Raw genomic sequence first — 113729 nt, 5'->3', positions numbered from 1 at the left:
CGTCGTCTCGGAGAACTTCGGCGACGCCGCGTGGGCGTTGCCCGGTGCCACCGCCAGCAGTGCGGCGGCTCCCGCGCATGCCACCGACCGTCTGATTCCGCGCATTCGTAACTCCCCTTCGCTGTCGCCGAGTTGGCGGCAGCGTAGGGGGAGGCGATTACTGCGCGGTAGCCCCTGAGAGAACATCAGGCTCGGCGGACACCTCGGCCGCCGAGCGCCACCACAGGCTCGCCGCCCCGTCGGCGCCCACGGTGGCCACCAGCCGCCCGTCGGGACTGAAGGCCAGCGCGGCCACCCGCTCGGTGTTCCCGTCGAACGGGTGGCCCAGGGAACGCGGATGCGCGGGATCGGCGACGTCCCACAGCCGGACGGTCCGCCCGGCCTCCACGGTGGCCAGCAGCCGGGCGTCCGGGCTGAAGGCGAGCGCGGTCGTCTCCTGACCGGAGGACGGCGGAAGCGGCGCCCGGGCCTTCGGGTGCGCGGGATCCGACACGTCCCACAGCCGCACCGGTCCGCTGCTGCCGGCGACGGCGAGGGAGCGGCCGTCGGGGGAGAACCGGGCGGACCGGGCGGTCGTGCCGAGCCTGCACAGGCGCCGCGCCTTCCCCGTCCCCGTGCCGAGCGCGGTGACCTCCGTCCTGCCGTCCGGGGCCGCGCCCGCCAGCAGTACGCCGTGCCGGGTGACCGCCAGGTCCTTCACGGCGCCGGCGACGCCTGCCGCGGACCACCGGGTCGCCCCCGACGCGAGGGACAGCGCCCGCACCTCCCGCGGCCCGGCCGCCACGAGAGTGCGGCCGTCGGGACTGGTCCCGACGGCCGTCACCTGCGGCATGCCACGCGGTACGACGATCCGTTTCGGACGCTCGGGATCCACCACGTCCCAGGTCTGCGTCGCGGAGCGGCCCACCGTCACCAGCGACCGGCCGTCCGGTGTGAAGGTCAGCGCACCGGCGCGGCCGTCGGACCCGAGCCGCCTGCCGCTGACGAGCCACCAGTGCTCGCCGGGGAGCGCACCGGCATCCTCCGGCGCCGCCTCCTGCCACGGCGTCGGCAGCACCTCCTGCACGGCGGCGGCGGTCAGACAGGTCAGGGCGACCAGCCAGGCGGTGAGCAGCCCGGGGAGCCAGCGTCCCCGGGACGACGGCAGGTGCGTCCACGGACGGTGCGGGAACGCCACCTGCGCCGGAACCACCGCCCTCACCGGCAGTGGCCGTGTCCCGAGCGCCGCCGCCAGCCGGGCGCCCCGGCGCTCGTGCGGAACCGGCTCCTCCTCGGGTGGGCTTGCGGCCAGCGCCTGCACCAGACGACCGAGCAGGCTGTCAGCTCGCAGCATTGGACCCCCTCGGCTGCGAGAGCGTCTCGGCGTCCTCGCCCGTCTGCCGGGCGAGGGGCAGCGGGGGATCGGCGGGCTGTCCGGCACCCGGGCCGGTGAGCGGGATCGACTGGAAGAACTTCGCCACGACCAACGGGGTCGTCACACCGACGGCGAACGCGGCGGTGGCGTTCGGCAGCTGTCCCGAGTTCCCCAGCGCCGCGGTGAGGCCGAAGCCGGCGAACAGCCGCAGCCCGATCGCCACCAGCATCACCGGCCGGTCGGCGCGGTTGCGCCACGGCCAGCGCCAGCGGCTGCGCGGACCGGACGGACGCATCAGCGCGGAGAGGTTGAGCGCTTCGGCCACACTGCTGCCGAGCAGACCCCACAACGCCGGGTACAGGTCGATCACGACCATAATAGTAGCGGAGGGTGACTATATAACCGCTCTCCGTGAGGGTGGCGCCGGTGGCCGGTTCCGGCTCAGCACTCGATGATGTTCACCGCCAGCCCGCCCCGGGCCGTCTCCTTGTACTTCACGCTCATGTCCGCGCCGGTGTCCTTCATCGTCTTGATGACCTTGTCCAGCGACACCTTGTGGGAGCCGTCGCCGCGCATCGCCATCTTCGCGGCCGTGACCGCCTTCACCGCGGCCATGCCGTTGCGCTCGATGCACGGGATCTGCACCAGCCCGCCCACGGGGTCGCAGGTCAGGCCGAGGTTGTGCTCCATGCCGATCTCGGCCGCGTTCTCCACCTGCTCGGGGGAGCCGCCGAGCACCTCGGCGAGGGCGCCCGCGGCCATGGAGCAGGCGGAGCCGACCTCGCCCTGGCAGCCGACCTCGGCGCCGGAGATGGACGCGTTCTCCTTGAAGAGCATGCCGATCGCGCCGGCGGCCAGCAGGAAGCGGACCACGCCGTCCTCGTCGGCGCCCGGGACGAAGTTGATGTAGTAGTGCAGGACCGCCGGGATGATGCCGGCCGCGCCGTTGGTGGGGGCCGTGACGACCCGGCCGCCGGCCGCGTTCTCCTCGTTCACCGCCATCGCGTAGAGCGTGATCCACTCCATGGCGTGCGCCAGCGGGTCGCCCTCGGCGCGCAGCTGGCGGGCCGAGACGGCCGCGCGGCGGCGGACCTTCAGACCGCCGGGCAGGATGCCCTCGCGGGACATGCCGCGCCCCACGCACTCGCGCATCACCCGCCAGATCTCCAGCAGGCCCGCCCGGATCTCCTCCTCGGTGCGCCAGGCCCGCTCGTTCTCCAGCATCAGGGAGGAGATCGACAGGCCGGTCTCCTTGGTCAGGCGCAGCAGCTCGTCGCCCGTGCGGAAGGGGTACTTCAGGACCGTGTCGTCCAGCACGATGCGGTCCGCGCCGACCGCGTCCTCGTCCACGACGAAGCCGCCGCCGACCGAGTAGTACGTCTTGCCGAGCAGTTCCGTGCCGGCCGCGTCGTGGGCCCGGACGGTCATGCCGTTGGCGTGGTAGGGCAGGGCCTTGCGGCGGTGCAGGACCAGGTCGTCGTCGAAGGAGAACGCGATCTCGTGCTCGCCGAGGACGTTCAGCCGTCCCGTCCGCTTGATCGCCTCCACCCGTTCGTCGGCCGTCTCCACGTCCACCGTGCGCGGCGAGGCACCCTCCAGGCCGAGCAGCACCGCCTTGGGCGTGCCGTGGCCGTGACCGGTCGCGCCGAGCGAGCCGTACAGCTCGCAGCGCAGGGACGCGACGGAGCCGAGCAGCTCCTCGTTGCGCAGCCGGCGGGCGAACATGCGCGCCGCACGCATCGGGCCGACCGTGTGGGAGCTGGACGGGCCGATGCCGATCGAGAACAGGTCGAAGACCGAGATGGCCACGGATGACTCCTCAATACGGGGGTGGTGCGAAGGGGTGGTGCTCAGGGGGTCGGGGAGGTCGGGGGCGCGGGCACCGCACACGCCGGTACTCCCAGTGTGCGCGGTGCCTCGCGAAAGGTGACCTACTTGTTCAGACCCGGGTACAGCGGGTGCTTGTCGGCGAGCGCCTTCACGCGCGCCTTCAGGGCCTCCGCGTCGTAGGACGGCTTCAGCGCCTCGGCGATCACGTCGGCGACCTCGGCGAAGTCCTCGGCCGTGAAGCCGCGGGTCGCCAGGGCGGGCGTGCCGATGCGCAGGCCCGAGGTGACCATCGGCGGACGCGGGTCGTTCGGGACCGCGTTGCGGTTGACCGTGATGCCGACCTCGTGGAGCCGGTCCTCGGCCTGCTGCCCGTCCAGCTCGGACTCGCGCAGGTCGACCAGGATCAGGTGCACGTCGGTGCCGCCCGACAGGACGTTCACACCGGCCTCGCGGGCGTCCGGCGCGGTCAGCCGCTCGGCGAGGATGCGGGCGCCGTCGACCGTACGGCGCTGGCGCTCCTTGAAGTCCTCACCCGCGGCGACCTTGAAGGAGACCGCCTTGGCCGCGATCACGTGCTCCAGGGGGCCGCCCTGGAAGCCCGGGAAGACGGACGAGTTCAGCTTCTTCGCGAAGTCCTTCTTGGCGAGGATGATGCCGCCGCGCGGTCCGCCGAGGGTCTTGTGCGTCGTGGAGGTGACCACGTCCGCGTGCTCGACCGGGTTCGGGTGCAGACCGGCCGCGACCAGCCCGGCGAAGTGCGCCATGTCGACCCACAGGTACGCCTCGACCTCGTCGGCGATCCGGCGGAACTCGGCGAAGTCCAGCTGCCGCGGGTACGCCGACCAGCCCGCGATGATCACCTTGGGGCGGTGCTCCTTGGCGAGCTTCTCGACCTCGGCCATGTCGACCAGGCCGGTCTCCTCGTCCACGTGGTACGCGACCACGTCGAACTGCTTGCCGGAGAAGTTGAGCCGCATCCCGTGGGTCAGGTGGCCGCCGTGCGCCAGGTCCAGGCCGAGGATGGTGTCCCCGGGCTTGGCGAGGGCGAACAGGGCCGCCTGGTTCGCGGAGGCGCCGGAGTGGGGCTGCACATTGGCGTACTCGGCGCCGAACAGCTCCTTGACCCGGTCGATGGCGATCTGCTCGGCGACGTCGACGTGCTCGCAGCCGCCGTAGTAGCGCCGGCCGGGGTACCCCTCGGCGTACTTGTTGGTGAGGACCGAACCCTGGGCCTCCATCACCGCGAGCGGCGCGAAGTTCTCGGAGGCGATCATCTCCAGGGTCGACTGCTGGCGGTGCAGCTCGGCGTCGACGGTGGCGGCGATCTCCGGGTCCAGCTCGTGCAGGGACGTGTTCAGAACAGTCATACGGCTACGACTCCTCAGCCGGCGGTGAAGGCGGTGTACTCGTCGGCGGAGAGCAGCTCGGCGGGCTCCTCCGTGACGCGTACCTTGAACAGCCAGCCGCCCTCGAAGGGAGCGGAGTTCACCAGCGAGGGGTCGTTGACGACGTCCTCGTTGACCTCGGTGACCACACCGGTGACCGGCGAGTACAGGTCGGAGACCGACTTGGTCGACTCCAGCTCACCGCAGGTCTCGCCCGCGGACACCGTGGAGTCGACGTCCGGGAGCTGGACGAAGACGACATCGCCGAGCGCGTTGGCCGCGTGCTCCGTGATGCCGACCGTCGAGACGCCGTCCTCGGCGACCGACAGCCACTCGTGCTCCTTGCTGTAGCGCAGCTGCTGGGGGTTGCTCATGGCCTGAATTCTCCTGTACACGCGGGAGTGCTGATGACGGGGGGACTGCGGAAACCGCTGGTGAGCGGGCGAATGTGCGCAGGGTCACGCACCGGCCACGGGACCGGTGCCGTGCGCAGGCGCGTCCGCGCTCGGTCTTTACTTCTGGCGCTTGTAGAACGGCAGCGCCACGACCTCGTACGGCTCGTGGTTGCCGCGGATGTCGACGCCGACGCCCTCGGCGCCCGGCGCGGCGTGCGCGGCGTCGACGTAGGCCATGGCGATCGGCTTGCCCAGGGTGGGGGAGGGGGCACCGGAGGTGACCTCGCCGATCACCTCGCCGCCGGCGACGACGGCGTACCCGGCGCGCGGCACCCGGCGGCCCTCGGCGACCAGGCCGACGAGGACCCGCGGAGGCTCGGCGGCGGACCGCTCGGCGGCCTGCGCGAGCGCCTCACGCCCGACGAAGTCCCCTTCCTTCTCGAACTTGACCACACGTCCGAGCCCGGCGTCGAAGGGGGTGAGGGACGTGGTCAGCTCGTGCCCGTACAGCGGCATGCCCGCCTCCAGGCGCAGCGTGTCCCGGCAGGACAGCCCGCACGGGACCAGGCCGACGCCCGCGCCGGCCTCGGTCAGCGCCTGCCACAGCTCGACCGCGTGCTCCGGCTTCACGAACAGCTCGAAGCCGTCCTCGCCGGTGTAGCCGGTGCGGGCGATCAGCGCCGGGACGCCGGCGACCGTGCCGGGCAGACCGGCGTAGTACTTCAGGCCGTCCAGGTCGGCGTCGGTGAGCGACTTCAGGATGCCGGGGGACTCCGGGCCCTGCACGGCGATCAGCGCGTACGCGTCCCGGTCGTCGCGCACCTCGGCGTCGAAACCGGCGGACCGCTCCGTCAGCGCGTCCAGCACCACCTGGGCGTTGGAGGCGTTGGCCACGACCATGTACTCGGTCTCGGCCAGCCGGTAGACGATCAGGTCGTCCAGGATGCCGCCGTCGGCCTGGCAGATCATGGTGTAGCGGGCCCGGCCGACGCCGACGGAGGCGATGTTGCCGACCAGGGCGAAGTTCAGCAGGGCGGCGGCTTCGGCACCGGTGACGGTGATCTCGCCCATGTGGGAGAGGTCGAAGAGACCGGCCCTGGTGCGCACGGCGACGTGCTCGTCGCGCTCGGAGCCGTAGCGCAGCGGCATGTCCCAGCCGGCGAAGTCGGTCATCGTCGCACCGAGCGAGCGATGCAGCGCGTCCAGCGCGGTGTGACGGAGTTCGGTACTGCTCATCGGACGGTCGTCTCCCAGGGCAACAGGGATGGGGCGAGGAACGTTCCTCCCCATCTGTCATCGGAACCTGAGAGGTTCGCCACGACCGCCACGAGGACGATCACGGCTTGCACCTTGGGTGGGGCCGCCGTGCGCGGCGGCCCGCTTTTCAGATGTGCCTCGCCCGCGCGGTAACGGTGCCTGAGAGATTCAAGGGAGGGACTTGCTCCTTCGGCGCCCCGGGCGGCCCGGAGGGGCCTGGGGACTCTCCCGCGCGGATTCAAACGGCCGGTATGCAGTTGGCGCGCACATCATTGCACGCCGCACCCCGGCCATCCAGAGCAAGCTCTTTGTGACCGAGCTGTGGCCGTACGCGCACGAAGCGCCTACCGTTGCCCATTACCTTCTCTTTACATACAACGGGCATGGGGATGACCGAGCCCACAGGGGAGGACGATCAGGGTGAACAGGACCTCGGCCTACGCCACCAACGCCGGCCTCGCGATGCCGAAACAGCCCTCCGCCCCCGCTCGCGAGCGCTGCGCCGACCGCCCCGCGCCGGTCGTCCGCGATCTGCGCGACCGCGCGGGCCGCAGCCCGCACGCCCTCCTCTTCGGCCCCCGCGACCTGGTGGTGATCACCGGGCTGCCCGGCAGCGGCAAGTCCACCCTCATGCACCGCGCGGTCACCGGCCGCCGCATCGACTCCCAGGACACCCGCGACCACTGGGACGCCCGCGTCCCCCGTCGCCTGCCCTACGCGCTCTACCGCCCCCTGGTCCGCCTCGCCCACTACGCCGGACTGCGCCGGGCCCTGCGCACCGGCGAAGGGGTCGTCGTGCACGACTGCGGCACCCAGCCCTGGGTACGCGCCTGGCTGGCCCGCGAGGCCCGGCGGCGCGGCGGCACCCTGCACCTGATCCTCCTCGACGTCACCCCCGGCACGGCCCGGCAGGGCCAGCACGAGCGCGGCCGGGGCGTCTCCCGCTACGCCTTCCGCCGCCACCGCCGTACGACCGCCCGCCTGCTGCGCGCGGTGGAGAAGGGCGAACTGCCCGCGGGCTGCGGTGCGGCGGTGCTGCTCGACCGGGACGCGGCGGACGTCCTGAGCCGCATCGGCTTCACTCGGTGAGGCGCTGTCACAGCCACCCGCTAGCCTTCTTGGTCACAGCAGCGGTTACCAGCAGGCGGTAGGCAGATGGACTTCCCGGCGGACTTTCCCGCGGACTTCCCGGCACAGGCACACCCCCATCCGCACGGCGGTTGGCCCGGCAACGAGCTGGAGGAGGTGCTGTCGGCCTCCCTCGGCGTCCCCTCGGCGGGCGGCCGGATCGTCGAGGTCCTCGGCCGGAGCTTCCTGTGGATCCCGCTGCCCGGCGGCGGGGGCCCGGACAGCGGCCCGCTGGACCTGCCGACGCTGGACGTCGACGGCCAGGCGTACGTCCCGGTGTTCAGCTCCGAGGAGCAGCTGCGCCAGGTGGCCGGCTCCCACATGTCGTACACCATCGCCCCGGCGGTCGAGTTCGCCCGCGGCCTGCCCCCGCAGGTCGGCATCGCCGTCAATCCCGGGGGCGTGGTGGGCATCCCGCTCCCGCCCGAGGCCGTGGCCGAACTGTGCCGCGCGGGCCGCACCCCGCTCGACGGCCCCAGCAGCGGCGGCCGGGTCCGGCTCTTCGAGCCGGACTGGCAGGACGACCCGGTCGACTTCCTCTCCGCCGCCTCCGCGGAGTTCGCCGAGACCGGCGTGGTCCTCACCGCCCGCCGCTGCCTGGCCGCCGTCGAGACCGCCGACCCCGTGATGTTCGTCGGCGTCGAACTCTCCCAGTGGGAAGGCGACCTGCGCGCCCTTCCCCTGGCGGCCCTGGGCCGCGCCCTCGGCAAAGTCCCGGTCACGTGGCCGGTCAACCTCGTCCTGCTGGACGTGACCGACGACCCGGTGGCCGGCTGGCTGAAGTCGAACGTCCGGCCCTTCTACCAGAACGGTCTCTAGACCCGCCCACCGGAACGGTCTCCGGATCCGTCCACCGCAACGGTCTCCGGATCCGTCCATCGGCGCGGTCGACCGGCCCCGGCCGGAGGCGGCCCGACCCGAAGGGGCGCGGGGAACCGCGCGAGACCCCACCACTTCCCGTACTCGCGCGCGACCCAGAGGTCCCGAGCTCCTGGGCGCATAAGCTGTCTCCTGACACGGGGCACTGATGAGAAGGGCCGGTACGACAGGTGAGCGCGAGCCACAGCGGCAGCGTCGAGCACATGCTGCGCCAGGTCACGCCCGGACGCTACGACGCCTACGAGGCATTGCTGCGCGCCCTCGCCACCCCCTCCTCCGGCCAGATCTGGATGTTCCTGTGGCACGGCCAGGCCGGCTCCCCGGACGCCCAGTACGGGAACATGGAGGTGGACGGCTCCCACTACGCCCCCTGCGTGACCTCCGCCCAGGAACTGTCCGCCAGTGGCTGGAACCGGTCCTACGAAGTGGTCGACGGCCTGGACGTGGCCCGCACCCTCTACCCGGACCACTACGGCCTCTGGCTCAACCCGCACGCCCCGGGCGGCGGTGTCGGCATCCCCTGGCTCGATCTGCGCCGCATCGCCACCGGTCTGGACCGGCAGCCCGCCGGCCCGCTCCGCCTGTCGGAGCCCGGCGTCGAGGTCCCGCAGTTCTATGCCCTGCTCGCGCAGAACGCGCACCGCACCCCCGCGCTCCGCTCGCTGCGCCGCGCCTGGGTGCAGCCCGCGCTCGGGGCGCCGTATCTCGCCATCGGCCTGGACGTGTACGAGACCTCGCCCGCCGCCGTCGACTCGGTGCGCGCGATGATGCAGCAGTCCGTCGGTGCGGTCCCGGAGGGGCTGCCGGTGTCGACGGTCGCGATGACCGACGACCACGACCCGGTGGTGATGTGGATGCGGGCCAACGCGCGCCCCTTCTACGACCGTGAGGCCCACGTCCCCGCGCCGCAGCCCCAGCTTCCGGCCCCGCCGCAGGCACCCGCCGGCGGCTACGGCTATCCGCCGGTGCGCGGCGGCTACTGAACAACCCGGCCCGACGGCGGGCTTTTTGGGCCTGATCGCAGAATTTACGTGGCCGACACATTTCTGCGCGCGTAGATGACGACCGAACGTCCCGAACCGCGCAGATTCGCCCTTCTGTCCCAACTGGACCGTGTCCGGGGGCCGTTACCCACTGTTCGGATAACGGAATCCCCTGGACTGCATCACGGTTGCGCATACTTTCGCCGCCAGCTCTGGCGGGTGATCGCAACGACGCTGAAGACTCGCGACTCAGACATGAGGTCGAGACCTCATGATCGATGGCAAGTCGACAAAGCCGCAATCCGCGGCAGGCGCAGGCCGGTCACCACCGGCGAGAGGGGTCGCTCACCGTGACCGCACCGATCGAGACCACCGGGGCGGCAGCCGAGGCACAGCCGGAGGCTGTGCTGGAGGGTGCCGGTAAGGGGCAGATCGAGGGTCGTTCCCTGGGCCAGATCGCCTGGACCCGGTTCAAGAAGGACAAGGCCGCCGTCGCGGGCGGCGTCATCGTGATCCTGCTGATCCTTCTCGCCGTCCTCTCGCGTCCCCTCCAGTCCATGCTCGGACTCGACCCCAACGCCTTCAACCAGGACCTGATCACCCCGGACACCTCGCTGCCCAAGGGCAGTTGGGGCGGCATGAGCGCGGACCACCCGCTCGGCGTCGACCCGAAGTTCGGCCGGGACATCGCCACCCGCATCCTGGAGGGCTCCTGGGTGTCGCTGGTGGTGGCCTTCGGCGCCACGATCCTGTCCAACGTGATCGGCGCGATCATGGGCGTCGTGGCCGGCTACTACGGCGGGCGGGTCGACTCGATCATCAGCCGGCTGATGGACACGTTCCTCGCCTTCCCCCTCCTGCTGTTCGCCATCTCCATCTCCGCCACCCTCCAGGGCGGCGCCTTCGGCCTCAGCGGCCTGCCGCTCCACCTGAGCGTGCTGATCTTCGTCATCGGCTTCTTCAACTGGCCGTACCTGGGCCGGATCGTGCGCGGCCAGACCCTCGCCCTGCGGGAGCGCGAGTTCGTGGACGCGTCGCGCGGCATGGGTGCCAAGGCTCCCTACATCCTGTTCCGGGAGCTGATGCCGAACCTGGTGGGCCCGATCACCGTGTACTCGACGCTGCTCATCCCGACGAACATCCTCTTCGAGGCGTCCCTGAGCTTCCTCGGTGTCGGCATCCAGCCCCCGCAGGCGTCCTGGGGCGGCATGCTCCGCGAGGCGGTCACCTACTACCAGGTCGACCCCCAGTACATGATCGTGCCCGGCCTCGCCATCTTCATCACCGTCCTGGCGTTCAACCTGCTCGGCGACGGTCTCCGCGATGCTCTCGACCCGCGCAGCCGCTGACGCCGGCCGCGGAGAGCCCGAAAAGTTTCCGACAATGGAGGGGAAAGCGCCCATCATGCGAAGGTCAGCGCTGGCCGCGATCGCGGCCATCGGCACTGCCAGCCTGTTTGTAGCTGGTTGCAGCAAGGCCGATGACAACAAGAACGAGAACGGCACCAAGTCGGCCGGGGCCAACGCCGCGACCAAGGGCGTCGTCAACGTGTCGGACAAGAAGGGCGGCACGGTCACCTACGAGCTGTCCGACGTCCCGGACTCGTTCGACCCGGGCAACACGTACTACGCCTACATGTACAACCTCAGCCGGCTGTGGGCCCGCCCGCTGATGACCTTCCAGCCCGGCGCCGGCGAAGAGGGCAACACCCTCGTCCCGGACCTCGCGGCGGGCAAGGGCGTCCCGAGCGACGGCGGCAAGACCTGGACGTACAAGCTGCGTTCGGGCCTGAAGTACGAGGACGGCTCGCCGATCACCTCGAAGGACGTCAAGTACGCCGTCGAGCGTTCCAACTTCGCGCGTGACGTGCTCTCCCTCGGCCCGAACTACTTCCAGCAGTTCATGGCCGACGGCGACAAGTACAAGGGCCCGTACAAGGACAAGAGCGCCAAGGGCCTGTCCTCCATCCAGACACCGGACGACAACACGATCGTCTTCCACCTGAAGCAGGCCTTCCAGGAGTTCGACTACCTGGTCGCGGCCCCGCAGACGGCCCCGGTGCCGAAGGCGAAGGACACGGGCGTCGACTACGTCAAGCACATCGTGTCCTCGGGCTCGTACAAGTTCCAGAGCTACGAGGACGGCAAGCAGGCCGTGCTCGTGCGGAACGAGAACTGGGACGCCAAGACCGACCCGCTGCGCAAGCAGCTGCCGGACAAGATCGTCGTCAAGCTGAAGGTCAACCCGGAGACCATCGACCAGGACGTCATGTCCGGCAAGGCCATCGACCTGGCCGGTACCGGTGTCCAGGCGTCGACGCAGGCCCAGGTGCTCACGGACGCCGCCAAGAAGGCGAACACGGACAACACCTACGGCGGCCGTCTCGTCTACATGGCGATCAACACCACGGTCGCGCCGTTCGACAAGGTCGAGTGCCGCAAGGCCGTGCAGTACGCCATCGACAAGGTCTCGGTGCAGACCGCCGAGGGCGGCCCGATCCGCGGTGACATCGCCTCCACCGTCCTGCCGCCGGACATCCCGGGCTACGCCAAGTCCGACGTCTACGCCACCAAGGACAACAAGGGTGACGTCGCCAAGGCCAAGGAGCAGCTGAAGGCCTGCGGCAAGTCGTCGATCTCGACGAACATCTCGGCCCGCTCCGACCGTCCGCAGGAGGTCGACGCGGCCACGGCGATCATCAACTCGCTGAAGAAGGTCGGCATCAACGCCAGCCTCAAGCAGTTCCCGTCCGGTAAGTACTTCACCGACTACGCGGGCGTGCCGAAGTTCACCAAGAAGCAGAACATCGGCCTGGAGATGATGCAGTGGGGCGCCGACTGGCCCTCCGGCTACGGCTTCCTGCAGCAGATCCTGAACGGCAAGGCGATCAGCCAGTCCGGTAACACCAACCTGTCGCAGTACGACAACAAGGACGTCAACGCTCTGCTGGGCAAGGCGATCGGCACGCAGGACACCACCGAGCGCAACAGCCTCTACACGCAGATCGACAAGAAGACCATGGACGACGCCGTTCTGGTCCCGCTGACCTACTTCAAGGTCCTGCTGGGCCGCCCGACGACCTACACCAACCTGGTTTCCACGGCGGCCTTCAGCGGTCAGTACGACTACCTCAACATCGGCGTCGCGTCGAAGTAGCAGCCCCGGAAGGCAGGTGAAGGCATTGGTGCCCGCGGGCTTCGCGGCCCGCGGGCACCAGCGCCGGTCCCCGTGATCTCGTACATCCTCCGCCGGACGTTCGCGGCAGTGATCCTGCTGCTGGTCGTCTCCGCGGTCACCTTCGCCATCTTCTTCCTGCTGCCACGGCTTGCCGGCCAGACAGCGGACCAGCTGGCGCAGCAGTACATCGGCAAGAGCCCGTCGAAGGCGGACATCGCCGCTGTCAAGCACAACCTCGGTCTGGACCAGCCTGTCTACGTCCAGTACTGGCACTTCATCAAGGGGATCGTGGCCGGCGCCAGCTATGACCTCGGCCCCACCACGGTGCACTGCGATGCACCCTGCTTCGGCTACTCCTTCAAGAACCACCAGGCGGTCTGGCCGGAGCTGACCTCCCGCATCCCCATCACCCTCTCGCTCGCCGTGGGCGCCGCCGTGCTGTGGCTGGTCTCCGGCGTGGTGGCCGGTGTCATCTCCGCGCTGAAGCCGCGCTCGTTCTACGACCGCGCCTTCATGGGAATCGCGCTCTCCGGCGTCTCGCTGCCGATGTTCTTCACGGGCAACCTGGCGCTCCTGCTCTTCACCGTCCAGTTGCCGATCTTCGGCCGCACCTACGTCCCGTTCACCGAGAACCCGGCACAGTGGGCCAACACCCTTTTCCCGGCGTGGTGTTCGCTCGCCCTGCTGTACTCGGCCATCTACGCCCGGCTCACCCGCTCGGGCATGCTGGAGACGATGAACGAGGACTTCATCCGCACGGCCCGCGCCAAGGGCCTGCCGGAGCGCACCGTTGTCACCCGACACGGTCTGCGCGCCGCCCTGACCCCGATCATCACGGTCTTCGGCATGGACATCGGCCTGCTGCTCGGCGGTGCCGTGATCACGGAGTACGTCTTCTCGCTGCCCGGTGTCGGCCAGTACGCGGTCCAGGGCATCACCGACAACGACCTGCCCAAGATCCTCGGTGTGACCCTGCTCGCCGCCTTCTTCGTCGTCTTCGCAAATCTCGTGGTGGACGTGCTCTACGCCGCCGCCGACCCGCGGGTGAGGCTCTCGTGACCGAACTCTCCAAGACCGGCGCCGCAGTGGGCGAGCCCACCACCGGCAAGGCGCCCGAGGCCTTCCTGGAGGTCCGCGACCTCAAGGTGCACTTCCCTACCGACGACGGCGTGGTCAAGTCCGTCGACGGGCTCAGCTTCTCGCTGGAGAAGGGCAAGACCCTCGCCGTCGTGGGCGAGTCCGGCTCCGGCAAGTCGGTCACCTCGCAGGCCATCATGGGTCTGCACCGGCTCGGCACGCGCGGCAAGAACGTGCGGATGTCCGGCGAGATCTGGCTGGACGGCCAGGAACTGGTCTCCGCCGCCCCGGACGAGGTGCGCAAGCTCCGCGGCCGGGAGATGGCGATGATCTTCCAGGACCCGCTCTCCGCGATGCACCCGTACTACAAGGTCGGCGACCAGATCGTCGAGGCGTACCGGGTGCACCACAAGGTCAGCAAGAAGGTCGCCCGCGCCCGCGCCATCGAGATGCTCGACCGCGTCGGCATCCCCGAGCCCGCCAAGCGCGTCGACGGCTACCCGCACGAGTTCTCCGGCGGTATGCGCCAGCGGGCCATGATCGCCATGGCGCTGGTGAACAACCCCGAGCTGCTCATCGCGGACGAGCCGACCACCGCCCTCGACGTCACCGTCCAGGCGCAGATCCTCGACCTGATCCGGGACCTCCAGAAGGAGTTCGGCTCCGCGGTCATCATGATCACCCACGACCTCGGCGTGGTCGCCGAGATCGCCGACGACGTCCTCGTGATGTACGGCGGCCGGTGCGTGGAGCGCGGCGCGGCCGACGAGGTCTTCGAGCGGCCGCAGCACCCCTACACCTGGGGTCTGCTCGGCTCGATGCCCCGCATCGACCGCGAGACCTCCGAACGGCTCATCCCGGTCAAGGGCTCCCCGCCGAGCCTCATCAACGTCCCCTCGGGCTGCGCCTTCCACCCGCGCTGCCCGTACGCGGACATCCCCAAGGGGAACGTCACCCGCACGGTGCGCCCCGAGCTGGAGCAGGTGAGCACCGGGCACTGGTCCGCCTGCCACCTCTCGGCCGAGGACCGCCAGCGGATCTGGACCGAAGAGATTGCGCCGAAGCTGTGAGTGAGACCAAGAAGACGGACACCGTCGCCGAGGCCGCGGTCCCGGCGCAGGCCTCGGCCCCCGAAGAGCGTGACGTGCTGCTCAAGGTCGAGGGTCTGACCAAGCACTTCCCGATCAAGAAGGGCATCCTGCAGCGCCAGGTCGGCGCCGTGAAGGCCGTCGACGGCATCGACTTCGAGGTGCGCAAGGGCGAGACCCTGGGCGTGGTCGGCGAGTCGGGCTGCGGCAAGTCGACCATGGGCCGGGTCATCACCCGCCTCCAGGACCCGACCGGCGGGAAGATCACCTTCGAGGGCCGGGACATCACGCGGCTCAGCACCGGGCAGATGCGTCCGCTGCGCCGCGACATCCAGATGATCTTCCAGGACCCCTACGGCTCCCTGAACCCCCGGCACACCATCGGCTCGATCGTCTCGGCGCCCTTCCGGCTCCAGGGCGTGGAGCCGGAGGGCGGGGTGAAGAAGGAGGTCCAGCGGCTCCTCGAACTGGTCGGTCTCAGCCCCGAGCACTACAACCGCTACCCGCACGAGTTCTCCGGCGGTCAGCGCCAGCGCATCGGCATCGCCCGCGCGCTCGCCCTGAAGCCGAAGCTGGTCGTCGCGGACGAGCCGGTCTCCGCGCTGGACGTGTCGATCCAGGCGCAGGTCGTCAACCTCATGGACGACCTCCAGCAGGAGCTGGGCCTGACCTACGTCATCATCGCGCACGACCTGTCGGTCGTCCGGCACGTCTCGGACCGTATCGCGGTGATGTACCTCGGCAAGATCGTGGAACTCGCCGACCGCACCTCGCTCTACGAGGCGCCGATGCATCCGTACACCAAGGCGCTGATGTCGGCGGTGCCGGTGCCGGACACCAAGCGCCGGGGCCAGAAGAGCGAGCGCATCCTGCTCCGCGGCGACGTGCCCTCGCCGATCGCGCCGCCGTCCGGCTGCCGGTTCCACACCCGGTGCTGGAAGGCGACGCAGATCTGCAAGACGACCGAGCCGCCGCTGCTGGAGCTGAGGCCCGGTCAGCGCGTGGCCTGCCATCACCCGGAGAACTTCGCCGACCAGGCGCCGCAGGACACGGTTCTGCTCTCGGCGGCGAAGGAGGCGTCGGAGCTGGTGCCCGAGGCCGCGGGCGGATCGGCCGGCAAGGAGACGGCGGCGGAGGAGCCGGCGGCGGACGCGGCCAAGGTCCCCGCGGCCGAGGCTGCCGAGACCGCCGAGGCGCCGAAGAGCACTGAGGCCGCCGAGGCCGAGGAAACCGCCGGGGAGTCGGAGGCCGCTGAGGCCGAAGAGACCGCCGGGGAGTCGGAGGCCGCTGAGGCCGAAGAGACCGCCGGGGAGTCGGAGGCCGCTGAGGACGGGGAGGCCGCCGGGGAGTCGGAGGTCGCTGAGGACGGGGAGGCCGCTCAGGCGGTGGAGACCGCCGAGGCGTCCGAGACCGCCGAGGCTCCTGAAGCGGCCGAGGCCGCCGAAGCGGTGGAGACTCCCGTGAAGAAGACCGGCCCCGGTGCGAAGACCTCGCCCGAGACCGGTTCCCGGCAGTCGAAGGACAAGTAGACATGACGGCCGAATAAGGTCATGTACATGCAGGACGGGAGAGCGCAGAGTCGTCCGTGCCGGTCAATTGACCGGCACATGCTCGAAAGGGACGACTCATGGCACTCTCCCGTTCGGCACGTCTGGGGGCCCTCGCCACCGCGGCGGCCTCCTTCCTGGTCATCGCGGCCTCCCCCGCCCCCACCCCCGGCGCGTCCGGCATCGGTGACTCCTACTTCCCGCAGCTCGGCAACGGTGGCTTCGACGCCCGCCACTACGACCTGGATGTCGCCTACGCCCCGGACACCGGCCGGCTGGACGGCCGAACCACCCTCACCGCGCGCGCCACCGAGAACCTCTCCTCCTTCGACCTCGACCTCCGGAAACTGGAGATCACGAGGGTCGAAGTCGACGGTGCACGAGCCGGGTTCACCCGGGACGGCGACGAGGTCACCGTCACCCCGCGCCGCACCCTGCGCAAGGGCCGCGACTTCACCGTCTCCGTCACCTACGGCGGCATCCCCGAAGCCCTCGGCGGGCCCATCGTGTTCGGCTCCGCGTACGGCTGGATGAAGACCGCCGACGGCGTCTTCGTCGCCTGCGAGCCCAACGCCGCCTCCACCTGGTTCCCGTCCAGCGACCACCCCGCCGACAAGGCCACCTACGACATCCGGATCAAGGCGCCCGAGGGGCTGACCGCCGTCTCCAACGGCCGGCTCGTGTCGACGCACGACAGCCGCGGCTCGACGTACACGCACTGGCGGGAGAGCCGGCCGATGGCCACCTACCTCGCCACCGCCACCCTCGGGAAGTTCGACGTGCGCACCGGCCGCACCCCGGGCGGCACCCCGATCTACGTCGCCGTCGACCCCGTGCTGAAGAACAGCGGCAACGTCGACGTGTACGCCGTCACCGCCGCCGCCACCGACTACTGGTCGCAGGTCTTCGGGCCCTATCCCTTCGAGGAGACCGGCGCGATCGTGGACGACATGCCCGAGGCCGGGTTCTCCCTGGAGGTGCAGAGCAAGCCCGCCTACTCGGCCGTGCGCAACGAGTCGACCATCGTGCACGAGCTGGCCCACCAGTGGTTCGGCGACTCGGTCAGCGTGGCGCGCTGGAAGGACATCTGGCTCAACGAGGGCTTCGCCACCTACGCCCAGTGGCTGTGGGCCGAGCACCGGGGCACCCGCTCCGCCCACGACTCCTTCCTCGCGGCCTACGGCTCCCGGCCCGCCGACTCCGCCTTCTGGCAGATCGAGGTGGCCGACCCGCGGCGCGACACGATGTTCGCCTCCGCCGTCTACCAGCGCGGCGCGATGACGCTCCAGGCCCTGCGCGAGCGGATCGGCGACACCGCCTTCTTCCGGCTGCTGCCGGCCTGGACGAAACTGCACCGGTACGGCAACGCGGACACCGCCGACTTCATCCGCCTCGCCGAGCGGATCAGCGGCCGGCAGCTGGACGATCTCTTCGACACCTGGCTGTTCACCACAGGGAAGCCCACCCTGTGAGCCTGGGTTTGTAAGGTTCTCGCCTCCTGACAGGTGAGAATGTCAGGGTGCAGCTCCAGCAACTCTTCAGTCCCTCCGTCCAGCACACGCTCGATGTCATCGGCATCTTCGTGTTCGCGATCTCCGGCGCGCTCCTGGCCGTCCGGAAGAACTTCGACGTCTTCGGCATCGCCGTGCTCGCCGAGGTCACCGCGCTGGGCGGTGGGCTGTTCCGCGACCTGGTCATCGGTGCCGTACCCCCGGCCGCCTTCACGGATCTCGGGTACTTCGTCACCCCGCTGTTCGCCACGCTCGTCGTCTTCTTCCTGCACCCGCACGTGGAGCGGATCCAGACAGGGGTGCTCGTCTTCGACGCGGCCGGCCTCGGCCTGTTCTGCGTCAGCGGCACGACGAAGGCGTACAGCTACGGCCTCGGCCTGACCGCGTCGGCGACACTCGGCCTCGCCACCGCCGTGGGCGGTGGTGTGCTGCGGGACGTGCTGGCCAACGAGGTGCCCTCGCTGCTGCGCTGGGACCGCGACCTGTACGCGGTCCCCGCGATCGTCGGCGCCACGATGGTCGTCCTGTGCCTCCGCTACGACGCCCTGACCCCGTTCACCAGCGGGCTCGCGGTCGTCACGGCCTTCGTGCTGCGTCTGCTCGCGATGCGGTTCCACTGGCGAGCGCCGCGTGCGTGGAACCGCCGGTCGACGGTGACCGAGGAGTAGCCCCCGCCACGGACGTGTCCTGTCCCTTGGCGCGGCTCTGGCCCATCTGGAGGGTCAGCCAGCGGAAGACGGTGTCGACCTGCGGATGCCACAGCGCCATGGTGTGACCCCCGGCACTGCGCGGCAGGAACACCACGCGCACGGTGGTGGGTGCCTTGGCGATGGACTCCAGGGCCATGCCCGCCTGGTAGCCGTCGCCGGACTCGCCGGAGACGTACAGCGCGACCGGGGGCGGTACGGCGGCCTTGCGCAGCAGCAGATACGGGTTGTTCGCGGCGCGCAGGGCGGGGGTCTGGGCGGCGAGGGAGTTGCGTTCGCCGATCGGGTCGTTGTAGCCGGACATGCTCACCGCGGCCCGGTACCGGTCGGGGTGGGCCACGGCCAGCTTGACCGCGCAGTGCGCGCCCGCCGAGTACCCGGCCACCGCCCAGCCCCGGGGAGCCGGCTGGGCCCGGAAGTTGTCCATGACCATCTTCGGCACGTCGATGCTGAGCCAGCTGTCGGCGTTGACCTGCCCCGCGATGTTGGCGCATCCGGTGTCCACGCCGGCCAGCAGGTTGGTGCGCGGGGCGACCAGGATGAACGGCGCGACCTCGCCGCTCCGCATCAGCGGCAGCAGCTGCTCGGGCGTCTTCATCGACCCGAACCAGGCCTTCGCGGAACCGGGATAGCCCGGCAGCAGCTCCACCACCGGGAACTTCTTGTGCCGGTGGGCCGGGTCGTCGTACTGCGGCGGCAGCCAGACGTAGACCTCGGCGTTCACGCCCGAGACCCGGCCCCTGAGCTGGGTGACGCGTACCTGGCCGGCCGCGCGCATACCGGGTCCGTCGGCCGCCGTGAAGGTCTGCTTCACCTTGGGCAGCCGCTTCACCGCGATGCCGCCGGTGCCGTCCCGGCCGAGGTCGGCGGCCTGCTGGACGTGGTCACCGGTGCCGAGCAGGTCGGCCCAGTTGTCGTACAGGTTGTTCTGGTTGTTGACCAGCAAGAAGACCAGCGTGACCGCCGTGCCCTGGGCGAACAGCAGCATGACCACCCGGGCCGCGGCGCGCAGGGGCCTGGGCCCGGGCATCCGCGACCACAGGACGAGCGGCAGTATGAGGGCGACCACGGACAGCACGATGGTCGTACAGAGGAACGGAGTCCCGGTGAGGCTCATGTCCCCATAGAGGGTGATCGGCCGCCCGGGGTTGTGGACGTGTCCTGACACTTACCGAGAAATTGCCGGAACCTCACCCGGAGGCCAGATGCCGGAGGGCGGCGTCGGGGGCTGGAGGCTGGGGCCGGGGCCGGGAGACGTCATGCGCCCGTCACATAAAAAGCTACCGCTTAGTAGTTTTCTGCTGTACGGTTCAGCCATGCCAGAAGCAGCCTCCGCCCCCTCCCCGTCGCGGGCCCTGATCGGTGACAGCGAGTTCGACCGCGACACCGCGGTCACCCGGCGCGAGCCCGGCCTCTACGACATCGACCTCTCGGCCGGCTGGACCATCATCAGCGCCGTCAACGGTGGCTATCTGCTGGCCGTGCTCGGTCGGGCCCTCGCGGACACCCTCCCGCACCCGGACCCCTTCTCCATCTCCGCGCACTACCTGACCGCCTCCCAGCCCGGCCCGGCCGTCGTCCGCACCGAGACCGTCCGCACCGGCCGGACCCTCTCCACCGGCCAGGCCTCGCTCTTCCAGTACGACGCCGAGGGCAACGAGGTGGAACGCATCCGCGTCCTCGCCTCCTACGGCGACCTCGCCACCCTCCCCGACGACGTCCGCACGACCGCCACCCCGCCCTCGCTCCCGCCGCTGGAGCAGTGCTTCGGCCCGGAGGACGGGCCCGCCCCGGTCGACGGCAGCTCCGCCATCGCCGACCGGCTGATGCTCAAGCTGGACCCCGCCACCCTCGGCTGGGCGCTCGGCGCGCCCTCCGGCAAGGGCGAGATGCGCGCCTGGTTCGGCCTCGCCGACGGCCGCGACGCCGACCCGCTCTCGCTGCTCCTCGCGGTGGACGCCCTGCCGCCCACCGCCTTCGAGATCGGCCTGAAGGGCTGGGTGCCGACGGTGGAACTCACCGTCCACGTCCGCCACCGCCCGGCCCCCGGCCCGCTGCGGGTGTCGATCACCACCCGCAACCTGGCCGGCGGCTTCCTGGAGGAGGACGCCGAGGTCTGGGACAGCGACGACCGCCTGGTCGCCCAGTCCCGTCAGCTGGCCCGGGTCAGGCTCGGCTGAGCGGGGTGCGGCCGAGCCAGGCCGCCAGCCTGTCGTAGGCGTCGGCTCCTTCGGGGGCCGGCACCGGCGCGTCGAAGGGACGGCCCGCGCGCGGCCCGCCGGGCAGGGTCTCCCGGGCGGTGGCGAGCGAGAACTCGGCCAGCTCCGGGTCGAGCGGGAGCGGACGGCCGACCGCCTCCGACAGGTCCCAGGTGTGCGCCACGATCTCCATCACGAACCCCGACAGGGCGGCCCGGCCGGGCATCTCGCCCCACGGCACGCGCACCGTCGACGCCATCCGCTCCTCGCTCTCCCAGGCCGTCACGGCCAGGTCCCGGCTCTCGTCGTAGGCCGTGGCCCAGCCGTCGTCGGGGACGTCGGACGCGAGCAGCGGCAGGGGCTGCCTCGCGTCGCTCTCGCCGACGACGGCGATCCGGCGGGTGCCGTCGACGATGTGACCCAGCAGCGCGCGCACGTCGTACTCGGCGCAGGGCGTGGGTGCGCCCAGCTGCTCGGGACGCACGGTCCGGACGAGCCGGGCCGCCTGGGCGGTGGCGCGGGTGTACAGGGGGCGGGGATCGGTGGACATGAGGGGCCTTCCTTCGCGTGAGTGCTCGCAAGGAGAGTCCCCGAGATACCTGCCAGTTGCTGTCAGGTATTGCTCCGACCGCCCGCACGGCGGGATCCTGGCGCGGTGAAGTCCGGCCGGCTGCTGTCGATCCTGCTGCTCCTGCAGACCCGGGGCCGTGTCCCCGCGCCCGAACTCGCCGACCGGCTGGAGGTGTCGGTCCGCACCATCTACCGGGACGTCGAGGCGCTCTCCGCGGCCGGGGTCCCGGTGTACGCCGAGCGCGGCCGGCACGGCGGCATCGAACTCCTCGCCGGTTTCCGCACCGACGTCACCGGGCTGACCGCCGACGAGTCGCGGGCCCTGTTCATCCTGGCCGCCCAGGGCGCGCATGCCGCGCTCGGCCTCGACGCGGCGCTCGGCTCGGCCCTGCGCAAGGTGATGGCCGCGCTGCCGGCCCCGCACCGGCCGGCCGCCGAGGTGACGAGCCGCCGCATCCTGGTCGACGCCACCCGCTGGAAGACCGGCCCGCAGCAGGCGGTGGACCTGGAGGTGCTCCAGGACGCGGTGTTCTCCGACCGGCGCCTCGGGCTGCGCTACCGGCACAGCGGGGACCGGGAACCGCGGACGTACACCGTGGACCCGTACGGCCTCGTCGCCAAGGCGGGCGTCTGGTACCTGGTCGCCGACCGGCGCGGCCGGCCGCGGCTGTTCCGGGCCGACCGGGTGCACTCGGCCCGCCTGCTGGACGAGCCCGTACGGCGCCGCGCCGGAGTCGAACTGGGCGACGTGTGGGAGGTGTTGCGCCGGCAGGTGGAGGAGCGGGACGACGAGATCGAGGTCACCGTGCGGGTGCGGCGCGATCTGCTCGACCTGTTCCGGCGGATGGCCGCCGCACAGCTGACGGAGCCGCCCGACGACGACGGCGAGAGCGAGTGGGTCCGTGCGAGGCTCGCCTATCCGGCGCTCCGGGCGGTGCGCCAACTGCTCGTGTTCTCCGAGCGGGTGGAGGTCCTGGACCCGCCCGAGGCGCGCGCGGAACTGCTGACGGCCGCCCGCTCCGTCACGGCCCTGTACCAGGGCGCGGACCACACCGAGGGCCGGTCGGCGGGCGCCCGGCAGACCTGACCGGCGCCCCGTGTGCCCGGTGCTCAGTCGAGCCAGTGGTTGCGGCCGATCGTGATGAGCCGCAGCTGGCGGGTGGCGAGCTGCGTCACCCGCTCCCGCTCGTCCTCCGGGGCCTCCAGCGCCTCCAGGAACAGCGAGGCGGTGATGAGCATCTGGTCGACGTAGAGATGCGCGAGCATCAGCACGTCGTCGTCGCTCCAGCCCTCGGCCGCCGGGTCCTTGGCCAGCTCGGTCCGCACCTCCTGCGCGAACCGGGCGAGTTGCTCCCGGATGGCCTCGCGCACCGGCTGGACCCCGCCATGTCGCTCCCGGGCGATAAAACGGACATGCGCGGGGTACGCGTCCACATGATGGGAGATCAGCTCGATCGCGCGCGTGATGCGTTCCTCGCTGTCACCCGTCGTGGACACCGTCGTCCGCACCATCGGATGCAGGCTGCCCAACGCCTCGTCGACCAGGGCCACGCCGAGGTCGGCGGTCGAGCGGAAGTGCCGGTAGAAGGCGGTCGGGGCCACCCCGACCGCTCGGGTGACCTCGCGCAGGCCCAGGCTGCTCAGGCTCTGCTCCTCCAGCAGGGCGAGGGCGGCGTCGAGGAACGCCTGCCGGGTCTTCTGCTTCTGGGCCTGCCGGATGCCGAGGGTGTGACTCATGTCATCCAGTTAACAACTGTTCTCCGGAATTTGAAAGCCGTCGGACGCGCTAGACTCAAAGTCAGTGAACAACTGTTACTACAACTGTTCACCGAGATTTCACACCGGCTGAACACGAGGCATATCGGAGGGGGGATCTGATCCCATGCTGTTCCTCGTCGCCGCACTCATGCTGCTCGGAGTCGTGCTGGGCACCGTGGCCCACGCACCGCTCACCGTCACCGCCGTCCTGGCCGCCGTCATCGCCGTCTGGCTCGGCGTCTTCGCGCTCCGCGAGCGCCACGGCCGCCGCCGTCACACCTCGGCCAACTGACCGCCGCATCGGACTTCAGGAGCTGAGCACCATGCAACTCACCGCACCGGCCACCGGCCGCCGCACCGACACCCGTCCCCGCACCCGCGACGCCGACGGCATGGCCGTCGCGTCCTTCATCCTCGGCCTCCTCGGCCTGCTCGTCCTCAACCTCTTCCTCGGGCCGATCGCCATCGTGCTGGCCGTGGTCGCCCTCTGGCGCGACACGACCCGCCGGGGCCGCGCCTACCTGGGCCTGACCCTGGGCATCGCCGACCTGGTGGTCCTGGTGACGGCGATGGAGATGTCGGGCACGGTCTCCTGGAGCCTGTGACCAGCGGCTCGACCGGACGCCCCGAGGACGACGGGGCAGCCGCCGGCACCGCCGGGCACCGCGCCTGCGAGCCCGGGTGCGAGCGAGGCGGGTGCGGGGCCGAAGCCCACGGCGAGCGCGCCGTAGAATCGGCGTCACCATGGCTTACCTCGACCACGCCGCCACGACCCCGATGCTCCCGGAGGCGGCGGAGGCGCTGACCGCCCAGCTGAGCATCACCGGCAACGCGTCCTCCCTGCACGCCTCCGGCCGCCGGGCCCGCCGCACGGTCGAGGAATCCCGGGAGACCCTGGCCGAAGCACTGGGCGCCCGCCCCAGCGAGGTCGTCTTCACCTCGGGCGGCACCGAGGCCGACAACCTGGCCGTCAAGGGCCTGTACTGGTCCCGCCGCGACGCCGACCCGGCCCGCACCCGTGTCCTGGCCAGCCCCGTCGAGCACCACGCCGTGCTGGACGCCGTGCACTGGCTCGGCGAGCACGAGGGCGCCACCGTCGAGTACCTCCCCGTCGACTCCTACGGCCGCGTCCACCCCGAGGCGCTGCGCGAGGCCATCGCCCGCAACCCCGACGACGTCGCCCTGGCCACCGTGATGTGGGCCAACAACGAGATCGGCACCGTCCTGCCGGTCCACGAACTCGCCGCCGCCGCTGCCGAGTTCGACGTCCCCCTGCACGCCGACGCCGTCCAGGCCTTCGGCCAGGTGCCGGTGGACTTCGAAGCCTCCGGCCTGGCCGCGATGACCGTGTCGGGCCACAAGATCGGCGGCCCGTACGGCATCGGCGCCCTCCTCCTCGGCCGCGAGTACACCCCCGTACCCGTCCTGCACGGCGGCGGGCAGGAGCGGCACGTCCGCTCCGGCACGCTCGACGTCCCGGCCGTCGCCTCCTTCGCCGTCGCCGGACGGCTCGCCGCCGAGCAGCGCGAGTGGTTCGCCCGCGAGATCGGCGCCCTGCGCGACCAGCTGGTCGACGCCGTGCGCGGCGCCGTACCGGACGCGATCCTCGGCGGCGACCCGGCGCCCGGGGGCCGGCTCCCCGCCAACGCCCACTTCACGTTCCCCGGCTGCGAGGGCGACTCCCTGCTGCTCCTGCTGGACGCCCAGGGCATCGAGTGCTCCACCGGCTCCGCCTGCACCGCGGGCGTCGCCCAGCCCAGCCATGTCCTCCTCGCCACCGGCACCGACCCGGACCTGGCCCGCGGCACCCTGCGCTTCTCCCTCGGCCACACCTCCACAGAGGCGGACGTGGAGGCCGTCGCCAAGGCGATCGGCCCGGCGGTGGAGCGGGCCCGGGCGGCCGGGCTCACCTAGCCGGCGCGGACCGGCCGCCCCGGGCTCATCCGGCCGCCGGGGCCGCGGTGCGCGCGGCGCGGACCAGTCGCAGATACCGGTCCCAGTCCCAGAACCGGCCCGGGTCCGTGTGGTCCGTCCCCGGCACCTCCACGTGCCCGATGATGTGCTCCCGGTCCACGGGTATGCCGTAGCGCCCGCAGATCGCCGCCGTCAGCCGGGCCGAGGCCGCGTACATGGCGTCCGTGAAGGAGGAGGCGTCCTCCACGAAGCCCTCGTGCTCGATGCCGACACTGCGTTCGTTGTACTCCCGGTTGCCCGCGTGGAAGGCCACGTCCAGCTCCCGGATCAGCTGGGTGATCCGCCCGTCCTCGCGCACGATGTAGTGCGCCGCCGCCCCGTGCGCCGGGTCCTGGAACACCTTCACCGCCGACGCGTAGCCGCCCTGCGTGACATGGACGACGACCCGGTCGACCCGGTAGTCGTCCGGCCGGTCCGCCGGCCGGTAGTTCGCGGGGGAGGCCGCCACCCAGCGCGCGCCACGGAAGTCCACCGCGCCCGCCACCCGGGACTTCTCCACCCCCGGCAGCCGCCACCACAGACGGGACAGCTCCTCGCGGGCCAGCACGGCCGTGCCCGCCGTGGCCACGAGGCCGCCGACGAGCAGCGCCCGCCGCCCCAGCCGCCGGTCCCCGTCCTTCGCCGCCGATTCCGTCGTCGCCCCCATGTGGTCGTCAACGGATATCCGGCGGACCAGGTTCCCGCGCCCCCGTACCCTGGAAGGGTTATGACTGACACCCCGCAGCGCACCCGCCCCCTCCGCGTCCTCGCCGCCATGTCCGGCGGGGTCGACTCCGCCGTCGCCGCCGCGCGCGCCGCGGAAGCCGGCCATGACGTCACCGGCGTCCACCTCGCGCTCTCCGCGAACCCGCAGTCCTTCCGAACCGGCGCGCGGGGCTGTTGCACCATCGAGGACTCGCGCGACGCCCGCCGCGCGGCCGACGTCATCGGCATCCCGTTCTACGTCTGGGACCTCGCCGACCGCTTCCGCGAGGACGTCGTCGAGGACTTCGTCGCCGAGTACGAGGCCGGCCGCACCCCGAACCCGTGCCTGCGCTGCAACGAGAAGATCAAGTTCGCCGCGCTGCTGGACAAGGCGCTGGCCCTGGGCTTCGACGCCGTCTGCACGGGCCACTACGCCAAGGTGATCCTCGGCGAGGACGGCTCCCGCGAGCTGCACCGCGCCTCCGACATGGCGAAGGACCAGTCGTACGTCCTCGGCGTGCTGGACGAGAAGCAGCTCGCGCACGCGATGTTCCCGCTCGGCGACACGGTCACCACCAAGGACGAGATCCGCGCGGAGGCCGAGCGCCGGGGCCTCGCCGTCGCCAAGAAGCCCGACTCGCACGACATCTGCTTCATCGCCGACGGCGACACCCAGGGCTTCCTCGCCCGGCGGCTCGGCAAGGCGGAGGGCGACATCGTGGACGAGTCCGGCGCCAGGCTGGGCACCCACGAGGGCGCGTACGGCTTCACCGTCGGCCAGCGCAAGGGGCTCAGGATCGGCACCCCGGCCCCCGACGGCAAGCCGCGCTACGTCCTCGACATCTCCCCGGTCACCAACACGGTCACCGTCGGCCCGGCCGCCGCCCTGGACGTCACCGCGCTCACCGCGATCAAGCCCCGCTGGTGCGGCACCGCCCCCGCCGGCCCCGGCACCTACACCGCCCAGCTGCGCGCCCACGGCGGCGAGACCGAGGTGACCGCCGAACCGGTCGACGGCGAGCTGCGCGTGACGTTCACCGAGCCGGTCCGCGGGGTCGCCCCCGGTCAGGCGATCGTGCTGTACGCGGGCACGCGCGTGGTGGGCTCGGCGACGATCGCGTCCACCACGCGCGCGACGGAGGCGGTCCGAGCCGCCGGGCGCGCCTAGGGCCTCTCGTTTGGATCAGGCCGGATCCAAACGGAAGACCCTAGCCCGCGAAGAACTCCGCCAGCACCGGCCCCAGCGCGTCCGGCTCCACCATGTGGGTCTGGCCCTCCAGGACCCGGAACGTGCCGCGGGGCGCGGTCCGCGCGATCTCCCGGGACGCCGTGCGCATCCACTCCGGGCTCGCGCCGCCGGCCACCGACAGCACGGGCACGGGGATCGCGGCGACCCGGTCGCGGGGGAGCAGGCCGTCGCCCATCACCGCGTCGTCGTGGGCGAGGCTGGGCGCGACGGCCTCCATGCCCGCCCACATCGGCGACTGGCGGGCGCCCCGGATCATCTCCTCGCCCAGGCCCGTCAACCGCAGGAACAGCTCCACCGCGTCCCCGCGCCGGCCCTCGGCGAGCGCCTTGCCCAGCTGCTCCTTGTAGACGGCCTCCCGCGCGGCGCCGCCCTCCAGATGGTCGGCGTACGGCACCTCGTACACCGCCGCCCGGGAGGCCGGCAGCCCGCTCGCGCAGGCGCGCAGGACCAGCGCGCCGCCCGAGGAGACGCCGAACAGGGCCGCCTCGCCGCCCACGGCGTCGATCAGCGCGGCCAGGTCCTCGACCTCGCGGTCGACCGCGTACGGCGCCGTGTCGCCGCTCTCGCCGCGGCCCCGGCGGTCGTAGACGACGGCCGTGCAGCGGTCCGCGAGGCGCTGCGCCAGCGGCGCCACCGTGCCGCCGGTGGACATCGCGCCGCTCACCAGAATCACCGTGGGGCCCTGGCCGATCACTCCGTACGCGAGGGAGGTTCCGTCGCGGGAAGTCGTCTTCTTGTCCATGGCCGTGCAGACTGCCGCACGGCACGGCGCTCATCGGTCACGACACGGCGATGCCGCCGCGGCTCATGAGACGTCGGTGTCGTAGAAGCAGTAGTGGTCCTTGATCTCGGCCACGCCGGGTGCGGGGTCCGGATAGGCCCAGACGAGGTCCGGCGCGTCCGGCAGCGACCAGTAGGACGCCGTGCCCTTGAAGGGGCAGACGGTGTGCGTGTCGGAGGGCGCCAGCAGATCGAGGCGCACGTCCTCGGCGGGGATGTAGTAGCGCACCGGACAGCCCGTCTCGCGCAGCTCCAGGGGACGGTCGGTCTCCGCGAGCACCTGGTCGCCGTGCACCACGCGCACGTGCCGCTCGCTCTTGTCGATCGTGATCGTGTGTCCTTGGGTCATACCGGTTCAGCGCCCCGGGGGCCGCGCTTCTTCCCGTCCGGTGCGGTGACCGTACGGTAGGAGCCATGAACATCTGCGTCTTCCTCTCCGCCGCCGACCTCGACGAGCGTTACACGCGCCCCGCGCGCGAGTTCGCGGAACTGATCGGCAAGGCCGGCCACACCCTGGTCTGGGGCGGCTCCGACGTCGGCCTGATGAAGGTGGTCGCCGACGGTGTGCACGAGGCGGGCGGCAGGCTGCTGGGCGTCTCCGTGGAGTTCCTGGCGAACAAGGCGCGGCCCGGCGCCGACGAGATGGTCATCGCCGCCGACCTCGCCGAACGCAAGAAGCTGCTGCTGGAGAAGGCCGACGCCGTGGTGATCATGGTGGGCGGCACCGGCACGCTGGACGAGGCCACCGAGATCCTGGAGCTGAAGAAGCACGGCCGCACCGAGAAGCCGGTCGTGCTGCTGAACACCGCGGGCTTCTACGACGGCCTGCACCAGCAGTTCCGCCGGATGGAGGCCGAGGGCTTCCTGCCCCGTCCGCTGGCCGAACTGGTCCGCTTCGCGGACGAGCCGGCCGGTGCGCTGGCCTACCTGGAGGAGCAGCTCGCCGGCCACTGATGCGAGCATGGCGGGCATGGCTACTCATGTGATCACCGGGGCCGGTTCGGGTATCGGCGCGGCCGTGGCCCGCCGGCTGCACGCGCGCGGGGACGAACTCGTGCTGCACGCGCGCGACGCGGGCCGGGCGAAGGAGCTGGCGGCCGAGTTCCCCGGCGCGCGCACCCTGGTCGGCGACCTCGCGGACCCGGACAGGCTGTCCTGGGCCTTCTCCCACCAGACGCTCCCGGACCGCGTGGACTCCCTGCTGCACATCGCCGGAGTCGTCGACCTCGGCGAGGTCGGCGACCTGACCCCGAAGTCCTGGCACCACCAGCTCAACGTCAACCTCGTCGCCCCCGCCGAGCTGACCCGGCACTTCCTGCCGCAGCTGCGGGCGGCCCGCGGCCATGTGATCTTCGTCAACTCCGGTGCCGGCCTGAGCGCCAACGCCGGCTGGTCCGCGTACGCCGCCTCCAAGCACGGCCTGAAGGCCCTCGCCGACTCCCTGCGCCAGGAGGAGCACGCCAACGGCGTCCGCGTCACCTCCGTCTACCCCGGCCGCACCGCCAGCCCCATGCAGGTCAAGGTCCACCAGCAGGAGGGCAAGGAGTACGACGCCGCGCAGTGGATCGACGCGGAGTCGGTCGCCACGACGATCCTGATGGCGCTGGACCTGCCGAGGGACGCGGAGGTCAACGACCTGACGGTGCGGCCCGGACGCTGACCGGGGGGCGGACGGCACCGGGATCCGGTCCCGGCCCGCGGTGGCCCGGAGCGGAGAAGCCCTGCGCCTTCCCGCGCCGGTACGGTGCCGCCTGGTTGTGAGCCGACCGGCCGGTGTTACGTACTCTGCCGGGGTGAGCGAAAACAGCCAGTTCAGGTTCGCCGGTGCCACCGGTGTCGGGTCGCTGCCCGGCGGGGACGCCCGCGAGGCCGCCAAGACCGCCACGGGGTCCTTCGAGGACTTCCCCTTCCTGCCGGAACTGCCCGCGCGCGGTCCGGGCGCCGACATGATCGGCCGTACCGCCGGGATGCTGGTCGAGCTGTACGCGCGCGTGGAGCCCAGCGGCTGGCGGCTCGGGGACCGGCCGGGCCGGGACACCAAGCGGGCGCGGTCCTGGCTGGGCGAGGACCTGGACGCGCTGGAGGAGTTCACCCAGGACTACCAGGGCGATCTGAAGGTGCAGGCGGTCGGGCCGTGGACGCTGGCCGCCGCCCTGGAGCTGAGGAACGGCGAGGCCGCCCTGTCGGACCCCGGCGCGTGCCGGGACCTCGCCGCCTCGCTCGTCGAGGGGCTGCGGCTGCACCTCGACGAGGTGCGGCGCCGCGTCCCCGGCGCCCGGCTCGTCCTCCAGCTCGACGAGCCCTCCCTCACCGCCGTCCTGCGCGGCCGGGTCCGCACCGCCAGCGGCTACCGCACGCACCGCGCCGTCGACCGGCAGCTCGTGGAGGCCACGCTCCGGGACGTCGTCGCCGCGCACGACGGCGGGCCCGTGGTCGTCCACTCCTGCGCCCCGGACGTGCCGTTCGCCCTGCTGCGGCGGGCCGGCGCGGCGGCCGTCTCCTTCGACTTCGCGCTTCTCACCGAGCGTGACGACGACGCGATCGGCGAGGCCGTCGAGGGCGGCACGCGGCTGTTCGCCGGTGTCGTGCCGGGCACGGACGGCCCGTTGTCAGACCCTGCCGGTAGCGTCATGGGTGTCAGGACGCTGTGGCGCAGGCTGGGCCTGCATCCGGGGCTGCTCGCGGAGGCGGTCACGATCACCCCGGCGTGCGGTCTGGCGGGTGCTTCCCCCGCCTACGCACGGCAGGCGCTCGCCCACTGCGTCCAGGCGGCGAGATCCCTCGCGGACAACCCAGAGTAACGGGAGGACAACACGGTGGCCGGCGACAAGCAGGCGGAGACGACGGCGGTGCCCGCCGAGGCCCGCGACAAGCACGCGCAGCTGGCGGAGCAGGTCGAGGAGCACCGCTTCCGGTACTACGTGAAGGACGCGCCCGTCGTCAGCGACGCGGAGTTCGACCAGCTCCTGAAGTCCCTGGAGGCGCTGGAGGAGCAGTATCCGGAACTGCGCACCCCGGACTCGCCCACCCAGAAGGTCGCGGGGTCCTACGAGACGGAGTTCACGGCGGTCGAGCACCGCCAGCGGATGCTGTCGCTGGACAACACCTTCAACGACGACGAGCTGGCCGCCTGGGCCGACCGCATCGCCAAGGAGCTGGGCGACCAGGCGTACCACTTCCTGTGCGAGCTGAAGGTGGACGGCCTCGCGGTCAACCTCACCTACGAGAACGGGCGCCTCACCCGCGCGGCGACCCGTGGCGACGGCCGCACCGGCGAGGACATCACACCGAACGTCCGCACCATCGCGGAGATCCCGGACCGCCTCAAGGGCGACGAGGTGCCCGACCTGGTGGAGGTCCGCGGCGAGGTCTACTTCCCGATGGAGAAGTTCCTCGAGCTGAACGAGCGGTTGGTCGCGGCGGGCGACAAGCCGTTCGCCAACCCGCGCAACGCCGCCGCCGGTTCGCTGCGCCAGAAGGACCCGCGGGTCACCGCCACCCGCCCGCTGCACATGGTCGTCCACGGCATCGGCGCCCTGGAGGGCTACACGGGCATGACCCGCCTCTCCCAGGCGTACGACCTGCTGAAGACCTGGGGTCTGCCCACCTCCCGGCACAACCGCGTGGTCGACGACCTCGACGGCGTCCGCGAGTTCATCGCGCACTACGGCGAGAACCGCCACTCCGTGGAGCACGAGATCGACGGTGTCGTGGTGAAGCTGGACGAGATCCGCCTCCAGGGGCGGCTCGGCTCCACCGCGCGGGCCCCCCGCTGGGCGATCGCCTACAAGTACGCGCCGGAAGAGGTCAACACCAAGCTCATCGACATCAAGGTGGGTGTCGGCCGCACGGGCCGCGTCACGCCGTACGCCCAGGTCGAACCGGTCACGGTGGCGGGCAGCGAGGTGGAGTTCGCCACCCTGCACAACCAGGAGGTCGTCAAGGCCAAGGGCGTCCTCATCGGTGACACCGTCGTCATCCGCAAGGCCGGTGACGTCATCCCCGAGATCCTCGGCCCGGTGGTCGACCTGCGCGACGGCGGCGAGCGGGAGTTCGTGATGCCGAGCGAGTGCCCCGAGTGCGGCACGGCGCTGCGGCCCATGAAGGAGGGCGACATCGACCTCCGCTGCCCCAACGCCCGTACCTGCCCTGCCCAGTTGCGCGAGCGCGTCTCGTACCTGGCGGGCCGGGAGTGCCTGGACATCGAGAACTTCGGCGCGGTGGCCGCCGCCGCGCTCACCCGCCCGCTGGAGCCGGCCGAGCCGCCGCTGGTGGACGAGGGCGACCTGTTCGACCTGACGGTGGAGAAGCTGCTGCCCATCAAGGCCTATGTCCTCGACCCCGACAGCGGCCTGCCCAAGCGCGATCCCAAGACCGGCGAGGAGAAGGTGGTCACGGTCTTCGCCAACCAGAAGGGCGAGCCGAAGAAGAACACCCTCGCGCTGCTGGCGAACGTCGAGGCGGCCAAGTCCCGTCCGCTCGCCCGCTTCCTGAACGGGCTGTCGATCCGGCATGTGGGACCGGTGGCCGCGCAGGCCCTCGCGCGCGAGTTCCGCTCCGTCGACCGCATCGAACAGGCCACCGAGGAGGAGCTGGCGGCCACCGACGGCGTCGGCCCGATCATCGCCGCCGCGCTCAAGGAATGGTTCGCCGAGGACTGGCACCGTGAGATCGTCCGCAAGTGGAAGGCCGCGGGAGTCCCGCTGGAGGAGGAGTCGACCGGGGAGGACGAGGGGCCGCGTCCGCTGGAGGGGCTCACGGTCGTCGTGACCGGCACGCTGGAGAACTTCACCCGGGACGGCGCCAAGGACGCGCTGCAGAGCCGGGGCGCGAAAGTGACCGGTTCGGTTTCGAAAAAGACCTCGTTCGTCGTAGTGGGTGAAAATCCTGGATCGAAGTACGACAAGGCCATGCAAGTGAAGGTTCCTGTCCTGAACGAGGACGGTTTCGCCGTCCTTCTGGAGCAGGGCCCCGAAGCCGCGGCCGAAGTCGCGCTTCCGACCGAGGAGTAGCGGTTGAAGGCCACCCGATCGGCGCATATCAGTTGCATACGGGTGGCCCGGGCGCATTCGGGCAACCGTCGGAGACCGCTGCCCGTGGAAGCCTTCTGCGGCCTACTGTTGAGATGTGCGCCTGCCGTGCCCAGCTGCGGTCGGGGCATCTCCGTGCTCTCCACAGGCGCGGGGAAGGTTTCTTCGACGCGGAGCTGCTGATGGTTGTCGGGCATCGGGCCGCGTGGCGTGGGCACCGCCGGCTGTGAGAGGGACGGGAATGGAACCGACCGAGAGCGCCGCCCCGGACTCATGGCTGCGCCTGCGCCGCCGCGCGGGCGCGTGGCGGGGGAACCGACGGACCGGGCGGGACGACGGGCGTACGGGCGTGCAGATCCGCCCGGCCGGACCGGCCGCCGCCGAGGCCCGCCCCCTGCCGCTCGCCATCGAGTCCGCCCCCGGCCTGGCCGACGCCGGCACCGAACGGCAGCCGTCCTGGCCGGCGCTGCCCGCGGCCCTCGTCGCCGCCGCGGGCTTCACCCTGGGCGCCGGCTTCTACCGCGCCTACGCCGGCCACCACGCCCTCTTCCCGTGCGGCACGGTCGGCTGGGCGCTGGCCCTGCTCACCGGCGTCATCGTCGGCCACCTCGTGATGCTGGGCCGCGCCCGCTGGTGGGGCGGCACCGGATCGGGCGCCGCCCTCACTCTCGCCGTCCTGCTGCTGTACGGCTGGGTGCCCGCCGGACTGGTCAGCCTCACCGTCGTCGTCCTCGTCGGCATCGCCCGCCGGCACCGCTGGCGGCAGGGCGTGCTGCACGGCGCGGTGGACATCCTCGGCATCGGCGTCGGCGCCCTGCTGCTCGGCGCGTTCGGCCGGGTCCCGAGCGTCGAGGAGCCCTGGCGTCCCGACAGCTGGAGCATCGCCACGGCCCCCGAGGTCGTCCTGGTCGCGGTCGCCTATCTCGCCGTCAGCCGCGGCCTGCTGTGGTACCTGCACGCCCCGCGCGGCGGCGGGGTGCCCACCGTCGCCCGGACCGCTCTGGTCAGACAGGGACTGGTCGCCGTCGCGCTGCTCGGCATCGCGCCCCTGGTGTGCGTCGTCGCCGACGCCCAGCCCGTCCTGCTCCCGCTGTTCGCCATCCCGCTCATCGCGCTGGACTCCACGCTCTGGATGGCCCGCGCCCGTGCCGAGGAGCAGCTGCGCGATCCGCTGACCGGGCTGCCCAACCGGCAGTGGCTGCTGGAGCGGATCTGGACCGCCCTGGACGACGCCGAACGCATCGGGGCCCGTGCCGCGCTCATGCTGATCGACCTCGATCGTTTCCGGTCGGTGAACGACACGCTTGGCCATCTGGCCGGCGACCGGCTGCTGCTCCAGATCGCCGACCGGCTGCGGCTCGCCCTGCCGCGCGGCGCCGAGGCCGCCCGGCTCGGCGGCGACGAGTTCGCCGTCTTACTGCCCGTCGCCGACTCCACCACGTCGGCCACGCGCGTCGCCCGCGGTCTCGTCACCGCCCTCAGCTCCCCGCTCGACCTCGACGGGCTCACCCTGGTCCTGGAGGCCAGCGCGGGCGTCGCCGTCTTCCCCGATCACGCGCTCGACGCCGAGGGCCTGCTGCGCCGCGCCGACGTCGCGATGTACCAGGCGAAGCGGGACCGTACGGGCGTCGAGGTCTACGAGTCCAAGCGGGACTCCAACACCCCGGACCGCCTGGGCCTGCTGGGCGACCTGCGCCGGGCGCTGGACGCGCACGAGGTGCAGCTCCACTACCAGCCCAAGGTCCGCTTCGACGGCCAGGTCGCCGGCCTGGAGGCGCTGGTGCGCTGGGTGCACCCCGAGCGCGGGAAGGTTCCGCCCGACGAGTTCATAGCGATAGCCGAGTCCTCGGGGCTGATGCCCCACCTCACCGAGTACGTGCTGGAGACGGCGCTCGGCCAGGTCGCCCGGTGGCGCGCGCAGGGCCTGCGGGTGCCCGTCGCCGTCAACGTCTCCCCGCGCGACGTCCACACGCCCGGCTTCGCCGGCTCCGTCGCCGCCCGGCTGGCCCGGCACGGGGTCCCCGCCGGGGCGCTCCAGCTGGAGATAACGGAACACGTGCTGCTGGAGGATCCGCAGCGGGCCGCCGACACCCTCGCCGGGCTCACCGGGCACGGCGTGAAGATGTCCCTCGACGACTTCGGCACCGGGTACTCGTCCCTGGTGCACCTGCGGCGGCTGCCGGTCAGCGAGCTGAAGATCGACCGCTCCTTCGTGGCCCGGCTGGCGGTCGACGCCGAGGACGCCGAGATCGTGCGCTGCACCGTCGACCTCGCCCATTCGCTGGGCCTCCTCGTCGTCGCCGAGGGCGTGGAGGACGACGAGACCTGGGAGCGGCTGCGGGATCTGGGCTGCGACGCGGTCCAGGGGTGGCTGGTGGCCGCGGCGATGCCTCCGGACGAGGCGACCGCGTGGCTGCTGGCGCGGGGCTCCCGGGGGTGGCAGCGGCCGCGCGCCGCGCTGCCCGCCGCCGAGTAGCCTCCCCGTCGGCCCGCCCGCGGCACGGTCCTCCGCCCCGCGGAGCGCTCCGCGCCGGCCGGGCTCAGCCGCCCGCGAAGTGGTCGATCAGCAGAGCCAGACGTGTCTCGTGCGCATGCTCCGGCAGTCTGCCGCTCCGCATCAGCGTCGTCAGCCCGTGCAGCCCCGCCCAGAAGGTCTCCGTGAGCAGGCCCGGGTCCTCGCCCTCGGCCGCGATCGGCTCCACGGCGACCAGCAGCTCGCCGAACGCCTCCCGCAGCGGCGCCGGTGCCTCCTCCGTGGCGAACGGCAGGTCCACCAGATGCGTGAACATCGCGTCGTAGAGGGCGGGCCTGCGCCGCGCGAAGGACGTGTACGTCCGCGCCACCGCCGCCAGCGCCTCGTGCGTGCCCCGCGCCGCCGCACGGGCCTGCCGTAGCTCCACCGCCAGGTCGGCGCAGCCCTGCACCGCGACCGCCGCCATGATCGCCTCCTTGCCCTTGAAGTGGCTGTAGAGGACCGGCTGGCTGTACTCGATCTCGGCGGCCAGTCGGCGTGTGGTCACCGCGTCCCAGCCCTCGGTCTCGGCCAGCTCCCGTGCGGCCGTGACGATCAGCCGCTCGCGTTCCGCTCGTTCGCGCTCCCGGCGCGTCTGGATCGACATGACCGTGATTCTAGCAGTGCTAGCCAATCTGTCATCGCTCTGCTAGCGTCACTCTTGTTCCTAGCACTGCTAGAAAACTGGCAATGGGGAGAGAAGCATGACCGTCACCGCGTACAGCCTCGCCGTCCTGCTCGACCTGTTCTGCGTCTTCCTCGGCTACCGGTTCTGGTTCCGGCCCGGCCCCGCGGCGGCCGGCTACGGCGTCCCGGCCGACCCGCGCGGCGACGCCCGCGCCTACCTGTCGGTCAAGGGGGCGAGGGACGGCACCTTCGGGCTGCTGGGCCTCGCCCTGCTCGCCTTCGCCGGTGCCCGCGCCGAGGCCTGGTTCATGGTCTGCGTGGCGCTCGTGCCGCTCGTCGACACCCTGATAGTCCTGCGCGAGGGCGGCGCGAAAGCCGTCGCCTTCGGGATCCACTTCGCCACCGCGATCGTTGTACTGATCAGCGCCGGACTGCTGTTCGCGCTCTGACCGCCGGCCGAGGGGGATGTGCCATGTCGTTGTTCGTGCCCGAGTTCGACGAGACCGTGCTGGTCCGGGACGCCGAGGCGGAGGTCGTCGGCGGCGCCCCCGTCGCCGTGAAACTGCTGGCCGACAGCAGCGCCAGCGGCGGCGCGCTGTCCACCGTGCGGGTCACCCTCGCCGAGGGGGCCGACGGTGCCCGCCCGCACGTGCACCGCCACTCGGCCGAGATGTTCTATCTGCTCGACGGCGAGGCCGAGGTCCTCTCCGGCGACGACGTCGTCACCGCCGAGCGCGGCGATCTGATCGTCGTTCCGCCGGACCGGCCGCACGCCTTCGCCGCCGCCCCCGGCAGCACCGCCGACCTGCTCATCGTCATCACCCCCGGCGTCGAGCGCTTCGAGTACTTCCGCCACCTCCAGCGGATCCGTCTGGGCGAGGCCACCCCGGAGAGCCTGCTGGAGGTCCAGGAGCTGTACGACAACCACTTCCTGAAGAGCGCGGCGTGGGACCGCCGCCACGGGTGAGGACGGTGCCCCGGGAAACCGTTTCACGGGCACGGGCGCCCGCCCCATAGGATTGGGCCCAAACCACACACACTCACCCCTGAGGATCGCTGCATGCCTGGCATCACGCGCGAGGAGGTCGCCCACCTCGCCCGGCTGGCGCGTCTGGAGCTCAAGCCCGAAGAACTCGATCACTTCGCCGGCCAGCTGGACGACATCATCGGCGCGGTCGCCCGCGTCAGCGAGGTCGCCGACCAAGACGTACCGCCGACCTCCCACCCGCTCCCGCTGACGAACGTCATGCGGGCGGACGAGGTCCGTCCCTCGCTCACCCCCGAGCAGGCGCTCTCCGGCGCCCCGGCCCAGGAGCAGCAGCGTTTCAAGGTGCCGCAGATCCTGGGGGAGGAGTGACCGCCATGACGGACAACACCATCATCAAGCTCACCGCCGCCGAGACCGCCGCGAAGATCGCCTCCGGCGAGCTGACGGCCGTCGAGGTGACGGAGGCCCACCTCGCGCGCATCGAAGCGGTCGACGAGAAGGTGCACGCCTTCCTCCACGTCGACCGCGAGGGTGCCCTCGCTCAGGCCCGCGCCGTGGACGAGAAGCGCGCCCGCGGCGAGAAGCTCGGCCCCCTGGCCGGCGTCCCGCTCGCGCTCAAGGACATCTTCACCACCGAGGGCGTGCCCACGACCGTCGGCTCGAAGATCCTCGAGGGCTGGATCCCGCCGTACGACGCGACGCTCACCAAGCGGCTGAAGGCCGCCGACGTCGTCATCCTCGGCAAGACCAACATGGACGAGTTCGCCATGGGCTCCTCCACCGAGAACAGCGCCTACGGCCCGACCGGCAACCCCTGGGACCTCACGAAGATCCCCGGCGGCTCCGGCGGCGGCTCCTCCGCCGCGCTCGCCTCCTTCCAGGCCCCGCTCGCCATCGGCACCGACACCGGCGGTTCCATCCGCCAGCCGGCCGCCGTCACCGGCACGGTCGGCGTGAAGCCGACGTACGGCGCGGTCTCCCGCTACGGCATGGTCGCCTTCTCCTCCTCCCTGGACCAGGGCGGCCCCTGTGCCCGTACGGTCCTGGACGCGGCCCTGCTGCACGAGGTGATCGCCGGCCACGACCCGCTGGACTCCACCTCCATCGACGCCCCGGTCCCGCCGGTCGTCGAGGCCGCCCGCAACGGCAGCGTGCGTGGCATGCGCGTCGGTGTGGTCAAGCAGTTCCGCGGCGAGGGCTACCAGGCCGGCGTCATCCAGCGCTTCGACGAGTCGGTCGAGCTGCTCAAGGAGCTGGGCGCCGAGATCGTCGAGCTGGACTGCCCGTCCTTCGACCTCGCCCTGTCGGCGTACTACCTGATCGCGCCGTCCGAGTGCTCCTCGAACCTCGCCCGCTTCGACGGCCTGCGCTACGGCCTGCGGACCGGCGACGACGGCGACCACTCGGCCGAAGAGGTCACCTCCCTCACCCGTGAGGCGGGTTTCGGCGCCGAGGTGAAGCGCCGCGTCATGCTCGGCACGTACGCGCTGTCGAGCGGCTACTACGACGCGTACTACGGCTCCGCGCAGAAGGTCCGCACGCTCATCACGCGGGACTTCGAGAAGGCCTTCGAGCAGGTCGACGTCATCGTCTCCCCGACGACCCCGACCACCGCCTTCGCGATCGGCGAGCGTTCCGACGACCCGATGGCGATGTACCTCGCGGACCTGTGCACCATCCCGACCAACCTGGCGGGCAACGCGGCCATGTCCCTGCCCTGCGGTCTCGCCCCGGAGGACAACCTCCCGGTGGGCCTGCAGATCATCGCCCCCGCCATGAAGGACGAGCGGCTCTACAAGGTCGGCGCCGCCGTCGAGGCCGCCTTCGTGGAAAAGTGGGGCCACCCGCTGCTGGAGGAGGCTCCGTCGCTGTGAGCGCACTGTCCAAGGCCAAGGGCTTCAAGAAGTCCAAGTCCGGTACGTACGTGTCCATGGCCGCCACCGCGTTCGGCGCGGTCGGTGCCATGAAGCAGATCAAGAAGGCCCGTACCGACAACGACACGCTGAGGCTCGTCGACGCCGTCGTCACCGCCGCCGGCATCGTCACCGGCCTCGCCATCCTCTACCGCGAGCTGAAGCGGCTGGGCGACGACGACGTCCTGCTGGGCTGAGAGGGAAGTTTTCACCGTGACCACCACGACCGACCTGGTGTCGTACGAGGACGCGCTGGCGTCGTACGACCCCGTCATGGGCCTTGAGGTCCATGTCGAACTCGGCACCAAGACCAAGATGTTCTGCGGCTGTTCCACGGCGCTCGGTGCCGACCCGAACTCCCAGACCTGCCCCGTCTGCCTCGGCCTGCCCGGCGCGCTCCCGGTCGTCAACGCGACCGGCGTCGAGTCCGCGATCAAGATCGGTCTCGCGCTGAACTGCGAGATCGCCGAGTGGTGCCGCTTCGCCCGGAAGAACTACTTCTATCCGGACATGCCGAAGAACTTCCAGACCTCCCAGTACGACGAGCCGATCGCCTTCGACGGCTACCTCGACGTGCAGCTGGAGGACGGCGAGACCTTCCGCGTGGAGATCGAGCGCGCCCACATGGAGGAGGACACCGGCAAGTCGACGCACGTCGGCGGCGCCACCGGCCGTATCCACGGCGCGTCCCACTCGCTGCTGGACTACAACCGCGCCGGCATCCCGCTGATCGAGATCGTCACCAAGCCGATCGTGGGCGCCGGCGAGCGCGCCCCCGAGGTGGCCAAGGCGTACGTCCGCGAGCTGCGCGAGGTCATCCGGGCCCTCGGCGTGTCCGAGGCCCGCATGGAGATGGGCCAGATGCGCTGCGACGTGAACCTGTCGCTGCGCCCGAACGGCACCGAGAAGTTCGGCACCCGCTCCGAGACGAAGAACGTCAACTCGCTGCGCTCGGTGGAGCGCGCGGCCCGCTTCGAGATCCAGCGGCACGCGGCCGTGCTGTCCTCCGGCGGCACGATCGTCCAGGAGACCCGCCACTTCCACGAGGACACGGGGTCCACCACCTCGGGCCGCGTCAAGGAAGAGGCCGAGGACTACCGGTACTTCCCGGAGCCCGACCTGGTGCCGGTCGCGCCCTCGCGCGAGTGGGTCGAGGAGATCCGCGCGGCCCTGCCCGAGCTGCCGCTGGCCCGCCGCACCCGGCTGCTGGCCGAGTGGGGCATCTCCGCCACCGACATGCAGGCGATCCTCAACGCCGGCGCGCTGGACCCGATCGTCGCCACCATCGACGCCGGTGCCGACGCGGCCTCCGCCCGCAAGTGGTGGATGGGCGAACTGGCGCGCAGCGCCAACGAGTCCGGCAAGTCGCTGGAGGAGCTGGCGATCACGCCGCAGCAGGTGGCCCGGGTCACCGAGCTGGTCGCGAAGGGTGACCTGAACGACAAGCTGGCCCGTCAGGTCATCGAGGGCGTCCTCGCGGGCGAGGGCACCCCGGACGAGGTCGTCGACAAGCGCGGTCTGAAGGTCGTCTCCGACGACTCGGCGCTGGGCACGGCGGTCGACGAGGCCATCGCCGGCAACCCGGCCATCGCGGACAAGATCCGCGGCGGCAAGGTGGCCGCGGCCGGCGCCCTGGTCGGCGCGGTCATGAAGGCCACCCGCGGCCAGGCCGACGCGGCCCGCGTCAAGGAGCTGATCCTGGAGAGGCTGGGCGTCAGCGAGGGCTGATCCCGCACTCCGTCGTACGGCCCCGGAGGCATGCCCTCCGGGGCCGTACGCCTGCCTGGTGCCCGGTGCCCGGTGCCCGAAGCCGAAGGCACCGCCCCGCGCCGGGACTTCCCGGCCGGAGGAGGTACGCTCGCGCGCCATGAGTGGACGCACCGATTCCGACACCGGCCCCGCGATAACCGAGGCCACCGAGATCCGCGAGGCCGCCCGGGACCGCGAGGACATCCAGGACCGCGAGGGCATCCAGGGCAGCAGCGCGGACGACGGCGAGGGTGCGGAAGACGGCGAGGAGTACGTCGGGGACGCCCGGCGGGCCCGTTGGACCGCGGCCGGCACCGGAGCGCTGCTCTGCCTCGCGGGGCTCGCCGCCTCCCTGATGCGGCTCACCGGCTCCGCGCCCGCCCGCGTCCCCGCCGCCTACGCCCTCGGGGCCGCGGTCTGCGCCCTGGCGGCGGTGCTCGGCGTCCAGGGCCGTACCCGCAGGGCCCTGTGGCTGCTGATCGTGGGGACGATGGTGATGGCGCTCGGAGACCAGTTCGACTGAACTGTCCGCGGGGGTGACAGAGTTCGCCGCACTGTCCCGTGACCTCCCTCTGACTCCAGTGACCAAGGCCCGGAACACGGCAAACGATCACTTATGCCTGCGAGAGTGTCCTGCGATCGCTTACGCGGTCTTCGGGGGCTGTCCCTTTCGCGGTGCTCGCCCTGCCCACCCTCTCCCCCCCCGCCTGGGCACGACCCGCTCGCCGAGGGCTTCGGAGGACGTGCAGGCGGGCGGAGCCACCGCCGCGTTCGGCATCGCGCTCGCCGCCGCCGCCGTCCTCGACGCCTTCGTCCTGCGTACGCTCCTGGTTACGGTGGACGAACTGCGAAAGGAAGAGCGGCACGATGTACGTGACATCGCTCGGTGACGACGGCGCCGAACTGCGCCCCCTGGAGGTCTGGCACGCCGGGGAACTGCTCGCCAACGTGGACCGGGGGCGGGAGTTCATCGGCCGGCACATCGGTATGCCGGACGTGGTGTCCGATCTCGGCGGTGCCCATGCCTGGCTGAAGTCGTACGCCGACAAGCGTGCCGCCGACGCCGGCAGCCTGCACGGGCTCTGGCTGGACGGAAAGCTCGTCGGCGGGCTGCTGTTCCGTGTCTGGGACACCCCGAGCGGAGTGTGCGAGGCCGGCTGCTGGCTGGAGCCGGCGGCGGCCGGGCGGGGGCTGGTCACCCGCGGCCTGAACGTGCTGCTGGACTGGGCCTTCGAGGAGCGCGGCATGCACCGGGTGGAGTGGCACGCGTCCTCGGCCAACGAGCCCAGCATCAACGTGGCCCGGCGGCTCGGCATGACCCGCGAGGGCGTGCTGCGGGAGAACTACCCGCACCGGGGAGTGCGCACCAGCACCGAGGTCTGGGCGGTGCTCGCCCCCGAGTGGCGTGCGGCACGCGCGCGTGACGCGCACGACGATCATTAAGAGACCTCTCAGACAGCGTCCGTACGGTGCCGGGCATGGCAACGAAGACAGCGGAAGGCGCCGAGGCCGGCACCGTGACCGGCACCGAGGCGCGCAAGGACGACGAGACGGCGGCGGCCCGCACCGCCGAGAAGGGGCAGGCCCCTGAGACCGCGCAGGCTCGGGAGCGGGACATCGAGGAGCCGTCCGCGGGTCCGGCGGGGGCCGAGGACGCCGCCGGGAACCGGGACGGCGAGGAACCCCGGCCGGGCCGGGAAGCCGAGGCGGGCGAGGAAGCCGAGGCGGGGGAGGAGTCCGGCGTGGTGGCGGACGCCGGTGAGAAGGCACCCGCCGGGGCCGGCCAGGGCGCCGGTGCCGTCGTCTCCGCGGCGCTGGGCCTCGTCTCGCTCAGCGGCGGCTGGATCGGCACCGTCGCCTCCGCCCGCGAGCAGCTCGTCGGCCAGCTGCGGACCTCGTCGTCCGCGAGCGTCGCCCAGCAGATCAAGGAGGTCTACGGCGACGCCTGGCACACCACCGCCCTGTGGGCCGGCCTGTTCGCGCTGGCCGCGCTGATCACCGGAGTGGTCGTGCTGGCCCGGCCGGCGTTCGGCGCCCCCGGCCGCCCGCAGGCCGGCTGGATCAGGTCGGTCGCCTGGGCGGGCGTCTCGCTCGGTGTCGTCGGACTGATCCTGGCCGTCCTGAAGTACTCCGACGCCTTGCTCGCACTGCCCTCAGCAGGCTGAGAAATCGCAGGTCAGAGGGGCCTTAGGTGCACCGTGAGCACCTTACGGACCGTCTAAGGCCCCTTATGCGCGCGTGCGGCCCGCCCGCCGCCCGAAGATGCGGAACTCTCCCGATGTGGCGGACCCCCCTGGGAGACGAAGGTGGAGTCATCGCGAACAGCGAGGCACGACACCGACTCTTCCGAAGGACCTGCCATGAACGAGCTCGAACTGCACCAGATCCGCTCCGCCGAGCTGCGCCGTGCGGCTCAGCGCGAGCGCCTGGCCCGCGAGGCCGTCCGCTCCCGCCGCGCCGCCCGCCGCGCGGAGTCCGCCGGCCACGGCGCCCCGGCCGCCGAGTCGCATACCGACCGCCCCCGCCGGCTCCGGCTGCCGCACACCGCGTGACCACGCCGGCGGAGAGCGGCCGCACGGGGGTCGGCCGCTCGAAGCTCCAGGGTCGTACGGCTCCCCAGCGGAGTCGTACGACCCTTTCCCCTGCGGGGCCGGCTCTCCCCGTAGTCGCTCCTGCGGCTGCTCCCGAGGCGGCTCCCGCGGCTCTCCCGGCGCCGTCCCCGGGGCCCCCTCCCGCGCCTCCTCGTGCGCCCTTCCCGGCGTCGTCGGCTCAGCCGAACACCCACATGAGCGGTACGACAATCGCACAGGGGCTGTGGAAAACCGGTGCCCGGTCGTCTCGGCCCCGTGCGATGCTCGGGCCCGTGGAGACCAGGTCCGTCAGTCCCGTTTTCGTCGGCCGTACCGACGAGTTGGACACGCTGAACGACGCGCTCGCCCGTGCCGCCGCGGCCGAGCCGCAGGCGCTGCTGCTCGGCGGCGAGGCGGGCGTGGGCAAGACCCGCCTGGTGGAGGAGTTCGCCGCGGCCGCGGCCGGCCGTGCCGCCGTGGTCGCCGTCGGCGGCTGCGTGGAGATCGGCGCCGACGGGCTGCCGTTCGCCCCCTTCTCCACCGCGCTGCGCGCCCTGCGCGACGCCCTGCCCGAGGAGTTCGCCGACGCGGCGGCCGGCCAGGAGGAGGAACTGGCCCGGCTGTTGCCCGACCTCGGCGAGGCCGCCGCCGGCCGCCACGACGAACAGGGCATGGCCCGCCTGTTCGAACTCACCGCCCGGCTGCTGGAACGGGTCGCCGCCGACCACACCGTCGTACTCGTCCTGGAGGACCTGCACTGGGCCGACGCCTCCACCCGCCACCTGCTCGCCTACCTCCTGCGCACCCTGCGCGCCGGCCGCCTCCTCGTCCTGGCCACCTACCGCTCCGACGACATCCACCGACGCCACCCCCTGCGCCCCCTGCTCGCCGAACTGGACCGGCTGCGCACCGTCCACCGCATCGAACTCGCCCGTTTCACCCACGAGGAGGCCGGCCGTCAGATCGCCGGCATCCTCGCCGCCGAACCCGACCCGGCCCAGGTCGACGAGATCTACGCACGCTCCGACGGCAACGCCTTCTTCATCGAGGAACTCGCCGTGGCCGCCTGCGAGGGCAACTGCACCGGCCTCACCGACTCCCTGCGCGACGTGCTCCTGGTCCGGGTCGAGGCGCTGCCCGAGAGCGCCCAGCGGGTCGCCCGGATCGTCGCCGAGGGCGGCTCCACGGTGGAGTACCGCCTGATCGCCGCCGTGGCCCGGCTCGCCGAGGACGACCTCATCGAGGCGCTGCGGGCCGCCGTCGGCGCCAACATCCTCGCCGTCACCCGGACCGGCGACGGTTACCGCTTCCGGCACTCCCTGGTCCGCGAGGCCGTCGCCGACGACCTGCTGCCCGGCGAACGCTCCCGGCTGAGCCGCCGCTACGCCGAGGCCCTGGAGGCCGACCCGACCCTCGTCCCGGCCGACACCCGGGTGATGCGCCTGGCCAGCTACTGGTACCACGCGCACGACGCCGCCAAGGCCCTGCCCGCAGTCCTGGCCGCCGCCGTCGTCGCCCGCCGCCGGCATGCCTACACCGAGCAACTCGGGCTGCTGGAGCGGGCGATGGAGCTGTGGGACAGCGCCCCGGAGGAGGTGCGCGCCGCCCTGCGCCCGGTCGACTACGCCGAGGTCTATCCGCCCGGACCGCCCGAAAGGCGCGGAGGCGCCGCAAGCGGCCACGACCCGGACGCCGCCCCCCTGCGCTACCTCGACCTGATGGCGGAGGCGGCGGTCGCGGGCCGTTTCGGCGGCGAACGCGAACGCGCCCTGAAGATCACCAAGCGGGCCCTGCGCCTCCTGGAGGACGAGCAGGAACCGCTGCGCGCCGCCTGGTTCTGGGTGCAGCGCTCCCGGCTGGTCCAGGCCCAGGCGCGGGGCGACGGCCGGCAGGAACTGGCCACCGCCCAGGACCTGGTGCGCGGCCTGCCGCCGTCCGAGGTGCACGCCGAGGTGCTGGCGGTCGCCGCCAACTGGTCCATGCAGCACCGGCCCGGCCCCGAGGCCCTCGCCGCCGCCGAACGGGCCGTGGAGTACGCCCGGATGGTGGGCGCCCGGGAAACCGAATTGCACGCCCTGCTCACCCTGGGCGGCCTGACGGTGGAGTCCAGCGACCCGGAGACCGGCCTCGCACAGATGCGGCAGGTCCTGCGGGAGACCCGGGCGGAGGGCATGCACCCGGTCGCGGGCCGCGCCTATGTGAACCTGCCGTCCGCGCTGCGGAGCGTCGGCCGGGACCGGGAGGCGGTCCCGCTGCTCCGTGAGGGCATCGAGTTCTGCCGCCGGTACGGGCTGCTGGACTCCGGCGCCTGGGCGTGGGGCACCCTGTCCGACGCGCTCTACTCGCTCGGCCAGTGGGAGGAGGCCGCCGAGGCCGCCGCGCACGCGACGCGGGGCGGGCACAGTGCCAAGCCCCGGGGCACGGGCGCCCTGCGCCTGGCCGACCTCGCCCTGGACCGCGGTGATCTCGCCGAGGCCGGCCGGCAACTGGCCGCCGCCCGCGCCTGGTACGGCACCCACGACCCCAGGCCCCAGCAGTCGCTGCCGCTGGCCCGCATCGCCCTCGGCATCGCCGCCGCGCAGGGCAGGACCGGCGACGTCCGCGCGGCACTGCTCCCGGTCCTGGAGGCCGGTTTCCCGGCCGGCACCCACCGCCACGGCTGGCCGCTGCTGCTGGTCGCCGCCACCGCCGAGGCCGACGCCCGCACCCTGCACGCCGCCCGGCCCGGCCGCGCCGAGACCCTCGACCGGATAGCGGCGGCCGTACGGACCCTCACCACCGACGTCCCGCTCTGGGGGGCCTACGGCCAGTGGACCCGGGCCGAGCTGCTCCGCGCGAAGGGCCGGGACACCGCCGACACCTGGTCCGCGGTGGTCGGCACCTTCGAATGCCTGGACCGCCCCTACGACCTGGCCAGGGTCCGGTACCGCCTCGCGGGTGCGCTGCTGGCCGAGGGCGGCGACGACCAGCGCGACCGCGCGGTGGAGCTGCTCCGGCTGGCCGCGGCGGTCGCCGCCCATCTGGACGCCCGCCCCCTCGCCGACGCCGTCGCCCGGCTCGCCCAGCGCGCCCGCCTGGCCCTCGCCCGGGCCACGGGACCGGACCCGGCCGACCCGGCCGCGGCACTCGGCCTGACCAACCGGGAGCGGGACGTCCTCGGCCTGGTCGCGGCCGGCCGCACCAACCGGCAGATAGCCGAGGAGCTGTTCATCTCGCCGAAGACGGCGAGCGTCCACGTCTCCAACATCCTGAGCAAGCTGGGAGTCTCGGGACGAGGGGAGGCCGCGGCGGTGGCACACCGGCTGGGGCTCTTCGCGGCGGGGACGCTCACTGCCGAAACGCCGGGCTGAGACCTACTCTGGAGTAAACCGGCAGGGAGGGGGAGCCGTGTTCAACGTCTTCGAGGATCTGTTCGCGCCCGGCCGCAAGCACACCCGGGACGAGCAGAACCGGCTTGAACTGACCCGTGAGGACGTCGGCGACAACGACCCGGGCCGCGGTCCCATCGACCTCGCGTCCGGAAAGGCGGTGATACGCCTGCCCGAACGGGCACCCACCGAGCCCCCACCCGCCGAACGGGCCCCCTCCGAACCTCCGCCCGCCGAACGGGCCCCCGCCGAACCCCCGCCCGCAGCACCGCCGACCGCCGAGGCGGAACAGGGCGAGGCGCGGAGAACGGAGCCGGACGAGGACTGAGGGAAGGAGCCGGAGGGGCACGACGGGGGAGCCGGACCGGGCCGTGAGGGAGGGAGCCTCGGCCGGCGCGGCTAGCTGACCCGCGCCTCCAGCACCCGGTCGTCCCCCTTCTTCGGCCTGCCCCGGCCGTCCGTGTTGCTCGTCACCAGCCAGACCCGGTCGCCGCCCGCCGCGACGACCGTGCGCAGGCGGCCGTAGGTGCCCTTGAGGAACGCCTGCGGGGCCGCCGCGGCCGACGTGCCGTTCAGCGGGACGCGCCACAGCCGCTCGCCCTTGAGACCCGCCATCCAGATCACGCCGTCCACCCAGGCGATGCCGCTGGGGGAGGCGTCGTCGGTGTGCCACTGGGCCACGGGATCGTGGAAGCCCGCACCGGAGGACCGTCCCTCCGCCTCCGGCCAGCCGTAGTTGTCCCCGGGCTTGATCGCGTTCAGCTCGTCCCAGGTGTCCTGCCCGAACTCCGCGGCGAACAGCCGCTGCCGGTCGTCCCAGGCCAGGCCCTGGACGTTCCGGTGGCCGTACGAGTACACGGGGGAGCCGGGGAACGGGTTGCCCGGCGCCGGTTCGCCCTCCGGGGTCAGCCGCAGGATCTTGCCGCCCAGCGACTTCCTGTCCTGCGCCAGGTTCCGCTGCCCGCTCTCGCCGGTGCCCGCGTACAGCATGCCGTCCGGGCCGAACGCGATCCGTCCGCCGTTGTGGATGAAGCCCTTGGGGATGCCCTTGAACACCGTGTCCGGAGCGCCCAGTTGCTCGCCGGACGGCTTCCGCTCGTCGTACAGCATGCGGACGATACGGTTGTCCGAGGCCGAGGTGAAGTACGCGTAGACCATGTGGTCCGAGGCGTAGTCGGGGGAGACGGCGAGGCCCAGCAGACCGCCCTCGCCGGCCGGCGAGACACCGGAGACCGTGCCCAGCTCGGTGCGGCGGCCGGTCTTCTCGTCGATCCTGCTGATCGTGCCCTCGTCCCGGGAGGACACCAGCAGACCGCCGCCGGGCAGCGCGGCCAGCCCCCACGGCGTCTTCAGACCCTCGGCCACCGTGCGCAGCACCGTCACCGAGCCCTTCGCCGGAGCGGCCGACGCGGTGCCGGTCGGGGTGGCGGTGGCGCCGGATGTCGTGGCGCCCGGCGGCCCGCCCGGGAGGTGGCCGCCTCCGGAGGAGCAGCCGGCCGTCAGCAGCAGGGCGGTCACGGCCAGTACGGCCGGTACGGCTCGATGTCGCACGATCACGGTTCCTCCGAGGCAGCGGTCCGACGGCACCCTCTCCCTGTGATACTCCGCCGGAGCCCCGAGGGTTCCCGGCGCGGGGCGAGCGATGGCTTCGAAGGTCAGTCCCACGACCCCAGGGCCTCCGGCAGCCGGGACACCTCCGCCAGGTCCTGCGCGGTCAGCCGCAGCCCGGCGGCCGCCGCGTTCTCGGCGGCCCAGCGCTCCCGCTTGGTGCCCGGCAGCGCGATCACATGGCGGCCCTGCGCCAGCACCCAGGCCAGGGCCACCTGGGCCGGCGTGACCTCCTCGCCGTGCCGGCGGGCGATGCGCCGCAGACCGGCGACGATCGGCTGGTTGGCCGCCATCATCTCGGCGGTGAACCGGGGATGCCGGGCACGCACGTCGTCCGGCTCGAAGCCCTCGCCCGGCGTCAGCGTGCCGCTCAGGAAGCCGTTGCCCAGCGGCATCGCCGCCAGGAAGCCCACACCGCGCGCCTCGCACCACGGCAGCAGTGCCTGGAGCGCCTCCGGCGACCACACCGACAGCTCCGCCTGCACCGCGCTCACCGGGAACACCTGCTGCACCCGCTGCAACTGGCGCAGTGTCGTGTCGTGCAGCCCGGTGCCCGAGCGGCGCCCGCCGCGCGCCCCGACCGCGCACAGGCCCAGCGCCCGTACCTTCCCGGCCCGCACCAGGTCCGCCATCGCGCCCCACGTCTCCTCGACGGGCACCTCGGGGTCGGCGCGGTGCAGCTGGTACAGGTCGATCACGTCGGTCTGCAGCCGGCGCAGCGAGGCGTCGCAGGCCCGCCGCACATAGCCGGGGCGGCCGTTGGCCACGATGTGCTGCTCGCCCACCAGCAGCCCCACCTTCGTGGACACGAAGGCGTCCTCGCGCCGCTCCTTGAGCACCCGGCCCAGCAGCAGCTCGTTGGTGAACGGGCCGTACATGTCGGCGGTGTCCAGAAGGTCGGAGCCCAGGTCCAGCGCCCGGTGCACGGTTCTGAGCGACTCGTCGCCCCGCTGCCGCGAGCCGCTGTACGCCCAGCTCATCGGCATGCATCCGAGTCCGACGGCCCCCACCGCGAGTCCCCCCGCGCCGATCGTCCTGCGCTCCACCTGCTCGTGAACCTCCCTCTGCCCGGCCCCCAACCTAACCTCTGCACGCGCGCGTGCCTGACATAGCCTCCTTGCATGACTGGAGACGTGTGGCTTCCCATTCCGCCCGAGGAGATCGAAGGGTTGCCCACGGGGCCCCGGTACCTGTTCTGGGACGGGGGAGAGGACGGCGCGCAGCCCTTCCCCGGCGACCCGGCGCGGTGCGCGGTGTACGTGGTGCCGTACATGAAGCGGCTGTCGGTCAGGACGGGTCCGCTGGAGCACCTGACGAACGTCCGGGTCATCCAGACGCTCACCGCCGGCGTCGACGACATCACCGCACAGTTGCCGGCGATCGCGCCCGGAGTACGGCTGTGCAACGCGCGCGGGGTGCACGAGACGAGCACGGCCGAGCTGGCGCTCACCCTGACGCTGGCCGCGCTGCGGGGCATCCCCGACTTCGTCCGCGCCCAGCGACAGGAGCGCTGGGCGGCCGGATTCCACCCCTCCCTCGCCGACAAGAACGTCCTGATCGTCGGTTACGGATCCATCGGTGCCGCCATCGAGGACCGGCTCGAGCCGTTCGAGGTCGCGCGGGTGGCGCGCATCGCGCGCTCCCGGCGCACCACGGCGCGCGGTCCAGTGCACCCGATCACCGACGTGCTCTCACTGCTCCCCGACGCGGACGTCGTGATCCTGTGCACGCCGCTCACGGAGGACACCCAGGGACTCGTCGACGCCGGTTTCCTGGCGCGGATGAAGGACGGCGCGCTGCTCGTGAACGTCGCGCGCGGACCCGTCGTCGACACCAAGGCGCTCCTCGCCGAGCTGGAGCGAGGACGGATCACCGCCGCCCTGGACGTGACCGACCCGGAGCCGCTGCCCCCGGGGCACCCCCTGTGGCAGGCGCCCGGTGTACTGATCAGCCCCCATGTCGGCGGCCCCTCCTCGGCCTTCCTGCCGCGTGCCAAGCGGCTGCTCGTCGACCAGCTGACCCGTTTCGTGAACCGGGAGCCCCTGCGAAACGTGATCCTTACGACCGGATCCGAAACGGCGGGAGCAAAGGGGCGGTAGGCGGCTTCCGGCACCCTCCGCAATCTTTCGGACGCGCTTCGTGCTGGCATATCCGCTGGTCGTCACGGAGCGTAGAGACGCTATGTCCCTGAGTGACGATCCTGGTGTATCGTCCCGACAGGGGCAGCGCCGCTGACCGATCGGCGCCGGGGATGGACATTTCAGATTTGTGAGGGGGGCGACGGGCGATGCACGGCCTATGGACGAACGATCCGACGCGGCGGAGCCGCCGACGGCGACCCTGGCGCTCGGCGGCACGCGGACGCGGCCACCACTCCGGCCATCACAGTCACCACCGGCCCGGGCACAGCGGCCGTCGCAGGCATGCGCATCCAGCGCACCGGGACCGTCGGGACCCGGGGGCGGCACTCACCGGGAGGCCCCGGTGAGTGCGCCGCCCTCTGTGACGACCACCCTCGACGGAGCGGTGCGCGCACCGCACCCGCACGAGGCGCCGCCGCCCCGCCGGCCGCTCGCCTGCGAGCGCACCCGGCTGATGGAGCAGCTCGTCATCGCCCTGGTCTGCGCGGCCTACGCCGTCGGAGCCGCGTTCGACTGGGGCACGGACGAAGTCGCGCTCTTCATGGGCGACTTCGGACTGAGCGCGGCGGCGGGCACCGCCGCCGTCTCCTGCTTCCTGTACGCCCGCACCCGGCGCGTGCGCTTCCGGTCGGCCTGGCTGCTGTTCGCCCTCTCCTCGGCCATGGCGGCCCTGGGCAACGCGATCTGGGGCTGGTACGAGGTCGTGCTGGGCCGGACCGTGCCCAGCCCGAGCTACGCCGACCTGTTCTTCCTGTGTTTCGCGCCGCCCGCCATCGTGGGCCTGCTCGTGCTCGCCAAACGTCCGGTGACGAGGGCGGGCTGGATCTGTCTGGGCCTGGACGCCTGGCTGATCGGCGGCTCGCTGCTCACCCTCTCGTGGAGCCTCGCGCTCGCCCAGGCGGCCCGGTTCGACGGGTCGAGCGTGGCGCACGCCGCGCTGTCGCTGGCGTACCCGCTGCTCGACATCGCGCTCGTCAGCATGGTCCTCGCGCTGCACTTCCGCCGCGCGCCGGGCAATCGTACGGCGGTGAACACCGCGATCGGCGCGCTCGCGCTGACCGTGATGTGCGACGCCCTGTTCACCTCGCCGCTGCTGCACAGCAGTTACCGCTCCGGGCAGCTGCTGGACGCGGGCTGGTTCGCCGGATCGCTGCTGCTCGCCTACGCACCCTGGGCCGCGCCCCGGCGCCGGAGCGCGCGGGAGCCCCGCGCGGTCGACGGGCACACGCGCGTGGTGCACGAGCATGTGCCGGGCCAGCGGAGCGCGGGTCACCACCTTCCCCTGCCCGCGCCGGGGAGCGAGCACGGCCGGTATCCGGCCGGCCGGCCGCTCAGCGGCTCCCTCGCCGCTCTCACCCCGTACCTCGCCGCAGCCGTGTGCATCCTGTACAACGTCCTCAACGGCCGCAGGCCCGACCACGTCGTGCTGATCACCGCCGGCGCCGTGGTGCTGGCGCTCGTCATCCGGCAGGGCATCATGCTGCTGGACAACATCACCCTCACCCAGGAACTGGCCCAGAAGGAGAACCACTTCCGTTCCCTGGTGCAGGGCTCCAGCGACGTGATCATGATCGCCGCGCCGAACGGCATCCTCCGGTACGTCTCCCCGGCCGCCGCGGGGGTGTACGGCCGGGCCGCCGAGGAACTGGTGGGCACCGAGCTGGCCGGTCTGATCCATCCGGAGGACCTGGGCTGTGTGGTGCACGAGGTGCGCCGCTTCCTCGCCGTCAGCCCGCTCGAAGAGCCCACCACACGCATCGAGTGCCGGTTCCGCTCCGGCGACGGCGGCTGGCTCAACGTCGAGTCGACCGTCAACCGCCACCACGGCGGGCTGATCTTCAACAGCCGGGACGTGACCGAAAGGGTGCGCCTCCAGGCACAGCTCCAGCACAACGCCGAGCACGATCCGCTGACCGACCTGCCCAACCGCGCGCTGTTCACCAAGCGCGTGCAGCAGGCCCTGTCCGGCCGCCGGGCCACCGACCGGGGCGCCGCCCTGCGCGGTACGGCGGTGCTCTTCATCGACCTGGACGGCTTCAAGGCCGTCAACGACACGATCGGCCACCAGGCGGGCGACGAGCTGCTCGTCCAGGCCGCCCGCAGGCTCCAGGACGCGGTCCGGCACGGCGACACGGCGTCCCGGCTGGGCGGCGACGAGTTCGCGGCCCTGATCGTCGGGGACGGTACGCGGGACCGTGCCGCCCGGGAGCGGAACATCCTGGAGCTGGCCGACCGTCTCCGGGCGACCCTCTCCCAGCCGTACGCCATCGACGGCAACGATGTCCGGGTCAACGCCTCCATCGGCGTGGCCTTCGCCGAACCGGGTCTCGGCGCGGGCGAGCTGCTGCGCAACGCCGACCTGGCGATGTACCGCGCGAAGTCGGCCGGGAAGGGCCGGGTGGAGCTGTACAAGCCGCAGATGCAGCAGGACGTCGTGCGCAAGGCGGAGCTGGCCACGCGCCTGCGGGCCGCGCTGCACGACGGCGAGTTCGCTCTGCTGCACCAGCCCGTGGTGTGTCTGCAGAACGGCCGGATCACGGCCGTCTCCGCGCAGGCGCGCTGGCGCTCCTCGCAGGGGGTGCTGTTCACGCCGGCGGAGTTCCTCAGGGTGGCCGAGGACGGCGACAAGACCGCCGAGCTGGACCGCTGGATACTGCAGGAGGCCGTGGAGCAGGCGGCCGAGCGGGCCGCGACCGGACTCGCCGTGCCGGTGACGGTGCGGATGAGTGCCCGGCGGCTGCTGGACCGCTCCTCGCCCCTCGCCTCGGTGGAGGCGCTGCTGACCCGGCACGGGCTGCCGCCCGGCGGGCTGATCGTCGAGCTGACCGACGCCGACCCGGGGGTCTGCCTGGAGGAGCTGGAGCGGCGGCTGACCGCGCTGAGCCGGCTCGGGGTGCGGATCGCGCTGGACGGCTTCGGCGGCGGCTACGCCGCCATCACGGCCCTGCGGCGGCTGCCCGTGGACATCCTCAAGCTCGACCGCAGCCTGGTCGAGGGCGTGGTGGAGTCCGCGCGGCTGCACAAGATCACCAGCGGTCTGCTGCGGATCGCCGGCGATCTCGGGCTCCAGTCGGTCGCCGAGGGCGTGGATCTGCCCGAACAGGTGCTCGCGCTGCGGGCGATGGGGTGCACCCACGGACAGGGCATGGCGTTCACCGGCCCGCTGGACGAGTACCGGCTGCGCCGGGCGCTCGGATCCGGCCAGTACCCGATTCCGCATGCCGCGGCCGAACCGGTGTTCGCGGGCAGTGCGAGAGAACCGCAGGGGGTGTACACAGGGGGTGTTCCCGCTGTCTTCGGAGGCGGCAGTGCCCTGCGTTCACATTCTGAGACTCCCGTCCCACCTACTTGACACGTGGTGCGTGCCGGGGAGAGGGTCAGTTCCATGCGCACCCGAATTCTCGTACTTGGACAGCGCGTCGGCTGAGCTGGGACCCACCGGAGGACGATCCGGAATGCCCAGCGACCACACCGGCGCGCTCCCCTCGCTTGCCTTGCGGCACGAGGGGTTTTTTGTTGCACGAGTGCCTTTCGTGCAGCGTGTGAAATCCGCCCGAACCTCGCAAAAACCCTCAGCATCGAGAAGAGAATGCCGATGACCGAGCAGGCCACCGGGGCCCACCATCCGCAGCCGCGGCCCCGTTCCGGAGGACAGCAGTCCGCCCCCATCGAGCACGTGACGGGCGCGCAGTCCCTCATCCGCTCCCTCGAGGAGGTCGGCGCGGACACGGTGTTCGGCATTCCCGGCGGGGCGATCCTCCCCGCGTACGACCCGCTGATGGACTCCACCCGGGTGCGGCACGTGCTGGTCCGCCACGAGCAGGGCGCCGGCCACGCGGCCACCGGCTACGCCCAGGCCACCGGCAAGGTCGGGGTCTGCATGGCCACCTCCGGACCGGGCGCCACCAACCTGGTCACGCCGATCGCGGACGCGCACATGGACTCCGTGCCGATGGTCGCGATCACCGGCCAGGTCGCCTCCTCCTCGATCGGCACGGACGCCTTCCAGGAGGCGGACATCGTCGGCATCACCATGCCGATCACCAAGCACAACTTCCTGGTCACCAAGGCCGAGGACATCCCGCGGACGATCGCGCAGGCGTTCCACATCGCCTCCACCGGCCGCCCGGGCCCGGTCCTGGTCGACATCTCCAAGGACGCGCTCCAGGCCAGGACCACCTTCTCGTGGCCGCCGGTGATGGACCTGCCGGGCTACCGTCCGGTCACCAAGCCGCACGCCAAGCAGATCCGCGAGGCCGCCAAGCTGATCACCGCCGCCCGGCGGCCCGTCCTGTACGTCGGCGGCGGCGTCCTCAAGGCCCAGGCCACGGCCGAGCTGAAGGTCCTCGCCGAGCTGACCGGCGCCCCGGTCACCACCACCCTGATGGCGCTCGGCGCGTTCCCCGACAGCCACCCCCTGCACGTCGGCATGCCCGGGATGCACGGCAGCGTCGCCGCGGTCACCGCGCTGCAGAAGGCCGACCTGATCGTGGCCCTCGGTGCCCGCTTCGACGACCGCGTCACCGGCAAGCTGGACAGCTTCGCCCCCTACGCCAAGATCGTCCACGCGGACATCGACCCGGCCGAGATCGGCAAGAACCGCGCCGCGGACGTGCCGATCGTCGGCGACGCCCGCGAGGTCATCGCGGACCTGGTCCAGGCCGTGCAGAAGGAGTACAGCGAGGGCCACAAGGGCGACTACACCGCCTGGTGGAGCGACCTGAGCCGGTGGCGCGAGACCTACCCGCTCGGTTACGACCTGCCGGACGACGGCTCGCTCTCCCCGCAGCAGGTCATCGAGCGGATCGGGCAACTCGCCCCCGCGGACACGATCTTCGCGGCGGGCGTCGGCCAGCACCAGATGTGGGCCGCGCACTTCATCCAGTACGACAGGCCCGCCACCTGGCTGAACTCCGGCGGCGCCGGCACGATGGGCTACGCGGTCCCGGCCGCGATGGGCGCCAAGGCCGGCCGGCCGGACCACCCGGTCTGGGCGATCGACGGCGACGGCTGCTTCCAGATGACCAATCAGGAACTGACCACCTGCGCCCTGAACAACATCCCGATCAAGGTCGCCATCATCAACAACGGCGCCCTGGGGATGGTCCGCCAGTGGCAGACCCTGTTCTACAACCAGCGCTACTCCAACACCGTGCTGCACAGCGGCCCCGAGGACATCAACCCTCAGGCCAAGGGCACGCGCGTGCCGGACTTCGTGAAGCTGTCCGAGGCGATGGGCTGCGTGGGCCTGCGCTGCGAGCGCCCGGAGGACCTGGACAAGGTCATCGCGGAGGCCAACTCCATCAACGACCGCCCGGTCGTCGTCGACTTCATCGTCCACGAGGACGCGATGGTCTGGCCGATGGTCGCCGCCGGCACCTCCAACGACGAGATCATGGCCGCCCGGGACGTCCGCCCCGACTTCGGCGACAACGAAGACGACTGAGCGAGAGAGACGTAAAAAGACCATGTCCAAGCACACGCTCTCGGTTCTGGTGGAGAACACCCCGGGCATCCTGGCCCGGATCGCGGCCCTCTTCTCCCGCCGCGGCTTCAACATCGACTCGCTCGCGGTCGGCGTCACCGAACACCCCGACATCTCCCGCATCACCATCGTGGTGGGCGTCGAGGACCTGCCGCTGGAGCAGGTCACCAAGCAGCTCAACAAGCTCGTCAACGTGCTGAAGATCGTGGAGCTGGAACCCGGCCAGGCGGTTCAGCGCGAACTCGTTCTGGTGAAGGTGCGCGCCGACAACGAGACCCGCTCCCAGATCGTGGAGATCGTCCAGCTGTTCCGCGCCAAGACGGTCGACGTCTCCCCGGAGGCCGTGACCATCGAGGCCACCGGCTCCAGCGAGAAGCTGTCCGCCATGCTCAAGATGCTGGAGCCGTTCGGCATCAAGGAGCTGGTCCAGTCCGGCACGATCGCGATCGGCCGTGGCGCCCGTTCGATCACGGACCGCTCGCTGCGCGCGCTCGACCGGACGGCGTAAGACTGAGACGGGCGGCCGACGACCGACGGCCGCCCGTATGCCGAGACCCCCGAACTTCCTTCCCGCCCGCCGTCATACGGTGGGACGCACCACCTGCACACAAGGAGAGAACCCAAAGTGGCCGAGCTGTTCTACGACGCCGACGCCGACCTGTCCATCATCCAGGGCCGCAAGGTCGCGGTCATCGGCTACGGCAGCCAGGGCCACGCCCACGCCCTGTCGCTGCGTGACTCCGGTGTGGACGTGCGTGTCGGTCTGCACGAGGGCTCGAAGTCCAAGGCCAAGGCCGAGGAGCAGGGCCTGCGCGTGGTGACGCCGGCCGAGGCCGCAGCCGAGGCCGACGTCATCATGATCCTCGTCCCGGACCCGATCCAGGCCCAGGTCTACGAGGAGTCCATCGCCCCCCACCTGAAGGACGGCGACGCGCTGTTCTTCGGACACGGCTTCAACATCCGCTTCGGCTTCATCAAGCCCCCGGCCGGCGTCGACGTCGCCATGGTCGCCCCGAAGGGCCCGGGCCACCTGGTCCGCCGCCAGTACGAGGAGGGCCGCGGCGTTCCGTGCATCGCCGCCGTCGAGCAGGACGCCTCCGGCAACGCCTTCGCGCTGGCCCTGTCCTACGCCAAGGGCATCGGCGGCACCCGCGCCGGCGTCATCAAGACGACCTTCACCGAGGAGACCGAGACCGACCTCTTCGGCGAGCAGGCCGTCCTCTGCGGTGGCACCGCGGCCCTGGTCAAGGCGGGCTTCGAGACCCTGACCGAGGCCGGCTACCAGCCGGAGATCGCGTACTTCGAGTGCCTGCACGAGCTGAAGCTGATCGTGGACCTCATGTACGAGGGCGGCCTGGAGAAGATGCGCTGGTCGGTCTCCGAGACCGCCGAGTGGGGCGACTACGTCACGGGCCCGCGGATCATCACGGACGCCACCAAGGCCGAGATGAAGAAGGTCCTCGCCGAGATCCAGGACGGCACCTTCGCCAAGAACTGGATGGACGAGTACCACGGCGGTCTGAAGAAGTACAACGAGTACAAGCAGCAGGACTCCGAGCACCTGCTGGAGACCACCGGCAAGCAGCTGCGCAAGCTGATGAGCTGGGTCGACGAGGAGGCGTAAGCCTCGGGACAGGGGCCGGGGCGGATCGCTCCGGCCCCTGTTGTCCACCTCGTCCAGCCCCGGACGGGTGATCCTTCCGCGGCGGCGTAATGCGCATCCCGCCTCGCCACTACACTGCTGCACAACACGCGTCAGGCCCACAGCGTCGTGCGTCTTCCGCGGCTAGCCCCCTCCTCCGCCTGCGGCCGTCGGGACGGCCGTCCGCATCGCACATGTGAGGACTCACGTGAGCTCGAAACCTGTCGTACTCATCGCTGAAGAGCTGTCGCCTGCCACCGTCGACGCACTCGGTCCGGACTTCGAGATCCGGCACTGCAACGGAGCGGACCGCTCCGAGCTGCTTCCGGCCATCGCCGGCGTGGACGCGATCCTGATCCGCTCGGCCACCAAGGTCGACGCCGAGGCCATCGCCGCCGCGAAGAAGCTCAAGGTCGTCGCGCGGGCCGGTGTCGGCCTGGACAACGTCGACGTCTCCGCCGCCACCAAGGCCGGCGTGATGGTGGTCAACGCCCCCACCTCCAACATCGTGACCGCCGCCGAGCTCGCCTGCGGTCTCCTGCTGTCGACCGCCCGCAACATTCCGCAGGCCAACGCCGCGCTGAAGAACGGCGAGTGGAAGCGCAGCAAGTACACGGGCGTCGAGTTGGCCGAGAAGACGCTGGGCGTCGTCGGCCTCGGCCGCATCGGCGCCCTCGTGGCGCAGCGCATGTCCGCCTTCGGCATGAAGGTCGTCGCCTACGACCCCTACGTGCAGCCCGCGCGGGCCGCGCAGATGGGCGTCAAGGTGCTGTCGTTGGACGAGCTGCTGGAGGTCTCCGACTTCATCACCGTCCACCTGCCCAAGACCCCCGAGACGCTCGGCCTCATCGGTGACGAGGCGCTGCGCAAGGTCAAGCCGAGCGTGCGCGTGGTCAACGCCGCGCGCGGCGGCATCGTGGACGAGGCGGCGCTGTACGCGGCGCTGAAGGAGGGCCGGGTCGCCGGCGCCGGCCTCGACGTGTACGCCAAGGAGCCCTGCACCGACTCCCCGCTCTTCGAGCTGGACCAGGTCGTCTGCACCCCGCACCTGGGCGCGTCCACGGACGAGGCGCAGGAGAAGGCCGGTATCGCCGTCGCCCGGTCGGTCCGCCTCGCCCTCGCCGGTGAGCTGGTGCCGGACGCGGTCAACGTCCAGGGCGGTGTCATCGCCGAGGACGTCAAGCCGGGTCTGCCGCTCGCCGAGCGCCTCGGCCGGATCTTCACCGCGCTCGCCGGCGAGGTCGCGGTCCGCCTGGACGTCGAGGTCTACGGCGAGATCACCCAGCACGACGTGAAGGTGCTGGAGCTGTCCGCGCTCAAGGGTGTCTTCGAGGACGTCGTCGACGAGACCGTGTCCTACGTCAACGCCCCGCTGTTCGCGCAGGAGCGCGGTGTCGAGGTGCGCCTGACCACCAGCTCGGAGTCGGCCGACCACCGCAATGTGGTGACCGTGCGCGGCACGCTGGGCACCGGCGAGGAGGTGTCGGTCTCCGGCACGCTGGCCGGCCCGAAGAACGTGCAGAAGATCGTCGCGGTCGGTGACTACGACGTCGACCTGGCGCTCGCCGACCACATGGTCGTGCTGCGCTACGAGGACCGTCCGGGTGTCGTCGGCACCGTCGGCCGCATCCTCGGCGAGGCGGGCATCAACATCGCCGGCATGCAGGTCGCCCGCGCGACGGTGGGCGGCGAGGCGCTGGCCGTGCTCACGGTCGACGACACGGTGACGGCCGGTGTGCTGGCCGAGGTCGCCTCCGAGATCGGAGCGACGTCGGCTCGGTCGGTGAACCTGGTCTGAGCAAGCCGAAAACGCCGGACGGGCTGAGGTCTCTCAGCCCGTCCGGCGTTTTCTCGTGCGCTACTTCATTCCGACCCCGACCCCGACCCCGACCCCGACCCCGATCTCGGTCCCGGCCTCGGCCTCGGCCGTGATCTCGCCCTCGGCCGCGACCTCGGTCTTCCGCAGTGTCACCGCGGCCCCCACCGCCGCCAGCGCCAGCAGCAGCGCCCCGGCCAGCGCGGCGCCCCGCATTCCGCTGGTGAACGCCTCCCGGGCCGTGGCGAGGAGGGTGTCGCCGGCCCGGCCGGGCAGCCGGGCGGCCGTCGCGAGGGCGCCGCCCAGGGTCTCGCGGGCCTGGTCCGGGGCGGTGGCGGGCATCTCGTGGCGGTAGAGCGCCGTGCCGATGGAGCCCAGGACGGCCATGCCGAGCGCGCCGCCGAACTCGGCGCCGGTCTCCAGCAGGGAGGAGGCCGTGCCCGCGCGTTCCACCGCCGCGCCGCTCATGGCGAGGTCGGTCAGCTGGGACATGATCGCGACCATTCCGCAGGCGAGGACACCGGCTCCGACCAGCACCAGCCACAGCGAGTCGGTGCCGATGAGGGTGAGCAGCGCACAACCGGCCGCCATGGCCAGGAACCCTCCGGCGACGACGTAGCCCCGGTCGGTGCCCCGCTGGACGAGCTGTGCGGTGACCGGAGCGGCGACCCCGATGAACACCGAGGGCAGCAGGCTCCACAGGGCCGCCTCCAGCGGGCTCTTGCCGAGGACCGACTGCAGGTACTGCGTGGTGAAGACGGCCGAGCCCATCATGCCGAGGCTGCCGACGAGGTTGAGGACCAGCGCCGGGGTGAAGCCGTGGCCCTTCAGCAGGGCCGGCGGGATCAGCGGGGAGCCGGCGGTGCGCTGCCGGTGGACGAACAGGGCCGCGAAGAGCAGGCCGACGGTGATCGAGACGATGTACTGCGGGTGCGGGCCCTCGGTGGGGATCTCCTTCAGGCCGTAGATCACGGGGAGCACGGCGGCCAGCGACAGCGGGACGCTCACCCAGTCGAAGCGGCCGGGCTCGGGGTTCTTCGACTCGGGCAGCAGCACCGGGCCGAGGACGAGCAGCAGGACCATCGCGGGCAGGTTGACGAGGAAGACCGAGCCCCACCAGAAGTGCTCGACCAGGAGGCCGCTCATCACCGAGCCGAGGGCGATACCGCCGGTCATCACGCCGGACCAGAGTCCGATCGCCTTCGCCCGCTGGGCCGGGTCGGTGAACATCGTGCGCAGCAGGGCCATCGTGGACGGCATCAGGGTCGCGCCCCCGATGCCGAGGATCGCGCGGGCCGCGATCAGGGTCTCGGCGCTGTTCGCGTAGGCCGCGAGGAGCGAGGCACCGCCGAAGGCCGCGGCGCCCGCGAGAAGAAGCTTGCGGCGGCCGACGCGGTCGCCGAGCGCGCCCATCGTCATCAGCAGGCCGGCCAGGACGAAGCCGTAGATGTCGAAGATCCACAGCTGCTGGGTGCCGCTCGGCCGCAGGTCCGCGCTGATCGCGGGGGTGGCGAAGTACAGGACCGAGACGTCCATGGAGACCAGCAGCAGCGGCAGCATCAGCACGCCGAGCGCGGTCCACTCGCGGCGCCCGGCCCGGACGGGGGCGCTCTCGGCGCCGACGGAGGTGGTGCTCGTGGATGTCGTCATGCCGAGAACTGTACGAGCGTCTTAAACGCTTGTCTAGAACGTTTGTATAATCCATCTGTCTAGGACGGTTGTATGGATCGGGGGTAGGGTGACCGCATGGGACACCGTGAGGATCTGCTCGAGGGCGCCAAGCGCTGCCTGCTGGAGAAAGGCTTCCTGCGTACGACCGCGCGGGACGTCGTCAAGGAGTCGGGCACCAATCTGGCGTCGATCGGCTACCACTACGGCTCGAAGGACGCCCTGCTGGTGCAGGCGTACATCTCGCTGATCGAGAGCGTGGGCGAGAACTTCGACCCCGCGTTCGGCGGCGAGGTCACCCAGCCCCCGGGCTCGCTGGAGCGCTTCCAGGAGGTGTGGGCCGGCGTCATCCGCACCGTGCCCGAGTCACGGGCGATCTGGCTGCTCAGCTTCGAGCTGATGTTCCAGGACGAGCGGATCGCCGAGGTGCGCAAGCTGCTGGCGGAGGCGCAGCAGCAGGGCCGCTCGGGGCTCCTCGCCATGTTCACCGGACTCCCGGAGGCCGACCTCGACGAGGAACGGGTCGAGACCGAGGGCCGCCTCTACCAGACCCTCCTCAACGGCCTCATGGTCCAGTGGCTCTTCGACCCGGAGTCGGCGACCACCGCCGAACAGCTCACCGAGGGGCTGCGACGGGTGATCCAGGGCGCCGTTCGGACCTGACCCGGGGCGCGGATTGCGGTCGGCCACCGGGCGCGCGACAGTGATCCCATGGGCCGGACCGCACGTCTGGAACCCCGGACGAGATGCCCGTAGCGGACACCGGCACGCCGGTGCTGATCGTCGGCGGCGGGCCGGTCGGGCTCACCGCCCGGGCCCTGCTGGCGCGCTGGGGCGTACGGGCGCTGCTGGTCGAGAAGCACGGGGAGCTGTCCCCGTTTCCGCGCTCCCGGCTGGTCAACGTCCGCTCGATGGAGATCTACCGCCGGCTCGGACTGGCCGGCCGGATCGCCGCCCGCGCCTTCGCCCCGGAGTACGGCCGGGTCCGCTTCCGCGACACGTTGCACGCTCCCGACTTCGCCACCGCGGCGATGGTCGGGATCCGCGCGCCGGTGCCCGAGAGCCCCGTGACCGGCGTGGTCACCTCCCAGGACCGGCTGGAGCCCACCCTGCTCGACGCGGCGCCGACGCCGGCGCCGGTGCGGTTCGGCGTCGAACTCGTCGGCCTGACCGAGGAGCCGGACGGTGTCGTCGCCCGGCTCGCCGACCGCGCGAGCGGCGCCGAAACGCGGGTGCGGGCCCGTTACGTGCTCGCCGCCGACGGTGCGAACTCCACCGTCCGCGATCTGCTGGGCATCGGCACCACCGGGCCGGGAGCGCTGGGCGGCTTCACCACCGTCGTGTTCGACGCCGACCTCGACCGCTGGTGCGCCCGGCAGCCCGCCGGCGTCTACTTCACCGCGCACGGCTCCTTCCTCCCGCTCTATCCCGAGGGCGGCTGGGCCTGGTTCGGTCCCACGCCCGAGGACGCCGCGGGCGCCGACTGGTCAGGGATCGTCACGCGCGCCCTCGGCCCGGACGCCGGCGTACGGGCCGAGGTGGTGCGGGTCCAGCACTGGGTGATGAACGCGTTCGTCGCCGACCGCCTCCGCCACGGCCGGATCCTGCTGGCCGGCGACGCCGCGCACGCGGTTCCGATCTTCGGAGGGCTGGGCATGAACGCCGGGGTCGCCGATGTGCACAACCTGTGCTGGAAACTGGCCGGGGTGCTGCACGGGTGGGCGGACCCCGGCCTGCCCGCGACCTACGAGGCGGAGCGCCGGCCCGTCGCCCATGCGACGCTCCGCCAGGCGGTGGCCAACGCCCAGCTGGCGGGCCGGGTGCAGCACCGGCGCCGGGAACGGCTCCGGACCGGCGCAGCGGTCTCGGCCCCGGTCGAAGTCCCCTGGTCCGAACGGTACTTCGCACAACTCGGACTCGTGCTCGGCGTCACCTACCGCTCCTCCGCCGTCCTCCCCGGTGCCGGCCTCCCGCCCCGGCCGCCGGACGTGGACACCGGCCCGGATCGCGTCCCCACCGCCGAGCCGGGCGGGTCCGCGGGCCCGGACTACCTCCCCACCGCCGAGCCCGGCCGGCGCCTGCCGCACCTCTGGCTCGGCCCCGATCGGTCGACGCTCGACACCTGCGGCGAATGGTTCACCCTGCTCACCCCGGACCCCGCCCGCTGGGCGCCCCGTCCCGGCACCCCCTGGCCGCTGCGCGTCGAACCCCTCCCCGGGGAGCACGCCGACACCTGGGGCCTCGGCCCGCGGGGGGCACTGCTCGTCCGCCCCGACGGCCACATCGGCGCCCGCTGGACCGAGGGCCCGGCGAGCGACGCCGCGCTCTGCCACGCCCTCGGGGCGATCACCGGCTCGGCACCCGCCGGGCCGCCCTGAACCGCGGGGCGATCACCGGCTCGGCACCCCGGGCCCCGAGCCGCGGGACGGTCACCGGCCCCGGCATCCGCCGGGCCCTGAGCCGCGGGACGGTCACAGGCGTGCCCGCTTCAGTGCCATGTGCAGCAGCAGCCGGTCCTCCCCGTCGTCCAGGTCCAGGCCGGTCAGCTGCTCCACCCGGGACAGCCGGTAGTAGAGCGTCTGGCGGTGGATGCCCAGCTCGGAGGCGGTGCGGCCGGCCTGGCCCGCGCAGTCGAGATAGACCTCGGCCGTGCGGGCCAGCTCCCGGTGGGCGGGGGAGAGGAGCGGGCCGACCACGCGGTCGTGCGCGGCCTGCGGCGGCAGCGCGGTCAGCAGCCGGTACGCCCCGATCCGCGCCCACTCGGCGACCGGCCCGAACCTGGGCTCGGCCAGCGCGGCGCGCGCGGCGGCCGACGCCTCCTGCCAGACGGCGCCCAGTTCGGCGAGGCCGGTGCGGGGTTCCCCGATCCCGGCCGCGCAACCGGCGCCCCGGGCGTCCGCGGCGAAGCCGGCGGCGACCGCCGCCGCCACCCGGGCCCCGGCGCCACGCGCGGTGCCCGGCGACGCCCCACGGGCCCCTTCGGCCTCCTTCAGCAGCCGGGTGGCCGCCGCCAGCGCCGGGGTGCTCGCCTCCGTGGTCCGCAGCCGTACGAGCAGCGCGAGGCTCTGTCCGGTCGCGCCCCACGGAAGCGTGCACAGCGCCGTGGCGTGCGGGATCGTGCGGGCGGCCGGGGCGTCGTCGGGGTCGGCCGACGCCCAGGGGGCGACGCACACCAGGGTGAGGGGGCCGTCGGCACGGGTGCCCAGGGCGGCGCGCAGGTCGGCCACCGCCATGTCCTGCTGCCAGCCGCGTTCCGCGGTGAGCACCGCCCGCAGCTCCCGGCTCAGCCCCGCCCCGGCCTCCGCCTCGTCCGCGAGCAGCGCGCCGATCCGGTCCGCCACCCGCATCGCGGCGGTCAGCTGGGCGCCGGTCGGCCCCGGGTCGCCGTCCAGCAGCCAGACGTAGCCGAGGACGACGCCGCGATGGCGTACGGGGAGGCAGATCCGGCCGCGGTGGACGCCGGCCTCACGGCTGGGCGGGATGCGTACCGGTCCGGTGGCGCGGGTGATGCCGAAGCCCTCGAACCAGGACCGGACGGTCGCCGTCGAGCGCCGGGTCAGGATCGAGCGGGTGCGGACCGGGTCGAGTGCGGAGGGGTCCAGCTCGCCCTCGCTGTCGTAGGCACCGAAGGCGATCAGCTCGAAGTCCCGGTTCTCCAGGGTCGCCGGGGCGCCCAGCAGCTCCGAGATCTCGTCCACCAGTTCCTGGTAGTCCGCCTTGTATTCCGCCGCCACTCGGGCATTCTCCCCCATTTTCCGGCGTCCTTCATACATCTGTCTGAGATACCGGGCACGGATGCGTGACAGCTGTCGATGGCCGACGATCGAAGAGATCCTTAGGTTTCACGGTGGTTCTCCGTGCCGTACCCGAATCGTGGGGTTCGGCCACTTTGGTCTTGTTGTGGAGGTGCCCCGTGCTGGGTCCCGTGATTCTCGCCGCGTCGCGCAGCGACCGGATGCGACGCCTGATATCGGCGGCTCCGGTGACCAAGCAGGTCGTCGACCGCTTCATCCCCGGCGAGACCGTGGCCGACATCGTCCCGATCATCAGGGACCTCACGGCCAAGGGCCTGGAGCTGACGATGGACGTCGTCGGCGAGGACATCACCACCCCCGAGCAGGCCGCCGCCGCCCGGGACGCCTACCTGGCGCTGATCGACCACCTCAAGGAGCTTCAGCTCGGCGAGCGGGTCGAGATGTCGGTCAAGCTGTCGATGTTCGGCCAGGCCCTGGAGGGCGGCCACGAGCTGGCCCTGGCGAACGTCCGCCCGGTCGTCGAGGCCGCCGCCGCCATCGGTACGACCGTGACGCTGGACGCCGAGGACCACACCACCCTGGACTCGATGTTCGCCATCCACGAGGAGCTGCGGAAGGACTTCCCGCAGACGGGCTGCGTCATCCAGGCCTACCTCTTCCGCACCGAGGCCGACGCCCGCCGCCTGGCGGAGTCCGGCAGCCGCGTCCGCCTCGTCAAGGGCGCCTACAAGGAGCCCGCCGAGGTCGCGTACCAGCAGAAGCACGAGATCGACAAGGCGTACGTCCGTATCCTGAAGACGCTGATGGAGGGCGAGGGCTACCCGATGATCGGGTCCCACGACCCGCGCCTGATCGCCATCGCCCAGGAGCTGGCCCACAAGGCGGGCCGCAAGCTGGACGAGTACGAGTTCCAGATGCTGTACGGCATCCGCGGCGACGAGCACCTGCGACTGGCCGCCGAGGGTCACCGCATGCGCGTCTACACCGCTTACGGCACCGACTGGTACGGCTATTTCATGCGCCGTCTCGCGGAGAAGCCGGCGAACCTGCGCTTCTTCCTCCGGTCGATGGTCAGCAAGGGCTGAGCCCGAAACACCCGCTCACGTACAAGGAGTCAAGGATCTCATGGACGCTGTGACCCAGGTCCCCACCCCCGTCAACGAGCCGGTGCACGGCTACGCCCCCGGCTCGCCCGAGCGCGCCCGGCTGGAGGTCAAGCTCAAGGAGCTGGCCGAGAACCCGATCGACCTGCCGATGACCATCGGCGGCGAGCGGCGGATGGGCGGCGGCGAGACCTTCCAGGTCGTGCAGCCGCACAACCACAAGGCCGTCATCGGCACCGGCCGCCACGCCACCGAGCAGGACGCGCGGGACGCCGTCGACGCGGCCCTGGCCGCCGCGCCGGCCTGGCGCGCGATGTCCTTCGACGACCGCGCCGCGATCATCCTGCGCGCCGCCGAGCTGCTGGCCGGCCCGTGGCGCGAGACGATCGCCGCCTCCACCATGCTGGGCCAGTCCAAGACCGCCCAGCAGGCCGAGATCGACAGCCCCTGTGAGCTGGTCGACTTCTGGCGCTTCAACGTCCACTACGCCCGCCAGATCCTGGCCGAGCAGCCCCCGGCGAACTCCCCCGGCGTGTGGAACCGCCTGGACCACCGCCCGCTCGAGGGCTTCGTCTACGCGATCACCCCGTTCAACTTCTCGGCGATCGCCGCCAACCTGCCCACCGCGCCCGCGCTCATGGGCAACGTGGTGGTCTGGAAGCCGTCCCCGACCCAGACCCACGCCGCCGTCCTGCTCATGCAGCTGCTGGAGGAGGCGGGTCTGCCGAAGGGCGTCATCAACCTGGTCACCGGCGACGGCATCGCCGTCTCCGAGGTCGCCCTGAACCACCGCGACCTGGCCGGCATCCACTTCACCGGCTCGACCAAGACCTTCCAGCACCTGTGGAAGACGGTCGGCAACAACATCGAGAAGTACCGCTCCTACCCGCGTCTGGTCGGCGAGACCGGCGGCAAGGACTTCCTGGTCGCGCACCCGAGCGCCGACCGCGCCGTCCTCAAGACCGCCCTGACCCGCGGTGCCTTCGAGTACCAGGGCCAGAAGTGCAGCGCCACCTCCCGCGCCTACATCCCGGCCTCCATCTGGAACTCGGGCTTCAAGGAGGAGTTCGCGGCCGAGGTCGACTACCTCACCATGGGTGACGTCACGGACCTGTCGAACTTCCTCGGCGCCGTGATCGACGACCGTGCCTTCGCCAAGAACAAGGCCGCCATCGACCGCGCCAAGGCGGACCCGGCCTGCACGATCGTCGCGGGCGGCACCTACGACGACTCGGTCGGCTACTTCGTCCGCCCGACCGTCGTCGAGTGCACCGACCCGGAGAACGAGGTCTTCACGACCGAGTACTTCGGCCCGTTCCTCGCCGTGTACGTGTACGAGGACGACAAGTACGACGAGATGCTGACCCAGATGGAGTCGGTCTCCGACTACGCCCTCACCGGCTCGGTCATCTCCAACGACCGCGCGGCGGCCGCGTACACGATGGAGAAGCTCCGCTTCGCCGCGGGCAACTTCTACATCAACGACAAGTCGACCGGCGCCGTCGTCGGCCAGCAGCCCTTCGGCGGCGGCCGGGCCTCCGGCACCAACGACAAGGCCGGCGCCCCCCAGAACCTCCTCCGCTGGACGCTGACCCGCGCCATCAAGGAGACCCTGGTCGCACCGACCGACTACGGCTACCCCCACATGGGCTGACCGCCCCCCCACGGACACGGCCCGGGAACCCCGACGATCGAGCGGGCTTCCCGGGCCGTTCCCATGCGCACCGCGGGCACGCCCAGGCCGAGGGCCCCCGCCCGGCCCCCGACCCGCGCCCCCGATACTGTCGGTATGACCCCTCGCCTCCGGCTCGCCCACACCGCCGATCTCGAACCCTCCGAACTCCGGGCCGTCCGCGCTTTGTTGGACGCGGCCTTCGACGGGGACTTCTCCGACGAGGACTGGGAGCACGGGCTGGGCGGCATGCACGCACTCGTCCATGACGGGACCGGGCTCGCCGCGCACGGCTCGGTCGTGCCGCGCCGCCTGCGGCACCGGGGGCGCTGGCTGCGCACCGGGTACGTGGAGGCCGTCGCCGTACGGGCCGACGTGCGGCGGACCGGGCTCGGCGGGCGGGTGATGGCCGAGCTGGAGCGGATCACCGAGCGGGCCTACGACCTCGGCGCGCTGTCGGCGAGCGAGGACGGAGCCCCGCTGTACACGGCCCGGGGCTGGCAGTGCTGGCCCGGGCAGGTGCACGCCCTCTCACCGGACGGGATCGTGCGGCTGCCGGAGGAGGAGGGGGACGTGTATCTGCTGCCCGCGCTCGCCGGACCGCTCGACCCGGCCGGGGAGCTGGTCTTCGACTGGCGGGACGGGGACGTCGTCTGACGGGGTTCAGCCGGCCGCGCGGACCAGGATCTTGCCGGTGTTGCCGCCGCGCAGCATCAGCAGGAACGCCTCCACGATCCGCTCGAAGCCGTCGATCACGGTCTGGTCCGCGACCAGCGCCCCGCTGCGCAGATGCGGTACGGCGAAGTCGTACAGCTCCTCCTGCGCGTCGCGGTGGTCGCGCACCAGGAAACCCTCGATGCGCAGGCTCTTCTCCACCACGTCGGCGTGGTCGAACAGCACCGGCGGCGCGTCCGGGGTGTTGTACTGGCTGATCGTGCCGACCCGCACCACCCGGCCGCGCTCGCGCAGCGCGCCGATCGCCGCGCCGAGGTGGTCGCCGCCGACGTTGTCGACGAAGACGTCGATGCCCGTGGGGGCCGCCTCGGCCAGCAGGGCGGCGACCGGCGCGCTGTGGTAGTCGAAGGCCGCGTCGTACCCGACGTGGCGGGTGAGGTACTCGACCTTCTCCGGGGTGCCGGCGCTGCCGGTGACCCGGCCCGCGCCGAGCAGCCGGGCGAACCGGCCGGTCGCCGTGCCGACCCCGCCCGCCGCGCCGGAGACGAACAGGTCCTCGCCCGCACGCAGCCGGGCGATCCGGGTGAGGGCGATGTAGGCGGTCAGGCCGGTGCCGCCCAGCACGCTCAGGTACGCCGACAGCGGGACGCCCGGATGGTCGGGGATGCGGCGGACCTCCTCGGGGCGGACCACGGAGTGGGTGCGCCAGCCCTGCCGGTGGAAGACGATCCGCCCCTCGGGCAGCGCCGGGGTGCGGGAGGCGACGACCCGGCCCAGCGTCCGGCCCTCCAGCGGGGCGTCCAGCGCGAAGTCGCCGTCCATCATCTCGCGGTGGTAGGGGTCAACCGACCAGTAGAGGTTCTCCACCAGCGCCGTGCCGGGGGCCGGTTCGGGGACCGGGGACTCGGCGAAGCGGAAGTGGCCGGCCGTCGGGAAACCGGTGGGGCGGGCGGTCTGGTGCACGGTGAGCGCGGTCTCGGTCATGGCAGGGGACCGTAGGCAGGAATGGCGTGCCCGGGCAGAGGGTTGCGCTCATGGAACACGCCCATCCATGAGGCGTCCTCATAGGCGCAGGCAGGAGACCCGAGTGAGCGCAGCCGACCTTGCCCCGCAGGAGCTTCGCGTCCTCGTCGCCGTGGCCGACGAGGGCGGTTTCTCCGCCGCCGCCGTCCGGCTCGGGGCCACCCAGTCCGCGGTCTCCCACGCCGTCCGCGGCATCGAGCGCAAGCTGGGTGCGGTCCTGTTCGAGCGCGGCCGGTTCGGGGCCCGGCCCACGGCCGCCGGGGAGCGGGCCGCGGCCCACGCCCGGCGCGTGCTGCGCATGCTGGAGGCGATGGCCGACGACGTCCGGGGCGCCGGCACCGGCGAGGTGGCCGGACGGCTGCGGATCGCCGCGTTCCGCAGCGCGGCCCTCCATCTGCTGCCGTCCGCCCTGGAGCGGCTGGCCGCCCTGCACCCCGGGGTCGAGGTGAGCGTCACCGTCGTACGGGAACTGGGCCCCGGCACCGCGGGCGAGGTCTGCGCCGGGCGGGCCGACCTGGGGATCGCCACCTTCGGCGATCCGGCGGTCCTGCCCGCGGGGCTGACCGGCGGGGTGCTGCTGCAGGAGCCGTACTTCCTGGTGCACCCGGCCGGGCACCCGGCGCCGCGCTCCCTGCCGCTCGTCGACTGGAGCGAGAACTGCGGCTCGTACACCCGCGACTGGTGGGCCGGCCAGGACTGGATCCCGGCGGCGACCGTCACCGCCGAGGACGACGGGGCGGTGCTGTCGATGGTGGGCAGCGGCCTGGGCATGGCGATCATGCCGGAGCTGTCGCTCACCGGGGCCCCGGCCGCCGTGGAGATCACCGACCTCGGCCCGGGGCGGCCGTACCGGTCCGTCGGCTACGCGACCACCTCCGAACTGGCCGCCACGACCGCCGTACGCGCCCTGATCCGCATCCTGCGTTCCCTCGGGAGGAGTACCCCTGAACGCGCGAAGCCCCAGCTCAGAGCGGTGTGACCCAGTCCACCGTCTCAGATAGTAGGAAGTCCGAGTAATTGTGCAGACAGACGCGGGCGACTCCCTTAGCTTGAAAGAAGCCGAACGTCTCGCTCGATCCAGCGAATGGCGGTCGTGAGCCGGGCCCTGTGCAGGCAACCCCTGCGGCCGGTGCTCCCCGCCTCTTCCGGCGTCTCGTATCCCCTCACCGCCGTGCTCCGCGTTCTCCGAAGGAGTCGATCCCCATGGCCGAGACGACCGTCCGCCGCCGCGTCCGCCACGTGTCCCACGCCGGCGAGTCCGACCGCAAGAACGCCGCCGCCGCCCTCCAGCGCGCCCTGGACCGCCGGGACAACGGCGGCGAGACCGGCCACTGAGCCGGACCACCAGCCGGGAGCCGCACCCTCCCCCCGCTCGGCCACGTCCGGGCGGGGGGAGATCCCCGCGGGGTGCGGCGCGGCCCTCACCCGCCGCGCCGCACCTCGAAGTGGTCGATCCGCCGCCCGTCCTGGGCCAGCGCCGACACCACCAGCCGTGGCGACGCGCCCGTCCGCACCTCCACCGAGAGCAGCGAGAAGCCGGTGTAGCGGACCCGGGACCACTCCGCCGTCTCCGGCGCGCGGTCCTTGTCCTTCGTCCAGGCGAAGGTCCGCACGGCCTCGTGCCGGGTGACGTGTCCCTCGTAGCTGTCCCGCACCCCCGAGGGGAAGGCGTACAGGTCCCGGCCGCCGCCGCCCGCCGTCACGTACACGACGCCGTCCCGGGTGGGGTCGGTGGAGCCGCCGACGGGCACCGCCCGGCCGGTCCTCCCGGACCTGATCGCGTCCGTGCGCTCGTACACATGGTTGTGCCCGTTGATCACCAGGTCCACCTGGTGCTTCGCGAACAGCGGCAGCCACTCCCGCCGCACGCCCCCGTCCGAGGCGTGCTGCGAGGTGGAGTAGGCGCAGTGGTGGAAGAAGACGACCACGAAGTCGATGCCGTCGGCGGCGCGCAGCCGGTGCAGCGTCCGGTCCAGCCAGGCCGTCTGCCGTCCGCCGCTGTGCCCGAGGTTGGCGGGGATCTCGTAGGACACGTCGTTGGCGTCCAGCGCCACGAAGCCGGCGTTGCCGTAGGTGAACGCGTACGCGCCCGGTGTGCCGTGCGGGTCGAAGCCGGTCTGGGGCAGGGAGAACCGGGCCAGTTGACCGCCGTAGCCGTCCGGCGAGTACCACGCCTCCATGTCGTGGTTGCCGGTCGTCACCATCCACGGCACCGACCGTGCCACCGGCTCGTTCTGCTTCAGGAACAGGTCCCAGAAGGCGGGGTCGTAGCCGTCCGTCTGCCGGCCGGTGCCGTTGACGTCCGCGTAGCAGATGTCGCCGGCGTGCAGGTGGAAGGCGGGCTTCTGCCGCAGCACCAGGTCGTCGTTGGCGTGCGCGGCCCGGCCGACGCCCTGGTCGCCGAAGGCCGTGAACACGAACCGCTCCGGGCCCGCGGGTGCCGTGCGGAAGGACGCGGTGGCCGCGCGGTGCGCGGCGGCGGCGGGGTCCCAGCCGTCGTGGCCGACCCCGTAGTAGTACGTGGTGCCGGGCGTGAGGCCGTCCACGGCCGCGTGGACGTAGTACTGCTCCAGCGCGGGCCGCACCCCCTCCACCCCGGGGGTGTGCAGCGGGCGCACCTCGGCCGTCACCCGGCGCCCGAGGTCGTCGGGGCGCAGACCGATGCGCACGTAGGGCCGCCGCACCGCGAACGGCACCTGCCAGGAGATCCTCATCTGCCTCCTGGGATCGGCGCCGAAGGCGAGATGGCGGCCGAACGGGCTGACCACCGAGCCGGGCGCCCGCGAGGTGGCCGGGGCGGGGGCCCGCGAGCCGGTCGCGCCGGACCTCGCCCCGGAGGCGGTCGCGCAGCCGGTCAGCAGGCCGCCCGCCACCGCGCCGGCCGTCACCAGGGTGCGGCGGGGAAGCACCCGGGTGCGCAGGTACTCGTACTGCTCGGCCATGCTCAGCCGTTCGGCGAGCCGCGGCGGAATGCCGACATCGGGGACGGGGGGCCCGGAGGGTCCGGGGGGCGTCCCCCTGGAAAACGCAGCCATGCGCGGAACCTTCCACCGGCGCCCGACGCCCCTGCCACCTACGGGTGAACGCCAGCCGACGGGAGGACACCGGCGACCCGTCCGCGTGTCCGGATGGCGGACAGGGCGTGTCATCCCATGGGACGAGGAGTAGGGTGCCGACATGTCTCGCAGCATCGATCTCGCAGTGATCCCCGGTGACGGCATCGGCCAGGAAGTCGTGGCCGAGGGTCTCAAGGTCCTCTCCGCCGTCCTGCCGCAGGATGTGAAGCTGGAGACCAAGGACTACGACTTCGGCGCCCGGCGCTACCACGCCACCGGTGAGACCCTCACCGACGCCGACCTCGACGCGCTGAAGCAGCACGACGCCATCCTGCTCGGCGCGATCGGCGACCCGTCGGTGCCGTCCGGCGTCCTGGAGCGCGGCTTCCTGCTCAAGCTCCGCTTCGCCTTCGACCACCACGTCAACCTGCGTCCGTCGAAGCTCCTGCCCGGTGTCGCCACCCCGCTCGCCGGCCAGCCGGAGATCGACTTCGTCGTCGTCCGCGAGGGCACCGAGGGCCCCTACACCGGCAACGGCGGCACGATCCGCAAGGGCACCGCCCACGAGGTCGCCACCGAGGTCTCCGTCAACACCGCCTACGGTGTCGAGCGCGTGGTCCGCGACGCCTTCGCCCGCGCCCAGGCACGCCCGCGCAAGAAGCTCACGCTGGTCCACAAGAACAACGTGCTGACCTTCGCCGGTCACCTGTGGACGAACATCTTCCACAAGGTGGCCGAGGAGTTCCCCGAGGTCACCACCGACTACATCCACGTCGACGCGGCGACGATCTACCTCGTCACCGACCCCGGCCGCTTCGACGTCATCGTCACCGACAACCTCTTCGGCGACATCATCACCGACCTCGCCGCGGCCGTCTCCGGCGGCATCGGCGTGGCCGCCTCCGGGAACATCAACCCCGGCCGCGAGTTCCCGTCCATGTTCGAGCCGGTCCACGGCTCGGCCCCGGACATCGCCGGTCAGGGCAAGGCCGACCCCACCGCCACCGTCCTGTCCGTCGCCCTGCTGCTGCGCCACCTCGGCTACGACGCGGAGGCCGACCGCATCGACGCCGCGGTCGCCGCGGACCTCACCGAGCGTGCCGGAAAGCCGGCCCGCTCCACGTCCCAGATCGGCGACGCCCTCGCCGTACGCGTAGCCGGCTGACCCGCCGCGCCACCACCGAGCCGCCGGGTCGCAACCGCACCCGGCGGCTTTTCCTGTGCCTCACCGGGTGCCACCATCAATCCCTGGGCCGCTTCACCCCGATTCCTGACGGCGCAGCCCCCGCGCGATAATCGAACGCGGAGCCGCGATATGAGGGAATGCTCGGACGTCCTAGCACTGACGACTGGCAGTACAGGAGTGAGCGCGGCCCGTCACTACAACCGGTGAAGGACAACCACTGATGACGACGCCCACGATCGAGCTCAAGCCCTCCGCCAGCCCGCTCGCCGCCGCCGAGCGCGAGGCGATCCTGGCCAACCCGGGGTTCGGCCGCCACTTCACCGACCACATGGTGACGATCAAGTGGACCGAGGGCCGGGGCTGGCACGACGCTCAGCTCGTCCCGTACGGCCCGATCTCCCTGGACCCCTCCACCCACGTCCTGCACTACGGCCAGGAGATCTTCGAGGGCCTGAAGGCCTACCGTCAGTCCGACGGCTCGATCGCGCTGTTCCGCCCCGATGCCAACGCCCGCCGGTTCCGCAGCTCCGCCCGCCGCATGGCCATGGCCGAGCTGCCCGAGGAGCTGTTCATCGCCGCGCTGGACGCGCTGCTCACCCAGGACGCCGACTGGGTCCCGCCGCACGGCGGCGAAGAGGCCCTGTACCTGCGGCCGTTCATGTTCGCCACGGAGGTCGGGCTCGGCGTGCACCCGGCCAACGAGTACCTCTTCATGCTGATCGCCTCTCCGTCCGGCGCCTACTTCGCCGGCGGCGTGAAGCCGGTCACCATCTGGGTCTCCGAGGACCACGTCCGCGCCGTCCCCGGCGGTACCGGCGACGCGAAGACCGGCGGCAACTACGCCGCCTCCCTGCTCCCGCAGGCCGAGGCCGCCGCGCACGGCTGCGACCAGGTCGTCTACCTCGACGCGGTCACCCGCACCAAGGTCGAGGAGAGCGGCAGCATGAACGTCGCCTTCGTGTACGGCGACCGGATCATCACCCCGTCGCTCACCGGCTCCATCCTGGAGGGCATCACCCGCGACTCCCTCCTCCAGGTCGCCCGCGACCTCGGCTACACCGCCGAGGAGGGCGAGATCACCCTCCAGCAGTGGCGGGAGGACGCCGCGTCCGGTGCGCTGACCGAGGTCTTCGCGTGCGGTACGGCGGCCGTGGTCACCCCGATCGGTCACGCCAAGACCAAGACGGACCAGTGGACCCACGGCGACGGCACCCCCGGCCCGGTCACCCGGCGGATGCGCGAGGCCCTGCTCGGCATCCAGCGCGGCATGACCGAGGACAAGCACGGCTGGATGCACAGGATCGGCTAACCGCGCGGTGCGCATTCGCGCGAAGGGGCGTCGGGTGTCTGCGGGACCGCCGTGGCCGGTCGCGCGGTGCCCCGCGCCCCTTCGGGGCGCGGGCCGGCCTGCGTCAGCAGCAGGTACACCACCCCGCCGACCAGCCCCGACAGCAGGAAGCTGCAGTCCACCCCGCCGGTCAGGCGCAGCAGCGGTCCCTCGTACGACGGCAGGGACACCGCCAGCAGGCCGACCGCCGCGCCCAGCGCCCACGACACGGTCGCCTGGACGTTCCAGCCCGCCCGGTACCAGTAGATCCCGCCCCGCGAACGGCGGTTGAAGACCTGGAGGGCGTCGGCGTCGTACACGCCGCGGCAGCGGACGAAGCCGATGAGGGTGACGACCGCCCACGGGGTGCCGACGGCGGTGAGCAGCAGCACGAAGGACGTCATCGCCGACTGCGCGTTCCAGGCGTAGTGGCCGGCGAAGACGCAGGCGGTGGCCACGACGGCCACGGTGCAGGTGGCGCGGGCGCGGGAGGCGCGGGGCAGGATCGCGTCCAGGTCCAGGCCCATGGAGTACAGCATCAGGCCCGCGTTGCCCACCGAGCCGGCCGAGGCGGCCAGCAGCAGCGGCACCAGGTACCAGCCGGGGGAGGCCGCGACCAGCGGGCCCGCGTAGTCGGTGGCCGCGCGGGCCGCGTACGCCGTGAAGGTGCCGAACAGCTGCGGCACCAGCAGCCCCAGGATCAGGCCGAGCCAGGTCGCGTGCAGCACGCGGCGCGAGGAGTGGCGGGCGGGGGAGATGTAGCGGGTGTAGTCGCCGAGCAGGGTGATGAAGGCGATGGGACCGGACAGGCCCGCCGCCACCGCCGCCAGGAACCAGGTGGACCAGAAGGAGCCCAGCAGATAGCCGCCCGCGCCCGGCAGCGCGGCGGTGGTGAAGTGCGGGGCGTAGGCGAGGACGCCGAGCAGCAGCAGGGCCGTCATGCCGACGGCCAGCACCCGGGACATGGCGAGCAGCACCCGGTAGCCGTAGACCGCGCCCGCGACCGTCGCCGCGGCGAGCAGCGCGTAGACGAGGGCGTACGACATCCCGTCGGCCGGTACGCCGAAGAGCCGGTCGAGGACCATCAGCATCACGTCGCCGCCGATCCACACGGTCAGCGCGGTGTAGCCGAGGGCGAGCAGCAGCCCGACCACCGAGCCGATCAGCCGGCCGCGCACGCCGAACTGGGCGCCGGAGGAGGTGGACAGGTTCGTCGCGGTGCGCAGGGAGACCAGGGCCAGCGGGGCCGTGAAGAGCGTGCCGATCACCGTGCCGGCCACGACGGCGCTCACCGACGCCCACCAGCCGAGCCCGAAGGACGGCGGCAGCCAGCCGAAGATGATCACCCCGAGGCAGAGGTTGGAGCCGAGCAGGATCGACACGAGGTCCCGTGGGCCGCTGGTGCGTTCCTCGTCCGGGACGGTGTCGACTCCGCGCTGTTCGATCGGCATGGCTGGTCTCCTTCGACGGCCGCCATTGGTTTAGAGCGACGTTCAATGTGACGTGAGGCCCTGCCCCCGGTCAATGCTTCTGTTTCATGAATTCTCTGTTTAGAGTGATGCTCTAATCCGTGGAAGACAAGGAGGTGTCGCGTCGTGAGACTGACCCCCACGGAACGTGACCGGCTGCTCCTCTTCGGCGCCGCCGAACTGGCCCGGGCCCGCCGGGCGCGCGGTCTCCGGCTGAACGTGCCGGAGGCCACCGCGCTGATCGCGGACACCGTCTGCGAGGCCGCCCGGGACGGCAAGCGGCTCGCCGAGGCCATCGAGGCGGCCCGCTCCGTGCTCGGTCCCGCCGACGTGCTGCCGGGCGTCGCCGACGTCGTCACCGAGGTGATGGTCGAGGCCGTCTTCGACGACGGCTCCCGGCTCGCGGTCGTCTCCGACCCCATCGGCGGCGGCCTGGGCGAGGACGCCCCGGGCGCGCTGCTGCCCGGCCCCGAGCACGCCGACCCCGGGCCCGCCGTGCGGCTGCGCGTCACCAACACCGCGACCGTGCCGGTCTCCGTCACCTCCCACTTCCACTTCTTCGAGGCCAACCCGCGCCTCGACTTCGACCGCCGTGCGGCCTACGGCATGCGGCTCGCCGTCCCCGCGGGCTCCTCGGTCCGGTTCGGTCCCGGGGAGAGCGAGGAGGTCGGACTGGTCCCGGTCGGCGGCGCGCGCATCGCGATCGGCTTCGCCGGACTGGTGGACGGGCCGCTGGACGCGCCGGGCGCGAAGGAAGAGGCCCTGCGCCGGGCCGCCGCCTGCGGATATCTCGGAGTGACGCCGGAAGGAGGCGAGGAGCGATGAGCCGCTCGAAGGGACGAGAGGTGAGCCGGTCGATCCATGTCGACCCGCACGCCTACGCCGCCACCCACGGCCCCCGGGCCGGCGACCGCATCCGCCTCGGCGACTCCGGACTGACCGTCCGCGTCGAGTCCGACGCCCAGAAGTACGGCGACGAGTTCCTGGCCGGCTTCGGCAAGACCGCCCGCGACGGACTGCACCTCAAGGCCGCCGCCGTCCGTGCCACCTGCGACGTCGTGATCAGCAACGTCGTCGTCATCGACGCGGTGCAGGGGATCCGGAAGGTGTCCATCGGCATCCGGGAAGGCCGGGTCTGCGCCATCGGACGCGCCGGCAACCCGGACACCCTCGACGGTGTCGACGTCGTCGTCGGCACGGGTACGTCGATCGTCTCCGGCGAGGGGCTGATCGCCACCGCGGGTGCCGTCGACACCCACGTCCACCTGCTGTCCCCGCGCATCATGGAGGCGTCCCTCGCCTCCGGCGTGACCACGGTCATCGGGCAGGAGTTCGGCCCCGTGTGGGGCGTCGGCGTCAACTCGCCCTGGGCGCTGCGCCACGCGTTCAACGCCTTCGACGCCTGGCCGGTCAACATCGGCTTCCTGGGCCGGGGTTCGTCGTCCCACGACGCACCCCTGATCGAGGCCCTGGCCGAGGGCGGGGCGAGCGGCTTCAAGGTGCACGAGGACATGGGCGCCCACACCCGTGCGCTGGACACCGCGCTGCGGGTGGCCGAGGAACACGACGTCCAGGTCGCCCTGCACAGCGACGGGCTGAACGAGTGCCTGTCGGTCGAGGACACCCTGCGTGTGCTGGAGGGCCGCACGATCCACGCCTTCCACATCGAGGGCTGCGGCGGCGGACACGTGCCCAACGTGCTGAAGATGGCCGGCGTCCCGAACGTCATCGGCTCCTCCACCAACCCCACCCTGCCCTTCGGCCGGGACGCGGTCGCCGAGCACTACGGCATGATCGTCTCCGTCCACGACCTCAAGCCCGACCTGCCCGGTGACGCGGCCATGGCACGCGACCGCATCCGCGCCGGCACGATGGGCGCCGAGGACGTCCTGCACGACCTGGGCGCGATCGGCATCACCTCCTCCGACGCCCAGGGCATGGGGCGCGCCGGGGAGACCGTCCGCCGCACCTTCGCCATGGCCGGCAAGATGAAGGCCGAGCTGGGCCCCATGGCGGGCGACGGCGAGGGCGACGACAACGCCCGCGTGCTGCGCTACATGGCCAAGCTGACGATCAATCCCGCGATCGCGCACGGCCTCGCGCACGAGGTCGGCTCGATCGAGGTCGGCAAGCTCGCCGACCTCGTGCTGTGGCGCCCCGAGTACTTCGGCGCCAAGCCGCAGCTCGTCCTCAAGGCCGGCTTCCCGGCGTACGGCGTGGTCGGCGACCCCAACGCGGCCACCGACACCTGCGAACCCCTCGTCCTCGGACCGCAGTTCGGCGCGTACGGCGCCACCGCCGCGGACATCTCGGTCGCGTTCGTCGCCCGGGCCGCCGTCGACCAGGGCAACGACACGATGCCCACCCGCCGCCGCCGGGTCGCCGTACGCGGCACCCGGGGCATCGGACCGGCCGACCTGCGGCTGAACGCCCGGATCGGAGCGGTCGACGTCGACCAGCGCACCGGCCTGGTCACCCTCGACGGCGACCCGCTGCGCTCGGAGCCCGCCGACTCCGTCTCCCTCAACCGCCTCTACTTCCTCTAAGGACCCGCGACATGACCACCCCCGCAGCCGACGGCTTCCGCATGCCCGCCGAGTGGACCCCGCACGAGCGCACCTGGATGGCCTGGCCGGGTCCCAACCCCACCTTCGACGACCCGGACGACCTCGCCGCCTCCCGGACCGCCTGGGCGTCCGTCGCCCGCGCCGTCCGCCGCTTCGAACCGGTGACGGTCGTGTGCGGCCCCGGCCAGTCCGCCGAGGCGCGGGCGCTGCTCGGCCCCGGCATCGACACCGTCGAGCGCGAACTGGACGACGCCTGGATGCGGGACATCGGCCCCACCTTCCTGACCGACGACAAGGGCCGGCTGGCCGCCGTGGACTGGACGTTCAACGGCTGGGGCGCCCAGGACTGGGCCCGCTGGGAGCACGACTCGAAGATCGGCGCGTACGTCTCCGACCTCGCCGGTGCGCAGACGTACGCCTCGAAGCTGGTCAACGAGGGCGGCGCGATCCACGTCGACGGCGAGGGCACCGTGCTGCTCACCGAGACCGTGCAGCTCGGCCCCGAGCGCAACCCGCACTGGTCCAGGGCGGAGGTCGAGGCCGAGATCCACGCCCACCTCGGCACCGGCAAGGCGATCTGGCTGCCGCGCGGCCTGACCGGCGACTACCCGCCCCACGGCTTCGGCACCCTCGGCCATGTCGACATCGTGGCCGCCTTCGCCCGCCCGGGCGTCGTGGTCGCCCACCACCAGCCGGACCCGGCGCACCCCGACCACGAGGTCACCAAGGAGGTCATCGGCCTGCTGAAGTCGGCGACCGACGCCCGGGGCCGGAGGCTGGAGGTCGTCGAGGTGCCCGCCCCGACCGTCCTGGAGGCCGACGGCCACTGGGCCGACTACTCCTACATCAACCACTACCTGTGCAACGGCGGGGTCGTGCTGTGCGGCTTCGACGACCCGCGCGACGAGATCGCCGCCGGCATCTTCCGCCGCCTGTTCCCCGAGCGGACGGTGACCCTGGTGGACGCGCGGGCGATCTTCGCGGGCGGCGGCGGCATCCACTGCATCACCCAGCAGCAGCCGAAGACCCGGTGACGGCCGGCGTCGGGTAGAACATACGGGTGAACGTCCTGGTCTGTGCGACCCACTTCCCGCCCGGCGCCGCAGGGGCGGTGCCCGCATGAGCGGGACCCCGGCCCCCCGCCGCCGTACCCCCGCCCCGCCCCGCGAGGACGTCCTCGCCACGGCCATGGACATGATCGCCGCGCACGGCCTGGAGAAGCTGACCATGGCGGGGCTGGGCCGCGAGGTCGGCATGAGCAGCGGGCACCTGCTGTACTACTTCCGCTCCAAGGACGAACTGCTGCTGCGGACCCTGGAGTGGAGCGAGGGCCGCCTCGGCGCGGAGCGCGGCCGTCTGCTCGCCGGCCCCGGGACCGCCCGCGAGCGCCTGTCCGCCTACGTCGACCTCTACGTTCCCGACGGCCACCGCGACCCGCACTGGACGCTGTGGCTGGAGGTCTGGAACCGCTCGCAGAACGCCGACGACGACGCGAGGGCCCGCCAGGCGGCCATCGAGGGGGCCTGGCACCGCGACCTGGTCGCCCTGATCGCCGAGGGCGTGTCCCGCGGGGAGTTCCGCGGGGTGGACGCGGACCGTTTCGCGGCGCGGTTGCGCGCGCTGCTGGACGGCTTCTCCATCCATGTGGCGATCGGACTGCGCGGGACCGATCGCGCGCAGGTGATAGAGCACGTACGGGAGTTCGTCGAGGAAGGGCTCGCTGCGACGCCCTAGGGGCGGGGGGGGCGCGCGAGCGGCCACGGCGCACCCGCCTCCAGGTTCGGCGGCAAGCCCGACGGCGGCATCGGAATCGTTTCCTCCGTGGGCGGGCATGTACCGGCCCATGGGACGACAACACTGGAAGAAGATCTGGGTCGGCTCGGCGGGAAACATGGTCGAGTGGTTCGACTGGTTCGTGTACGCGAGCTTCGCCACCTACTTCGCCGGCGCGTTCTTCCCGAGCGGCAACCCCACCGCCCAGCTGATGAACACCGCCGGCATCTTCGCCGTCGGTTTCTTCATGCGTCCGGTCGGCGGATGGCTGCTGGGCAGGGTGGGCGACCGCAAGGGCCGCAAGGCGGCGCTCACCCTGACCGTCTCGCTCATGTCGGCGTCCGCGGTCCTCATCGCCGTCGCCCCCACCTACGCCGTCGCCGGCTACGGCGGCGCGCTGGTCCTGCTCGTCGCCCGCCTGCTCCAGGGGCTGTCCGTGGGCGGCGAGTACGCGGCCAGCGCCACCTATCTGACCGAGGCCTCGGACCCGGCCCGGCGCGGCTTCGCCTCCAGCTTCCAGTACGTGTCGATGACCGCCGGTCAGATCGTCGGCCTCGGACTCCAGATCATCCTCCAGCGGACCATGTCCGACAGCGCGCTGCACAGCTACGGCTGGCGCATACCGTTCGTCGTCGGCGCGCTCGGCGCGGCCGTCGTCTTCTATCTGCGCCGCAGCATGCTGGAGACCGAGGTGTACGCGGAGGACACCTCGGGCGCCGAGGAGCGCGGCACCCTGCGCGCGCTGTGGCGGCACAAGCGGGAGGCGTTCCTGGTCGTCGCCCTCACCATGGGCGGCACGGTGGCCTACTACACGTACACCACCTACCTGACCAAGTACCTGTCCAACTCGGCCGGCCTGTCCAAGGAGACGGCCACCCTCGTCTCCTTCACCGCGCTGATCGTGTTCGCCTGCCTCCAGCCGCTCGCGGGCGCCCTCTCCGACCGCATCGGCCGCCGCCCGCTGCTCATCACCTTCGCGGTCGGCTCCACCGTCCTGACCGTCCCGGTCATGACGCTGCTGCGGCACGCCGACGGCTACTGGTCCGCGCTCGGCCTCGCCCTGCTCGCGCTGGTCGTGGTCACCGGCTACACCTCCATCAACGCCTGTGTGAAGGCCGAGCTGTTCCCCACCGGCGTCCGCGCGCTCGGCGTGGCCCTGCCGTACGCCATCGCCAACGCCCTGTTCGGCGGGACCGCCGAATACGTCGCTCTGTGGTTCAAGAAGGGCGGCATCGAGTCCGGCTTCTACTGGTACGTGGCCGCCTGCGCCGCCGTGTCCCTGGTGGTGTACGTCACCATGCGCGAGACGAAGGACCTGGATCTGGCCCGGGTGAAGGCCGGTCAGGAGGCCGGGGCGGGGTCCGGGGAGTCCAGCCTGACGCCCGCATCCTGAGACGGACCGTGAGCCGGGGGCCACGCTGTGCCAGACTGCCCCCGTGCTCTCGTTCGCCATGATTATGGGCAGCAGGCGCGCCGGTCCGCAGTGACCGCCTCGTACGACCAGGTGCGGGTGGCCACCGTCGTCCTCGACCCGCGCGCAGACCTCTCGCACCCGCGAGGGGTTTTTTCGTTTTCCGGCCCACCTTCAGCCGGGAGCGGAGCGCGAGGGAATATTGGGGGGACGGTGGAGCCGGTTATTCCGGTAAGACCGAAGATCCACAACAGGAGCCTTGAGACCATGACCGAGACGGCAACCAGCGAGCTCGACGACTCGTTCCACGTCTTCGACACCACGCTGCGCGACGGCGCGCAGCGCGAGGGAATCAACCTCACCGTCGCGGACAAGCTCGCCATCGCCCGGCACCTGGACGACTTCGGCGTGGGCTTCATCGAGGGCGGCTGGCCGGGCGCCAACCCCCGCGACACCGAGTTCTTCGCCCGCGCCCAGGAGGAGATCGACTTCCGGCACGCCCAGCTGGTCGCCTTCGGCGCCACCCGCCGCGCCGGGGCGAAGGCCGCCGACGACCCCCAGGTCAAGGCCCTGCTGGACTCGGGCGCCCCGGTGATCACCCTGGTCGCCAAGTCGCACGACCGGCATGTGGAGCTGGCGCTGCGCACCACCCTGGACGAGAACCTGGAGATGGTCCGCGACACCGTGTCGTACCTGAAGGAGCAGGGCCGCCGGGTCTTCGTGGACTGCGAGCACTTCTTCGACGGCTACCGCGCCAACCCGGAGTACGCCAAGGCCGTCGTCCGTACGGCGGCGGTGGCCGGCGCCGACGTCGTCGTCCTCTGCGACACCAACGGCGGCATGCTCCCCGCTCAGGTCCAGGCGGTCGTCTCCACCGTCCTCGCCGACACCGGCGCCCGGCTCGGCATCCACGCCCAGGACGACACCGGCTGCGCGGTCGCCAACACCCTGGCCGCCGTGGACGCCGGCGCCACCCATGTGCAGTGCACGGCCAACGGCTACGGCGAGCGCGTCGGCAACGCCAACCTCTTCCCGGTGGTCGCGGCCCTGGAGCTGAAGTACGGCAAGCAGGTGCTCCCCGAGGGCCGGCTGCGCGAGATGACCCGCATCTCCCACGCCATCGCCGAGGTCGTCAACCTGACGCCGTCCACGCACCAGCCGTACGTGGGGGTGTCCGCCTTCGCGCACAAGGCCGGCCTGCACGCCTCCGCCATCAAGGTCGACCCGGACCTGTACCAGCACATCGACCCCGAGCTGGTCGGCAACACCATGCGCATGCTCGTCTCCGACATGGCGGGCCGTGCCTCGGTCGAGCTGAAGGGCAAGGAGCTGGGCATCGACCTGGGCGGCGACCGCGAGCTGGTCGGCCGGGTGGTGGAGCGGGTGAAGGAGCGCGAGCTCGAGGGCTACACCTACGAGGCCGCCGACGCCTCCTTCGAACTCCTCCTGCGCGCCGAGGTCGAGGGCCGCCCGCTGAAGTACTTCGACGTCGAGTCCTGGCGGGCCATCGTCGAGGACCGCCCCGACGGCACCCACGCCAACGAGGCCACGGTCAAGCTGTGGGCCAAGAGCGAGCGGATCGTCGCCACCGCGGAGGGCAACGGCCCGGTGAACGCCCTGGACCGGGCGCTGCGCGTGGCGCTGGAGAAGATCTACCCGCAGCTCGCCAAGCTGGAGCTGGTCGACTACAAGGTCCGCATCCTGGAGGGCAAGCACGGCACGTCCTCCACCACCCGGGTGCTGATCTCCACCTCGGACGGCTCCGGCGAGTGGTCCACGGTCGGGGTGGCCGAGAACGTGATCGCCGCCTCCTGGCAGGCCCTGGAGGACGCCTACACGTACGGCCTGCTCCGGGCGGGCGTGGAGCCGGCCGAGTAGCCACAGTGGAGGGATGACCTCACACGCGAGCGACGCGCTGTCCGGGGCCCGTGTCGCGACCCGGCTGCCCGCGCGGGACCTGGACCGGGCCCGGCGCTTCTACGCCGAGAAGCTGGGCCTGCACCCGGTGGACGAACGGCCCGGCGGGCTGCTGTACCGGTGCGGGGGCGTGGACTTCGTCGTGTTCCGCTCGACGGGGGCCTCGCCCGGCACCTTCACCCAGATGGCCTTCGAGGTGGACGACATCCGGGCGGCCGTGGCGGAGCTGTGCCGCCGCGGCGTGGTCTTCGAGGAGGTCGACGCGCCCGGCCTGCGCACCCGGGACGGCATCGCCGAGATCGAGGGCAACTACCCGAGCAAGGGCGCGCGCGGGGAGTGGGGCGCGTGGTTCCGGGACAGCGAGGGGAACCTGCTGGGCATCGGGCAGCTGATCCTGTGAGGGCCGGCCGGTCCCGTCCGGTCAGGGGGCCCGCCAGATGTTGTCGAAGGCCACGTTCTCGATGCGGCGCCGCTCGCGCACGGCCTCCAGCTCGGTCACCGCGTCGCCGACCGCGACCAGCACGGTGACGACGGCCTCGTCCTCGGGCTCGGGCGCGGCCGGGCGGTCGTCCGGGATGCCCAGGGTGGAGGCGAGCCCCGCCAGCACGGGCTCGTGGGACCACCACCGGTCGGCCGCGCGCCGGCGGGCCGGGGTGTCGGCGCGCGGGTCGTCCCGGTCGCGCAGCGCGAGCCAGTGCCGGCGCTTGCCGGTGAGCTGTCCCTCGGACTCCAGGACGTCCCGGTAGGCGGTGGCCAGCCCCTGTCCGCGCCGCCACAGCCAGTCCTCGACCGTCTCGTACGGCTCCTGACGGACCAGTGCGGCCCCGGCCTCGTCCAGCAGCCGGTCACCCGTGGTCAGCACCGGCCCCGGCACGATCCGCCCGTCCTGAAGTCCGAGCGCCCGGGCGCCGAGGAGGTCGATCACCTCGGCGCCGGCCAGCGCCAGGGACAGGTCGCCCTGCTCGACGGGCTGCTCGCGGGGAATGTCCAGGCTGACGAGGAACAGATCCTGCGGTGTCGTCATGAGGACTCCAGGGTCGCCGGGAGATCGGGAACGGCCGGTCTCCTTCATCGTCCCCCAGCCGCCGGACGGCCGCCGCTCAGCCTGCGTCCCGGGCGGGCCGCTCGCGCACCCCCGTGAGCGGCGGGCCGACGGCGGCGCAGCCGCTGCGCGGCAGCCTCCCGCCGACGATCCCCGCCGTCACGGCCCCCGTGCGTCGCATGGTCCGGCCCTACCGCAGGGTCCACTTCTGGTTGGCGGCCCCGGTGCACGACCAGATCTGGGCCCGGGCCCCGTTCGCCGACGAGTTGTCCGTGACGTCGAGGCACTTGTTCGCCGCCGTGTTCACCACGTCACCCGTGGCCGCGTTGTACGACCACCGTTGGGCACCGGTTCCGTTGCAGTCGTACAGCTGCACCTTGGCGCCGTCGGCCGTCGAGGCGGAGGCCACGTCCAGGCACTTGCCGAGCGCCTGGACGGAGCCGTCGGCCTGGACGGTCCACTGCTGGGCGGTGGAGCCGTTGCAGTCGTAGAGCTGTACCGCCGTCCCGTTGGCGCCCGAACCGCCCGCCACGTCCAGGCACTTGCCGGCGAGGCCGACGAAGGCGCCGGTCCGGGCGCCGCCGCCGGACTGGGTGCCGGACCAGGTGAAGGTGGCCGAGGTCTTCCCGGGCAGCGAGTAGGTGGCGTGCTGGGACCCCCAGTTGACGGTGACCGTCTTCGCCGACGCGGAGTCGTTGTACGCGATCAGCGCCTTGCCGCCGTCGGGGTTGCGCCAGGCCACGTTGGGTACGGCGGTGGACGCGGTGGAGGCGATCCGCTGGGCGCCGGGGCGGACGAACTTGGTCAGGTGGCCCATGGTGTAGTACTCGACGGTGTAGTCCACGGTCCCGCTCGCGCCGTCGCCGTTGTGCACGGTGATCAGGCCGGTGCAGGTGCCGCAGCCGCCGTTGTGCGGGCCCATGTTCTGGTCCACGGCCAGCGACCACTTGGTCACCGACTTCGCCCAGTTGCGGGTGTAGTCGATGATGTTGGACATGTCCTCGCGCTGCTGGTTGGCGATCCAGGTGCCGCCGGAGTGCTCGGTGCCGAAGGCGTCCAGCGCCGGGTACTGGTTGTGCACGGTCGTCTGCTTGGCGATGTCACCGCCGTAGCCGTGCCAGGCGATGCCGCCGAAGTTGGGGTGGTTGCGCACGGCCGGGTCGTTCACGGTCTGGGCGGCGTAGGAGTCGTAGACGTCCCAGTTCCAGTCGTGCGCCAGCACCTTGGTGGCCAGGGCCGCCGACTGGAGCTTGGGCAGCAGCTCGTTCTTGGTGAAGTACGCGAGGCCGTCGGCGTTCCAGCTCATCGACGGGTAACCGGAACAACAGGTCGGCTCGTTCTGCGCGGTGACGTAGGAGACGTTGACGCCCTGGTCCTTGTACCCCTGGAGGTACTTCACGAAGTAGGAGGCGTACGCCCCGTAGTCCTCGGCCTTCAGCCAGCCGCCGTTGAGCGAGCCGCTGTCCTTCATCCAGGCCGGCGCCGTCCATGGCGAGGCCATGACAGTCAGGGACGGGTTCAGTTGAAGCGCCTGCCTGGTGAGCGGGACGACGTCCGCCAGGTCGTGCGCGAGGGAGAACTTCGCCAGCGACGGGTCGGACTGACCGGCCGGCACGTCGTCGTAGGTGTAGCCGTAGCGCGCGAGGTCGGAGGCGCCCATCGGGTTGCGCAGGAAGGACAGGCCGATGCCGTCCGTGGGGGAGAACAGCTTGCGCATGGTCGCGTCCCGGGTCGACGGGGACAGCGCCCCACTGCTGTTCATCAGCCAGGCGGCGGTGTCCGTGAAGGAGGCGCCGCCGCCGGTGAAGGTCTGGTAGCGGGTGTTCTCGTCCACGGTGATGTTCTCGCCGCCGCCGCCCGTCCCGGACTGGAAGGCGAACGGCGTCTGTGCCTGGAGGCCGCGTACGACGTGCCGGCCGGCGGAGTCGTCGGTGGTCGTGAGCCAGGCCGTGACCTGCTCACCGGCCGCGTGCGCGGGGGGCACGGCCACGCTGACACCGGCGGCGGAGAGCAGCCCGGCGAGCAGCAGCCGGACTGTGCGGGGGGTTCTCCTCATGGTGCGTCGCCCTTCCTCTCGGGTCGACAAAAGCTGACGGGTCGTCTTGACGGTTCTGTGCGGCGTTAGTTAACTCACGGCGTGAGCTAAGCCCTGAGTGAACCACGAGAGCCGAGGGAAGGTCCATGCGAAGAACCGCCCTGCTCGCCTCCGCCGCACTCCTCGCCGGTCTGCTGCCCTGGGCGGCGACCGCGCGAGCCGCCGACGAGCCGGCCCCCGTCCCCGTCGACCGCTTCGAGGGCGAGGTGCCCTTCGCCGCCCAGCCCGCCGAGGGAATCTTCACCTGGGGCGGCGACACCGACGACCCGCCCGCGCTCCGCCTCGCCGAGCGCGCCGACGCCCCCGAGGGCGGCAAAGTCCTCGCCGGCGGCTACGACATCAGCGGCTACGGCGGCTTCACCCACGATTTCGCCGCCACCGCGCCCGCCCACGACTGGTCCGCCCACCGGGGCGTCCGATTCTGGTGGGACGGCCGGAACAACGGCAAGAAGATCACCTTCGAGATCAAGGACGGCGGCGCCCACGGCGAGGCGTCCGAGCTGTGGACCACCTCCTTCACCGACGACTTCACCGGCTGGAAGCGGATCGAGCTTCCCTTCACCGACTTCGCCTACCGCACCGACTACCAGCCCGTCGGCGGCATCGACCACGTCCTCGGCCTCAAGGAGATGTGGGGCTACGCCGTCACCCTCCCGACCGGCGGCAAGGGCGACTTCGCCATGGACGACGTCGAGCTGTACGGCACGGCCGACCAGGCACTGCGCGCCTCCGTCACCACCGACGCCCCGGTCGTCCCCGTCAAGGAGGGCCGGACGGCCAAGGTGAAGGTCACCGTGGCCACCACCGGCGAGCAGCCCCTCGCCGACCCGGTGACCGTCACCTGGGCCACGGCGAACGGCACCGCGGCCCCCGGCCAGGACTACACCCCCGCCTCCGGCACCCTCACCTTCCCCGCCGGCACCGCGTCCGGCGCCACCCGCACCATCGCGGTGCCCACCCGCAAGGACCGGGCGGCCGAACCCGCCGAGACCGTCCCCCTGGAACTCACCGTCGCCGGCGCCAAGGCCCCCGCCGAGACCCCGCGGATCGTCATCGACGCGGACGGGCTGCCGTACCTGAACGCCAGACTGCCGGTCCGCAAGCGGGTCGCCGACCTGCTCGGCCGGATGTCCCTGGCGGAGAAGGCCGGCCAGATGACCCAGGCCGAGCGCGGCGCCATGTCCCAGCCGGGCGACATCACCGGCTACGCCCTCGGCTCGCTGCTCTCCGGCGGCGGCTCCACACCCACGCCCAACACCCCCGAGGCGTGGGCGAGGATGATCGACGGCTTCCAGCTCCGCGCACAGGCGACACGCTTCCAGATCCCGCTGATCTACGGCGTCGACGCGGTCCACGGCCACAACAACCTGACCGGCGCCACGCTCATGCCGCACAACATCGGCATCGGCGCCACCCGGGACCCCGCGCTCGCCCGCCGGACCGGCGCGGTGACGGCCGCGGAGGTCCGCGCCACCGGCGTCCCCTGGGACTTCGCGCCCTGCCTGTGCGTGAGCCGCGACGAACGCTGGGGCCGCTCGTACGAGTCCTTCGGTGAGGACCCCGCCCTCGTGGAGTCCATGGAGACCGTGATCCAGGGCCTCCAGGGCCGCGCCGACGGCAAGGACCTGAAGCGCGACGACAAGGTGCTCGCGACGGCCAAGCACTTCGTGGCCGACGGCGGCACCGCGTACGGCTCCTCGACCACCGGGACCTACACCATCGACCAGGGCGTCACCACCGTCACCCGCGAGCAGCTGGAGGACATCCATCTCGCGCCGTACCGCGAGGCCGTCGAGCGGGGCGTCGGCACGGTCATGCCGTCGTACTCCTCCCTCGACCTCGGTGACGGCAAGGGCGCGGTGAAGATGCACGCCCGCGGCGACATGATCAACGGCGTGCTCAAGGACCGGCTGGGCTTCGACGGCTTCGTCATCAGCGACTGGAACGCCATCGACCAGCTCCCCGGCGACTACGCCGCCCACGTCCGCACGTCCGTCAACGCGGGCCTGGACATGATGATGGTCCCCTACGGCTACAAGGACTTCACCGCCACACTCGTCGACGAGGTGAAGGCGGGCCGGATCAGCGAGAAGCGCGTCGACGACGCCGTCGCCCGCATCCTCACCAAGAAGTTCGAGCTGGGCCTCTTCGAGCACCCCTACGCCGACACGAGCGGGGCGGCGCGGATCGGCTCGCGGGAACACCGGGCCGTGGCCCGGCGGGCCGCGGCCGAGTCGCAGGTACTGCTGAAGAACTCCCAGGGCCTGCTGCCGCTGAAGAAGAGCCAGAAGGTGTACGTCGCCGGGTCCAACGCCGACGACATCGGCAACCAGACCGGCGGCTGGACCCTCACCTGGCAGGGCGCCTCCGGGAACACCGTCCCCGGAACGACCGTCCTCCAGGGCCTGCGCCGGGCGGGCGGCGACGTCACCTGGTCCAAGGACGCCTCCGCCCCCACCACCGGCCACGACGTCGGCGTGGTCGTCGTCGGCGAGACCCCGTACGCCGAGGGTGTCGGTGACGTCGGCAACGGCCACTCCCTGTCCCTGTCCGCGGCCGACCGGGCCGCCGTGGACAAGGTCTGCGCGGCCATGAAGTGCGTGGTGCTGATCGTCTCCGGCCGCCCGCAGCTCGTCGGTGACCGGCTGGACGAGATCGACGCCCTGGTCGCCTCCTGGCTGCCCGGCACCGAGGGCGAGGGCGTCGCCGACGTCCTCTACGGCAAGCGCCCCTTCACCGGACAGCTCCCGGTCACCTGGCCCAGGTCCGAGTCCCAGCTGCCGATCAACGTGGGCGACCCCTCGTACGATCCGCAGTTCCCCTACGGCTGGGGTCTGACCACGCTCACCCAGGTCCCGAAGGGCGGAACGGCCACCCTGCGCGACCTCGGCACCCGGGCGGCGGCGGCCGAGCGGCACGGGGACGACCGCACCGGACGCGCGCTGGTGACCAGGGCCCGGCTGCTCGTCCAGCAGAAGACGGCCGGCCACCTCACGGCTGCGGTGGCGAAACCCTTCGCCGACGCCGACCACCTGCTGCTGACCGGCAGATACGGAAAGGCGGTGGAGAAGCTGGCGGCGGCCTACCGCGCGGCCTGATCCCGCAGACCGGACAAATGACCGGATCGGGAGGCTTCGGGTAGTTTCGAGGTATGAAGGCAGTCCCGCGGACCCGAAGCCTCACCGCACTGCTGCTGACCGTCCTGGCCCTGGTGTGGGCGACCACGTTCGCACCCGGGGCGAGGGCGGACACCAGCGTCTCCACCATCGCCCGGGCACTGCGCGACAGCCCGGTCTACGTCGACCCGGCGGCCCGGGACGAGCTGTCCGCGGCGGACGCCGACACGCTCGCCGCACGGATCGAGGACGCCGGCAAACCCCTGTTCGTCACGGTCCTCCCGGCCGGCTACCCCACGGCGGACCTCTTCGCGAAACTGCGCTCCGCCACCGGCATCACCGGTCTCTACGGCATCCGCCTCGGCGACCGCTTCGACGCCCGCGCCGACTCCTCCGTCATGTCGGCGTCGGCCCGGCGGAACCTGGTCACCAGCGTCCAGGGGGAGGACGCCAAGGCCCAGCTGACCGACTTCACCGACCGCGCCCTGGCCAACATGGGCGGCCGCGCCCCGAGGAGCTGGGGCGGCTCGGCCGGGGACGGCGGCGGCGCCTCGACCACCGCTCTGATCACGGCGGGCGCGGTGGTGGTGGCCGGCGGCGCCGGCGCGTACGCCCTGGTCCGCCGCAACCGCCGACGCCGCGAGGAGGAGCAGCGAGCCGCCCTGGACCGGCTGCGGGTGGTCGTGGACGAGGACATCACCGCGTTCGGCGAGGAACTCGACCGCCTGGACTTCCACCCTTCGGAACCGGGCGCCGACGACGCCATGCGCGCCGACTACGAGCGCGCCCTGGACGCCTACGAGACCGCCAAACAGCGCATGGCCGCGGCGGCGAAACCGGAAGGCGTCCGCGCGGTGACCGAGGCGCTGGAGGACGGCCGTTTCTCCCTGGCCCAGCTGGCCGCCCGGCGCGAGCACCGCTCCCTCCCGGAGCGCCGCCCGCCCTGCTTCTTCGACCCCCGGCACGGCCCCTCGGTGAGCGACGCCACCTGGACCCCGCCCGGCGGCGCCCCGCGCCAGGTCCCGGTCTGCGCGGCCGACGCCACCCGGCTGGCCGACGGCCGCGACCCGGTCGTCCGCGAGGTCGACACCGACTACGGCCGCCGCCCCTACTGGGACGCGGGCCCCGCCTACGGCCCCTGGGCCGGCGGCTACTTCGGCGGCGGCCTCCTGCCCGGCCTCCTCGTCGGCACGCTGCTGGGCGGCATGATGGCCACGCCGTCGTACGCCGCCGACTACGGCACCGGCTACGGCGACTTCGGCTCCGGCGGCTACGAGGGCGGCGACGTCTCGGGCACGGACTTCGACCCCGGTGACTTCGGCGGCGGCTTCGACGGCGGGGGCGGCTTCGACGGCGGCGGAGGCGGTGACTTCGGCGGAGGCGGAGGAGGCGACTTCGGCGGCGGCTTCTGACCCCTCCGGCCGACCCGCCGACCCCGTGCCGCGCCAGTGCCCGTCGCTGCCGATACGGCTTCAGCGGGTGATGCCGGAGAGGAACTCGCTCCAGGTGGCGGGGGAGAGGGTGAGAACAGGACCGACGGGAGCCGCCTTGGAGTCACGGACGTGGATGGCGGCGGGGTGGGTGGCTACTTCCACGCAGTCGCCGCCCTCGCTGCCACTGTGGGTGGACTTGCGCCAGGTGTAGGCGAGTTCCAGGCAGTTACCGCCCTCATTGCTGCTGTAGCTCGACTTGAACCATGCGAGTGCTGCTGCGGTGTTCATGACTCTCCTAGCAGTCCGTTCAGCAGGCGCACGCTCTCGTCGGGCGAGAGGGCCTGTGACCGCAGCATTCCATACTTGAGGTGGTAATCGCTGACCTCTTCAGGGTCGTCGACGAGGAAGCTTGCGCGCTGTACCTCCAGGTAGACCAAGCGCTCGTGCTCGGGGGTTTCGAGCAAGGTCATGGGGCCCGCGAGACCGGCGTGGGGCATGCGATCCATGGGCATGATTTGCACGCTCATGTGAATCGGTTCGGTGTAATCCAGAATCTGACGGACCTGTGCTTGCATGACCTCCAGGCCACCTACCTCCCGCCGCAGGACGCTCTCCTCCAGCACGAAGTGACCAACCGGCGGTCGGTCCCGCTGCCAGATCAGCTGACGTTCCATACGGGCGTTCACCCACTGCTCAGCCGTCTCGCTTCCGAGTGCGGGATATCGAGAGTCGAAGGCAGCCAGGCAGTACTCCCGGGTCTGAAGCAACCCCGGCACCATCTGGGTCTCGTACGCGAGGATGCTCACCGCCTCCTGCTCATGATCCACGAGCCCCTGCGCGAACTGCACGATCCGATCCCGCACCGGCAGCCTGGCCACCAGCACCCCTAACGCCCCGCCCGTGTCCAGCAGTTCATCGAACTGCTCCGCCCGATCCGGCTGAAGTGCCAGCCGGCCCTGCTCGATCGACCCCACCGTGTCGACGGCGAGGTTCGCCAGTTCCGCGAACTGTTCCTGCGTGAGACGCGCCTTCTTCCTGAAGTGCGCCACGAGCGCACCGACCGCGTGCCACGAACCGACCTTCTTGGGCCTCATCGCCACGTGCATGGCCGTTCCCTTCCCCCGTACGCACCGCAACCCCTCGTAGTGGGCTCGTAGCAATCACGACTACGACTTCACTCACTGACCCACTGTAGTGACGCACAGTGACACTGGCCGCATGAACGCAGAATCCCAGCATCCCCACACGCGTCAGGCGACCTACCGCCGGGATCGCAGGTCCGTACGGCTCGCCCGGGAATTCGCCCGCCAGGCGCTGGCGGACTGGGGCATCCTCGAGCGCGGCGACGACGTACTGCTCTGCGTGAGCGAACTGGCGACCAACGCCCTGCTCCACGGAGTCCCCGCCGGTCGAGGCTTCGCCCTCCGACTGATCCTGCACGGCGACGGTGTCGTCCGCGTGGAGGTGCACGACAGTGGCCCGGGGGAAGTCCGCATCCCGGACGGGTCGCCGGAATCGGAGCACGGCCGGGGTCTGCTCCTCGTCGCCGCCGTCGCGGACAAGTGGGGCGTGGGGGAGCGGGACCCGGGCAAGATCGTGTGGTGCGAGTTCACGGTGGGGGGTGGCGACGCGGCGAGTCCGCACACCCACCCCCGACCGCAGGCCGCCGTGGCACGCAGGCCGGGCCGTGGGCGGCTCACGCGTTCTTGATCGCCGAGATGTCGAAGACCAGCTTGATCTTGTCGGAGATCAGGACGCCGCCCGTCTCCAGCGCGGCGTTCCAGGTCAGGCCCCACTCGGAACGCAGGAGCACGGCCGTGCCCTCGAAGCCGGCGCGCTCGTTGCCGAACGGGTCCTTCGCGGAGCCGTTGAACTCCAGGTCGATCGAGATCTGCTTGGTGACGCCGAGCAGGGAGAGGTCGCCGGTGATGCGGTAGTCGTCGCCGCCCAGGGCCTCCGCCTTGGTGGAGCGGAACGTCATGGTCGGGAACTCGTCGATCTTGAAGAAGTCCGCGGACTTCAGGTGGCCGTCCCGGTCGGCGTTGCCCGTGTCGATGCTCGCCATCTGGACGTCGAGCGTGGCGGTGGAGCGGCTGGGGTCGGCGCCGTCCAGGTGCAGCGTGCCGCTGAAGTCCTGGAAACCGCCCTTGACGTTGGTGACCATGGCGTGCCGGGCCACGAAGCCGATCGTGGTGTGGGCCGGGTCGATGGTGTAGTCGCCGGTCAGCGCGGCCAGCTCGGGACCGGCGGCCTGTGCGGCGGGGGCGGGGGTGGTGTCCTTGCGGCTGAAGATGCCCATGACGCGCTCCTGGTTGAACGTTAAACGAACTCGTGTCTCCGACAGTAGACCCATCCCGTTTAATTTTCAACATCATCCGTAACGTGTTCCCACGATTTCACAGAGTCACCACGCATGCCCTCTGGCGCGCGCGCGGAACGCTCGGGCACCATCTGCCTGCACCACCTGCACAGCCGACCCACCGGAAGCACGGCCCACCGCAGGAAGGTCCCCATGAAGCCGCTGAAGACCCGCGCGCTCCTCACCGCGCTCGCCCTCGTCGTCGCGCCCGGTGTCGCCGTCCTCGGCACCGCGACCGACGCCTTCGCCGTCACCAAGATCAGCCACGCGACCGCCACCTCGATGTTCCGCCAGGTCGGCATCACCTGGTCGTCCTCCGGCAACTGCTCCGACCGGAACAACTCCACCTGCACGTCCTTCGAGCAGCTCAACCTCGCCACCGCCCAGGGCGCCCAGACCCTCAAGGGCGCCAGCGGATGCGCGCTCAACATCACCGGCGGCACCGAGACCGGCCACGCCTCCGGCACCTACTCGCACTGGAACGGCTACAAGCTCGACTACGGCAAGAACACCTGCGTGACGTCGTACATCAAGAACAACTTCACGTACATCGGCCTCCGCGGCGACGGCGCTCCGCAGTACCAGTCCGGCTCCGGGAACATCTACGCCGACGAGGGCAACCACTGGGACGTCCTCTACTACAACTGCGGCGGCTGCTGAACCGGCGGGGGAGGGCGGTGACCGGCCCCATGGGCATGACCCGACGCGCACTCCTGCTGGCCGCCGCCCTCGCCGCCACGCCCGCGCCCGGCGTACGGGCGGCCGACGACGACCCGTACGACCTGCTGCGCCGCCGCTGGCTCGACCTCGCGCTGGGCACGGGTTACGACCCGGACGCCGAGCCGTACGCCTCCCGGCTCGGCCAACTCGGGCGGCGCGCGGAGGAGTTCAGGGCCGGCATGGCACCCGCCCCCGACTCCCTCTGGCCCGGTCACCCCTTCGACCCGCCGGCCGGCATCACCTTCAGCTACGGCCGCCTGTGGACCATGGCCCAGGCGTACGCGCAGGACGGCACCGGCGTCACCGGCGACCCCGGTCTCCTCGCCGACGTGCTCCGCGGCCTCGACCACCTCTCCGCCACGGTCTACCACCCCGCCACCACCCGCTACGGCAACTGGTGGGAGTGGCAGATCGGCAGCCCCCGGCTGCTCATGGACATCACGGCCGCCCTGTACGCGCACCTCGGCCCGGACCGGATCGCGGCGGCCTGCGCGGCCGTCGACCACTTCCTCCCGGACGCCCTGCTCACCGACTACTCCGGCACCTCCACCGGCGCCAACCGCGTCGACCTGTGCCGCTCGGTCGCCCTGCGCGGCATCCTCGGCCGGGACCCCGGCCGGATCTCCCTCGCCCGGGACGCCCTCTCACCGGTCTTCCCGTACGTCACCCGGGGCGACGGTCTCCATGCCGACGGCTCCTTCGTCCAGCACACCTGGGTCGCCTACTCGGGCACCTACGGCCAGGTACTCCTCGACGGCCTCGGGCGGCTGTTCGCACTCCTCGCCGGCTCGGCCTGGGAGGTGACCGACCCCGCCCGGCAGTACGTCCTCGACAGCGTCGAGCACGCCTACGCGCCCCTCGTCCACGACGGGCTGGTGGCGGACTGCGTCAACGGCCGTGCCATCAGCCGGGGGCACCTGCGCGACGACGACCTGCACGTCATGCGCAGCGACCACTACCACGGCCACGCCCTGATCGCCGCCGTCGCCCTGCTCGCGGCCGGCGCGAGCCCGGCGGAGCGACAGCGGTGGCACGGCCGCGTCAAGGGCTGGATCGAACGGGACACCACCGCACCGGTGCTGACATCACGTCAGTTCGGAGTGGCCGATCTCGCGCGGCTGCACGCCATCGCCGAGTCGCCCGGACCCGCGGCCCCGGAACCCCTCGGTCACCGGCTCTTCCCGGCCATGGACCGCGCCGTCCACCGCGCACCCCGCTTCACCGCAGCCCTCGCCATGGCCAGCGACCGCATCGCCCACTACGAGTGCGGCAACGGCGAGAACCCGCGCGGCTGGCACACCGGCTCCGGCATGCTCTCCTGGTGGCCGCGGGGTCGCGGCGACCAGTACACGGACTGGTACTGGCCCACCGTCGACTGGTACCGGCTGCCCGGCACCACCGTGTCGACCAGACGGCTGGCCGACCGGGCCGGCGGCGAGTGGGGCGCCCCCAAGCCGGACGTCCGCTGGGTCGGCGGCACCACGGACGGCACCCACGCGGCGGTCGGCCAGCACCTGGAGGGCCTCGGCTCCACCCTGCGGGCCCACAAGTCCTGGTTCTTCCTCGCCGACGCCGTCGTCTGCCTGGGCGCCGGGATCACCTGCGCCGACGGCGTCCCGGTGGAGACCGTCGTGGACAACCGCAACCTGGGGGAGAACGGCACGCAGCGCTTCGCCCGCGGCCGGAACTGGGCGCACCTGGCGGAGCACGGCGGATGGATCCTGCCGTGCGGCGGCGAACTGCGCACCCTGCGCGAGGACCGCACCGGCGCCTGGTCCGACATCAACACCGCGAGCGACACCGAGCGGCACACCCGGCGCTGGCAGACCCTCTGGCTCGACCACGGCACCGATCCGGCGGCCGCGCGGTACGTCTACGTCCTGCTGCCCGGCGCCTCCCGCGCGCAGACCGCCGTCCGCGCGGCCGACCCGCACTGGCTCACCGTCCTCGCCAACGACACCGGCCGCCAGGCCGTCACCGTCCCCCGTCTGGGTCTGACCGGAGCCAACTTCTGGCGGGCCGGTACGGTGGGAGACCTGAGCGTCTCGGCCGGCGCGAGCGTGCTCGTCGTCCGCCGGGGCCGAACGGCCACCCTCTGCGTGAGCGAGCCGCCGCGCACCGGAGCCCCCCTGGAGCTGATCTGGAACCACCCGGTGCGCGCGGTGACCCGGGCCGGCGACGGCATCGAGGTCCTCTCGGCGGACCGCCGTCTGAGTCTCCGTGTCACTCCGGGGATGGCATGTTCCACCCACGAATGTGAGGTGGCTCTCAGCTGACGGCTTTGTGGCCTACCTACAAGGAGTCGGCCTCCTGAGCAGTCGGAACGGCTGCATGCCGCCATGGTTCTGTTCACTGGTACCAGGAAAACGGGCCGGAGACTGTACAGAGTCGACGGCTCGCTTTTCTTCGTGTCCTTCGTAAGGTCGCTACATGACCGTTTTGGAAGAGACGACGGGTGAGCCGACCGGCGAGCCGACGGACGCACGCGGACGGGTCGCCGAACTGCACGAGATCCGTGCCCGGGCCGTGGCAGGCCCCAGCGAGAAGGCGACCGAGGCGCAGCACGCCAAGGGCAAGCTGACGGCACGGGAGCGGATCGACCTGCTCCTCGACCCCGGGTCCTTCCAGGAGGTCGAGCAGCTGCGCCGGCACCGGGCCACCGGCTTCGGCCTGGAGGCGAAGAAGCCGTACACCGACGGTGTCATCACCGGCTGGGGCACGGTGGAGGGCCGCACGGTCTTCGTCTACGCCCACGACTTCCGGATCTTCGGTGGCGCGCTCGGCGAGGCCCACGCCACCAAGATCCACAAGATCATGGACATGGCCATCGCGGCGGGTGCGCCCCTGGTCTCCCTGAACGACGGCGCCGGCGCGCGCATCCAGGAGGGCGTCTCCGCCCTCGCCGGCTACGGCGGCATCTTCCAGCGCAACACCAAGGCGTCCGGCGTCATCCCGCAGATCAGCGTGATGCTCGGCCCGTGCGCCGGCGGCGCGGCGTACTCCCCGGCCCTCACGGACTTCGTCTTCATGGTCCGCGAGACCTCCCAGATGTTCATCACGGGCCCGGACGTGGTCAAGGCCGTCACGGGCGAGGAGATCACCCAGAACGGCCTGGGCGGCGCGGACGTCCACGCCGAGACGAGCGGTGTCTGCCACTTCGCGTACGACGACGAGGAGACGTGCATCGCCGAGGTGCGCTATCTCCTGTCCCTGCTCCCGCAGAACAACCGCGAGAACCCGCCGCGGGTGGACTCGGCGGACCCCGTGGAGCGCCGCAGCGACGTCCTGCTGGACCTGGTCCCGGCCGACGGCAACCGGCCGTACGACATGGCCAAGGTCATCGAGGAGATCGTCGACGACGGCGAGTACCTGGAGGTCCACGAGCGCTGGGCGCGCAACATCATCTGCGCCCTGGCCCGCCTCGACGGCCAGGTGGTGGGCATCATCGCCAACCAGCCGCAGGTCCTCGCCGGCGTCCTGGACATCGAAGCGAGCGAAAAAGCTGCGCGCTTTGTCCAGATGTGTGACGCTTTCAATATCCCGATCATCACCCTCCTGGACGTGCCGGGATTCCTCCCCGGTGTCGACCAGGAACACGGCGGAATCATCCGTCACGGCGCGAAGCTGCTGTACGCCTACTGCAACGCGACCGTGCCGAGGATCTCGCTCATCCTGCGCAAGGCGTACGGAGGTGCCTACATCGTCATGGACTCCCAGTCGATCGGTGCCGACCTCACCTACGCGTGGCCGACGAACGAGATCGCCGTGATGGGTGCGGAGGGCGCGGCCAACGTCATCTTCCGCCGGCAGATCGCCGACGCGCAGGACCCCGAGGCCATGCGTCAGAAGATGGTCAAGGAGTACAAGGCCGAGCTGATGCACCCGTACTACGCGGCGGAGCGCGGCCTGGTGGACGACGTGATCGACCCCGCCGAGACCCGCGAGGTGCTGAGCAAGTCCCTGGCGATGCTGCACACCAAGCACGCCGACCTGCCCTCGCGCAAGCACGGCAACCCCCCGCAGTAACCCAGCGGACCCGCCGCGGCAATCCCGCGGACCTCTCTCTCACGGAGACTGACACCCATGAGCACTCCTGACATCCGCGTCGAGAAGGGCCACGCCGAGCCCGAGGAAGTCGCCGCCATCACGGCCATCCTGATGGCCCGCGCCGCGGCCCGCCCGGAGCCCTCGGTCACGCACCGGGCCCGCGCCAAGGCAGGCTGGCGCCGCCTGGAGCGCGAGGGCGGCTTCCGGGCACCGCACAGCTGGCACTGAGTTTTCCGCGCGTCACCGCGGCCCCGCCGCCCCCTTGGGGGAGGGCGGGGCCGCGGTGTGTTCAGCGGACGGTGACGGTGACGCCGGGAAGGTCGGGCGGGGCGACGGGGCCATCGGGAGTCAGGCAGTTCTCCAGCTCCAGCCGCCTCAGCCGGCTCAGGGCGCGCAGGCCGTCGAGTGTGTCGGGCAGGAAACAGTCGAGCAGAGTGAGATCGATCAGCTTGGGATGGACCGGTTCCAACTGCCCGAGGATGTCGAGGACGTAGAAGTTGTAGAGGTTCAGGCCGCGCAGACCGGTCAGTGCGGACAGGGGGGCCAGGTCGGGCAGGTGGCTGGCGGGCCTACCGACGAGGTGCAGATACTCGATGCCCGTGAACGGGGTCACGAAGTCCAGGCTGGTCGCCACCGTGACTCCCGAGAGGGCCAGCCAGTAGAGGTTCGGCGGGACCGGCAGGCCCTCGATGCCGTCCGGGCCGCCGAGCGGCAACTGGAGGAGGCGCAGTTCGGGCAGATCGGTCAGGGCCTCCGGATGACGGACCGCCGCATCGCCGAACAGCTGGAGGTTCTCGAGCCCGGGGTGGGCCTTCAGCAGGGACAGGTCGGCTGTGCCGCGCACGTTGCACGCCAGTTCCTGGAGCGGCGGAAGCTCACCGAGGATGGCCAGGTCCTGTAGTCCGAACATGATCCTCAGCGAGGTCAGTGACCTCAGCCGTACCGTCGCACGCAGCTGGGCCGAGTGCGTGAGCACCACCGAGTGCTGTTCCAGCGGAAGCCCACCCATCACCCGATCGGCGTAAGCATCCGCGTCGAAATACGCCCACGCGTCGATGAGCGCGGCCACCACGTCCCGGCGCCGGTCCTCCGCGTATCCCGCCAGGAGTCCCAGGGCCTCCTGCCCGCCGATCAGCGCCACGGTCCGCACCGTCTGTACCGCCGCCTTGGGCGTCAGGTCGTCCAGCGTTCCGGGCAGTTTCCGCAGCAGGCCCGGGCCGACCGCCGCCAGCCTCGGCGGGTCCGTGTCCCGGCGCGGCGGAAGAAGCTCGGCCACCGCCTCCTCCAGCCGCCCGGCGAGCCCCTCGGAGACCTCCGGGACCGTCTCCTGGCAGGCCGCCGCCAGCAACCGCAGCTTCCTGCCGTACCGGGGTTCGTCTCGCGCCCGGTCCAGGATGCCGCCCAGCAGTTCCTCCCGCTGCGGACGGTTCGCATGGCCCGCCGCCATGATGATCGTCTCCCGCCACAGGTCCAGATGCGCCCGCTCGATCAGGTTGCCGACGCGGTCCTCCTCCGTCGCCTCCTCGGCGGCCAGGTACTCCTGGAACGTCCGGTGGACGAAGTCCAGGCGGCCCTCGGCGGGGGAGCGGAGGACCCCCGAGCGGTCCCGGAGCTGCTCCAGGACCGGCGCGCCGTCCTGTTCCTCCAGATGCCGCATCCCCGTGAGCTTCCTGCCGACGTGCACCGCCGCCTGCTCCAGCCCGATCTCGCTGCGGTTGTTGTCGGACAGCCGCCACGCCAGATCCCGGAGCAGCACCAGCTTGTCGTTCAGGCTCAGCCGGCTGTCCACCGCGCTCGGCACGTTCCGGTCCGCGTCCCGTTCGTGGACCAGTGTGTGCAGGGCGTTGCGGTACAGCTCCATCCGGTCCCGGGGGAGCTGGCTGCCCCGGTTGAGATGCATGGCGCACAGCATCGCCGCCAGCAACGGCGTACCGGCGAGGGACTGCAGATGCGGGCGGTCCTTCAGGCTCGTCAGCAACGACTGCTCGTAGCGGGGGAGTTCCTCCACGGCACACGGCAGGTCGTCGCCCAGCTCCCGTACGGCCTGGTGCCACTGCCGGACGAAGGCCGCCAGGTCGGGCGGCGCCATGCGGTCCAGGTGGAGTGCCGTGAACTCCTCGCGGCGCAGCCAGTCGGCACGTGCCGCCGCGGGGCGGGAGGTGACGACGACCCGCACCGAGCCGTACGCCGTCAGCAGCTTGCGCAGCCACTCCCGTACGCCCCGCCGTTCGCTGTCCAGCAGCTCGTCCACACCGTCGATCAGCAACAGGGCGTTGCCGTCGGCGAGTTGGCGTTCCACCCACGCCCTCGGCATGACCCCGGTGAGCTGTCCGGCCACCGAGTCCAGCATCGCCTCCGGCCTGGGCAGGGCCCGTCCGCTGAACTCGCGCAGCTTCACGAACACCGGTGTCAGGCCGTTCCAGCCGGCCAGCTCGCCGGAGAAGGCGCCCCGCGCCGCCGTGATCGCCAGCCAGCGCAGCAGCGTCGTCTTGCCCGAACCCGCCTCGCCCCGCAGCAGCACGCGCGAGGCTCCGCCGAGGGCCGCCTCCACCCGCATCCCGGCGCTCTCGCTCCCGGGCTCCTCCCAGTCGCTCATGTCAGGACGCAGCACGGGCAGGGAGCGGACCGGGCGGCGCCGGCTGCCGTCGTCACCCGTCGCGCGCAGACTCACGTACGCCACCGACAGCCGCACCTGCGCCCCCGCCCGGTCGGACGTGCGCCGGAACAGCTCCACCTCGTCCAGGGTCGTGCTGACCAGGGCCAGATAGCGCCACCGGAACTCGCCGTCCCGGTCCGTGCCTTCCGGGGCGAACAGGGACCGGTCCGGCAGGCGCTCCAGCACCCGGGCGATCTCCGCGCCCAGCGACGTCGTACGCGTCAGCAGCTCGCTCAGTGCCCGTTCCTCGAAGGCGGGCAACCCCTGCACGATCCGTACGTAGTACTCGACGCACTCCGCGAAGAGCACCTCGAACAGCCGGCTCTCCGCCTCGCCGAACCACTCGGGGGGCGTCACGGCTCCCGTCACCCGGCGCACGATCTCCGCCGGATTCACGTCCGCCGCCAGGGCGACCGTCTCCGGCAGGTCCGCCGCCGCGAAGGTGTCGCACACGCCGTCGATCACGGCCTGCCGGCCGCTCTCCTCCAGGCCGGGGAACTCCCTGTCCAGGAACGGCGCCAGCCGGTCGTACACCGCGTCCGCGATCTCCTCGAACTGCCGCTCCACGCCCCGCTGGAACCGCAGCCCCGACACCCGCGACCGGATCAGCTCCGCCAGGTCCGTCCGGCGTTCCCGCTCGCGCGGCGTCCCTCCGAGCCACCTCCGGGCCGCGGCCGTCGCCACGGTCGTCCCCAGCTGTAACGCGGCCGCCTCCGCACCGCTCATCGCATCCCCCTCTCCGCGGTGACCAGTCTGGCACCGGGGTACGACAAAGGGGCCCTCTCCCGGCGGGAAGGGCCCCTTCGTGAAGCGGGGAGCGGCTAGCGCAGGCGCGCCATCAGGGCGTGCTCCACCAGCGTGATCAGGGCACTCTTGGCGTCCGCGCGGTGGCGGGCGTCCGTGGTGATGATCGGGGTGTCCGGGCCGATCTGCAGCGCCTCGCGCACCTCGTCCGGGTTGTACGGCTGGTTGCCGTCGAAGCCGTTGAGGGCGATGACGAAGGGCAGGCCGCTGTTCTCGAAGTAGTCGACGGCGGGGAAGCAGTCGGCGAGGCGGCGGGTGTCGACGAGGACGATCGCGCCGATGGCGCCGCGGACCAGGTCGTCCCACATGAACCAGAAGCGGTCCTGGCCGGGGGTGCCGAACAGGTACAGGATGAGGTCCTGGTCCAGGGTGATACGGCCGAAGTCCATGGCCACCGTGGTGGTGGTCTTGTCCCCGGTGTGGGTGAGGTCGTCGATGCCGGCCGAAGCGGACGTCATGACGGCCTCTGTGCGCAGCGGGTTGATCTCCGAGACGGCGCCGACGAACGTGGTCTTGCCCACGCCGAAGCCGCCCGCCACCACGATCTTCGCGGAGGTGGTGGAGCGGGAAGGACCGCCGCTAGAGCTTGCGAAGTCCACTGAGCACCCTTTCGAGCAGTGTCACGTCTGGCTGGCCACCGGCGTTCTCGTCGCCGCCGGGCTGATGGATGGCGACCAGGCCCGCCTCCGCCAAGTCGGCGACGAGAATCCTGGCCACGCCGAGGGGGATCGTCAGCAGGGCCGAGACCTCGGCCACCGACTTGATCTCCCGGCACAGGTTGCAGATCCGCTGATGCTCGGGCAGCTGGCCCTGCATCTGGTGCGGAGCGGCGGTGGTGTGCACCAGTGCCTCGATGGCGAGCTGGTAGCGCGGGCGGGTCCGGCCGCCGGTCATGGCGTACGGACGCACCAAGGGGTTGTTGTTCGCCGTGGCCGGAGCCGGCTCGGGGCGGCGCTGCGGCTGGACCGGCTGGATGCGCGGGGCCTGCGGCTGGTCGTACGGCGACGGGCCGGGACCCTGCGGTGCGTACGGCTGCCGGTGGCTGGGGGCGGAGGGGAAGTTGTACCGGTTCGCCGAACCGTCGCCCTGGCCCTGGGCAGGGCCGTACGACCAGTTGCCCGAAGACGAACCGCCTGGGGGTGTTGCCACTTTCTCCTCCTCCGACTGCGCCGGGCACCCATCCCTGTGGAGCCGCGTCCCGAAACCTTACGGCCCCGGGACACGAATACGCACCGTCCGATTACTAGTTGAGAAGGCTTCCCTGGAGCTCCGCACGGAGATCCGGGGTCAGGACCGTGCCCGCGCGGTCCACCAGAAGGGCCATCTCGTACCCGATGAGGCCGATGTCCGCCTCCGGGTGCGCCAGGACCGCGAGCGACGAACCGTCGGAGATGGACATGATGAAGAGGAATCCTCGCTCCATCTCCACAACCGTCTGGTTCACGCTGCCGCCCTCGAAGATGCGCGAGGCACCGGCGGTCAGCGAGGTCAGACCGGAGGCGACGGCCGCGAGCTGGTCGGCGCGGTCGCGGGGAAACCCTTCGGACATCGCCAGAAGGAGTCCGTCGGCGGAGACCACCACCGTGTGGGACACCCCCGGGGTGTTGTCCACGAAGTTGGTGATCAACCAGTTCAGGTTCTGTGCCGCCTGGCTCATCGGGCTCACACTAACGCTCCTGGTTGTAGGTGCTGTCAGGCCCACCGTGCTGATTCCTGGGGGCCTGGCCGTTCGTTTCACTGCCTGCGCTGCGTCCGCGCTGGACGCCCCGACGCAGGTTGCTCAGCCTGCCCCGGACGTCCTCCGGGGCGCGGGAGACCTGTGGGCCTCCCTGGGGGGTGGTTTCGGCGGAACCCTCGACCAGATTGGCCTTGGGCACCCGCCGCGGCAGACCGGAGGCGGTGACCCCGCCTGCCTTGGGCTTCCGGAGCTGCGAGGCCTGCTGCCAGCGCTCGTCGTTCGCCGAACGCCAGTCGTTGTCGCCGCTCGCTCCCGCCGCGTTCCCGGGGGCCGGCGTTCCCTGCTGCGCGCGCGTCGTGCCGTTCGCGGAGCCGGTGCCGTTCGAACCGCTCGTGGCGGATCCGCGGCGGGGCAGCCCGGCGTCGGTCAGCCCGTGTGCGGCGGGGGAGGCCGTTCCCGGACGGTCGAAGCCTACGCGGTTCCGCTCACCTGCGTCAGTGGCCTGTGAGGATTCCGCTTCCGGAGCGTACTGGGCCGGGTAACCGTTCTGGTAGCCGTCCTGCTGCGGCCAGTCGTCCTGGTAGGACGGCGTCTGGGCAGATTCCGCATACGGCGCTGCGGGGTCCGGATAGCCGCCGTTGGAGGAGAAGCCGTCGTGCTGCGGCTGCTCGCCGTTCGGCGCGTAGTACTGCTCGTCGTACGACTGCTCGTACGGCTGCTCGTACGACGTGTGCTGCTGGTTCTCGTACGCCGGCGCCTCGAACGTCTGCTGGGGCTGCTCGTCGTACGCCTGCTGCGGCTGCTCGTCGTACGCCTGCTGCGGCTGCTCCTGGTACGCCTGCTGACCGGTGAAGGGGTCCGTGTATCCGGTGGACTCCCGCTGCGGCTCGTCGGGCTGGTGGGACTGGGCCTCCAGGGCGGCCCGGCGCTCCTCACGCATCAGGGACCGGCCGACGGGGTCCAGCCCGCGGATGTCGTCGGGGACCTCCACGTACTGGCTGTCGTCGAAGCCGAGTTCCGCGGCGGTGCGCAGGGGCTGCGGCTGGCCGAAGCTCTCACCCTGGAAGTGCTGCTCCGGGATGATCTGCGAGACGGTGAACTCCTCGCGGTCCAGCGGAGCCTCGCCGCCACCGCCGTGCGTGATCGCGTCCGGCAGCATGACCAGGGAGGTCGTGCCGGCCTGCTCGCCCGAGGGGCGCAGCTGGACCCGGATGCCGTGCCGGTCGGACAGCCGGCCGACCACGAACAGACCCATGCGCTGGGAGATCGCGGCGTCCACGGTCGGCGGGTTGGCCAGCTTGTGGTTGATGTCCGCGAAGTCCTCGGCGGTCAGGCCGATGCCCTTGTCGTGGATCTCGATCATGATGCGGCCGTCGGGGAGACGGGTCGCGGTGACGCGGACCTTGGTCTGCGGGGAGGAGAACGTGGTGGCGTTCTCCAGCAGCTCGGCCAGCAGGTGCACGAGGTCGGTGACCGCGCGGCCGTGGATCTCGGCCTCCGGCACGCCGGACAGCTCGATGCGCTCGTACTGCTCCACCTCGGAGGAGGCGGCGCGCAGCACGTCGACCAGCGGCACCGGCTGGTCCCAGCGGCGGCCGGGCTCCTCGCCGGCGAGGACCAGGAGGTTCTCGCCGTTGCGGCGCATACGGGTGGCCAGGTGGTCCAGCTTGAAGAGGTTCTCCAGCTGGTCCGGGTCGGCCTCGTTGTTCTCCAGGTCGGTGATCAGGGTCAGCTGGCCCTCGATCAGCGACTGGTTGCGGCGCGACAGGTTCGTGAAGATCGCGTTGATGTTGCCCCGCAGCAGTGCCTGCTCGGAGGCGAGCCGGACCGCCTCGCGGTGGACCTGGTCGAAGGCGCGGGCGACTTCGCCGATCTCGTCCTTGGTGGTGATCGGGATCGGGGTGACCCGGGTGTCGACGCGGCCGGGATCGGTGCGCGACAGCTGGTCGACCAGCATCGGCAGCCGCTGCTCGGCGATGCCGAAGGCGGCGTTGCGCAGCTGGCGCATGGAGCGGCTCATCTGGCGGGCCACCAGACCGGCCAGGATGAACGCGGCCAGCAGGGCGATGACGACCACCGCACCGGTGATGAAGGCGGAGGTCTTGGCGTCGTCGGCGATACCGGACGCCTCGTTCACCGCCTTGTCGGCGAGGTCCGACTCGATCTGGCGGTAGGCCTTGTACTTCAGCGTGTTCGCCGCCCACCAGTTGTCGGCGGTGATGCCCTTGGCGGCCAGCCCCTGGCGGGTGAGCGGGCTGGTGTCCTGCATGGTGGCGAGCAGGGTGACCATGTCGGTCGGGTCGGCCGGGGGAGCGACGTACTTCGGGTCCGCGGCCTTGGCCTTCTCGACCATGGCGGCGCCGTCCGCCTTGATCTTCTCCTTGGCGTCGTCGAGCTTCTGCGCGTCGGCCTCGGTGCCACCGCCCGTGTACTCCTCGATGGCGATGCGCTCGAGGTAGGCGTACGAGGACAGGGAGACCCGCTGGGTCGCCAGGTTCGGGGCGTCCGGGCCGGGCTTGACCAGCAGATGCGTGCCGATCGAGCGCTCCAGCGACAGCGCCGCCTTGGTCAGCGAGATGGCGTAGACGGTACGGCCGTAGGAGGTGATGTTTCCGGTGCCGAGGCCCAGCTCGTTGGCGAACTCCATCAGGGGGTGGGCGACGGCGACGTAGCCCTCCTCCGTCTGGACGCCGGTCTTCTTGGAGGTGTAGGCATCCTGTCGCAGCTGCGCCAGCTTGGGCTCGGCCTCGCCGAACAGCTTCAGCCGGCGCTGCAGGCCGGACTCGTCCGGCGCGCTCTTCGTCGCCTCGTGGAAGGTGTCGGCGGCCTGGTCCGTGGCCTTGCGGGCCTGCTCGACGGTCGCCTTGCCGGTCGCGTTGTTCTTCTTCAGCAGCAGCGGCGCCGCAGTGACGTCACGCTCGTTCTCCAGAGCGTCGGCGTAACCGAGGGCGGCGCGCACCAGGCGGGCGGTGTTCTCGGCGTCGCGGGCCTGCTGCCAGGTGTCGATCGAGTTCTTCACCTGGAAGCCGCCCATGACGAGGCCGACCGCCACGGGTATGAGCAGGATGGCGTTCAGCCGGGTCGGCACCCGCCAGTTCCGCGGGGAGAGACGGCCGCCGCTGGACGCGGGAGTGGCCGCCGGTTCCGCAGCGGGAACGGGGGTGGGCGCCGCAGCGCGCGGCGGCGGGGTGAAGTTGCCCCGCGCCGACGGCTCGGGACCGTTCTTGCTTCGCCTCACTCGACCAACAACCTCTCGGCGGTCGGCACCTTCGTCGTGCCGCAGTCTCTCAGAGCCCGGTTCGCCACAGACCACTACTTAGTACGTCTTCGACCATTGGGCAGTTCAGGCATTCCAGCACGTGGACCAGCGCACTTCCAAACAGTGGAAACCCGGTGACGGGGCCGTTGTAAGCGCCAGATAAAACGGTCATAAAGAGCGAGCCCCGCCAAAAGGCGGGGCGTTCGTGCGCACAGCGGCACCAGCCGACCGCGTCGCGTGGTGATGCCCGGCGATTCCTCTGCCGAACTGTTATGAACACCGGAGCCGACCGTGTCAAAGGCCACAGTCGGCTCCGATCCCTTTACGACAACTGCCGTACGGCCCGTCGTATTTGAGTCCTACTTCAGCCGCGCCATCAAGGCGTGCTCCACCAGCGTGATCAGGGCACTCTTGGCGTCCGCGCGGTGGCGGGCGTCCGTGGTGATGATCGGGGTGTCCGGCCCGATCTGCAGCGCTTCCCGTACTTCCTCGGGAGCGTAGGGCTGCTGGCCGTCGAAGCCGTTGAGGGCGACGACGAAGGGCAGGCCGCTGTTCTCGAAGTAGTCGACGGCGGGGAAGCAGTCGGCGAGGCGGCGGGTGTCGACGAGGACGACGGCGCCGATGGCACCGCGGACCAGGTCGTCCCACATGAACCAGAAGCGGTCCTGGCCGGGGGTGCCGAACAGGTACAGGATGAGGTCCTGGTCCAGGGTGATACGGCCGAAGTCCATGGCCACCGTGGTGGTGGTCTTGTCCCCGGTGTGGGTGAGGTCGTCGATGCCGGCCGAAGCGGACGTCATGACGGCCTCTGTGCGCAGCGGGTTGATCTCCGAGACGGCGCCGACGAACGTGGTCTTGCCCACGCCGAAGCCGCCCGCCACCACGATCTTCGCCGAGGTGGTGGCCCGGCCCGCGTCAGAGCTTGCGAAGTCCACTGAGCACCCTTTCGAGCAGCGTCACGTCCGGAGCGCCGCCGTTGTTCTCGTCGCCACCCGGCTGGTGGATGGCGACCAGGCCGGCCTCTGCGAGGTCGGCGACCAGGATCCGGGCCACACCGAGCGGCATGGCCAGCAGCGCGGAGACCTCCGCGACCGACTTGACCTCACGGCACAGGTGGCAGATGCGCTGGTGCTCCGGGAGCAGTCCCATGAGCGCTGCCGGGTCGGCCGTGGTGCTGATCAGCGCCTCGATGGCGAGCTGGTAGCGGGGCCTGGTCCGGCCGCCGGTCATGGCGTAGGGCCTCACCAGCGGCTGGTCGCCCTCGTCCCCGTACGGCTCCGCGTACGGATCATGATGGGCGGTGGGCGGGGTCATGAATCCTCCGGGCGGGACAGCAAGTCGGTCAGTCAAGCCGTCTGACGGGGCCGGTGGGGGGATTGTGGCGGCCGGACGGTGTTTTTGTGAGGTGGGTGGTGCCGGGGGAGGTCAGTGAAGCAGACTTCCCTGGAGTTCGGCGCGCAGGTCCGGGGTGAGTACCGCACCCGCGCGGTCGACGAGCAGTGCCATCTCGTAGCCGACGAGACCGATGTCCGCCTCGGGATGGGCCAGGACCGCGAGGGACGACCCGTCCGAGATGGACATCAAGAAGAGGAACCCGCGCTCCATCTCGACGACCGTCTGCGCCACCGTGCCGCCCTCGAAGATCCGGGAGGCCCCGGCCGTCAACGAGGTCAGCCCGGACGCGACGGCCGCCAGCTGGTCGGCGCGGTCCCGCGGGAAGCCTTCGGACATCGCCAGCAGAAGGCCGTCGGCGGAGACCACCACGGTGTGGGACACCCCGGGGGTGTTGTCCACGAAGTTGGTGATCAACCAGTTCAGGTTCTGTGCCGCCTGGCTCATCGGACTCAACTAACGCTCCTGCTGGTGAGTGGGGCTCGGGAAGCTGCCGGTCTGGCCGCTGCCGGCCTGACGGCCCTGAGCGATGCCCCGACGAAGATTGGTCAGCCGTCCGCGTACGTCGTCAGGCGCACGCGAGACCTGCGGACCGGCTTGGTGCTGTTGCTGCTGAGCCGTGCCGGGCACCAGGTTGGCCCGGGGTACACGGCGCGGCAGGCCGGAGGTGGTGACTCCGCCCGCGGCGGGCTGCCGGACGCGCTCGGCCTGCCGGACGAGTTCGTCGTTCGGCGAGGTCCGCCAGGAGCCGGTGCTCGACGCGGACCGCTGGGGAGCGGGCGCGGGAGCCGGCTGCTGCGGCTGCTGCGGAGCGGGTGCGCTCTCCTGCTGCTGACTGCCGTGGAACCAGTTGGTCTCCAGCGTGTCGTACAGCGGAGTGCGACCGTCACCCGGGTTGTTCGCCGGCGGCAGCGCCTCCGGCTCGGCGCGGCCCGGACGCTGCGGGGCCGGGGCCTGCGGACGCGGGGCGCCGAAGTCGTCACGGCCGGCCGGCTGCGGGCGCTCGAACTGCCCGGTGTGCCCGGCGTTCTGGCCCGGCAGGGCGTGCTGCCCGGTGGAGCCGTTGTCGTAGCCGCCGTCGTACGCCTGCGGCGCCTGCGGGGCCGGGAACTGGCCCGTGCTCTGCCCGCCGTTGCCGTCCGGGCGTCCGGTCGCCGACGTGCCGAACACGTCGGGGCGGAGGAAGGGGTCGGTGCCCTGCCCGTCGGCGGGACCGCCGAAGCGGCCCGGCTGCTGGCCGGCGTCGGGACGGGCGAACTGTCCCGTGTGCTGCGCACTGTCGGGGTGCGCGAACTGGCCGGTCTGCTGGAGGTTGTCGGGACGGGCGAACTGTCCCGTGTGCTGGCCGGCGTCGGGACGCGCGAACTGTCCCGTGTGCTGGCCGGCGTCCGGACGGGCGAACTGGCCCGTGTGCTGGGCGGAGCCGCCGGCACCGGGCAGCTCGGGGCGCGGGAACTCGCCGGTCGCGGCCGGACCCTGGGCGTCGATCCGGGGTATCTCCGAGGTCGAGCCCGGACCCTGCCGGTCGTCCACGCGCGGCATGCGCGCGGTCTGCGTCGGATCCTGCTCGTCATGGCCGCGCGGGGTGTCCAGCGAGGCGCGGGACAGCGGGGCCTGGGCGTCGCTCCAGTCCGGGGTCCGGGACTGCGGGTCACCGCCGGGCAGCTCGGCCCGCGGACCGCCGCGCGGCGGCAGCTGGGGCTGGCGGCCCTGGTCGCCGGGGGCGCCGGCGCGCTTGCGGGTACGTCCGCCGCCGCCGAACAGGTCCTGCTGCGGCCCGGCCGGGTTGGCGGCCTGGAGGCCCTGCGGGGCACCCGGCGTCTGACCGCCGAAGCCACCCGCACCGGCACCGGCGGGCATGGGCCGGTTGCCCTGCGGGGCACCGGGACCGCCCTGGGGACCGCGCGCTCCGCCCGGCGCACCGGGACGGCCGCCCTGGCCCGTGCCGGGCAGCGCGGCCCGGGGGCCCTGGGCGGAGCCGACCTGGCCGCGCGGGGCCGGACCGGCACCGAGCAGACCGCCACCGGCCGGACCGCCGCCGAGGGCGCCGCCGTTGCCGTTGCCGGCCTGTCGCCGGGCCGCGGCCGCACCCGCGGCGGCCTGCGCGGCGGCGGGGCCACCGGTCGAGGGCGCACCGGGCTTGCCGGGAGCGGGCTTCTTGCCGCCCTGGGCGACATCGACGGGGAGCATGACCAGCGCGGTCGTACCACCGGAGTCGGAGGGACGGAGCTGGATGCGGATGCCGTGGCGCTGCGACAGCCGGCCGACCACGAACAGACCCATGCGGCGGGAGACGGAGACGTCCACGGTGGGCGGCGAGGCGAGCCGCTCGTTGATCGCCGCGAGGTCCTCGGGGGAGAGGCCGATACCGGTGTCGTGGATCTCGATCAGCACGCGGCCGTCGGGCAGCGCGTGACCGGTGACCTTGACCTTGGTCTGCGGGGAGGAGAACGAGGTGGCGTTCTCCAGCAGCTCGGCGAGGAGGTGCACGAGGTCGTTGACGACGCGGCCGGCGACCTCGGTCGTCGGGACCGAGGCCAGCTCGATGCGCTCGTACTGCTCCACCTCGGACGCGGCGGCGCGGAGCACGTCGACCAGCGGGACCGGGCGGGTCCAGCGACGGCCGGGCTCTTCACCGGCGAGGACGAGGAGGTTCTCACCGTTACGGCGCATACGCGTCGCGAGGTGGTCGAGCTTGAACAGCGAGGACAGCTGGTCCGGGTCGGCCTCGCGGGACTCCAGTTCGGAGATGAGCGAGAGCTGACGCTGGATGAGGCCCTGGGAGCGGCGCGAGAGGTTGGTGAACATCGCGTTGACGTTGCCCCGGAGGAGGGCCTGCTCGGCGGCGAGGCGGACCGCCTCGCGGTGCACGTCGTCGAAGGCCGTGGCCACCTGGCCGATCTCGTCCCGGGAGTGCACACCGACCGACTCCACGGACGTGTCGACGTCCTGCGGGTCGGACTCGGAGAGCTGCTTGACCAGCTCGGGCAGGCGGTCCTGGGCGACCCTGGTGGCGGTCTCCTGGAGCCGGCGCAGCGAGCGGATCATGGAGCGGGCCACGACGAACGCGCCGACCAGCGACACGCCGAGCACGAGCAGGATCAGCGCACCGGAGATGATGGCGTCCTGCTGGGTGGCGCTCTTCAGCTCGCGGGCCTTCTGCTCCATCTCCTCGAGCAGCGTGTGCTCGATCTTCTTCATCTGCTCGATCTTGGTCGAGCTGTCGTCCACCCAGTCCTTGTAGGAGCGCGCCGGCAGCTGCTGGAGGCCGTCCGGGGACTCGAAGGAACGCTTGGCGTAGGTGTCGGCGGACTCGATCGTCGGGTTGCCCTCGTCGATCGGCTTGAGGAGTTCCTCGGCGTTCTGGTCGGCGTAGATCTTGCGGAAGATCGCCAGCTCGGAGCCTTCGCTCTCGTACGCCGACTGGCCGTAGAGGCGGTCGTTCTCGGAGAGGTCGCCCTTGGTGTCCGTGGTCGCGGGCAGCGCGGCGGCGATCATGGCGCGCTGCACGGAGGCGTACTCCTTGGCGGTGGAGAACGCCGCCAGGGCGCGGGTGCGCGAGATCATCTCCGGGTTGCTGGACGCCTCGGCCATGTCCTGCGAGAGGCCGATCAGCTGGGTGATGAGGCGGTGGTACGACTCGACCGTCTGGGAGGCGTTGTCCTTGGACGTGTAGGCCTTCTGCCGGATCTTGGCCAGGTCGTCCAGCTGGTTGGCGAGACCCACGAGCGCGTCGCGGACGCCCTGGAGGTTGCCGTCCTTGCTGGCCGCGTCGATCTGCTCGGAGGCGTCGAGGAAGTTCTCGCGGGCCCGGTCGGTCTTCTCCTGAAGACCCTTGATCTGGTAGTCGTTCGCCTTCAGTCCGCCGTGGGCCAGGGGGCCGGCCGCCTGGTCGCGCTCGTCCTGGAGCTGCTGGGCCAGTTCGGTGGCCTGCTTGGTCATGTCCGTCAGCAGCTTCATGTTGTCGAGCTGCTGGATGTCCTGCATGTTCTGGTCGATACGCAGCGCGCCGAGCGACGTGGCCGCGACCACGGGCAGCGCGAGCAGCGACACCAGACGGGTCGAGATGCGCCAGTTGCGCAGGGCCAGCCGCGAACCGGGGCCGGTCACGCCCGGGGTGGGCTTCACCGTCGGGGTGGGGTTGCCCGCGGGCGCCGCCGTCGTGGACGAGGCCGAGCCGCCGGACCGGCCGCCGCGCTCACCGCCGTCTCCGGACGGGGCAGGGCCCGGGGTCTGGGCGTGCTGGGGCACGGAGCTGCCTTTCGTGGGGGCAGTCCCGCCGTGCGGCTCCGGCTCCGCCGAAGCGCTGCCATCCCTCTTGAAACGTCCCTGCACTAGCGTCGCAACCTCTGGACCAGGCGCCCCTCCGCGCGAACGGAGGGACACGGTGTCGGCGTTGTGGAGAGCGCCCTGAATGCGCCCACCGGTGGTCTTGAGTGACCGGCGCGGTTCCCCCCTATCTCACCGCCGCTCGGCGCTGTGGTGCGCCCCTGCGCCGGTTCGATCCTGCGGCGGTCCGTGGAATTCCAGCACAGTGCAGGATCTCCAACAAGGGCAGTGGACCGAGCTGTGACCTCCGTGACGTCCTGTGAGGGGTGCGTTACCAGCCGTGGATCCGCATTCGGTCCATATCGGACGTACCGCTACGAGCCGCCAGCCGGTGCCAGGTGTCCCAGTCGCCATGATCAGGAGCGGAATGGCAGCTTCAGGGGGTCAATGTCCGTTTCGCTGGCCCGGATGGGCGGCCGGAATTGACCGGTTTGCCCGTGAGGTCGTGAGCAAACTCACATGCACATCGTGGGCAGTTGGCGTCTTCGTCGGGGAATCGGATGTTTAGCCTGACGCTTTACATGAGGGTCGTACCTGTAAGCCCGCCGACACACGACTAGGACTCCTGCAACCGTGAAGACGACGATGATGTTCCGCACGATAGCCAACCCGCGACGCACGACCCTGGTGCACCTGGAGGACGCCGGCGAGCTGCAGACGCCCGAGCTGCCGGAGCACTCCGTCGATCTCCCCGCGCAGACGGCCAACCCCCGGCGCACCGTCCTGATGGAGATCCCGGCCGGTGCGGGTGTCGCCGCCGGCGAGTGACACGGACTCCGCCGAGCGCGGCCGGGATGATCACGCGACGGGTCGTTCCGGCCGCGCTCGTGTCCGTCCCCGCGGACCCGGTGCTGCCGCAGGGCCGCCCACTGTCCCGGTGACCCGCCTCTGACCTGCGGCGATGCCCCCAGGAGCGAGGAACTGTGAACGGCTCCGATAACCTGGGGCGTCAGTACGCCGGTTCTCAGTGAGGGGCGCAGGATCCCGTGCGCATCGCCAGGTTCTCCATCGACGGGAACGTAGCCTTCGGCGCGGTCGAGGGCGACAAGCAGGACGAACTCGTCCTCGACATCATCAAGGGCATCCCGTTCGCGGACTACGAGCTGTCCGGGACGAAGGTTCCGCTCGGCAAGGTCAGGCTGCTCCCGCCGGTCCTCCCCAACAAGGTCGTGGCGTTCGGCCGCAACTACGCCGACCACGCGCGCGAGCTGGGCAAC

At 71.7% G+C, this 113729-nt stretch carries 100 protein-coding genes and 2 riboswitches (2 of these 102 only partly in view); of the genes, 64 read left to right on the top strand and 36 right to left on the bottom strand.

The window, feature by feature from the left end; genetic code table 11:
• The 7 genes from ACZ7KF_RS19765 to gcvT all read right to left on the bottom strand — a co-directional run.
• Positions 1-105: the 5' portion of a phosphatidylinositol-specific phospholipase C domain-containing protein gene (locus tag ACZ7KF_RS19765; RefSeq protein WP_471076216.1), read on the bottom strand. Its footprint begins 927 nt before the window's first position; the window shows 105 of its 1032 coding nt (coding positions 1-105); its start codon is at positions 103-105; the stop codon falls past the left edge of the window.
• A gap of 52 nt (positions 106-157) precedes the next feature.
• Complete coding sequence (locus ACZ7KF_RS19760) at positions 158-1333, bottom strand: WD40 repeat domain-containing protein (protein ID WP_471076213.1); 1176 nt, start codon at positions 1331-1333, stop codon at positions 158-160.
• The gene (locus ACZ7KF_RS19755; RefSeq protein WP_471076210.1) at positions 1320-1724 is read right to left on the bottom strand and encodes a hypothetical protein; all 405 of its coding nucleotides are present in this window, start codon (positions 1722-1724) and stop codon (positions 1320-1322) included. Before ACZ7KF_RS19755 ends, ACZ7KF_RS19760 begins: the two co-directional genes overlap by 14 nt.
• A gap of 71 nt (positions 1725-1795) precedes the next feature.
• On the bottom strand, positions 1796-3163 hold the full coding sequence (locus ACZ7KF_RS19750; protein WP_471076207.1) for an L-serine ammonia-lyase: 1368 nt from the start codon (positions 3161-3163) through the stop codon (positions 1796-1798).
• Between the two features lie 122 nt (positions 3164-3285).
• Entirely contained in the window at positions 3286-4551 is a 1266-nt protein-coding gene (gene glyA, locus ACZ7KF_RS19745; protein WP_471076204.1) for a serine hydroxymethyltransferase, read from the bottom strand.
• 14 nt (positions 4552-4565) lie between these two features.
• Positions 4566-4943: a glycine cleavage system protein GcvH gene (gcvH, locus tag ACZ7KF_RS19740; RefSeq protein ID WP_471076201.1), complete on the bottom strand. Its 378-nt coding sequence runs from the start codon at positions 4941-4943 to the stop codon at positions 4566-4568.
• A 138-nt stretch (positions 4944-5081) separates the two neighbouring features.
• Positions 5082-6200 carry a glycine cleavage system aminomethyltransferase GcvT gene (gcvT, locus tag ACZ7KF_RS19735; RefSeq protein ID WP_471076198.1) on the bottom strand — a complete coding sequence of 373 codons (1119 nt, stop codon included), beginning with the start codon at positions 6198-6200 and terminating at the stop codon, positions 5082-5084.
• A 44-nt stretch (positions 6201-6244) separates the two neighbouring features.
• A riboswitch (glycine riboswitch) is annotated at positions 6245-6358 on the bottom strand.
• Positions 6359-6462: riboswitch (glycine riboswitch) on the bottom strand. It lies immediately after the preceding riboswitch.
• A 179-nt stretch (positions 6463-6641) separates the two neighbouring features.
• Here gcvT and ACZ7KF_RS19730 point away from each other — a divergent pair.
• The 10 genes from ACZ7KF_RS19730 to ACZ7KF_RS19685 all read left to right on the top strand — a co-directional run bounded on the left by ACZ7KF_RS19730 (position 6642) and on the right by ACZ7KF_RS19685 (position 18279).
• Positions 6642-7310 carry an AAA family ATPase gene (locus tag ACZ7KF_RS19730; protein ID WP_471076195.1) on the top strand — a complete coding sequence of 223 codons (669 nt, stop codon included), beginning with the start codon at positions 6642-6644 and terminating at the stop codon, positions 7308-7310.
• A 66-nt stretch (positions 7311-7376) separates the two neighbouring features.
• Complete coding sequence (locus ACZ7KF_RS19725) at positions 7377-8168, top strand: enhanced serine sensitivity protein SseB (RefSeq protein ID WP_471076192.1); 792 nt, start codon at positions 7377-7379, stop codon at positions 8166-8168.
• Between the two features lie 263 nt (positions 8169-8431).
• On the top strand, positions 8432-9211 hold the full coding sequence (locus ACZ7KF_RS19720) for an enhanced serine sensitivity protein SseB C-terminal domain-containing protein (RefSeq protein WP_471076329.1): 780 nt from the start codon (positions 8432-8434) through the stop codon (positions 9209-9211).
• A gap of 350 nt (positions 9212-9561) precedes the next feature.
• The gene (locus ACZ7KF_RS19715; protein WP_471076189.1) at positions 9562-10560 is read left to right on the top strand and encodes an ABC transporter permease; all 999 of its coding nucleotides are present in this window, start codon (positions 9562-9564) and stop codon (positions 10558-10560) included.
• 55 nt (positions 10561-10615) lie between these two features.
• Positions 10616-12367: an ABC transporter substrate-binding protein gene (locus ACZ7KF_RS19710; RefSeq protein WP_471076186.1), complete on the top strand. Its 1752-nt coding sequence runs from the start codon at positions 10616-10618 to the stop codon at positions 12365-12367.
• 72 nt (positions 12368-12439) lie between these two features.
• Positions 12440-13447: an ABC transporter permease gene (locus tag ACZ7KF_RS19705; protein ID WP_471076183.1), complete on the top strand. Its 1008-nt coding sequence runs from the start codon at positions 12440-12442 to the stop codon at positions 13445-13447.
• Positions 13444-14535 (top strand): ABC transporter ATP-binding protein, encoded by a 1092-nt coding sequence (locus ACZ7KF_RS19700; protein WP_471076180.1) that lies wholly within the window; start codon positions 13444-13446, stop codon positions 14533-14535. Before ACZ7KF_RS19705 ends, ACZ7KF_RS19700 begins: the two co-directional genes overlap by 4 nt.
• Complete coding sequence (locus ACZ7KF_RS19695) at positions 14532-16082, top strand: ABC transporter ATP-binding protein (RefSeq protein ID WP_471076177.1); 1551 nt, start codon at positions 14532-14534, stop codon at positions 16080-16082. The genes ACZ7KF_RS19700 and ACZ7KF_RS19695 overlap by 4 nt, the downstream gene beginning before the upstream one ends.
• Positions 16083-16180: 98 nt before the next feature.
• Positions 16181-17572, top strand: coding sequence for a M1 family metallopeptidase (locus ACZ7KF_RS19690; protein WP_471076174.1), 1392 nt, complete (start codon positions 16181-16183; stop codon positions 17570-17572).
• Between the two features lie 47 nt (positions 17573-17619).
• A complete protein-coding gene (locus ACZ7KF_RS19685; RefSeq protein ID WP_471076171.1) occupies positions 17620-18279 on the top strand; it encodes a trimeric intracellular cation channel family protein in 660 nt (219 codons plus the stop codon).
• Here the strand turns inward: ACZ7KF_RS19685 and ACZ7KF_RS19680 are convergent.
• Positions 18188-19435 (bottom strand): alpha/beta hydrolase, encoded by a 1248-nt coding sequence (locus ACZ7KF_RS19680; protein ID WP_471076168.1) that lies wholly within the window; start codon positions 19433-19435, stop codon positions 18188-18190. The genes ACZ7KF_RS19685 and ACZ7KF_RS19680 overlap by 92 nt on opposite strands.
• 199 nt (positions 19436-19634) lie before the next feature.
• On the opposite strand from ACZ7KF_RS19680, the gene ACZ7KF_RS19675 reads away from it, so the two are divergent.
• Positions 19635-20498 (top strand): thioesterase family protein, encoded by an 864-nt coding sequence (locus ACZ7KF_RS19675; protein ID WP_471076165.1) that lies wholly within the window; start codon positions 19635-19637, stop codon positions 20496-20498.
• Here the strand turns inward: ACZ7KF_RS19675 and ACZ7KF_RS19670 are convergent.
• The gene (locus ACZ7KF_RS19670; protein ID WP_471076162.1) at positions 20485-21066 is read right to left on the bottom strand and encodes a TIGR03086 family metal-binding protein; all 582 of its coding nucleotides are present in this window, start codon (positions 21064-21066) and stop codon (positions 20485-20487) included. The two genes, ACZ7KF_RS19675 and ACZ7KF_RS19670, sit on opposite strands and share 14 nt — an antisense overlap.
• Positions 21067-21171: 105 nt before the next feature.
• On the opposite strand from ACZ7KF_RS19670, the gene ACZ7KF_RS19665 reads away from it, so the two are divergent.
• A complete protein-coding gene (locus ACZ7KF_RS19665) occupies positions 21172-22173 on the top strand; it encodes a helix-turn-helix transcriptional regulator (RefSeq protein WP_471076159.1) in 1002 nt (333 codons plus the stop codon).
• A 23-nt stretch (positions 22174-22196) separates the two neighbouring features.
• Here ACZ7KF_RS19665 and ACZ7KF_RS19660 read toward each other — a convergent pair whose 3' ends face one another.
• Positions 22197-22823, bottom strand: a complete 627-nt coding sequence (locus ACZ7KF_RS19660; protein ID WP_471076156.1) for a TetR family transcriptional regulator — start codon at positions 22821-22823, stop codon at positions 22197-22199.
• A gap of 145 nt (positions 22824-22968) precedes the next feature.
• Between ACZ7KF_RS19660 and ACZ7KF_RS19655 the strand changes: the two genes are divergently transcribed.
• The 3 genes from ACZ7KF_RS19655 (at position 22969) to ACZ7KF_RS19645 (ending at position 24758) form a co-directional block, all read left to right on the top strand.
• A complete protein-coding gene (locus ACZ7KF_RS19655; RefSeq protein WP_201843217.1) occupies positions 22969-23136 on the top strand; it encodes a hypothetical protein in 168 nt (55 codons plus the stop codon).
• A 31-nt stretch (positions 23137-23167) separates the two neighbouring features.
• Entirely contained in the window at positions 23168-23449 is a 282-nt protein-coding gene (locus ACZ7KF_RS19650) for a DUF4190 domain-containing protein (protein ID WP_471076153.1), read from the top strand.
• A gap of 139 nt (positions 23450-23588) precedes the next feature.
• Complete coding sequence (locus tag ACZ7KF_RS19645) at positions 23589-24758, top strand: cysteine desulfurase family protein (protein ID WP_471076150.1); 1170 nt, start codon at positions 23589-23591, stop codon at positions 24756-24758.
• 25 nt (positions 24759-24783) lie between these two features.
• On the opposite strand, the gene ACZ7KF_RS19640 is transcribed toward ACZ7KF_RS19645, so the two are convergent.
• Positions 24784-25464, bottom strand: coding sequence for an N-acetylmuramoyl-L-alanine amidase (locus tag ACZ7KF_RS19640; protein WP_471076147.1), 681 nt, complete (start codon positions 25462-25464; stop codon positions 24784-24786).
• A 60-nt stretch (positions 25465-25524) separates the two neighbouring features.
• Between ACZ7KF_RS19640 and mnmA the strand changes: the two genes are divergently transcribed.
• Complete coding sequence (gene mnmA, locus ACZ7KF_RS19635) at positions 25525-26670, top strand: tRNA 2-thiouridine(34) synthase MnmA (RefSeq protein WP_471076144.1); 1146 nt, start codon at positions 25525-25527, stop codon at positions 26668-26670.
• Positions 26671-26710: 40 nt separating this feature from the next.
• Here mnmA and ACZ7KF_RS19630 read toward each other — a convergent pair whose 3' ends face one another.
• Together ACZ7KF_RS19630 and ACZ7KF_RS19625 are read right to left on the bottom strand one after the other, a co-directional pair.
• On the bottom strand, positions 26711-27493 hold the full coding sequence (locus ACZ7KF_RS19630) for an alpha/beta fold hydrolase (RefSeq protein WP_471076141.1): 783 nt from the start codon (positions 27491-27493) through the stop codon (positions 26711-26713).
• Positions 27494-27556: 63 nt separating this feature from the next.
• Complete coding sequence (locus ACZ7KF_RS19625; RefSeq protein ID WP_471076139.1) at positions 27557-27880, bottom strand: DUF427 domain-containing protein; 324 nt, start codon at positions 27878-27880, stop codon at positions 27557-27559.
• Positions 27881-27945: 65 nt separating this feature from the next.
• Here ACZ7KF_RS19625 and ACZ7KF_RS19620 point away from each other — a divergent pair, with 65 nt between their 5' ends.
• From ACZ7KF_RS19620 to ACZ7KF_RS19600, 5 genes are all read left to right on the top strand, one after another.
• Positions 27946-28485 carry an LOG family protein gene (locus ACZ7KF_RS19620; RefSeq protein WP_471076136.1) on the top strand — a complete coding sequence of 180 codons (540 nt, stop codon included), beginning with the start codon at positions 27946-27948 and terminating at the stop codon, positions 28483-28485.
• A 7-nt stretch (positions 28486-28492) separates the two neighbouring features.
• Entirely contained in the window at positions 28493-29191 is a 699-nt protein-coding gene (locus ACZ7KF_RS19615) for an SDR family oxidoreductase (RefSeq protein ID WP_471076133.1), read from the top strand.
• Between the two features lie 133 nt (positions 29192-29324).
• Positions 29325-30332, top strand: a complete 1008-nt coding sequence (locus ACZ7KF_RS19610) for a methionine synthase (RefSeq protein WP_471076130.1) — start codon at positions 29325-29327, stop codon at positions 30330-30332.
• Positions 30333-30347: 15 nt separating this feature from the next.
• Complete coding sequence (gene ligA / locus ACZ7KF_RS19605; protein ID WP_471076127.1) at positions 30348-32543, top strand: NAD-dependent DNA ligase LigA; 2196 nt, start codon at positions 30348-30350, stop codon at positions 32541-32543.
• Positions 32544-32802: 259 nt separating this feature from the next.
• Entirely contained in the window at positions 32803-35037 is a 2235-nt protein-coding gene (locus tag ACZ7KF_RS19600; protein WP_471076124.1) for a putative bifunctional diguanylate cyclase/phosphodiesterase, read from the top strand.
• 64 nt (positions 35038-35101) lie between these two features.
• Here the strand turns inward: ACZ7KF_RS19600 and ACZ7KF_RS19595 are convergent, their stop codons facing one another.
• Positions 35102-35680 carry a TetR/AcrR family transcriptional regulator gene (locus ACZ7KF_RS19595; protein ID WP_471076121.1) on the bottom strand — a complete coding sequence of 193 codons (579 nt, stop codon included), beginning with the start codon at positions 35678-35680 and terminating at the stop codon, positions 35102-35104.
• A 97-nt stretch (positions 35681-35777) separates the two neighbouring features.
• Here ACZ7KF_RS19595 and ACZ7KF_RS19590 point away from each other — a divergent pair, with 97 nt between their 5' ends.
• The 12 genes from ACZ7KF_RS19590 to ACZ7KF_RS19535 all read left to right on the top strand — a co-directional run bounded on the left by ACZ7KF_RS19590 (position 35778) and on the right by ACZ7KF_RS19535 (position 46616).
• Complete coding sequence (locus ACZ7KF_RS19590) at positions 35778-36149, top strand: DUF4267 domain-containing protein (protein ID WP_471076118.1); 372 nt, start codon at positions 35778-35780, stop codon at positions 36147-36149.
• A 23-nt stretch (positions 36150-36172) separates the two neighbouring features.
• Positions 36173-36667 carry a cupin domain-containing protein gene (locus tag ACZ7KF_RS19585; RefSeq protein ID WP_471076115.1) on the top strand — a complete coding sequence of 165 codons (495 nt, stop codon included), beginning with the start codon at positions 36173-36175 and terminating at the stop codon, positions 36665-36667.
• 93 nt (positions 36668-36760) lie between these two features.
• Positions 36761-37057: an Asp-tRNA(Asn)/Glu-tRNA(Gln) amidotransferase subunit GatC gene (gene gatC / locus ACZ7KF_RS19580; RefSeq protein WP_006130840.1), complete on the top strand. Its 297-nt coding sequence runs from the start codon at positions 36761-36763 to the stop codon at positions 37055-37057.
• A gap of 5 nt (positions 37058-37062) precedes the next feature.
• Complete coding sequence (gene gatA / locus ACZ7KF_RS19575) at positions 37063-38562, top strand: Asp-tRNA(Asn)/Glu-tRNA(Gln) amidotransferase subunit GatA (protein ID WP_471076111.1); 1500 nt, start codon at positions 37063-37065, stop codon at positions 38560-38562.
• A complete protein-coding gene (locus ACZ7KF_RS19570) occupies positions 38559-38798 on the top strand; it encodes a hypothetical protein (RefSeq protein ID WP_471076108.1) in 240 nt (79 codons plus the stop codon). The genes gatA and ACZ7KF_RS19570 overlap by 4 nt, the downstream gene beginning before the upstream one ends.
• 16 nt (positions 38799-38814) lie before the next feature.
• Positions 38815-40329 (top strand): Asp-tRNA(Asn)/Glu-tRNA(Gln) amidotransferase subunit GatB, encoded by a 1515-nt coding sequence (gatB, locus tag ACZ7KF_RS19565; protein WP_471076105.1) that lies wholly within the window; start codon positions 38815-38817, stop codon positions 40327-40329.
• 139 nt (positions 40330-40468) lie between these two features.
• Positions 40469-40873 (top strand): hypothetical protein, encoded by a 405-nt coding sequence (locus ACZ7KF_RS19560; protein WP_471076102.1) that lies wholly within the window; start codon positions 40469-40471, stop codon positions 40871-40873.
• Between the two features lie 344 nt (positions 40874-41217).
• Positions 41218-41793 (top strand): GNAT family N-acetyltransferase, encoded by a 576-nt coding sequence (locus tag ACZ7KF_RS19555; RefSeq protein WP_471076099.1) that lies wholly within the window; start codon positions 41218-41220, stop codon positions 41791-41793.
• Between the two features lie 35 nt (positions 41794-41828).
• Positions 41829-42515: a hypothetical protein gene (locus ACZ7KF_RS19550; protein ID WP_471076096.1), complete on the top strand. Its 687-nt coding sequence runs from the start codon at positions 41829-41831 to the stop codon at positions 42513-42515.
• Between the two features lie 195 nt (positions 42516-42710).
• Entirely contained in the window at positions 42711-42902 is a 192-nt protein-coding gene (locus tag ACZ7KF_RS19545; RefSeq protein WP_471076093.1) for a hypothetical protein, read from the top strand.
• A 299-nt stretch (positions 42903-43201) separates the two neighbouring features.
• Positions 43202-46270 (top strand): helix-turn-helix transcriptional regulator, encoded by a 3069-nt coding sequence (locus ACZ7KF_RS19540; protein WP_471076090.1) that lies wholly within the window; start codon positions 43202-43204, stop codon positions 46268-46270.
• A 37-nt stretch (positions 46271-46307) separates the two neighbouring features.
• On the top strand, positions 46308-46616 hold the full coding sequence (locus tag ACZ7KF_RS19535; RefSeq protein WP_471076087.1) for a DUF6191 domain-containing protein: 309 nt from the start codon (positions 46308-46310) through the stop codon (positions 46614-46616).
• Positions 46617-46687: 71 nt separating this feature from the next.
• Here the strand turns inward: ACZ7KF_RS19535 and ACZ7KF_RS19530 are convergent, their stop codons facing one another.
• Positions 46688-47845 (bottom strand): PQQ-dependent sugar dehydrogenase, encoded by a 1158-nt coding sequence (locus ACZ7KF_RS19530; RefSeq protein ID WP_471076084.1) that lies wholly within the window; start codon positions 47843-47845, stop codon positions 46688-46690.
• A gap of 98 nt (positions 47846-47943) precedes the next feature.
• On the bottom strand, positions 47944-48942 hold the full coding sequence (locus ACZ7KF_RS19525; RefSeq protein ID WP_471076081.1) for an aldo/keto reductase: 999 nt from the start codon (positions 48940-48942) through the stop codon (positions 47944-47946).
• 75 nt (positions 48943-49017) lie between these two features.
• Between ACZ7KF_RS19525 and ACZ7KF_RS19520 the strand changes: the two genes are divergently transcribed.
• The 6 genes from ACZ7KF_RS19520 (at position 49018) to serA (ending at position 58962) form a co-directional block, all read left to right on the top strand.
• Positions 49018-49995 (top strand): 2-hydroxyacid dehydrogenase, encoded by a 978-nt coding sequence (locus ACZ7KF_RS19520; protein ID WP_471076078.1) that lies wholly within the window; start codon positions 49018-49020, stop codon positions 49993-49995.
• Positions 49996-50380: 385 nt separating this feature from the next.
• On the top strand, positions 50381-53389 hold the full coding sequence (locus ACZ7KF_RS19515) for a putative bifunctional diguanylate cyclase/phosphodiesterase (protein ID WP_471076075.1): 3009 nt from the start codon (positions 50381-50383) through the stop codon (positions 53387-53389).
• A 243-nt stretch (positions 53390-53632) separates the two neighbouring features.
• Entirely contained in the window at positions 53633-55483 is a 1851-nt protein-coding gene (locus tag ACZ7KF_RS19510; protein ID WP_471076072.1) for an acetolactate synthase large subunit, read from the top strand.
• 22 nt (positions 55484-55505) lie between these two features.
• Positions 55506-56030: an acetolactate synthase small subunit gene (ilvN, locus tag ACZ7KF_RS19505; protein WP_471076069.1), complete on the top strand. Its 525-nt coding sequence runs from the start codon at positions 55506-55508 to the stop codon at positions 56028-56030.
• Positions 56031-56147: 117 nt separating this feature from the next.
• Positions 56148-57146 (top strand): ketol-acid reductoisomerase, encoded by a 999-nt coding sequence (gene ilvC, locus ACZ7KF_RS19500; protein WP_471076067.1) that lies wholly within the window; start codon positions 56148-56150, stop codon positions 57144-57146.
• A 226-nt stretch (positions 57147-57372) separates the two neighbouring features.
• Complete coding sequence (serA, locus tag ACZ7KF_RS19495) at positions 57373-58962, top strand: phosphoglycerate dehydrogenase (RefSeq protein ID WP_471076064.1); 1590 nt, start codon at positions 57373-57375, stop codon at positions 58960-58962.
• 60 nt (positions 58963-59022) lie between these two features.
• Here the strand turns inward: serA and ACZ7KF_RS19490 are convergent, their stop codons facing one another.
• Positions 59023-60630 (bottom strand): MFS transporter, encoded by a 1608-nt coding sequence (locus ACZ7KF_RS19490; RefSeq protein WP_471076061.1) that lies wholly within the window; start codon positions 60628-60630, stop codon positions 59023-59025.
• Between the two features lie 96 nt (positions 60631-60726).
• Between ACZ7KF_RS19490 and ACZ7KF_RS19485 the strand changes: the two genes are divergently transcribed.
• Entirely contained in the window at positions 60727-61311 is a 585-nt protein-coding gene (locus ACZ7KF_RS19485) for a TetR/AcrR family transcriptional regulator (RefSeq protein WP_471076059.1), read from the top strand.
• 83 nt (positions 61312-61394) lie between these two features.
• Positions 61395-63026: an FAD-dependent monooxygenase gene (locus tag ACZ7KF_RS19480; RefSeq protein ID WP_471076056.1), complete on the top strand. Its 1632-nt coding sequence runs from the start codon at positions 61395-61397 to the stop codon at positions 63024-63026.
• 93 nt (positions 63027-63119) lie between these two features.
• Here the strand turns inward: ACZ7KF_RS19480 and ACZ7KF_RS19475 are convergent, their stop codons facing one another.
• Positions 63120-64400: a PucR family transcriptional regulator gene (locus ACZ7KF_RS19475; RefSeq protein ID WP_471076053.1), complete on the bottom strand. Its 1281-nt coding sequence runs from the start codon at positions 64398-64400 to the stop codon at positions 63120-63122.
• Between the two features lie 161 nt (positions 64401-64561).
• On the opposite strand from ACZ7KF_RS19475, the gene ACZ7KF_RS19470 reads away from it, so the two are divergent.
• From ACZ7KF_RS19470 to ACZ7KF_RS19460, 3 genes are all read left to right on the top strand, one after another.
• Positions 64562-65488, top strand: coding sequence for a proline dehydrogenase family protein (locus ACZ7KF_RS19470; protein WP_471076051.1), 927 nt, complete (start codon positions 64562-64564; stop codon positions 65486-65488).
• Positions 65489-65528: 40 nt separating this feature from the next.
• On the top strand, positions 65529-67160 hold the full coding sequence (gene pruA, locus ACZ7KF_RS19465) for an L-glutamate gamma-semialdehyde dehydrogenase (RefSeq protein WP_471076048.1): 1632 nt from the start codon (positions 65529-65531) through the stop codon (positions 67158-67160).
• A gap of 135 nt (positions 67161-67295) precedes the next feature.
• A complete protein-coding gene (locus ACZ7KF_RS19460) occupies positions 67296-67835 on the top strand; it encodes a GNAT family N-acetyltransferase (RefSeq protein ID WP_471076045.1) in 540 nt (179 codons plus the stop codon).
• 6 nt (positions 67836-67841) lie between these two features.
• Here ACZ7KF_RS19460 and ACZ7KF_RS19455 read toward each other — a convergent pair whose 3' ends face one another.
• Positions 67842-68837 (bottom strand): NADP-dependent oxidoreductase, encoded by a 996-nt coding sequence (locus ACZ7KF_RS19455; RefSeq protein ID WP_471076042.1) that lies wholly within the window; start codon positions 68835-68837, stop codon positions 67842-67844.
• A 103-nt stretch (positions 68838-68940) separates the two neighbouring features.
• Between ACZ7KF_RS19455 and ACZ7KF_RS19450 the strand changes: the two genes are divergently transcribed.
• A complete protein-coding gene (locus tag ACZ7KF_RS19450; protein ID WP_471076039.1) occupies positions 68941-69855 on the top strand; it encodes a LysR family transcriptional regulator in 915 nt (304 codons plus the stop codon).
• Between the two features lie 224 nt (positions 69856-70079).
• The gene (locus tag ACZ7KF_RS19445) at positions 70080-70211 is read left to right on the top strand and encodes a hypothetical protein (RefSeq protein ID WP_471076036.1); all 132 of its coding nucleotides are present in this window, start codon (positions 70080-70082) and stop codon (positions 70209-70211) included.
• Positions 70212-70297: 86 nt separating this feature from the next.
• On the opposite strand, the gene ACZ7KF_RS19440 is transcribed toward ACZ7KF_RS19445, so the two are convergent.
• Entirely contained in the window at positions 70298-71911 is a 1614-nt protein-coding gene (locus tag ACZ7KF_RS19440; protein ID WP_471076033.1) for a purple acid phosphatase family protein, read from the bottom strand.
• Between the two features lie 142 nt (positions 71912-72053).
• Here ACZ7KF_RS19440 and ACZ7KF_RS19435 point away from each other — a divergent pair, with 142 nt between their 5' ends.
• Together ACZ7KF_RS19435 and ACZ7KF_RS19430 are read left to right on the top strand one after the other, a co-directional pair.
• A complete protein-coding gene (locus ACZ7KF_RS19435; RefSeq protein WP_471076030.1) occupies positions 72054-73097 on the top strand; it encodes a 3-isopropylmalate dehydrogenase in 1044 nt (347 codons plus the stop codon).
• Between the two features lie 241 nt (positions 73098-73338).
• Entirely contained in the window at positions 73339-74427 is a 1089-nt protein-coding gene (locus ACZ7KF_RS19430; RefSeq protein ID WP_471076027.1) for a branched-chain amino acid aminotransferase, read from the top strand.
• Here the strand turns inward: ACZ7KF_RS19430 and ACZ7KF_RS19425 are convergent.
• Positions 74424-75896, bottom strand: coding sequence for a cytosine permease (locus ACZ7KF_RS19425; protein ID WP_471076024.1), 1473 nt, complete (start codon positions 75894-75896; stop codon positions 74424-74426). The two genes, ACZ7KF_RS19430 and ACZ7KF_RS19425, sit on opposite strands and share 4 nt — an antisense overlap.
• A gap of 144 nt (positions 75897-76040) precedes the next feature.
• On the opposite strand from ACZ7KF_RS19425, the gene ureA reads away from it, so the two are divergent.
• From ureA to ACZ7KF_RS19390, 7 genes are all read left to right on the top strand, one after another.
• Complete coding sequence (ureA, locus tag ACZ7KF_RS19420; RefSeq protein ID WP_471076021.1) at positions 76041-76739, top strand: urease subunit gamma; 699 nt, start codon at positions 76041-76043, stop codon at positions 76737-76739.
• Complete coding sequence (locus ACZ7KF_RS19415; RefSeq protein WP_471076018.1) at positions 76736-78460, top strand: urease subunit alpha; 1725 nt, start codon at positions 76736-76738, stop codon at positions 78458-78460. Before ureA ends, ACZ7KF_RS19415 begins: the two co-directional genes overlap by 4 nt.
• 11 nt (positions 78461-78471) lie before the next feature.
• Positions 78472-79515 (top strand): agmatine deiminase family protein, encoded by a 1044-nt coding sequence (locus ACZ7KF_RS19410; RefSeq protein ID WP_471076015.1) that lies wholly within the window; start codon positions 78472-78474, stop codon positions 79513-79515.
• A gap of 85 nt (positions 79516-79600) precedes the next feature.
• Positions 79601-80215: a TetR/AcrR family transcriptional regulator gene (locus tag ACZ7KF_RS19405; protein ID WP_471076012.1), complete on the top strand. Its 615-nt coding sequence runs from the start codon at positions 79601-79603 to the stop codon at positions 80213-80215.
• A 109-nt stretch (positions 80216-80324) separates the two neighbouring features.
• Positions 80325-81647, top strand: a complete 1323-nt coding sequence (locus ACZ7KF_RS19400) for an MFS transporter (RefSeq protein WP_471076009.1) — start codon at positions 80325-80327, stop codon at positions 81645-81647.
• Positions 81648-81932: 285 nt separating this feature from the next.
• Entirely contained in the window at positions 81933-83543 is a 1611-nt protein-coding gene (cimA, locus tag ACZ7KF_RS19395; RefSeq protein ID WP_471076006.1) for a citramalate synthase, read from the top strand.
• 13 nt (positions 83544-83556) lie between these two features.
• Positions 83557-83982 carry a VOC family protein gene (locus tag ACZ7KF_RS19390; protein WP_471076003.1) on the top strand — a complete coding sequence of 142 codons (426 nt, stop codon included), beginning with the start codon at positions 83557-83559 and terminating at the stop codon, positions 83980-83982.
• 21 nt (positions 83983-84003) lie between these two features.
• On the opposite strand, the gene ACZ7KF_RS19385 is transcribed toward ACZ7KF_RS19390, so the two are convergent.
• The 3 genes from ACZ7KF_RS19385 to ACZ7KF_RS19375 all read right to left on the bottom strand — a co-directional run bounded on the left by ACZ7KF_RS19385 (position 84004) and on the right by ACZ7KF_RS19375 (position 86680).
• Positions 84004-84606: a GOLPH3/VPS74 family protein gene (locus tag ACZ7KF_RS19385; protein WP_471076000.1), complete on the bottom strand. Its 603-nt coding sequence runs from the start codon at positions 84604-84606 to the stop codon at positions 84004-84006.
• A gap of 76 nt (positions 84607-84682) precedes the next feature.
• Positions 84683-84805 (bottom strand): hypothetical protein, encoded by a 123-nt coding sequence (locus tag ACZ7KF_RS19380; RefSeq protein ID WP_471075997.1) that lies wholly within the window; start codon positions 84803-84805, stop codon positions 84683-84685.
• 9 nt (positions 84806-84814) lie between these two features.
• Positions 84815-86680 (bottom strand): ricin-type beta-trefoil lectin domain protein, encoded by a 1866-nt coding sequence (locus tag ACZ7KF_RS19375; protein WP_471075995.1) that lies wholly within the window; start codon positions 86678-86680, stop codon positions 84815-84817.
• A 125-nt stretch (positions 86681-86805) separates the two neighbouring features.
• Here ACZ7KF_RS19375 and ACZ7KF_RS19370 point away from each other — a divergent pair, with 125 nt between their 5' ends.
• Both ACZ7KF_RS19370 and ACZ7KF_RS19365 read left to right on the top strand, forming a co-directional pair.
• Positions 86806-89817: a glycoside hydrolase family 3 protein gene (locus tag ACZ7KF_RS19370; RefSeq protein ID WP_471075992.1), complete on the top strand. Its 3012-nt coding sequence runs from the start codon at positions 86806-86808 to the stop codon at positions 89815-89817.
• A gap of 53 nt (positions 89818-89870) precedes the next feature.
• Positions 89871-91247, top strand: coding sequence for a hypothetical protein (locus tag ACZ7KF_RS19365; protein ID WP_471075989.1), 1377 nt, complete (start codon positions 89871-89873; stop codon positions 91245-91247).
• A gap of 60 nt (positions 91248-91307) precedes the next feature.
• Here the strand turns inward: ACZ7KF_RS19365 and ACZ7KF_RS19360 are convergent, their stop codons facing one another.
• Positions 91308-91556 (bottom strand): DUF397 domain-containing protein, encoded by a 249-nt coding sequence (locus tag ACZ7KF_RS19360; protein ID WP_471075987.1) that lies wholly within the window; start codon positions 91554-91556, stop codon positions 91308-91310.
• On the bottom strand, positions 91553-92374 hold the full coding sequence (locus tag ACZ7KF_RS19355) for a helix-turn-helix domain-containing protein (RefSeq protein ID WP_471075984.1): 822 nt from the start codon (positions 92372-92374) through the stop codon (positions 91553-91555). Before ACZ7KF_RS19355 ends, ACZ7KF_RS19360 begins: the two co-directional genes overlap by 4 nt.
• A gap of 112 nt (positions 92375-92486) precedes the next feature.
• Between ACZ7KF_RS19355 and ACZ7KF_RS19350 the strand changes: the two genes are divergently transcribed.
• Complete coding sequence (locus tag ACZ7KF_RS19350; protein WP_471075981.1) at positions 92487-92978, top strand: ATP-binding protein; 492 nt, start codon at positions 92487-92489, stop codon at positions 92976-92978.
• Here the strand turns inward: ACZ7KF_RS19350 and ACZ7KF_RS19345 are convergent.
• A complete protein-coding gene (locus tag ACZ7KF_RS19345; protein WP_471075979.1) occupies positions 92965-93567 on the bottom strand; it encodes a YceI family protein in 603 nt (200 codons plus the stop codon). The two genes, ACZ7KF_RS19350 and ACZ7KF_RS19345, sit on opposite strands and share 14 nt — an antisense overlap.
• Before the next feature lie 213 nt (positions 93568-93780).
• Between ACZ7KF_RS19345 and ACZ7KF_RS19340 the strand changes: the two genes are divergently transcribed.
• The 4 genes from ACZ7KF_RS19340 (at position 93781) to ACZ7KF_RS19325 (ending at position 98622) form a co-directional block, all read left to right on the top strand.
• Complete coding sequence (locus ACZ7KF_RS19340) at positions 93781-94287, top strand: hypothetical protein (protein WP_471075976.1); 507 nt, start codon at positions 93781-93783, stop codon at positions 94285-94287.
• A gap of 29 nt (positions 94288-94316) precedes the next feature.
• Entirely contained in the window at positions 94317-96623 is a 2307-nt protein-coding gene (locus ACZ7KF_RS19335) for a polysaccharide lyase 8 family protein (protein ID WP_471076326.1), read from the top strand.
• A gap of 154 nt (positions 96624-96777) precedes the next feature.
• Positions 96778-98373, top strand: a complete 1596-nt coding sequence (locus tag ACZ7KF_RS19330; RefSeq protein ID WP_471075973.1) for an acyl-CoA carboxylase subunit beta — start codon at positions 96778-96780, stop codon at positions 98371-98373.
• A gap of 57 nt (positions 98374-98430) precedes the next feature.
• A complete protein-coding gene (locus ACZ7KF_RS19325) occupies positions 98431-98622 on the top strand; it encodes an acyl-CoA carboxylase subunit epsilon (RefSeq protein ID WP_059252785.1) in 192 nt (63 codons plus the stop codon).
• A 61-nt stretch (positions 98623-98683) separates the two neighbouring features.
• Here ACZ7KF_RS19325 and ACZ7KF_RS19320 read toward each other — a convergent pair whose 3' ends face one another.
• The 9 genes from ACZ7KF_RS19320 to ACZ7KF_RS19280 all read right to left on the bottom strand — a co-directional run bounded on the left by ACZ7KF_RS19320 (position 98684) and on the right by ACZ7KF_RS19280 (position 112518).
• On the bottom strand, positions 98684-101776 hold the full coding sequence (locus ACZ7KF_RS19320; RefSeq protein WP_471075969.1) for an NACHT N-terminal Helical domain 1-containing protein: 3093 nt from the start codon (positions 101774-101776) through the stop codon (positions 98684-98686).
• Positions 101777-101871: 95 nt separating this feature from the next.
• Entirely contained in the window at positions 101872-102453 is a 582-nt protein-coding gene (locus ACZ7KF_RS19315) for a GTP-binding protein (protein ID WP_026248371.1), read from the bottom strand.
• Complete coding sequence (locus ACZ7KF_RS19310; RefSeq protein WP_471075966.1) at positions 102434-103003, bottom strand: DUF742 domain-containing protein; 570 nt, start codon at positions 103001-103003, stop codon at positions 102434-102436. Before ACZ7KF_RS19310 ends, ACZ7KF_RS19315 begins: the two co-directional genes overlap by 20 nt.
• Positions 103004-103097: 94 nt before the next feature.
• Positions 103098-103511, bottom strand: coding sequence for a roadblock/LC7 domain-containing protein (locus ACZ7KF_RS19305; protein WP_004983065.1), 414 nt, complete (start codon positions 103509-103511; stop codon positions 103098-103100).
• A gap of 10 nt (positions 103512-103521) precedes the next feature.
• Complete coding sequence (locus ACZ7KF_RS19300; RefSeq protein WP_471075963.1) at positions 103522-106770, bottom strand: sensor histidine kinase; 3249 nt, start codon at positions 106768-106770, stop codon at positions 103522-103524.
• A gap of 380 nt (positions 106771-107150) precedes the next feature.
• Entirely contained in the window at positions 107151-107726 is a 576-nt protein-coding gene (locus ACZ7KF_RS19295; RefSeq protein ID WP_184970470.1) for a GTP-binding protein, read from the bottom strand.
• Positions 107707-108105: a DUF742 domain-containing protein gene (locus ACZ7KF_RS19290; RefSeq protein ID WP_009190816.1), complete on the bottom strand. Its 399-nt coding sequence runs from the start codon at positions 108103-108105 to the stop codon at positions 107707-107709. The genes ACZ7KF_RS19295 and ACZ7KF_RS19290 overlap by 20 nt, the downstream gene beginning before the upstream one ends.
• A gap of 111 nt (positions 108106-108216) precedes the next feature.
• The gene (locus tag ACZ7KF_RS19285) at positions 108217-108630 is read right to left on the bottom strand and encodes a roadblock/LC7 domain-containing protein (RefSeq protein ID WP_014675212.1); all 414 of its coding nucleotides are present in this window, start codon (positions 108628-108630) and stop codon (positions 108217-108219) included.
• A gap of 9 nt (positions 108631-108639) precedes the next feature.
• On the bottom strand, positions 108640-112518 hold the full coding sequence (locus tag ACZ7KF_RS19280) for a sensor histidine kinase (protein WP_471075959.1): 3879 nt from the start codon (positions 112516-112518) through the stop codon (positions 108640-108642).
• Positions 112519-113085: 567 nt separating this feature from the next.
• Here ACZ7KF_RS19280 and ACZ7KF_RS19275 point away from each other — a divergent pair.
• Together ACZ7KF_RS19275 and ACZ7KF_RS19270 are read left to right on the top strand one after the other, a co-directional pair.
• Complete coding sequence (locus ACZ7KF_RS19275; protein ID WP_471075956.1) at positions 113086-113280, top strand: hypothetical protein; 195 nt, start codon at positions 113086-113088, stop codon at positions 113278-113280.
• Positions 113281-113498: 218 nt separating this feature from the next.
• Positions 113499-113729 carry the 5' portion of a fumarylacetoacetate hydrolase family protein gene (locus ACZ7KF_RS19270; RefSeq protein WP_471075953.1) on the top strand. 555 nt of this gene lie beyond the right edge of the window, so the window shows 231 of its 786 coding nt (coding positions 1-231); it begins with the start codon at positions 113499-113501; the stop codon falls past the right edge of the window.

Source organism: Streptomyces sp. NPDC038200 (assembly GCF_055600785.1).
This window is presented reverse-complemented; position numbering and strand designations above follow the sequence as displayed.

Bases quoted from the DNA above. Each gene is read 5' to 3' on its own strand.
- ACZ7KF_RS19415 (WP_471076018.1), top strand. From the start codon at position 76,736: ATGAGCCGCTCGAAGGGACGAGAGGTGAGCCGGTCGATCCATGTCGAC.
- ACZ7KF_RS19725 (WP_471076192.1), top strand. From the start codon at position 7,377: ATGGACTTCCCGGCGGACTTTCCCGCGGACTTCCCGGCACAGGCACAC.
- ACZ7KF_RS19380 (WP_471075997.1), bottom strand. From the start codon at position 84,805: ATGCGACGCACGGGGGCCGTGACGGCGGGGATCGTCGGCGGGAGGCTG.
- gcvT (WP_471076198.1), bottom strand. From the start codon at position 6,200: ATGAGCAGTACCGAACTCCGTCACACCGCGCTGGACGCGCTGCATCGC.
- ACZ7KF_RS19440 (WP_471076033.1), bottom strand. From the start codon at position 71,911: ATGGCTGCGTTTTCCAGGGGGACGCCCCCCGGACCCTCCGGGCCCCCC.
- ACZ7KF_RS19690 (WP_471076174.1), top strand. From the start codon at position 16,181: ATGGCACTCTCCCGTTCGGCACGTCTGGGGGCCCTCGCCACCGCGGCG.
- ACZ7KF_RS19560 (WP_471076102.1), top strand. From the start codon at position 40,469: ATGAGTGGACGCACCGATTCCGACACCGGCCCCGCGATAACCGAGGCC.
- ACZ7KF_RS19425 (WP_471076024.1), bottom strand. From the start codon at position 75,896: ATGCCGATCGAACAGCGCGGAGTCGACACCGTCCCGGACGAGGAACGC.
- ACZ7KF_RS19675 (WP_471076165.1), top strand. From the start codon at position 19,635: ATGCCAGAAGCAGCCTCCGCCCCCTCCCCGTCGCGGGCCCTGATCGGT.
- ACZ7KF_RS19365 (WP_471075989.1), top strand. From the start codon at position 89,871: ATGAAGGCAGTCCCGCGGACCCGAAGCCTCACCGCACTGCTGCTGACC.
- ACZ7KF_RS19460 (WP_471076045.1), top strand. From the start codon at position 67,296: ATGACCCCTCGCCTCCGGCTCGCCCACACCGCCGATCTCGAACCCTCC.
- gcvH (WP_471076201.1), bottom strand. From the start codon at position 4,943: ATGAGCAACCCCCAGCAGCTGCGCTACAGCAAGGAGCACGAGTGGCTG.
- ACZ7KF_RS19670 (WP_471076162.1), bottom strand. From the start codon at position 21,066: ATGTCCACCGATCCCCGCCCCCTGTACACCCGCGCCACCGCCCAGGCG.
- ACZ7KF_RS19375 (WP_471075995.1), bottom strand. From the start codon at position 86,680: ATGAGGAGAACCCCCCGCACAGTCCGGCTGCTGCTCGCCGGGCTGCTC.
- ACZ7KF_RS19345 (WP_471075979.1), bottom strand. From the start codon at position 93,567: ATGGGCATCTTCAGCCGCAAGGACACCACCCCCGCCCCCGCCGCACAG.
- ACZ7KF_RS19640 (WP_471076147.1), bottom strand. From the start codon at position 25,464: ATGGGGGCGACGACGGAATCGGCGGCGAAGGACGGGGACCGGCGGCTG.
- ACZ7KF_RS19600 (WP_471076124.1), top strand. From the start codon at position 32,803: ATGGAACCGACCGAGAGCGCCGCCCCGGACTCATGGCTGCGCCTGCGC.
- ACZ7KF_RS19370 (WP_471075992.1), top strand. From the start codon at position 86,806: ATGCGAAGAACCGCCCTGCTCGCCTCCGCCGCACTCCTCGCCGGTCTG.
- ACZ7KF_RS19650 (WP_471076153.1), top strand. From the start codon at position 23,168: ATGCAACTCACCGCACCGGCCACCGGCCGCCGCACCGACACCCGTCCC.
- ACZ7KF_RS19430 (WP_471076027.1), top strand. From the start codon at position 73,339: ATGACGACGCCCACGATCGAGCTCAAGCCCTCCGCCAGCCCGCTCGCC.
- ACZ7KF_RS19285 (WP_014675212.1), bottom strand. From the start codon at position 108,630: ATGAGCCAGGCGGCACAGAACCTGAACTGGTTGATCACCAACTTCGTG.
- mnmA (WP_471076144.1), top strand. From the start codon at position 25,525: ATGACTGACACCCCGCAGCGCACCCGCCCCCTCCGCGTCCTCGCCGCC.
- ACZ7KF_RS19290 (WP_009190816.1), bottom strand. From the start codon at position 108,105: ATGACCCCGCCCACCGCCCATCATGATCCGTACGCGGAGCCGTACGGG.
- ACZ7KF_RS19305 (WP_004983065.1), bottom strand. From the start codon at position 103,511: ATGAGCCAGGCGGCACAGAACCTGAACTGGTTGATCACCAACTTCGTG.
- cimA (WP_471076006.1), top strand. From the start codon at position 81,933: ATGACCGAGACGGCAACCAGCGAGCTCGACGACTCGTTCCACGTCTTC.
- ACZ7KF_RS19645 (WP_471076150.1), top strand. From the start codon at position 23,589: ATGGCTTACCTCGACCACGCCGCCACGACCCCGATGCTCCCGGAGGCG.
- ACZ7KF_RS19555 (WP_471076099.1), top strand. From the start codon at position 41,218: ATGTACGTGACATCGCTCGGTGACGACGGCGCCGAACTGCGCCCCCTG.
- ACZ7KF_RS19630 (WP_471076141.1), bottom strand. From the start codon at position 27,493: ATGGACAAGAAGACGACTTCCCGCGACGGAACCTCCCTCGCGTACGGA.
- ACZ7KF_RS19340 (WP_471075976.1), top strand. From the start codon at position 93,781: ATGAAGCCGCTGAAGACCCGCGCGCTCCTCACCGCGCTCGCCCTCGTC.
- ACZ7KF_RS19615 (WP_471076133.1), top strand. From the start codon at position 28,493: ATGGCGGGCATGGCTACTCATGTGATCACCGGGGCCGGTTCGGGTATC.
- ACZ7KF_RS19385 (WP_471076000.1), bottom strand. From the start codon at position 84,606: ATGACGACACCGCAGGATCTGTTCCTCGTCAGCCTGGACATTCCCCGC.
- ACZ7KF_RS19435 (WP_471076030.1), top strand. From the start codon at position 72,054: ATGTCTCGCAGCATCGATCTCGCAGTGATCCCCGGTGACGGCATCGGC.
- glyA (WP_471076204.1), bottom strand. From the start codon at position 4,551: ATGACTGTTCTGAACACGTCCCTGCACGAGCTGGACCCGGAGATCGCC.
- ACZ7KF_RS19360 (WP_471075987.1), bottom strand. From the start codon at position 91,556: ATGAACACCGCAGCAGCACTCGCATGGTTCAAGTCGAGCTACAGCAGC.
- ACZ7KF_RS19405 (WP_471076012.1), top strand. From the start codon at position 79,601: ATGAGCGGGACCCCGGCCCCCCGCCGCCGTACCCCCGCCCCGCCCCGC.
- ACZ7KF_RS19720 (WP_471076329.1), top strand. From the start codon at position 8,432: ATGCTGCGCCAGGTCACGCCCGGACGCTACGACGCCTACGAGGCATTG.
- ACZ7KF_RS19355 (WP_471075984.1), bottom strand. From the start codon at position 92,374: ATGCACGTGGCGATGAGGCCCAAGAAGGTCGGTTCGTGGCACGCGGTC.
- ACZ7KF_RS19760 (WP_471076213.1), bottom strand. From the start codon at position 1,333: ATGCTGCGAGCTGACAGCCTGCTCGGTCGTCTGGTGCAGGCGCTGGCC.
- ACZ7KF_RS19400 (WP_471076009.1), top strand. From the start codon at position 80,325: ATGGGACGACAACACTGGAAGAAGATCTGGGTCGGCTCGGCGGGAAAC.
- ACZ7KF_RS19325 (WP_059252785.1), top strand. From the start codon at position 98,431: ATGAGCACTCCTGACATCCGCGTCGAGAAGGGCCACGCCGAGCCCGAG.
- ACZ7KF_RS19480 (WP_471076056.1), top strand. From the start codon at position 61,395: ATGCCCGTAGCGGACACCGGCACGCCGGTGCTGATCGTCGGCGGCGGG.
- ilvN (WP_471076069.1), top strand. From the start codon at position 55,506: ATGTCCAAGCACACGCTCTCGGTTCTGGTGGAGAACACCCCGGGCATC.
- ACZ7KF_RS19620 (WP_471076136.1), top strand. From the start codon at position 27,946: ATGAACATCTGCGTCTTCCTCTCCGCCGCCGACCTCGACGAGCGTTAC.
- ACZ7KF_RS19540 (WP_471076090.1), top strand. From the start codon at position 43,202: ATGCTCGGGCCCGTGGAGACCAGGTCCGTCAGTCCCGTTTTCGTCGGC.
- pruA (WP_471076048.1), top strand. From the start codon at position 65,529: ATGGACGCTGTGACCCAGGTCCCCACCCCCGTCAACGAGCCGGTGCAC.
- ACZ7KF_RS19445 (WP_471076036.1), top strand. From the start codon at position 70,080: ATGGCCGAGACGACCGTCCGCCGCCGCGTCCGCCACGTGTCCCACGCC.
- ACZ7KF_RS19680 (WP_471076168.1), bottom strand. From the start codon at position 19,435: ATGAGCCTCACCGGGACTCCGTTCCTCTGTACGACCATCGTGCTGTCC.
- ACZ7KF_RS19350 (WP_471075981.1), top strand. From the start codon at position 92,487: ATGAACGCAGAATCCCAGCATCCCCACACGCGTCAGGCGACCTACCGC.
- ACZ7KF_RS19510 (WP_471076072.1), top strand. From the start codon at position 53,633: ATGACCGAGCAGGCCACCGGGGCCCACCATCCGCAGCCGCGGCCCCGT.
- ACZ7KF_RS19545 (WP_471076093.1), top strand. From the start codon at position 42,711: ATGAACGAGCTCGAACTGCACCAGATCCGCTCCGCCGAGCTGCGCCGT.
- gatA (WP_471076111.1), top strand. From the start codon at position 37,063: ATGACGGACAACACCATCATCAAGCTCACCGCCGCCGAGACCGCCGCG.
- ACZ7KF_RS19330 (WP_471075973.1), top strand. From the start codon at position 96,778: ATGACCGTTTTGGAAGAGACGACGGGTGAGCCGACCGGCGAGCCGACG.
- ACZ7KF_RS19655 (WP_201843217.1), top strand. From the start codon at position 22,969: ATGCTGTTCCTCGTCGCCGCACTCATGCTGCTCGGAGTCGTGCTGGGC.
- ACZ7KF_RS19455 (WP_471076042.1), bottom strand. From the start codon at position 68,837: ATGACCGAGACCGCGCTCACCGTGCACCAGACCGCCCGCCCCACCGGT.
- ACZ7KF_RS19485 (WP_471076059.1), top strand. From the start codon at position 60,727: ATGGGACACCGTGAGGATCTGCTCGAGGGCGCCAAGCGCTGCCTGCTG.
- ACZ7KF_RS19585 (WP_471076115.1), top strand. From the start codon at position 36,173: ATGTCGTTGTTCGTGCCCGAGTTCGACGAGACCGTGCTGGTCCGGGAC.
- ACZ7KF_RS19320 (WP_471075969.1), bottom strand. From the start codon at position 101,776: ATGAGCGGTGCGGAGGCGGCCGCGTTACAGCTGGGGACGACCGTGGCG.
- ACZ7KF_RS19590 (WP_471076118.1), top strand. From the start codon at position 35,778: ATGACCGTCACCGCGTACAGCCTCGCCGTCCTGCTCGACCTGTTCTGC.
- ACZ7KF_RS19410 (WP_471076015.1), top strand. From the start codon at position 78,472: ATGACCACCCCCGCAGCCGACGGCTTCCGCATGCCCGCCGAGTGGACC.
- ACZ7KF_RS19475 (WP_471076053.1), bottom strand. From the start codon at position 64,400: ATGGGGGAGAATGCCCGAGTGGCGGCGGAATACAAGGCGGACTACCAG.
- ACZ7KF_RS19390 (WP_471076003.1), top strand. From the start codon at position 83,557: ATGACCTCACACGCGAGCGACGCGCTGTCCGGGGCCCGTGTCGCGACC.
- ACZ7KF_RS19710 (WP_471076186.1), top strand. From the start codon at position 10,616: ATGCGAAGGTCAGCGCTGGCCGCGATCGCGGCCATCGGCACTGCCAGC.
- ACZ7KF_RS19550 (WP_471076096.1), top strand. From the start codon at position 41,829: ATGGCAACGAAGACAGCGGAAGGCGCCGAGGCCGGCACCGTGACCGGC.
- ACZ7KF_RS19660 (WP_471076156.1), bottom strand. From the start codon at position 22,823: ATGAGTCACACCCTCGGCATCCGGCAGGCCCAGAAGCAGAAGACCCGG.
- ACZ7KF_RS19520 (WP_471076078.1), top strand. From the start codon at position 49,018: ATGACTGGAGACGTGTGGCTTCCCATTCCGCCCGAGGAGATCGAAGGG.
- ACZ7KF_RS19625 (WP_471076139.1), bottom strand. From the start codon at position 27,880: ATGACCCAAGGACACACGATCACGATCGACAAGAGCGAGCGGCACGTG.
- ACZ7KF_RS19335 (WP_471076326.1), top strand. From the start codon at position 94,317: ATGGGCATGACCCGACGCGCACTCCTGCTGGCCGCCGCCCTCGCCGCC.
- gatC (WP_006130840.1), top strand. From the start codon at position 36,761: ATGCCTGGCATCACGCGCGAGGAGGTCGCCCACCTCGCCCGGCTGGCG.
- ACZ7KF_RS19595 (WP_471076121.1), bottom strand. From the start codon at position 35,680: ATGTCGATCCAGACGCGCCGGGAGCGCGAACGAGCGGAACGCGAGCGG.
- ACZ7KF_RS19490 (WP_471076061.1), bottom strand. From the start codon at position 60,630: ATGACGACATCCACGAGCACCACCTCCGTCGGCGCCGAGAGCGCCCCC.